Source organism: Flavobacterium chungnamense (assembly GCF_039539165.1).
In the GTDB taxonomy this organism is placed as follows: Bacteria; Bacteroidota; Bacteroidia; order Flavobacteriales; family Flavobacteriaceae; genus Flavobacterium; species Flavobacterium chungnamense.
The window spans coordinates 1-115343 of record NZ_BAABCS010000002.1 but is presented as its reverse complement, the minus strand read 5'-3'; the positions used below and the strand labels follow the sequence as shown (position 1 = coordinate 115343).

Here is a 115343-nt window from a genome sequence, read left to right as displayed (position 1 = left end):
CAAAAAAACACTCTTGTCAGAGAGCCAATCAATCGCAAAACTTATTGATTACATTGACAATAGCTTTGTAGAAGCCGTTGAAAATATATACAATACTAAAGGACGTTTAATTGTTACTGGAATTGGAAAAAGTGCTATTATCGCACAAAAAATTGTAGCTACAATGAATTCAACAGGAACTCCATCTATGTTTTTACATGCATCTGAAGCCATTCATGGTGATTTAGGAATGGTTCAAGATGGAGATGTTGTTATTTGCATCTCAAAAAGTGGTAATAGTCCAGAGATAAAAGTTTTGGTTCCGTTATTAAAAAGGTTTGGTAATAAACTTATTGGAATTACAGGCAATGTTACTTCATTTTTAGGAAAAGAATCTGATATTACCTTAAATACTTATGTAGAAAATGAAGCTTGTCCAAATAATTTGGCACCAACTAATAGTACAACAGCACAGTTAGTTATGGGAGATGCTATTGCTGTTTCATTAATGGAAATGAGAAATTTTAAAGCAGAAGATTTTGCAAAATATCATCCTGGTGGTGCTTTAGGTAAAAAATTATTATTGCGAGTTCAAGACATGTTGGATACCAGCAGAAAACCATTTGTAAGTCCAGACTCAAGTATTAAAAATGTTATTGTTGAAATTTCTGAGAAAAGACTTGGTGTTGCTGCTGTCATTGAAAATGATAAAGTAGTTGGTATTATAACGGATGGAGACATCAGAAGAATGCTAAATAAAACGGAAACCATAACAGGATTAACTGCAAAAGATATTATGTCCGTAAATCCAAAAACAATAAAAACATCTGATATGGTAGCTGATGCATTAAACATATTGGAAGATTTTTCAATTACACAATTAGTGGTAGTTGATAATAATGAATATAAAGGAGTGATTCATTTACACGATATTTTAAAAGAAGGAATTGTATAATGGCTAAAAAAGAAATGAAGGAAATGTCCTTTATGGAACATCTTGAGGAGTTAAGATGGTTGTTGGTAAGAAGTACAATTGCAGTTCTAATTGGTGCAACCGCAACTTTTTTTATAAGTGATTTTATTTTTGACTCCATTATTTTCGGACCAACAAACCCAAATTTTATAACCTACCGTTTGTTTTGTGAGTTATCTAACTATGTAGGTTTTCAAGAAAGTATTTGTGTGACTGAATTACCTTTTGTGATTCAAAACACTGACATGGAAGGACAAGTTACCATTTTAATTTGGACTTGTATAACCGCTGGATTTATTTTTGCTTTCCCATATATATTATGGTTGTTATGGAGTTTTATAAGTCCTGCGTTGTATGAAAAAGAACGGAAAAATGCTAAATATTTTATTTTCGTTGCTTCGATTTTATTTTTCATTGGAGTTTTGTTTGGTTATTATGTAATTGTTCCAATGTCGGTTAACTTTTTTGCAACATTTACAGTTAGTAGTATTATCAAAAATGAATTCAATGTTGACTCCTATATAAGTATGGTTAAAACATCAGTAATTGCATGTGGTTTGTTTTTTGAATTACCAATAATCATTTATTTCCTAACCAAATTAGGTTTAGTAACTCCAGAATTTTTAAGAAAATATAGAAAATACGGAATTGTAATTATTCTTATTGTAGCAGCAATAGTTACGCCACCAGATGTGGTTAGCCAGATTATAGTATCAATTCCTATGTTATTAATTTACGAAGTCAGTATATTTATATCGGCATTCGTAGTAAAAAGACGTTTAAAAGCAGATGAGCAATCAAGTTAAAGAATTTAATGAATATCGTTCTAAAATGAACGAAAAGTTATTGGCTGACAACAATAAAATTGTAAAACGTATTTTCAATTTAGACACTAATGCCTACACAGAAGGTGCTTTGGATGTAAAAACTAAAGAACTTTTGGGTTTGGTAGCTTCAACTGTCCTTAGATGTGATGATTGCATAAAATACCATTTGAAAACTTCTCACAAAGAAGGTATTACAAAAGAAGAAATGATGGAAGCTATGGGAATAGCTACTTTAGTTGGTGGAACAATAGTTATTCCTCATTTAAGAAGAGCTTACGAATTTTGGGAAGCACTGGAAGAAGAAACTAAATAATTGTTAAATCATCAATTAGGTTATATGTTTATTCGTTAATTTGTCTAAAAATCTAACTTTCTAAAAATCTAATAATCTAGATATGAAATTAAGAGCCGAAAATTTAATCAAAACCTACAAAGGTAGAAGCGTTGTAAAAGGAATTTCTGTTGAAGTAAATCAAGGAGAAATCGTTGGACTTTTGGGACCAAATGGTGCTGGAAAAACTACTTCTTTCTACATGATTGTTGGATTGGTTAAACCAAATTCAGGAAATATTTATCTTGATGATATGAATATTACTGAGTTTCCAATGTACAAACGTGCTCAAAATGGTATTGGTTATCTGGCTCAAGAAGCATCTGTTTTTAGAAAATTAAGCATTGAAGATAATATATTGAGTGTATTGCAATTGACAAATCACACAAAAGAAGAGCAAATTGCAAAAATGGAAAGCTTAATTCATGAATTCAGTTTGGAACATATTAGAACCAATCGTGGTGATTTACTTTCTGGAGGTGAACGTCGTAGAACTGAGATTGCTAGAGCTTTAGCAACTGACCCAAAATTCATCTTACTTGACGAACCTTTTGCAGGAGTTGACCCTGTTGCTGTTGAAGATATTCAAAGAATTGTAGCGCAATTAAAAAATAAAAATATTGGAATTTTGATTACTGACCACAACGTTCAAGAAACTTTGGCTATTACTGATAAAACCTACTTAATGTTTGAAGGCGGAATTCTAAAAGCTGGAAAACCTGAAGAACTAGTTGAAGACGAAATGGTTAGAAGAGTTTACTTAGGTCAAAATTTTGAATTACGTAAAACCAAAATTGACTTTAATGCTCCAAAAGTAGATTTAGACGTTTAAAAATGGAAAATCCATCGAAAGAGACATTAGATAAATGGCATAAAGATCCTAATAATTGGAAATTTGGTGGTATTTATTATAACAAAGAAGACAAACGTATTTTTCCACCAAAAAGGGTAAAATGGATGGGTTGGACTGTAAACTTTGCCAATACAAAATCTGTTTTAGTTTTTGCATTAGTAATGATTTTAGTAATTACTATTTTATATAATTCTAAAGTAACTAATTAATAGTTAAATATTCTAACATTTTTGGAGTTCCATTATATATGTTAAGATCAACTTTTTCATTAATTCCTTTGATAACTGCTTTTTCTGTGAATTGCCAAAAAAGCCAATCTTCTTTTATATTTTCTACAAAGAAATTATAATTGGCAACCCAAAAAGTATATCCTTTAAATTCCTCTTTTAGAAAATCTTCATAATATTTTTCTCCGGTGTAAATAATAGGTTTTATTTTATAATGCGCATCAATTTTTTTCAACCAACGTTTCAATCCTACTTTCAAACTATCAATAGATTGCTCTTTTGGCAATTGTTCTATATCTAAAACTGGAGGCAAATCACCTTTTTGCAAAGTTACTGTCTTAATAAAATTTTCGGCTTGTTCGATTGAATTTTCGTTTGGACGATAATAATGATAAGCACCGCGAATAAAATGATGTTTCTTGGCAGCTTTCCAATTGTCATCAAACTCCGAATCCTCTTTATTATTTCCAGCTGTTGCTCGAATAAGTACAAAATGCAATGGAAATTTATTTTCAACAGAATCTATTTGTTCCCAATCTATTTCACCTTGATATTGAGAAACATCAAACCCAAAACTCAATTCTTTATGAGCTTTCAAAATTTGATAAATTCTAGCTTGTGCCACTTTATCCTCTTTTAAAACTTTATCTGTTTTGAAACTAAAATAATACAAAATAGCGTTGCGATAATGATAAATCCCAAAAGAAAATAGAATAATCAAAAGCGATATAATAATAAACTTTAAAGAAAAAAAAATTTGCTTTTTCTTGATAGCTCTTTTTCGAATTGGTGTTTTTCTCGTGGTAGCTTTTGCCATAAAAGTCTTGATACTTAATACTAAAATCTTAATACTAAATAACTACTTTTTTGACAACATATTATTTGCAACCGACAATAAAACATAAGTCATTATTATTAAAGGTATTGCAAGGTATTGCAAAGTTGCAATCAATACTATTGAAAGAACCAAAAATCCAATTTGTAATTTATATTTTTGAAAACTAAAATTCTTTATTTTCAATGAAAACAACGGAATTTCAGCATTCATTACGTAAGCACTTAACAATGTAATTGTCAAAAGAACCCATTTCATATTTAGAAGTTCACTCAAAGTAAGAAAATGACATTGTGCAATGACTAAAGGTAAACTCATGATAAAAAGAGCATTCGCAGGAGTTGGCAACCCAATAAAAGAATCAGATTGTCTTGTATCGATATTGAAATTTGCCAATCGATAACAAGCACCTAGTGTAATAATAAAACCTAAAAAAGAGACTTGAAAAAAAGACAAATCATTTGTAATTTGCATAAAACTTCCATCAAACGACAACATTTGATACATTACATATCCAGGAGCTACACCACTTGTAACCATATCTGCTAAGGAATCTAACTGAACACCTAAAGGTCCAGCTACACCAAACTTTCTGGCGAAGAAACCATCAAAAAAATCAAAAAATATTCCCAAGCAAACAAAATAAAAGGCAATGTCAAATCTCAATTTAGAGATAAAAACAATAGCAATGCAACCACAGAATAAATTTAATAAAGTAAGTATATTAGGAATGTGCTTTTTGATGTTCATGCTTTTAATTTTTCTAAAGACAAATGTAATACAATAAGTTTATACATAAGTACGTTTGTAATTAGAGTTTTTATTTGAGATATTATTATGAATTGTATATGAAGTTAGCTCAATAAAAATTTCTATTTTTGAAAAAATATTTGCTTTGAAGAAAATTCTTTTTTTAACCTTCTTTTTAGGCTGCACTTTAGCTCATAGTCAAGCCGTTAGAAAATATTCTAACGAGTTTATGAATATAGGTGTGGATGCTGCTGCGTTGGGAATGTCTAACGCTGTTGTTGCTCATACAAATGATGTAAATTCAGGTTATTGGAATCCTGCAGGATTACTCAATTTAGAAGATAGTCAAGCTTCATTGATGCACGCAAGTTATTTTGCAAATATTGCCCAGTACGATTATGCCGCTTATGCAAAACCTATTGATGATGATAGTGCTTGGGGTATTTCTCTAATTCGTTTTGGAGTAGATGATATATTAAATACTACTCAACTTATTGATGGAGATGGAAACATTGATTACAATAGAATCAGTAAATTTTCAACTGCCGATTATGGTTTGACTTTATCTTATGCTAGAAGACTTAAAATACCAGGGTTTCAATATGGTGTTAATGCAAAAGTGATTCGACGTGTTATTGGAGATTTTGCAAATTCTTGGGGTTTTGGTTTCGATTTAGGGCTTCAATTTGAAAGAGAGGATTGGAAATTTGGGTTAATGTTGAGAGACATTACCACTACCTATAATGTTTGGGCTATCAATGAGGAAGAATATGCTAAAATAAAAAATGCCATTCCTGGAGAAAACCAAGATTTACCAGAAAGTTCAGAAATTACACTACCAAAAGCTCAGTTAGGAATGTCTAAAACATTTGATTTTCATAATGAAACTTATTTAAAAGCTTCTGGAAATTTGAACATGCAATTTTCTAGAACCAACGATATATTGGCAACTAACTTTGTAAGTATCGACCCTGCTTTAGGATTTGAATACAACTATACTGACTTAGTTTTTCTAAGAGCTGGAGTTGGAAATTTTCAAAACATAACACAATTAGATGGTTCTAAAAAAGTAGGTTTTCAACCCAATATTGGACTTGGTTTTAAATATAAAGGAATTCAAGTTGATTATGCTTTGACCGATTTAGGTGATCAAAGTGCTGCATTATATTCCAATATTTTTTCTGTGAAAGTTGATTTTAGTGTTTTTAGATAACCGTTATGATTAAAAAATTACTTCTTCTACTTATCTTATTTTTTCAAACCATTGGTTTTTCTCAAAATCCTGCGCTTTCAGAAAATGCCTCTGTAAGTATTTTTACTTGTGGAAGAGGAAATGAACTTTACTCCACTTTTGGTCATACAGCCATACGTATTAAAGATTCCATAAATAACTTAGACGTAGTATACAACTATGGTGCTTTCGATTTTAGAACCGAAAACTTCTATTTAAAATTTGTAAAAGGTGACTTACAATATTTTATAAATGCTACTTCTTATGAGGACTTCATTTTTGAATATCAAAGTGATAATCGCGAAGTTATCGAACAGACTTTATTATTTCCATTAGCAAAAAAACAAGAACTATTTGAACTTTTAAACGCTTCTCTTTATTCTGAAGAAAGAAATTATACTTACAAATTTATAGACCGAAATTGCACTACAATGGTTGTAGAAAAAATTAATACTATTGTAGGTCAAAAATTAATCAATAAAGTGGATGACAAATCCATTTCTTATAGGGAATTACTCTATCCTTATTTTGATAATCACTTTTATTATAAATTGGGTATAAATATAATTTTTGGAGCAAAAACAGATGCAAAAGCTGAAAAACTATTTCTTCCTATTGAGCTGTTAAATAGTTTAGACAAAGCCAAAATTGACAACAGACCTTTGGTTGTAAAAAAAGAAACCTTAATTAAAGGAGCTGAGCTTACTTCTTCCTTTTCTTTTATAAATAGTATCTATTTCATAGCTCTTATTCTACTAGTAATAGCTTTAATCAATAATAAGTATGTTTCATTATCCTATCTATTCCTATCAGGATTATTGGGGATTTTTCTTTGCCTAGTAGGATTGTACTCAGAACACAAAGAAGTTTTGTGGAATTATAATGCTCTACTTTTTAATCCAATATATGTAACCTTAGGATTTTTGGGAATCACTTGGTTTAGAAAAATGGCTAATGTGTGTTTTGCAATGACCTTAATTTATATTGCAATTATGATTGGTAAACCACATTTAACTTTAATGATTCCATTTATTTTAGCCAACAATTATATTTTGTTGAAATTACTAAAGCGAAACAAAAAAGTTAAAAAAAGAAGTATTTAAACTATTATTGCCCTCTGTAAAATAATACCGTGCTAAAGGTTTTAATAATAATATTGATGTCAAGAAAAATACTTCTGTGCTTGATGTAATATAAATCATATTGCAACTTCACCAAACTATCTTCTATTGAATCGCCATAAGCATAGTTAACTTGTGCCCAACCTGTCAATCCTGGTTTAACAACGTGTCTAGTTTCATAAAAAGGCATTATTTCTGCTATTTCATTTACAAATATTGGCCTTTCAGGTCTTGGACCAATAATAGCCATATCTCCTTTTAGAATATTAATAAATTGAGGGAATTCATCTAATCTAGTTTTACGCATGAATTTACCAAATGGTGTAACTCTACTATCATTTAAAGTTGTAAAAACAGCACCATTTAACTCAGCATTTTTAACCATAGTTCTGTATTTATAAATTTCAAATACGTCACCATTTTTACCAACACGCTCTTGTTTATAAAATAATTTACCTCTATTACCGAGAAAATTTCCAATTAAAATTATTGGAAAAAAAGCTAAACCAATAGAGAGTCCTATTAATGAAAAAATGACTTCGGTCAATCTTGAAACCAATAAATACAAATGGTTTTGATTACTTCTACTAAAAGGAAAATATCTATAAAAATCTCGAGAAACATATTGAACTGGAATTCGCTGAGTAATAGCTTCATAAACTTGAGTATACTCTCTAATTATAAACCCATTTTCTAATAAATGTATTAGTTGATTGTATAAACTCACCGTAATTCCTTCGGTTTTTTGTGAAGCAATTACTATTTCAGAAATAGAACTTTTTCTAACAAAACTCTCTAAATCATCAGGATGAATATTCTTTATTGATTTGAATTTAAAATTAAAAGAATCTTCACCATCAGAATTTACAAAAGCTATTATTTTATAATGTGGATCTGCATTTTCTATTCCTGTAACAAGTTCTTGTAATTGCTCTTTATCGCATACTAATATAGCTTTTTTTATAAATCGATGTGATGCTAGGAGCATAACATAAAATATTCTCCATAGTAATAACGAGCCAAAAATAGCAACAAAAAATATTATAATTTGTAATCTATTTGAAGGTAATTCTGGAGTATAAATTGGTGTTAAAAGATAAATTAATACTGTTGTAGAAGAAGTAAGAATAATACTTTTAATGACTTGAAATTGATTACTTGCCACTTGCAAATTATACATTTCAAAGACTGAACCAAATATATTAACATAGATAGCAAGAACAATTGCCCAATAGTAATTTGTAGTAGAAAATGTAAAATATTTAAAATCAAAAATAGAGCTAATAATATACAATGATAGCAATACAAAGATTACATCAAAAACCTTCAGAAGAACCTTTCGTTCTGATACCTCAAAATGTATTTTCTTATTGCTTTTCATTAGTACATTTACAACTGTGACGCAAGTTAGTAAAATCTATACAAATTTAAGTACTATTTCAATATTTCAAACCATTTTTGCTTTATTACATCCCAATCAAATGATTCAACTGTATTTTTTGCATTTATTGTAATTTTTTCTCTTAAAATTACATTATTAAAAATTTCAACAATTGCATCGGTCATTCCATCAACATCACTATCACCAACTAAAAGTCCATTTTCATAGTCCGTTATCAGAAATGGCATTCCTCCAACGTTGGTTGAAACAATTGGCAAACCTAATGCCATAGCTTCAATAACACTTATAGGAGTATTATCAAAATGTGTTGTATTAATAAAAACATTATAATCTTTAGACAATTCAACCCATTTTTCTTTGGTTAATTTTCCTGTAAACTTCACATCAACATTTAACTCTGATGCATATTTTTTACAATCATCAATAAGGTTTTCCTTATCAGGACCAACCATTGTTAAATTTGCATTTGGAAATTCTTTCTTCAGATTATACAATACATTTATTGCCATTTTTGGGTTATATATTTTAGAAAAAGAACGAACCCATAACAACCTAGGTACATTATATTCTCTTTTTAAGAAATTATATTTATCAATTTCAATAGTATTTGGAATGTAAATTAAATTTTCTGAATATTTTACTTCAAAAACTTTCATCAGATAAGCAGAAGGTGCTGATACTATATAAGCATTTCTAAACAGTAATTCACAAAGGAATGGACTTTTTTGCAATCGATTTGGCAAATCTCCACCATGAAGTTTCGCAATATATTTTACTTTAAAAATTCTACATAATTGACTAATTACCAGCGCATAATAGAAATTTTGAGTACTATAGGTATCAATCAAAACATAATCCACTTTTTTAGAAAACCATAAAGTAGATAAGATCATGTCTAAAAACCTAAGAACCTTATTCTTTTTAGAAGAAGCATAGAACACTTTAAAACCTTCAACTTCTAGAAAACTACCTAATGTTTCTATAGATGTTGCAGTATTACCGTGTTTTGATAACTTGTTCCCTATGTAAAGCAACTTTTTCATCGTCTATGAATCTAATTTTTAATAAACAAAGAGCATAAATAAAAGATGGAGCTGCCGTTCGCATAGCAGCGTGATTTATAGTTAGTATCCAAAAAGCTAAAAAGCAATACATATAGATATGCCGTTTATTATCTAAATATAAGAATATTGGTGTAAAAAACAATATTAATAAAATCAGTATCCCTAATGAACCGTGCTCTCCCAACAATCTTGTTAATTCATTGTGAGAAGCAACAACTTCACCGGTTTGTTCTAATCTATATTCTGTTCCTTTAGCAACTCCGATACCAAAAAAAGGGTTTTCTAAAAACGCATTGATTTCTGATTCAGCTATTTGCTCTCTACCAGAAAAATTGCTCTCTTTTTTTCGACCTAACGCATCTTTATTTTGATATCTTTTTCCAATTAATCCTCCTGTTTGGTCTTCAGTATAAAACCATATACCGACTAACACTGCCGTTAATATAACAATTAAATAATTTAGTTTTACTCTTCCTTTATATTCTGAATTAATGTAAAAAACAACCAACAAAATAATTATCATTACAATACCCGTAATCATTCCTCCTCTAGAAAATGTTAATAAGCCTCTGTAACTTATATTAAGTACAATTAAAATATTTATTAAAAATAAAAATTTAGTTCTTGAAGCAACAATAACTCTTGTAAAAAAAATAAACATACCTAAACCAAGTGCTGTAGAAACTTGATTTGGACCAAAACCACCAGAAGTTTCTACATTGGACACAGTACTTGTAACAATCTCCTTAATTTGGGGAGTAAATAAAATTAAATAAGTTGCACAAGACAAAATAGGCAAACCCATTACAAGTAAAATATTATTAATTTCTTCTATTCTTATTTTCCGATTATAACAATAAAGTGAGGCAAAACCGAGACATAATGGACCAGAAATATTAAATGAAATGGTTTTTCTAATATCAGCAGTAGCTAAGTTTAAAGTCTGTGTTGCGATTACAATTCCAGGAACGAGTAGTATAAGATAAATCCAATAAGGAATTGCATTTTTGGAAAAACCACTATAAAACATTCCCAAACAAATAAAGAAAATTATTCCATATTTAGAAAACTCATGATTGGGATTTCCATGAGTCATCCTCAAAAAAACCTCACTTCCTACAATATAAGCGCAAGCATAAAGCACTTCATTATTCTTGTTTTGAGTTTTTATTATATAGTAAACGCTAACTATAAACATTAATGCACCATAAATTTTAGAAATAAATGGCACAGCATAAATGAATACTCCAAGCGCAATGTGGATGAAAACTAAAAAAAGGTAATTCTTCTCTTTATTTTGCATACTATTTGGTTTTTACCCAACTTATAAACTTGTTTAGAACTGCTTCTTCTGAATTATTTTGTTGAATGGTTTGGTATAAAGCATTACCTAACTTTACTCTTAATTCATCATTTTCTATCATTGCAATCAATGCGCCATAAAATTGTTCTGCATCAAACTTTGGGACAATAAATCCATTTTCATTGTTTATAATAATTAACGGAATTTCTCCAACTTCGGTAGAAACAACAGGTTTTCTGTTCAATCCATATTCTAACAAAGCAACTGGCAATCCTTCGGATTGAGAGGTTAAAATTGCAATTTCAGATTGTTCGATTATATTTTGAGTATCGTTCTTCGAACCATAAATAAAAACATGATTTTGCAAAACGTTTTCTGCAATAGCAGTTTTTACTTTACTTGAATAATCATCATTAAAATCTTTTCCTACCAAATGAAAAGTCCAATCTGGATGAGACAACTTCATTTTTTTAGCAACATCTATCAATAAAAAATGATTTTTTTGGAATCTTAAATTAGCTAAACACAAAATTCGTTTCTCAGTTTTACCAAAAAGCTCAGTTTCATTCAAACCATTTTGTGAAATACTTGTAAAATTTGCTAAATAAATTACTTTTTTACAATTCAATTCTCGTTCAGCCCAATTTTTTAATTGATAATTTACAACTATAATCCCTTCAAAAAAATAGGAAGCAATTTTTAAAGCTAATGATTTTCTAGCATTTAAAAATTCACTCAAACCATTATGATCATGCCAGATAATTTTGATTTTAAACAAAATCAACTTCAACAAAAAAGCAGTAAAAAAAGAACTGCTATGTGCTTGAACATATTGAATATCATTAGATTTACAATATTTTTTTAATTTAAAAATTGCAGAAAAATCAATCGTTTTTTTTCTGTTTAAAAATAAATAAGGAACATTAGAATTTATTTGCTCTTTTAAACTTCCTTCTTTTCTAGTAGTTACTAATCCCGAGAATGCTACTTGATTTGAGAGGGCATTAGCATAATTGACTGCCATTTTTTCGGCACCACCTATATCTAATGAATCAATAATTTGTAGAATTCTCATGCTTTTAATAATTTTTCTATTTCGCTTTCAAATTTATCAATTGTAAAGTTACGAGACCAACTTATTGCCGCATTTATTTTAGTATTGTACAATTCTTGATTATCAACACACTTTAAAACTAAATTACAATCGTATTCTAAATCTTCTGAAAGTAAAATCCCTCTTTCTCCATTGCCGAGCATATTGGGAACGCAAGATACTTTTGAAGCAACTGGAAGACAACCCCAAAACATTGCTTCAGCAACAACTTTTGGCCAGCCTTCACTTTTAGAAGGTAAAATCAAAAAATGGCTTTGCTGATAAATCAACTTCATGTCATCACGGCTTACATTTCCTTTAAGAAAAACTACATCATTTAAATCATTAATTTGAATATAATTTTCTATAGCCTCCTTTTCCTGACCTTCACCATAAATTGATAATTCAAGATTGATTCCTTTTCTCTTTAATGATTCAACTAATTTAACAGCGTAAATGGGTTGCTTACCTTTAGACAAAGTACCAACAAACAAAAATTGAAGTTTAATATTCAAATTTCTTGCAGTAACGTCTATTTTTTCATCTTCTCTATAAGTTGCTGTAAAAAAAGATTTGATATTTTTAGTTTGATTTTTCCAATCTCCATAAACCAAAACCTGCATATTTTTGGTTAAAAAAGTGTTGCTCAATATCGATTTTTGAATCTTATATGAAAGAGGTTGCTTCGAATTAGAATCCCAATTACCAGCATATTTAGCAGTTTTTGCTTTTTTTGGAAAAAATATTTGAACTAAAGTACCCAATAAACCCATATTTCCTGGACATCTGAGATGAATATGATTACTTCTTTTTATACCATCAAAAATTTTTAAAAATAATACTGGCAAGGTTACTATCGACTTGATTATTTCTTTAAAACTAGTTAATGAAAAAGAAGGTACTTCAATAAATTCAATAGTATGATGCTGGTATGCCTGATGAATCGCTGTCTTGTCTATATGTTTTAAAGGCGCCACTATTATTACTTTATCAACATGTTTTAACCATATATTCATCTCATTCACATAAGGAGCATAACCTAAATACTTATCTTCAGATTGCAAATGAATAACGTGAGTAATGATGCAAAAGGTCATAAACTATTTGATGTTTAATTAATTCATTTATTAAAACTAAAGTTATCCTTTTAACATTTTTAAAATAAAAAACAGAATACCGATAACAAAAACACTATTAAAAAGAACAGTTCGCTTATTCTCGGATATAGTTTTAGCAGCATTTATTGCGTAGAAAGCATAAAAAACTATAGCAATATGCATCCATCTAAACTCCATTAATTTTATAGCGCTTACAATAAAAATAAATAACGAAATAAAATAAAAACTAAGGGTAAAATAAACAGTTTTGTTGACTACTAAATCTTCTTCTTTCTTTTTCAAAAAAGGAAAGAGAATTAAAAAAGGAAAGAGAACATACATATATCTAGATGAAGAATACATAGACATTCCAAACATCCGAAAAAATTGTCTTGTAAACATTCCTGTATCGTTAACTAAAATATCTAAATGATTTTTTGGAAAAATAAAATCCGGATGCTCCTTTTTATATTGAATTATGTCATCACTAGAAAGCCATTGTGTAGTTGGTATTTCACCAGCATCCCATTTTTTTGCCATCAAATAATTCATTTCAAACCATGAAGTACCGGTTTCTTCAGCAATAGTTTTAATGTCTAAAACAATTTTTCCTTGATTTACAATAGGGTTAAAATTAATTAATGCCGTAAATGCAACAAAAAACAAACCAACAAAAATTAATTGCTTTGAAAATAATTGCTTTCTCATTATAAAAACAATACTCAACAAATAAGCAGCTAAACTGATTAAAAAAGTAGGTCTCGAAGTGAATGATAGTGCAAACAGTAATCCAATAATAATAACACTATGCTGCTTTTTATAAAATAAAACTTCAGTTAAAAGTATAAAAGCTGGTAATGCAAATGCAACCGAAATCATGTCTGATGTACCCACAAAATGACAAGACAATACTAATAAAACAGAAGATAGAATATTAAAAACAATCAAGTTACTCACAAAAGGATTCCCTTGAATAAGGTTTGTGAATTTTTGTTTTTTATAATATCTAAAGAGAAAAAGCAATAAGAAAACTGCAGAAATTAAGCTTATTAATCGGTTGGTAAATTGAGCGTCTTGAAAAAATTTATTCAACAATAATCCAAAAAACGCATAGGGCTGCGCTTGAGCATTAGAAACCAAACTAAAACTAAAATCAGAATTAGTATTCAAAAACTCTCTGTAGGCAGTTTCATCAGCATTGGCGCCAACATTCATAAAAGTTTGATTAAAAAAAAGTACTTGTAAATAAGCGTTTATAAACAAAAAAAGCATCGCAAGCATTGTGATACTTTGAGTATTTATTTTAAAAAAAATATTCTTAAATCTATTTATATCAATCATTTCTTTTGGGTTTATTGAAAAGCAAACTAAACCACCCAATAGTTCTACCTAAACTTTCGGTAAAAGCTTCTTTAGGTTTATTGGTAGTAAAAATATTTGTAAATCGGATTAAAGTTAATAAAAAAGCAATAGAATTCCACTTAAATCTTGCTACAAGACTCGGATTTGGATATTTTACTCGCCAAACGTACCATCCGTTTCGCAATACCATTTTGCCATAATTATATTTATTTGGTCTTCCAGAATTATCGTGAAAATGACTTAGTTGCGCTGATGTAGCAATATAATTTTGTCCAAATTGCAGAGCTCTTAGAGAAAAATCGGCATCTTCATAAAGACCATAGCCTTCGAAGTAAGTAGAGAATTTTATATTATAAAAAACTTCTCTCTTAAAGTTCATTGACATGCCAACAATTAAATCAACAGGATATACCTTTGCATTTAAAGGATAATAACATGTTTTTCCATTAGAGAATTCTGGCATTATCCCTGGCAACTCATTAGATCCTAATCCTAAAATATTTCTCAGATAATTTCTTGAAGATTCTTTAATATAGTAATTTTCAAGAGTGTAATATTTAGAACTTTGTTTTACTCCTTTATCATTTACTTTCCATTTGTTCTCATTAATAGCAATACCTCCTACTCCAACCGCATTAGGATTCTCGCTAAAAGTTTTTACAACATTTTCAAAATAATTTTGTTCTAAAACGGTATCATCGTCTAAGAAACAAATGATTTTCATTCCTTCACCAATTTTTGATGTTCCGAAATTTCGTTGACGTGTTAATCCTCTATGTCCTGGAGGAACTTGAAAGTAAATGAGTTTATGAAATTGATTTTGTTCTAAAACAATTTTAGTTTCATAATTAGTAGAACCATCAATTATTAAAATTTCATCAGGATAAAGCGTTTGATTTTTTATTGAATTTAATAAATTCAACAATGGTTTCGCACGCATGTACGTGCAAATAATCAAACAAACTTTAGATGAATTTCCCACAGAAATTAGGGTTTTGTTGCTATAAAGATTAAGTTATTGTAACCAGTTTTTCTATTATACTTCTTACCATACAAAGCATAATATTCTTCAAGTGAATAAACTTCAACATCCTTAAATCCAGCAGTCATTAAGTCGTTTATCAAACCTTTTTTACTGTAGTAATAACCTGGCACTTTATATCCGTTGAAACCTGTATTTCTATTACCTACTTTTTCACCTAAAACAAATGAAAACAAACCTCTAAACTTAAAATAATAAGTCTTAGCAGTTGCACCAACTTGATTATGAACAGTTCCTATAATAGTCGCATAGGGCTTCAATATTTGAAGAGCATTTTTAAAAATTATCAATCGATCTTGTCTTACTGGAACATAAGTTAACATACTATTCAAAATAGTTACCAAATCAAATACATTATCAACTTTATTGTAAGCTTTTGCATCACCAACAATAGTTTCTGTAATGGAATCAATGTTCCATAATTTCAAATTTTCATTACACTTGGCAATCATATTTTCAGAAATATCGGAAGCTACAATCTTTGTTGGATTATAAAACTCTGCAATAGATTCAATTTCTCTACCAGTTCCACAACCAAAAATTTTTATAGATTGAATGCTTCCAACAGAACTATAGCGTTCTTTTGCTTTTTCGAACATAAACTCCTCAAAATCGGAAGCTTTTTTAAGTACTTCTTGAGTAGCAATAATATTCTCTTTTTCCCAAAAATCTTTATTTTCAATCTTCATTTGAATTACTATTTGAAACGTTTTAATAAAACAGAAATGGTTTTCTTATTTTTAACAAAAATAGAATTTAATATTAAATATAATTTAAAAATTATTGGCTTAATAATTACATGTCGATGTGGTGTTCCAAAAGAAATAGTTTGTGTGTTGAATTTGGCTTTAAATTCCATTACGCCTTTAGAACCTCCCATAGAAATATTGTAACCTTTATAACCCAATTCGTATGATTTCTTGATGAGTTCCCAATGCAATAAATAACCTAATTTCAAATCGGGTTTCTCTTTTTTAGTTCCACCAGAAATGTACGTCAAATGATTTCCACAATTTACAGCAAATCCAGCGCCTTTAATAACTCCATCAATTTTTGCTGTTAGCAAATAAGCTCTTTCTTTGGCTACTAATTCTAAAATTGTGGCTTTAAAATCTTCAAAAGCTCTTACCGAATAGTGTGCTTCTTTAGCATTATCTTCAATGACTTTGTAAGCCAATTTACATTCTTCTTCTGTTTTAGCAAAAGAAATTTCAGCAGCATTTTTATAAGATAAATTAACATTTCGTCTTACTTGAACGGACATTTGTTGTAATAATTCATCGGACGAAGTTGTGGTATTAAAAGCAACCCAATTTATACCATAATTACTATAAACATATTTGAAAAGATTGCCTCCTTTTCCAATTAAATTGATTGTATTTAATTTTTGTGATGAATAAACGTGAGGTTCAATTTCTAATTCATTAGAAACTGGCAGACTGTATTGAACGTAACAGCAACTATGTTTTTTGGCTTGAGTAGAAAGTTGCGTTAAAATACGTTCTAATTTATCTTCTTGTCCAGCCGAAACTATTGGTCCATGAGGAACTATATAAAATTTGAAGAAAAAACTTTTAGCAATTACAGCACCATAACCTCCAATAATTTCTTCACTTTCATGAACAATAAAAATCTCGTAATCAAAACCATAAGAAGCATACGATTGCAACCATTGGGAATATATCAAATGACTACCACGATTTTCTTTTAACAGAAATTCGTCCCATTTTTGAATCCATCTTGGTTCTTTGGAGATTAAAAAATTCATTAATTAATAATTCTTGAAGATAACAAGTTGTTAGGATTCTTGATATAAACAACTCCATGAGTATCAATATCAAAAACCGTCTCTTCAAAGATATTAAAATATTCTATGAGTTGAGAAAGTGTGGGATTCCAAATCTTATTTTCTCTTATTTTAAGTGATAAATTCTCAAAATTAGCCACCACTTTATCATCAAAAACACCTTCTTGTTTGAATAGCTTCCCTGAATAATGACTCATATCGACAGAGAAATAAGTATGTGCAATAAAAACACCCGATTCACTTATAAGAGATTCAATATTTTGTGGATTTAAGGCTTTTTTAAAATCAACCATTTCTAAGGTTTGAAATACAAAAAAATCTTTAGTATCAATTCTGTGTTTAAATAAAATTGGAGCAAAACGAGCTACTTTGTAGGGTTTATTCTTCTCTGAATTCCATAAAAATAGCACTTTCAAAACTACCATTAACAAAGGAACTATATTCTTAATCAAAGTGAAAACCTTCAAAAACTGTTTCTTTTTAATAATGGCTCGAGCATTAGCAACAGCGTCAATATAATTTCGAACACGACTTTCATCATTATCAAAATGAAAAATGATATTCTTAAAAAGCATTACGAGTTTAGTCTTAAAAGAAAATTTAGCAATTCCTTTTCGATAATTATTTAGTGTAAATTGAGCCGTATTTAATTGATTAATAACACCAGAAGTAGCTGTTCCTGAATCAATGTAATTCCAAAGAACTTGTATTTTTTTATCTGATAATTGCTTTTCAAAAGTGGTATTTGAAAATTTATTATTTTTATAAAGCGAAAAATTATAAGGCTGAAAACCATGATCTATCCAAACAGGAATGTCATCAAAAGGAGGTTGAAAATTTTGAAAATCTTCAAAACTTTCTGCATCAGATTTTATGGATTGTGACAAGGAGTGATAACACAATTCATGTCCGTCATTTTTCCAGAATTCCAATTCCTTTTTATCATTTTCAAAAGAGGCATTATCATTTCTTTTAGAAAAATGATTTAGAAAAAAACCTTTTGTAGTCTTAATATTCGTTTTTGCAAATAACTGACGTTGTAATTTTAAATTAGGCAAAGTATCATAATCACAATGATCTGTAAAACAAGCTATAGCTGAAAATGGAATTTTAGAACGGCTGATTTCTAAAGCATTTTCTTTTGTGAAAAGCAAACTCGGTTGTTCAATAAAGTTTAGTTTAGAATTAGCTGAAACTAATTTTTTAGTATTTATTATTCCAGTGTATTCGGTTAAGGAATTAGAATATTCTGGATTGAACTTCCATAAAAGAACCTTTTTATTTTTTGGACTAACTTCCCAAATGCCTTTATTAATATTGGCTTGAACTATAAAACCATTGCTAAGTTTTAGAATTTTAGAAGACAAAGAAGCAGCAATTCGTGTTTCATTGACATCAATCCATGAATAATCATGATTTCTAAAAGAAACAATTGGTAAGTCAAAAACAAATTCGATTGTAAATGAATTGGTGTTAGAAGTAATTTGCTGACAATCTACACTTATTTTGGTGCCAAAATCACTTGAAAAACTAACGTTTTCCTTAAATGATGTTGTTAAAATAGTGATTGATTTTACCATTTACTTTGTTCTTTTTCCTAGCTGAACTAATTTTTTTGCATAGAATACCGACTTGTTAAACTGCATCATTCGATAGGGTAATTTTATCAATTTCAATGGAATAGACCATTTACTACCTTTAAAAAGATACATTACAAAATATTTATGCTTGTATTCTACAAATTGTTGAGGCGTAAATTGCTTATGAATTTGATACATAATTGTCGGACTTGGAACTGGGCGAATATTTTTTACTGGCGTATCCAATTCCCATGGTTGCGTTTTACGCTTTTTACCCATAATTTTGGCTTGTGAACCCCAAAAACGGTAACCTCCAACTGGTGGTTTCAAATGCAAATTAGTAGAAAAAGGATTGTATAAAACTGGAACACCAATTTTAGTCAGTGTAATTCCGAAATCACTATCTTCACCATAGCCACCATCATAATTGATATCGTTTCCAACAACTTTGGTTACAAATTCTCTTTTTACACAAGAATTGGCATTACTAAAACTCTGTGAAGCACCAACATACCAACGTTCAAAAGGATAATTATCTAATTTAACTTTCAAATCATCTAAGGTTTGTTTTTGATGATCGGCTTGAATGTCTAAACCATTACAAGCGCCAGCACTATAAGTTTGAAGTAAACGGATATGATTTTCAATAAAATCGGTTTCTACTCTTATATCATCATCTCCAAAAACGATATAATCTCCAGTACACAAATCAATAGCTTCGTTTCTTGCACGACAACTCCCTTTAGTAGTTTGCCATTTAAAAATTACTTCAAATGGATAATTCGCAGGATTATATAATGATTCGTCTCTACTGCTTTCTGGAGTAGCATCAACTACAATAACTTGTGTTGGCAAATAGGTTTGTTTTTTTAAATCCTCCATTAAATTCAAAGTAAAATCTTGACGCATCATAGTAGGAATGATGTAACTTACTGTCGGATTTCCTTTGATTTCTTCAAGCTTTCTTGGTGGAATTACACTCGGAATTGGACGTTGTTTGTAGTTGCTTTTTGCACTTAAAAAAGCTTTCCATTCTGAAGGATTCCACAATCCTTTACGATATAACATAAAAATGGAATGTGCCATTCTAAAATTCTTTCTAAAGAAAACATACCTGTCTTTTGTAGAAATTGTAATGGTTTCTTTTTCTGAAACATCAAACAAACCTTTTACATATAAAGGAATAGCTCCTCTATTTCTAACAGCATTATAAGCAAAATCAAAAGCAGCCAATTGAATGTTATCAAAATCAGTATCAAAACCACCTAATAAATCAAATGCTGATTTTCTAATGGCAAAATTATTTGGATTCAAGCGCCAACTGATACACTCATCTAGATTATCAAAATCATTAATAAACCAAAAGAAAATAAACGTTTGATAAACTAAATCAGGAAAAGCATTTTTATAACCTTGTTCAAAGGAACTATGCCAAATATCGCCATAACCTTTGGAAAGTTCCTCCAATTTTTCAAGATTTGGAGTTCCTACATAAAGGATAACTTCTCCTTGACTCGTTTTGTATTCTTTGAAATTTAAATTCATAAAGAAATTCTGATTATTATTTTTGTATTGTTGGGCCTGCAAAGGTAATTATTTCATTTCCTCTAAACGTAATTGTTTTATATGGATAACCAATTTTTTCAAAAAATTGTTCTAATTTAATATAAGTTGGCTCATTATTTACAATATGATAAGAAGCAATTGCAAAATTTGGTTTAAACTTTTCAATTATTTCAACACAACCTTCAAGAGCTTCTATTTCGGCGCCTTCAATATCCATTTTAATAAAATCAAGTCTCTCAAGGTGCTGTAATTGACTCCAACTATCTATTGTAACAGCCTCTTTTTTAACCAAATTAGCTTGATCGGAAAACCACACTGCAGAAGATCCAACAGTTCCTGCTTCTTGAAAATCTAATTGCGTATTTTCATTCCAAAGAAGTAAATCATAAACTTTCCAATTTTTTGGTAAATATGGATTTAAACTAAAACTTTCTTTTAAAAAATCAATATTGTATTGGTCTGGTTCAAAGCAAAATACCATTCCTTTTTCTCCTACATTCTTTGAAAATAACAAAGCAATATTGCCCACATTAGCACCAGCATCAATTACAAAGTCGCCATCTTTTACTTTATAAAAATGCTGATAATAATCAAAGTCTGCCACTATCGTATATAATCCTTCAATGGTATAAAAACTTAAATCGTTGTAAGTTGTTTTGAAAACAATTTTATCATCTTCGTTTTTAATCACATCAAAATCAACATTTTTAGCCTTGCCAATTCTATAAATTACCAACTTTATTCTTTCTTTAAAATATCCGCTTGGTAATAGCTTTGACAAAAACTTTTTAATTTCTTTCTTCATGCTATTTAGAGATATAATTTGAATAAAACGCCAAAGACTGCTTTGCAACAACCTCAATACTAAATTTTTGCAAAACTTTATCTTTAGCAGCTTTTCCAAAAGTTAGTTGTAAGGTTTTATCTTGCAAAAGTGTTTCTATTTTAGTCGCATAAAGCTCATGGTCTTTGGGATGCACTAAAAAACCTTCTTTTCCATCCTCAATTACTTCGGTTGCCCAACCAATATTGCAGGCAACAATTGGTTTTTGCATTGCCATAGCTTCGAGCCAAGAAACTGGTAAAGCTTCAGCAAATGTTGGAAAAACACAAACAGAGGCATTGTTTATTAGATTTTTTATTTCAGAATAAGGTACACTTCCTAAATAGGTAACATTCTTGAAAGCTTCTTTATCAAAAAGTGGCTGCATCATTTGCCAAACCGATTTATTGTTAGTTATAATGTCTGAGGCATCTCTTCCTACCAACACGAGTTTGGCTTGGTTATTTTTCTTATAAACTTCATTAAAAATTAAGGGCAATTCTAAAGAACCCTTTTTTCTAATTAATGTTCCAAAATACAATATGGTTTGTTCATTACTTAAATTAGAACTTCCTTCAAATTGACTTGTATCTATTGCATTCGGAATTACTTCAAAATCTCTTTTAATACCAAAAACTTCATTGGTTAAATCTCCTGTAAATTTACTTACCGAAATAATTCCATCAGCTCGTTTTAAAGCTCTTTTTTCAAAAAATCGATTCTTTCTTTTTACAGGTCTTTGATCTAAATGACAGAAATAGGTATCACTTCCGTTAAGTCGAAGTACCACTTGACATTTTACATTTACAAATGCTGTGCAACCGGTCCAATCTGGAGCTTCAACGATATCTATTTTATGTTCTGAATACAATTTATTGATTAGTTTTGCTATCTTTAGTTGTGTTAGATAAAACGATAATCCTTTAAAAGAAACATTTTTTAATTTATATATAGTAACACCATTTTCTTCAAATGTTGCTTCTTCATATTGAGCAAAAACGATAACAGTAACTTGGTGACCAAGAGCAATAAGACCTTTGGCTAAATTATAGATACTTGTCCCAATGCCACCTGAAGAACGTGTTGAATGATGCGGATATTCGGGTGTTAAGAAACAAATCTTCATGCTTATGGATTAGTTTTTAAAAGATTTTGCAAAATTACTGCAAATTCAGCAGAAACCTTCTTTCTTCCAAACTTATTGACGTGTATTGCATTGTAAAAATATTTTTTATCGCTCAACAAATCGGAATGATTTACAAAGGTAAACGCTGTGTTGGAATTTACAACTTTAGTTTTATAAATTGGTGCTTGATAAATAATTAATTTAGTGTTGTTGGCATCACAAAGTTCCTTGATTTTATCGATGTAAGGATTGTTCCATTTTAAAGTTATTGTTTTAAAAGGTGTTTCTTTTAAAACTTCATTTGCCGGATAAGAATAATTACCTTTTTCATCAAAACGATTGCGTTTATTAGGTTTCATTTTGGCAACCAACGACGGATAAAAAATCTCAGAATTATAATAAGCTACACCAATCATTGGTAAGTACTTTGAAAATGCTAATGGTTTAAAATATCCGGATTCGAATTTAGAATAATAATCATAAACAAAATCTTCACTAACAAAAGGTAAAAATCGATAGTCATTGGTTCTCAATCCTGGATTTTTAGAAGCCAAATCCCAATGATTCATGGCTAAAACACAATACTTAGCTTGCTTCTTTTGATTGTAAAAATGTTGTAACATCAAATAATTAGAACTAATTCCGGTATCATCTATACATAAATTAATTCCTTTTGTACCAACTAAACTATCCATTTGAATAGTATTAAGACCAGTCAAACCAATACTAGAGCCAATAACAATATAATCGAAGTTGGTTTCTTTTACTTCGTGATATAAAAACTGTGGTTTGTAGAAAGAAGAGTTTCTCAAGAAATATAAATTGCACCAAGCAATAGCATTAAAAAGCAGTAAAGCTATACATCCGTATTGTGCTATTTTGAGTAAAAATCTCTTCATCTTTTAAAATTGAAAGTAAATAAAACTCATTTGATTTCTATAAGTTCCCATGCAAAAAAGCATAAATAAAAGCACAAAAATAGTCCATTTAGAAAGTCTTACTTCTTGATTTCCTTTGGTAACATTTTTCCATTCAATTAAAATTAAAAATAGAATGGCTACACTACTTATTAGAGTCAGCAAGGCATATTTAGAATTTTTGTAAAAATAGTTAGCTGACAAGGAATGAAAATCAAACATTCCTCCAAAATATTGAAAAGCTTCTGTAATGGTATTGGCTCTAAAAAATATCCAAGCCATTGAAACCAAAACAAAAGTAAGAGCTATTTTTGAATAAGCTTTAAAATTGTATTTAGTATCAGAAATGCTGGCTCTATTTTTATTTGAAATTAATAATGGAATAAACAGCAAAGCATGTAATAATCCCCAAAAGATAAAAGTCCAATTGGCGCCATGCCAGAAGCCACTCAAGAGAAAAATCACCATAACATTGCGAAGTTGCATCGCTTTAGAACCTTGACTTCCGCCTAATGGAATATAAACGTAATCTCTAAACCAAGAAGATAGTGAAATGTGCCAACGACGCCAAAAATCGGCTATATCTCTTGAAAAATAGGGAAAGTTAAAATTACGCAATAAGTCAATTCCGAAGAGTTTGGAAGTTCCTAAAGCAATATCAGAATAACCACTAAAATCACCATAAATTTGGAAAGAAAACAAAAACATACCCATCCAAAGTTCGGTAGCTGAATGACTGGAAGAGTTTTCAAAAATTTGATTTACAAAAAAAGCACAATTATCTGCCACGACAACTTTCTTAAACAAACCCCAAATGATTTGTTTCACACCTTGAACAGCTAACTGATAACTGAAAATACGTTGCTTTTTAATTTGAGGCAACAAATGCGTAGCACGTTCTATAGGACCAGCAACCAACAACGGAAAATAACTGACAAATAAAGAATAGGTCACCATATTGCGCTCTGGCTCAATTCTGTTTTTATAAATATCGATTACATAAGACAATCCGTGAAAAGTATAAAACGAAATTCCTACCGGAAGAATGACTTCTAAGGTCCAAAAACTAGCATGAAAACCTATTTTTGACAAAGCTTCTGCTAGCGATTCTGCAAAGAAATTGTAGTATTTAAAAACACCTAAAAACCCTAAATTAATTCCGATACTCAACCAAAACCAAAAAGTTTTAAGATTTTGATTTTTAGCATCATGCATTTTCAAACCAGTAAAATAATCTAAAGCTGTTGAAAAAATTAAAAGAAACAGAAAACGCCAATCCCAACAAGCATAAAAGAAATAACTTGCAACTAAAAGTAATATATTTTGCAACTCCAAACTGCGTTTGTTTACTATCCAATAAATAGCAAAAACTATGGGTAGAAATAGTAAAAACGAAATCGAGTTGAAAAGCATTACTGAAGTAGTTTTATATGATTATCAACCATTTTCTCTAGAGAGAATTGCAAAACTTCTGGCTCTTTTTCCAAACCATTAACTATAGTGTTTTTTCCATTTAAAATGGATAGCAAAATCATTTTCAACTTAGTACTGTCTCCAACATCAAATAAGAATCCATTATTATTTTCTTTTACTAATTTCAGCACATTTCCTTGGTCATTGGTAGTAATTACTGGCAAATTACTCAACAAAGCTTCTACAACAGTATAACAGAATGTTTCGCCATGAGAAGGATGAATTAAGTAAGAATACTCCGAATATACCTCATGTAAATTGGAAATACTTCCTTTAAAAATTATTGTATTTCCTAAATCAAACTCATTAACAAGATTTTTCAAATCAGTTTCATAAGGTCCTTCTCCATATACATCAATTGTAAATGGAACATCCGATTCTTTTTTCAAAGCTGCTACTGCATAAATAACATCTTGAATACCTTTATCTTTTCTTAAATGTGAAGCAGTTAAAAATTTATTGGAAACACTAAAATCTGATTTTACTTTGAACTTTTGAATTTCCAAACCATTGCAAACAACTTTTATTCTATCTTTAATAAAAGAACCTAATTCCTTAATTAATTGATCCTTAGAATACTCAGATACTCCAACAAACAAATCGATGTACTTAGCATATAAAATTCCTTTAGTCTTTTTTTCTAAACGCTTTTTCAGAGGATACCCAGACAAAGGTCTTGGATTGTGATCGATAGCAATTATCTTAGCACTATTTCTCTTTTTAAGTTTTTTATAAAATGGAGTACAAAGCTCAATAAAATGAGTTATTACATGAGAATACTGATTATTAGAATAATTATCTAAAAAATAATTCTCAACATTTTTGTAGTTACTTGAATGCAAATTCAGTTTAGAATAACCTCCATGATTTGAGAGATTTGGAAAAAACCAATCGATTTCAATGCCTTGTTCTTTGCATTTTGCATCAAACATCCAATAAAAATAGTCCATACCACCTACTCGCTCTGGAAGAAGTTCATAGTTACACAAAACGGCTATTCTTGATTGGTTTACCCCCATGCTTTTAAGGTTTGTGCAATGCGTTTACCGGTTTCAAACAGAGGCTTACTTACTTGTAATTTAAGCAATTCCATTCTATTTTTGCCATCTAAATCTGGATTATCCAAATATGTTTTTATTGCTTCAATTAATGAAGATTCATCTTTAACAACTTTGGTAGCTTTACAATTGACTACATTTTCAATATGAGCGTAATTCAAAAAACGTTGGTCATCATACAATCCGTTTTCAAGATTTCCGAAAACAGGATTGATAACTGGTTTATCAAACTGAATAAAGTCCAAACTCATAGTAGACAACATGTTAATATTCAAATCTGAAAACTCTAGAACTGACCTCAAATCAACCACATCTTCTACAGAAGGAATTCGTTGCGTCCACAACTCTTGATGCTTATCTCTAGAAAGTGGCCACTTTGGATAATTCCATTTAATAAAAGGATATTTCTCAACAAAACTTTTAAATCGAATTGGATCTTCTGCAGGAGAAGTTCTTACTAACAAGTTTACATTTTCAATTTCATTATTTTTAATAGCATCTGCAATTGTTTGAATATAAAGCTCATCATTTTTACTCGTTGCTATATCACCACAGCTAAAACAAATAGTTTTTTTAGAACTATCTAAACCAAATTTTTGTTGGAATTCATCTTTAGTGGTTTTGTATCTATCTAAAACATAGGGTTCAAATTGTGGTGTCCCTACAACCTCGATATTTTCAGATTTGACATTGGTATAAAACTTAAGCAATTCGTTTTTCATCAAATTACTCCAAACTAAATAATAATCAAAATTAGCAGCCATTCTTCCTTTGGAAGCTAAATTATCCCAACTAAAAATAAAGGATACTGTTTTAACTTTATTTTGCTCAGCTTGATATACTAATGGAGCTATAAACGGTGGCCTTTGATGGGTAAAAAACAATAAATCAAATTTTTCATCTATCAATAAAGTGCCATATTCTTTAGAAATTAAATTATTTCTAAAAGACCTTTGTTGCAACTTATTATAAAATTGAATCCATTTTTCAGAGAAAAAATAGGACGTCCATTTATTGATTAATCTTGTAGTAAAACCTCTAGTTGTTTTAGCTTTTGAATTATTAACTCTTAAGTTATCTTGAATGCCAAAATTTCCTATCTTGTGCAAATGAAGATGTGCAAGTTCTTTGGCTTTTCTAAAAAACCAATTAATGAATTTTTCTTCATAAACTGGCAATTCAATGACTTTACATGTAACAGAATTATATGCAGACTTAGGTAAATAAGATAAAATTACAACCTCATCGAAACTTTTTTGAGCTTCATAGATAAAATCGCTCAAGATAAAATTTCTATAGCCAACGCCATCGGTAATTACTATTCCTAATTTTTTCATTTAACTATGAACCTAACTTTATAAATAAATTTCTTTGATAAGCTGTAATATCATTAATCTCCATCCAAATTTCATAATCATTCTCATTTAGTACTTTAAGAATTTTATCATACGTTTCTTTTGACATGGTTTGAGGAATGTAATATTCAAAATTAATTATTGATGGCTTATATTTTTCAAAATCAATGTTCAAAATTATTTCAGCATCGTAACCCTCAGTATCAATCTGTAACAAGTCAATATTTTTGATAGAATTCTTTTCTATTAATTCTGAAAGTGACATACAATTCACTTTTTCTTCAATAATATGTTCAGAAGCAATCTTACAATTAACATGATGACCTTTCATAAAAGATGCAATTCCTTTTGAGTATTTTGGAACTTCATTCACACTTGCAGGATTGACTCTTTGCATAATCATCTCCTTTTCAGAATTATGAATTGCTAAATTTAAAGTTTTTATTGTGGGATAATCACTATAATTTTTTTCAAGCTCTTTAAAATAATCATTAACTGGCTCTAAAATAAATCCTGAAACTTTTGTGCTATTCCAAGTGAGAAAATGATGTAATGGATCATCATTAACACCATCATTACCACCAATTTGAATAAATTCAATAGTTCCTTTTTTAGCCAATAACTTATTTAAAAGACTATCCAGAAAAACAAAATTATTTGCTTTACTAATTTTATATCCTCTCTTATAAATAAATTTTTTGAGTGAATTTTTTATTTTCTTCTTGTTTAAAAACCTCATCATTTTTTATTAAAATTACAATTACAAAATAAACCTTTTAATAACATTCAATGGATTTATTTAATATTTTTAAAATCTTTAATTTATTGAAACTAATCTTTCTTATACAATGGTAATTGCTTACTGTTAGCATCAAAATTATTTTTTATCGAATAAAATATTAATTCATCAAATATCATAGTTTTTTTTGAAAGACTAAAATATATTATCTATAGAAATAAAAAAGCTTTACATATCGGTAAAGCTTTTATTATAGTTGAAATCGTTAAAGTTCTTTAAATTGTTTTTGGTGGTTGATGTTCCAAATATCATTATTTTTTAAAGATTCTAAAAATAATTGAGCACTATTTCCTTCACCAAAGTCGGAAATGCTTTTTTGGGTTTTATGACTGATGATAAGTTCTAAGGCCTCTTTAATGGCACTTTTTTTATAATCTACATTGATAATATCAGCATGCAAAGCTCTATTTTGCTGTCTTGTCCCAATATTTATAATCGGAATTCCATAGTAAGGAGCTTCTCTAATTCCGGCACTACTATTGCCAATGATGAATTTAGATTCTTTTAATAGCGTTAAAAAATATTCAAATCGTAACGAAGGAAAAACTCTAAAACGAGTATTATTCTGCAACTTTTTATAATTATCGATAATAAACTGACTTCCCAAATCATTGTTAGGATAAATCACTACGTAATTATTATGGTCTTCTAACAAAGCTTCTACAAAATTGGTAGCATATTGATTCATTTCTGAAGCTTCAGTTGTAACTGGATGAAACATTACTACAGCAAAATCTTCAAATGGGATTTGATAATACTCTTTTACTTTTTCTAACGATGGCAAATCATCAGAAAACATAATATCAATATCCGGCGAACCAATGGTATATATTGACGAAGCTATTTCTCCCATTTGAATTAATCGTTTGGCTGCATCTTCATTAGAAACAAAATGAATGTGACTCAATTTAGAAACACTATGACGAATTAGCTCATCAACCGTTCCTGACAATTCACCGCCTTCAATATGAGAAACTAAAATATTATTTAACGAACCTACAATAGCTCCAGCCAATGTTTCTAATCTATCTCCGTGTACAACAATCATATCGGGATTAACCATTTTGCAATAGCTAGAAAGACCCTCGATGGTTTTAGCCAAAGTTAAATCCATTGTAGTTTCGTGCGTATGATTTTCAAAAGTATGAACGTTTTTAAAATTACAACGTTCTATTTCTATAAGCGTATATCCATATTCTTTTTGCAAATGCATTCCTGTAACAAAAACAAATATTTCAAACTCTTGTTGGCTTTCAAGAATAGAAATAAGTGATTTTATTTTACCAAAATCGGCACGAGTTCCAGTTAAGAATAGGATTTTTTTCATTTATTCAAAATCATTAAAATCCAATTGTTCATCATTTGCTATATCACGAGTAGCTGTTTTTCCTAATAAATCATTGAAATGTTCTGCCAAAATTTTTCCTGTTCCTGGTCGTTTTACCCAAATGTTTTCTTTGGTCAATACTTCGCCTTTTTTAATGTCAGCAATAGAACAAACCGTTGCAAAAGCAAAGTCAATAGTTACTTGCTCTTCTTTGGCTGGTTCTTTGGTTCCTCCACGCATTTGCCACATTTCATTAGAAGAAACAATCAATTCAGAAGTAGCTCTTTCATCCATACTACAAACGATATCTGGTCCGTTACGCTGCATGTGGTCTGTAAAATGGCGTTCAAGAATACTAGCTCCAAGCGCCACAGCTCCTAAACAAGCATTGTTATTTAAAGTATGATCAGACAAACCAAAAACTTTATCTGGAAAGGCTTGATTTAGTTGTGTCATTGCACCAAAACGAACCAAATGAATTGGTGTTGGATATAAATTAGTAGTATGCAATAAAGCCACCGGAATATTGTGTTTGTCAAAAATAGCTACTGCTTTGGCAACACTTTCTATGGTATTCATTCCGGTACTTAAAATTACTGGTTTCCCAAAAGAACAAATGTGTTCTAAAAGTGGATAGTTATTACATTCACCTGAACCTATTTTGTAAGCTGGAATATCAAATTTTCTTAAACGTTCTGCAGCTGCTCTAGAAAAAGGTGTCGAAATAAAAATCATGCCTTTACTTTCAACATAGTTTTTAAGTTCTAGTTCTTCTGCTTCATTTAGCGCACAACGTTCCATAATTTCATATATAGAAACATCAGCATTTCCTGGAATTACTTTTTTGGCTGCACCACTCATTTCATCTTCTACAATATGAGTTTGATGTTTAACCACTTCAACACCTGCTCGATAGGCAGCATCAACCATTTCTTTAGCAACTTGAAGCGAACCTTCGTGATTAATTCCGATTTCGGCAATGACTAATGGTGGAAAATCAGGTCCAATTTTTCTTCCTGCTATTTCTATGTATGGGTTCATTCTATTTCTTATTTTTATTTAATAAATATTCAGCATACTCAAAATCCTCTTTAGTATCAATATCTACATTGGCAAATAAATGATTTACAATGTAAGGAACTGCATTTTCAGATATGATTTTTCCTTCTAAAATCAATTTAGATTTACTAATATACAACAATCCGTTTTCAAAAAAAAGCGGTTCCAAATCTTGACTTCGTTGTCCTATTTCGTAATTGAAAGGAACAAAAGTACCATTGTTAATTTTGCCCAATTTATGATGATTTTGTGATACTGTGAATAAGCTACCTAAATTGTCCTCTATATACTTTTGAAAACATTGAGTCAATAAATTAACTGGCCGTAATGGATTGGTAGGTTGTAACAAAACCACATTTTCAACATCAGAATCAATAGTTTTTAAAACATGTTGCAAAGAGGAAATTGTTAGTTCTAAATCACCCGAAATGGATGCCGGTCTATCAATGACTTTTGCCCCATATGTCAATGCTACTTCTTTTATTTGATTGTCATCTGTAGACACATAAACCTCATCAACTATGTCAGAATTAGCCTTGGCATAAAGAATACTATGAGCCAATAAGGGTAAACCTCCTAATGGAAGAATGTTTTTCCCAGGTAATCTTTTAGAACCACCTCGAGCTGGAATTATGGCTATAGTTTTCATTTAAGTTTATAATTTTCTAGCTACTATTCCGTAACTAATTCCTTTTGCTTTGAAATCTCTTTTTTCAATAATTTTTTCGATTTTTTCTTTTACAAAAAATTTGAAACCTCCTTCATTTTGAGGTTCATTAATTATTGCATATTCCAAAATCTCAAAACCAACATCTTTTAACAGGTGTTCTACAATATGATACCATGGAGTAAACACGTGATTTTCAGCTAAATGTTTGGGTTGAAAAGAAAAAAGTGTTCCTTTTAAAAGTAAATTTAATCTATTTTTACTCCATGAAGGATTTGGAACGGATAAAATTAATATTCCATCCTTTTCAATATGATTGCTAATGTTTTTCAACCCTAATTGTGGATTTGGCAAGTGTTCTAATACTTCTAAAAAGATAACAGTTCCTGTCTTTTCTATAATTGGACAAGAATCATTTAAATCCCAAATTATTGATTTTTCTATTTTTTTAACATAATCAAAAGGTTGCCACTTCCCACCAATTGATTCAATTTTACTTTCCATAAATCCAAAACCAGAACCGATATCACTTATTGTAGAATTGGGCGATAGCGAAAAATAATTATCTAACATATCGTAAGCAAAGAAAGATCGATTTGTATATTCTTTAATTTTGTTATTCATTTGGTTTCCAAAATATTTTAGTATCTGTTATTTTTAAATAATTTTTATACTCCTCGTTTGTTAATCTATCACTTTGCTTAATTATTTTAAACAAATTTAAAAAAACATCTCCAATTGCTTGAGATATCGCTATTGTTGCTTTAAAATCACCTCCAAAAGTTTTAGTCTTTAATTGTATCCAAAATGTATAAACTATTTTTCTAGGAATGACATTTAAAGGATAAAACAGAAAAAACAAATACCATCCAGATCGGAAACTTCTTCTTAAACGCCATTGATACTCATTATTACTTTTTCTGGCTATTATATCAACACGATGATGAACTAAAACGGATGGCAAATAGTGAACTTCATATTTTTTTTTAAATAATTCTAATGAAGCAAAACTTTCCTCACCAAAAAAACCAAACCATTCAGGATAATTTGGGATTTTTTTCCAAGTTTCTATTCGCCATACATGACCACAACCTACAAAACCTTTTACACACTCAGTTTTTTCATTGAATTCTATTGATTTTGGCTTTTGTTTTCCCCAAAAAATTCGAAAAGCAATTAAACCACATTTACTGTTTTCAATAAAATGTTTTTCAATTTCTTCCAATGGATTTTCTGATAAAAAGTTAGCATCATCATCAAGAGAAATTGCATAAGTTCCTTTACATGTATTTAGCAATTTGTTTCTATTGTACAAATAACCTTTTGAAACTTCGTTTCTAATTATATGTATTTTCGGAAAATGAGTGGCTACATAAGTTGCTGTTCCATCTGTTGAACCATCATCACAAATAACAAATTCTACATCATCCCTATTTATAATAGACAACATAGAATTTAAGCTAACTTTTAAGTCAGAAAGTCTATTTTTAGTGGTTATCAGAATCGAAAACTTCATTATTGTATTATTTTTATAACTCTTGTAAAGATACCATATTAGTAAAAGTTTCAGAATTAATCAATAATTCATCATAAGAACCTTGAGCAACTATAGATCCATTTTCTACAAGAACAATTTTATCGGCTTTTTTAATTGTTGATAATCGATGAGCAATTACTATTATTGTAATTTGTCCTTTTAATGCTTCTATACTATCTTGAATAAAACGTTCTGTTTGAGAATCTAAAGCTGATGTTGCTTCGTCTAAAATTAAAATATCAATATCTTTATATAATTCTCTAGCGATTGAGAGACGTTGTCTTTGTCCTCCAGACATAACTACTCCATTATCACCTAAAACTATATCTTCTTTAAATTCTGAATTTTCTACAAACTCAGTTAAATCAACTTTTTTTATTACTTCATTAAATCTCTTTAAAGTACTATCGTTTTTTTCTTGCCAAAAAGTAATATTATTAAAAAGTGTATCATTAAAAACTACAGTTTCTTGAGATATAAATCCTATTTTACTTCTTATTGAATCAATATTATATGATGACATCTCGTTGTTATCAAAAAGAATTTTACCGGAGGTTGGGGTTAATAATCCGCAAATAATATTTACCAAAGTTGTCTTACCAGAGCCACTTTTTCCAACAAAGGCCAATGTAGTATTCTTATGAATATCTAATGAAATATCCTTTAAAATTTTTGCTTGATCATTGTATTCAAAAAACACATCGTTCAAAACTATTTTATCATTAAATGTTGTAAATTCTTTTCCTTCGTTTTCTTCTTTACAATTTTTAACATCAGAAATAAAATCAACATATTGTGTTATTGAACCAACATACTTTAAAAAAGCGGTCCAACTTTGTTGAACGGTCATTAAACTTCCAAAAGCTCTATAAAAGAAAAGTAAAATTATGATTAATGAATTAAACTTCCCACCTAAAACATTGATTTGGATATAAATTGCAATAACTAAAAACAATACAATTATTGGCTCCCTAATAGACATTACTTTAGCAGAAGTTTTACCAAGAACTACTAAATCTTTTTCAATATCATCTATAGTAAAGTTGATTTTTTTAAGATAACCTTTCATTAATGCAGTAGATTTCAAATATTTAAAATTTGTAATCTGTTGCATTACTAAACCAGATAATTTATTGTTCTTTTTAGCAATATCATTTGATAATTTTTCTGAATTTTTATACAATGATTTAAACAAAAATCGAGATAACCATCCACCAACAATTACAATCAAAGTAAACTTAGGATTGGTTAAAAAAGATAATCCTATATAAACTATAACAAAAATAGCGCTTTGCATAACCGAAATATACTGTAAAAAAGCACTACAGATAATATGTATTTCAGTAGTCACACTATTTTGTATAGTACCAAAATTTATGGTAACATATTTTGAATATTTTACTTCAGAAATTTCTAACAACAATTTCTTTTTTATATTTTTTATAAAGATAGATGTCGTTATTGCTCTGTAATAAACGTCTGTATATCTAAATAAGGCTTTAAACATAAAAGAGGCCAACATAATAATTAAAATTGTGTTAACCGTAGGATTTATATTAAAAAAATTGAAAACCTCTAAAAAAACATCATCGCTTTTTTCAATTGGAGCGTTTTTTTCTCTTGTTGCAATTTGAAACAAAGGAATGAAAATAGTTAAGCTAACCGCATCTACCAAGCCATATAGAAAGCTAATTAAAAAAACAAAAAAAAGTCTTAACTTTAATACACTATAAAAAAAGTGTAAATAGTGAAAGTTAGATTTTAAATATTTTGATACTAATTGCTTCAAATTGTAGTTGATTTTAATAAGAGCCAAATTTAGAAAACAAAATCTATATATGTATTTTAAATTTTTATTTATTTTGGATTACTTTTACAAAAAAATAACGTGTTTTTCTTCAATAAAAAATCAACTTATCTCAAAGAAATAATCCCTAATGATTATACCGATATTCATTCACATTTGTTGCCTGCAATAGATGATGGATCAAAAGATATTGAAGATACCTTGACATTAATAAACGAATTAAAAAAGTTAGGATTCTGTAATTTCATTACAACACCTCATGTAATGGAACACGTTTGGGAAAATTCCAAAACTAAAATTGAAGACACTCTTGTAACAACATTAAGTCACCTAAAAGGCAATACTATTGACAATCCGTTTAAAGCAGCTGCTGAATATATGCTTGACGATAAGTTTAGAAGATTATTTCAAGAAGAAAAATTATTAACCCTTAAAGAAAATTATGTTTTGGTTGAAATGTCATACATTAACGCGCCATTACAATTGTATAACATTATATTTGACTTACAAGTAGCTGGCTATAAACCAGTTTTGGCTCATCCAGAACGATACAATTTTTACCACAACAACCTCCAAGAATATAAAAAGTTGAAACATTCAGGTTGTCTGTTTCAAATCAATCTGCTCTCATCTGTGGGTTATTATGGACCAATGGTAGCCAAAACTGCCGACTATTTATTAAAAAATAAAATGATTGATTTTGTAGGTTCTGATGTACATCACATGAAACATGTAGAATCATTTAATAAAAAAATTGTTTTGAAAAACCTTGACCCATTAAAGGAAGCTTTTCAAAACAATATTTTATTTAAACCTTGATAAGGTTTATTTCTTTTTGGTGAATACTGCTTTTATTTTTTGAAAAAAGGTTAATTCTTTTTCTTCAACCCCATAGCCATAACCGTAACCATAGCCGTAACCATAACCGTAGCCGTAAGTTTTATTAACTTCTGTATCGTTAAGAACTATAGACATATTTGGCAACTTATTCTCTTTATATAATGTTTCAGCAAATTTAAGCATTCGCTTATCTAGATAATTTGCACGCATTACATAAATAAAAGCATCAGCATTTTTGGCAATTAATAAGGTATCTGTAACAACACTCACAGGAGCAGTATCAACTACTATATAATCATATTGTTTTTTAAGTTCTTCAAATAAAAGCGTTAATTTATTATTCATCAATAACTCTACAGGATTAGGAGGAATAACACCCGATGGTAAAGCATAAAAGTTAGTAAAATCTTTTACTTTTATTATGTAATTATTGATATCATCATTTGGTTTAGTCAAATAATTAGTCATCCCTTTCTGAGGCAAATCTATATATTGATCTAATTTAGGATTTCTAATATCTAAACCAATTATTAAGACTTTTTTTCCTGATAAGGCAATTGTAGTTGCTAAATTAATGGCACAAAATGTTTTTCCTTCTTTAGGTAAAGATGATGTTACAAATATAGTTTTACAAGCATTTTCAGGAACATGTGCAAGCATAAACTCCAAATTGGTCCTAATCATTCTTATCGCTTCTGCAGAGCTAGATCTACTATTAGATTGAATAATTTTTTCATTAGACTCTGATTTTGGTAAATCACCTAAGAAAGGAATAGAAACTTTGCCTTCAATATCTTGACGATATTTTATTTTAGTATCAAAGAAGTTTATTAAAAATAATATTCCAAAAGGAAGTAGTAATCCCAAAATAATAGCGCCAAGATAAAACATCGATTTCTTGAGTGAAATTGGCCCTGTTAGATAAGCATTATCAATAACTTTAGCTTTGGCAGAAGTAACCGCTAATGATATTTCTGTTTCTTCTCGTTTTTGTAAAAGATATAAATACAAAGATTGCTTTATATTTTGCTGTCTTGCGATTTCATTATAATTTCGTTCATTGGTAGGAACCTGATACACTTTTCCATTATAAAGAGAACGTTGTCTTAATAAATCTCTTTTTTGTATAGCTAAATCATTCTTTTTACTTAATAAACTTTGAATGATATTTTCTCTCAACTCCGAAATCCTCAAATCAATATTTTTAACTTTTGGATTGGATTCAGTGGCACTTTTGGATAACCTTCTCTTATCTAAAACAAGAGCATTGTATTCTGTAATATAATTAGAAGAAGTTTCTGTTGCTGTTACTACATTTGTAGGAAACAATTCGTCTTTTTTTGTTTTTCTAATTTCATCTAATAGAAAATCTCTTACTTTTAAATCGGTTTCGATAGCTAGAATTGATTTATTGTAATCAACCGCACCATCAATACTCAACCCTGCATCTGACTCTAAACTAACTAATCCTTTATCCTTTTTAAACTGTTCGGCTTGCCCTTCTACACCACCTAATTCTTTGGTAATAATGTCTAATCGGTTGTTGATAAACTCTTTTGTAAATTCTGCAACTTGATTTCTATCCCTTACAGCATCTTCATTATATTGTTCTACCAATGCATTTAAAAAATCAACACTTCTTTTAGGTATTTGATCTGTTATACCTAAATTAATAACATTGGTTTTCTCAACTGAAAATACCGTCAACCTACCTCTAAAACCATTGGCTCTTCCTTCTAAAGTTGATTTTACAACGATGATGTCAACAATACTCTCAGGTATTGGATAGGTATTCAACTTAACTATAAAATTTCCTAATATTGAAGGCACTTTTTGACCAAAACTATAGCGCTTTGGATTCTTCTTTTCAATATTCATTACTTCAAATTGTTTATTTGAAATAACTCTAATAACGAAACTTAAAGAATTCTCATTATAATCCTCTCTTTTGTCAGTGAAAATAACTTTTATTGGTGAATCACTATAAAGTTCATTAAAAACAACTCTACCCTCACTGAAATAAGAGATGTCTAAATCCATTTTTTTAACAACATCTTGAGATAATTGTCTAGATTTTAAAATAAAAATCTCATTGTCAACATTATTCTTTCCTGAGAAAATATTCAAATCACTAAAAGCAGAGAACTCACTAGTACCTCCTTTTTTTTCGTCTTTTATCAAAATGGAAGAAGCAGCTCCATATTCTACAACATAATATCTTAAATAAACAAAAGTGATAGTTAGAAGTACTAAAACACTTAATACAAACCACTTCCAATACTGAAGATAATTAAAGATTTGTTCCTTTATAGTAACTCCATTTTGTGCTTCTGAATTCGATTCTTGAGACAATAGCTTTTGCATAATTATTATTTAGTTACTAGTAAAGTAACAGTTAACAATAAACTAAAAATTGAGGCATATAATGGCAAACTTGGCAATGCAGTAGTATTAATTTTGGCTTTTCTTTGTTCAACATAGACCAAGTCATTTTGATCCATATAATAAAATGGAGAATTCACAAAATCTGCTTTAGTGATATCAACTCTATTGAAGGTTTTTAAACCTTGTATATCTCTAACAATTAAAACATTATATCTTTTTGCATATACAGACAAATCACCAGAAGCCCCAATGGCATCAAATAAAGTAACTCTATGATTATTAAATGACTTTATTCCCGGTAGACTAACATCTCCTAAAACGGTTACTTTAAAATTTAATATTTTTACATTTATAACAGGATCAATAAGATGGGTGGTCAATTTTTGCTTTAGCATGCTTTTTAACTCTTTTATAGAATAACCTGAAACTTGAATATTGCCAATAACTGGAAAATCAATTTTACCTTCATTATCAACCAAATAATTAGGTAAATTAAAAGGTACAGCTGCCTCAACCTCTTGAGTGGTTACTATGATAGACAACAAATCATCATTTTGAATTATTGGGTCATAATTGGTAGATATATTGCTAAAATCTTGTGAGCCCTGAAGATAAACAAACTTTTTTTTAGAGACACAAGAAGAAAAAAGAAACAGAAAAATTATTGTTATATAAAAGAAATAGTTTTTCATTCGAAAGAAATATAATTAATTGGTGACAAATATATTAAAAAACCATTCAATTTACATTCTATTTGGTGTAAACATAAGAGTCTTTAACTTCTATATCTAAAGTTTGGAATACAGAATTAATGCTTTTATACTCTGGAACTATATTTTTCATTTTTGCAGCTATCATGTCTGAGTTGCCTCCAAAAGAAATGCTTATCAACTCTTCTACTTGTTGACTAACGATTTCAAAATCATCGCAAACCTCAACCGCAATAGTTATCTTTTCATGATGCGTTGTTAAATTTTGTGCAGAATTATTCAATAATTCTTCATACAGTTTTTCACCTGGTCGTAATCCAACAACTTTTATTTTAATCTCTTTATCTGGTTGGTATCCTGCCAAACGAATCATTTTTTTAGCTAAATCAATAATTTTAACTGGTTTGCCCATATCAAAAAGATAAATTTCGCCTCCATTACCCATTGAACATGCTTCCAATACAAGCTGACAAGCTTCTGGAATAGTCATAAAATAACGAATGATTTCAGGATGTGTTATAGTAATTGGACCTCCTTCTTGAATTTGTTTTGTAAATAATGGAACTACTGAACCATTTGAACCTAATACATTTCCGAATCTAGTGGTAATAAATTTAGTATATCGCTCTGAATTGTTTTTTAAATGTTTAAAATGTTTCGATTGAACATACATTTCAGCAATTCGCTTGCTAGCTCCCATAATACTGCTTGGATTTACCGCTTTATCTGTAGAAATCATCACAAAACGCTCCACATGATATTTATTAGACAAATCAGCAACATTCTTTGTTCCCAAAACATTGGTAAAAATAGCTTGTGAGGGATTTTCTTCCATCATTGGAACGTGTTTATAAGCAGCAGCATGATAAACTACATCGGGTTGATAAGTTATAAACAATCTTTCTAAAATTGCATAATCGCTAACATCTGCAATGACATTAACCACCTCAACAGGCAAACCTAACCCTATAATTTCCAATGATAAAGAATGAAGTGGTGTTTCTGCTTGATCCAACAATATAATCTTCTTCGGATTAAAATGAAGTACTTGTCTTACAATTTCACTACCAATAGAACCCGCTGCACCAGTAACTAAAATTGATTTTCCTTTAAGTTTAGACGAAATGCTGTCGGTATTTAAAACGATTGGTTTTCGTTCTAATAAGTCTTGAATTTCAAAGTTCTTAATGTTTTTGGAAATTTCTTTTTCATCATACCAATCAGAAACTACAGGAAGGGTATAAACTTTAAATCTATATTCTATACATTCATCCACTATTGTTAAACGTTCTTCTTTGGTCAGACTTTTATCAGCAATAATTAATGCTTCAACTTTTTTGGAACGCATAAAAACAGGAATATTTTTCTTTATTTGAAAAATAGGAAGATCTAATATCCTTTTTGTCGAATTCTGATTATTTTTATCAATAAAACCAACAAGTTTAAACCTTCCAGGTGTCTCAGCTTTCAATGCAGAAGCTACGGCAGAGGCGTTAGCATCTGAACCATAAATAATAGCTACCATTCTTTTTTCTGAACTGGCTTCTTTGAAGAGTAATTCAAAAGTTTGCTTAACAAGCATTCGAAAAACAAACAAAAAACTAAAAGATAAAACAGCATTGATAAAAGCACCAGTAGTTAAATACAGTTTTGGTTTATCTAATATTAAAACAAAAAAGTTAAATAAAATCAGCACTACAAATGTAGAAAACTGAGAAAAAAACAATTTTAAGGCATCAATGTAAGAAGAGTGTCTAATAATTCCAGAATAAGTTCTGTAAATCCAAAAGAAAAAGATGTTAACAAAAAGGTATAAAGCGTTTCCAATAGAGAGATGTTCTTTAGGAATGTAATTTAACTTAAGCCCTTGAAAAAGAAAATAAGTAACAACACCTGATAAAAAAACAATAAAAACATCAATCAACAGTATAACCCATCGAGGTAAATAACTCAAGTTTTTAAGGCTAAATCCAAAATTGATCTCGGAAAAAGTCTTAAAAAAGTCAGTAAAAAAATTTCTTAAGATATTGTTTTTCAATGATTACTTTTTTTTAATAATGGTAAAAATAAGAAAAAAAAGTTCTTAAAAAAATCTTAAAAAATATTTATAACATTTTTTATGCGTTTTTTTTCCTCTTCTGTCAAATTAGAACCCGAAGGAAGACAAAGACCTATATCAAACAAATTTTCTGAAATAGTTCCTCCATAATAGGGTGCATCCTTAAAAATAGGTTGTAAATGCATAGGTTTCCATAAAGGACGACTTTCAATATTCTCAGTTTCTAATAAAAGTCTTAAGTCTTCTCTAGATTTACCTTCATTCAATGAAGAGTTAACGGTAATAGCTGACAACCAATGATTAGAAAAATAATTTTCATTAGGCTCAGAAAAAACTGTAATTGCAGAATTTTCTTTAAAAATATTCTTATAAAAATCATGCATTGCTCTTCGTTTAGCAATGTGATCATCTAAAATTTCCATTTGACCTCTACCAATTCCTGCACATATATTACTCATTCTGTAATTATACCCAATCTCACTATGCTGATAATGTGGCGCATTGTCTCTTGCTTGAGTAGCTAAAAAAATAGCTTTATTTTTCAAGTCAATATTCTTGGTAACTATTGCTCCTCCTCCAGAGGTAGTAATTATCTTATTTCCATTGAACGACAAAACACTAATATCACCAAAAGTGCCACATTTTTGTCCATTATAAGTACTCCCTAAAGCCTCTGCACTGTCCTCAAGAATCGGAATTTCATATTTATTGGCTATACTACGCACCTCATCAATCTTATAAGGCATTCCATACAAATGAACAGCAATAATAGCTTTTGGTTTTTTTCCTTTAGAAATTCTATCCTTTATGGCAGTTTCCAAGGCGTTGGGACATAAATTCCACGTATCAAGCTCACTATCAATAAAAATTGGTGTGGCGCCTTGATAGACTATCGGATTTGCTGAAGCTGAAAAAGTCATACTCTGACAAATAACTTCATCTCCTGCTTTTACGTCAAGTAAAATCAAACCTAAATGAAGTGCAGCAGTACCAGAGCTTAAGGCACCAACAAAGGAATTGTTTCCTATGTAATTTTCTAAATCTTGTTCAAAACCAGTTACATTAGGTCCCAATGGAGCAACCCAATTACTATCAAAAGCTTCATGTATATACTTTAGTTCTGTACCACCCATGTGTGGTGAAGAAAGCCATATTTTGGATTTAGTCATGATTATGAAATTTTATAGGTTTAGCAGGTATTCCAACTGCCGTACAATAGTCAGGTAAACTTTTTGAAACAACGGCACCAGCACCAACAATAGTTGCTGTTCCAATAGTTAGTTGATTTATAATTTTTGCTCCAGTACCCACATAAACTTTCTCTTGAATATGCACTTCTCCTGAAATATTAACTGAAGGCATAAAGGATGAAAAATCATCAATAATAGTGTCGTGACCAATGGTACACATTAGATTTAATGTTACAAAACTTCCAATTACGATATTACAAGTGATTATAGTTCCGCCACAAATAATGCAACCTTTAGAAATAGTAACCTCATCTTCTGAAATTTGAACAGATGGGTGGATTAGCGTTGGAAAATTTATTTTATCACTAGATAATTTAGCTATAATCTTACTTTTAGTAGTAGGCTCTCCAATGCCTAAAAGAACAGAAATTGGCTCAGAACTGGAATTCAAATCATGAAGATTTCCTAAAACAGGAAAATTATTTATAAGAGTACCTTTCGCTATGCCATCATCATAATATCCAATAAAATTATAGGTTTTCTCAACCTTATTTATTGCATCTATTATGGTTTTTACTTCACGTCCAAAACCTCCTGCTCCAATAATTACAATATTTTGCATATCAGTTTATTTTTAATTCAACTTCCTTGAAAGGGCTCTATTGTTGTCGAATCAGCTGCATTTATTCCATCACTTTTTATTACTTTCTGAACGGTTTTAAATAAAATTTTCAGGTCTAATAAAAAGGAAATATGATCTACATACCAAACATCTAATTCAAATTTTTTATCCCACGAAATGGAATTTCTTCCGTTAACTTGTGCCCATCCTGTAATACCTGGCTTTACTTCGTGCCTCCTGTTTTGAAAATCACTATACAAATGTAGGTAAGTGGTTAGTAATGGTCTGGGACCTACTATACTCATATCGCCAAAAACAACATTTAATAATTGTGGAATTTCATCTAAGGATGTTTTTCTAACAAAACTTCCTACTTTGGTCAACCGATCTGAATCTGGAAGTAAATTACCTTCGGCATCTTTTCTATCATTCATTGTTTTAAACTTGATGATTTTGAAAATCTTTCCTCCTTTACCCGGACGCAATTGAAAGAAAAATGGCTTACCATCGTTTGCGAAAAATAGAAATACTGTTACTACAAGAAAAATTGGAAACAACAATATCAATCCAATCAAAGCAGAGATGATATCAAAAAAAGGTTTAAAAAGTTCTCTATACATTGTTTTCTAATCTTTTGTATTCTTGAAGTAAGGTATTCCAAACAAGTTCTTGTTGAAACCGCGAAACTATGTTGAATCTTGATTTTGATTGCAATTTTTGAAACAAATCTTTGTCATGAAATAGCAGTTGCATCGCCTCAAAAATAGCAATTTCATTTTTAACTGGTATAATAATCCCAGTTTCATTTGGAATAATTATCTCATTACTACCACAAATGTCAGTTACAATACAAGGTAAATTCATGGCTCCAGCTTGCAAAACAACATTGGGAAAACCTTCTCTATGACTTGGAAAAACAAAAACATTTGAAAGAGCTAAATAAGTCCTAACATCGTCTTGAAAACCAATACTAATTATAGATTTATTAGAGGATATCAAATCTAATGTTTCACGATTTAAGGGATCTAATTCGCTTTCGAAAGGACCAACCAAAAGTAATTTACAATTTGAATTGTGTTTAGACAAATTAGTAAAAGCAGTAACCAACTCATTAATTCCTTTATCAGATACTAATCTTCCAACGAAAACAAAAACAAAGTCTGTAGAACTAATATGTAATTGTTGTTTTAAGTTTTCTTGTTCAACTAAAGAAACTTCATTGGGATTAAAAAAATCTATATCAATTCCATTTACATTTCCATTAGCAATTACTTTCAAAGGTTTTTTTGTAACCTTGAAAGCTAATAAATCTTTTTTAACTCCTTCACCTTCAGGAATAATATGCGTTGCAAAACGACATAAAACTTTATCTAAAAACAACAATAAATGATGCAAAAACCCATTCTTATAAGGAAAAACCAATCCTGTAAAAGTGTGAATTCTAATAGGCACACCTGCAAAAAACCCAGCTATCATTGTGAGTAATCCTGCTTTAGGCGTTATAGAATGAACTATTAGTGGTTTTTCTTTTCTTAAAACTTTATACAATTTTAATAATGAAATAAAATCTTTGAAAGGCGAAATCTGTCTCTGAATAGACAATGGAATCGTTCGAACTCCTTCTCTACTAGCAACGTTATCCAAATGTGCATCTTGCCCAGAAACAGCAACAACTTCATAATACTCTTTCAAAAAAGTCAATTGACCTTTAAGTAAGACGTCTAATGAAATAGAAACGGTGGCTGTTCTTATTATTTTTTTCAAAACAATTATTTTCTGGTTTTAAATCGAATTAATAAATACAAAGCTACTCCAAATGGAACTGCCAATAAAGTTAACAATTTCTCTGGAGAGTCTTTTAAAAAGTTACTACGTTTTAAAATAATACAACTCGATATGTAATGTATTGCTTCTATGAATTTTCTTTTAGTAGATTTAGAATAGCGCATTGTCGTTATCCTATTGTATATAAATCCCTTTGGGTATTTCATATATTGATAAAACATCGTATTACTCGAACCTGTTGGTTGGTAATCTACAATAACTAATACCTCATTTAATGTTACCATTTCATAGTCTTTATCTACAAATAGATATTTTGTGCCTAACCCAACATAGCGTTCTCCTTCAAAAATTGGATATTCAGGGTATTTAGTGATAACATCTGTTCGGTAAACCAATTTTTTATCACCTGTTCCACCATTAATATAGAAATCCTCTAAAGTAGTAAACTCAGTAGTAAATTTGGATCCCAAAATAGCACCTGATTCTAAAGCATCTAAACCAATAATTCCAGCATATTTTTTTGATCAATAGTTTCCCATTTTGATAAAATCAAGGCAACTCCGTTCAAAGGCATGTAATCGTCAGAATCTATACAAGTATTCAACGTAGCTTTTATATTCCTATAAGCTGTATTATGAGCACCATGCATTCCTTGATTTTGTTGGTAGATATAGGTTATTGGAATTTTATTCTCTGTAATCCAACCTAATACTAGTGCTTTTGTATCGTCTGAGGAACCATCGTCAACAACCAACCAATCAAAATCTTGACAAGTTTGATTACACAAACTTTCATAAAGTCTGGGCAGTAAATGAGCTCTATTAAAAGCTGGTGTAAAAATGGTTAACGTCTTCATGAATGTTGTTGCAATAGTTCTAAATATTTTTTTTGTAAAAGGATAACATTTTTGTTAATATCATATCCTTTATCAATGACTACTTGAGAAACATCTTTTTTAATAAAATCATTTTGAGAATGAATAGTTTGCGCCCATATTGATGCTGATTCCTTTAGAGAAATAACTTTTACATTATCATTTACAATTATTGCTTCTTTAGGTACACCATCAGAAATATAACACTTTACACCACTTGCTTGTGCTTCAACCAAAGAAACTGGCAATCCTTCAAACAAAGAAGGAAACAAAAACACATCCATTGCTTGAAGCAATTCGTTTACATCACTTCGTAATCCGAGAAAAATTATATTTTTTTCAAGTTGTAAACCCGCAACTTTTTTTTGCATAGATTCCATTAACTCACCATTGCCAACCAAAAAAAGTTTTCTATTTAAATTCAATTTCACCAATTCAGCGAAAACTTCAATAAGAAATTCATGATTTTTTTGTTCGTTAAAGCGACCTACATGAATAAAATTTTGTGTGGTAGATGCTTCTAATTGTTTTCTTATCTGAAGACTTTTGACTTCATCATAAGCAAACATTTTAGTATCAACAGCATTAGTCATTGTAAAGGCTTTACTAGCATTTTTTTTACCAAAAAGCCATACAGCGGCATCATAGCCACAAGTAAAATAGGTATTTATGTAACGCATCATTCGCTTTTTATAATAATATCTAAAAGGCGATTTCAAATTCCAACCATCTGTGGCATTGTGCCCGTGAGCAATAATTACTGGAGTATTTCTTTTTTGTGCTTCTTGATAAATATAAATTCCCAATTCTGAACAATTCCCATGAATTATTGGATAGGTATGTTGGTCAAAAAATAAGGCAATCTGTTTTTTATACTCTTTAATCTTTAGTGGATTAAAAGGTGGTAATCTGTATATCTTTCCTCCCAAAGCAGTAATCTCATCTTCATAAGCACCTGGCACTTCACGATGAACAATAAAGTCAAACTGAAACTTAGTTCTATCCAACTTTCGGTAGTAGTTCATCACGTTGGTTTCTGCTCCACCGCGATTGAGTATGGTAAAAAGTTGTAAAATTCTAATTGGATATTCCATTTTGAAATTACTTTTTAATAATTTTTTTAATCGCTAGTAACAATAATAATAAAGGAACTGTCAATTTATATTTAGAAAAGAAGAAAAATAATTTCCAATGAATAGGAAAATAGCGCAATTCCAAATTTCTAAAGGCTAATTTATGATGTCTAGAATTAAGAACCGTTTTCATGTTCTTACATTTTGTAAAAAAAGAAGCTTTGTTAAAAGATTCATTTAAACCCAACCCAATAACACTAAGACAAATTCTATTATTGAAAGCTTCTAGATAGTCGGTTCCTTTATTATGCTTTTTTAATTGTTCCGAAAGCAAATCGAACATATGATTGGTCTTGTCTAATAAACTATTTTTGTAATTTGAAGTTATAGACTCTGAATTAAACTTTCTATAGTTATACATTGGCACATCCAAAATGTAAACCGATTTTGACTGGTTGAGATACTCCCAAGTAAAAAAACCATCTTCCCAAGCTCCTATTTCACTTAGATTTTTAGCTTGAATTTTGTTTTCTTTAATGGTAGTCGTTTTATATAGTTTACCCCAAGCCGTAACTAAAGTTTCTAAATGACTAGGGTCTGAAAGTTCTTCTTTAATAGGACCTGTAATTCTTCTTTGCATAAAAGCAGCTTCATATTTTCCATTTAAACCAAAAACTCTAGCTACTTGTGTAGTTGGATATTCTTTGTAAAAAGAAAAACAAACCAAATCTACTTCATCCATTTTAGAAAATGCAGTTTCTATGGCATGCAATTCCATCCAATCATCACTATCAACAAACATTAAATAAGCACCTTTTGCATTTTCGATACCGGTATTTCTTGCTCCAGCTAATCCTTTATTTGCTTGAGAAATAACAACGATTCTAGAATCTAATTGTTCATAAACTTCACATATTTTTAGACTATCATCCGTTGAACCATCATTTACAAGAATAATTTCTAGGTTTTTATAGGTTTGATTAATTATACTATCCAAACATTGCTTCAAGTATTTTGAAACATTATAAACAGGAATAATAACACTAATCAATGGACTCATTTTTTAATTTATAATTTGTATACAAATACGTTCATTATATAAGTAAAAGCAAAGTAGGCTAAAATGATACGTACAATTACTTGATGCTGATTCTCAAAAAATTTATTTTTTATAAGCGGATAGATAATGATAATACCTAACATAAACCAAGATAAGTAAGCTAATCTATTAGAATAATTAGCTCGAATTACTAAAATCCAAAAAGCATTACAAAACAAAAAAACATTAAGCAATTGAAGATAAAGTTTGTCTTGATATTTTTGTTTAAAAACATAATACCATCCTGCAAAAACGCCAGAGGCACTATAAACTAAGAAATCCCATCGAAAACCTACATTCAATTCTACTCCTTCGGCTGCTTGATTAAATTCTCCCAAATATCCCTCTACTACTTTTTCTTCAACAATTCCAATAGTCATGAAGAAATTAGTAAAAAAACCTCCTAAAGCCAAAGATATAGGAATACATGCTAGCCACAAATAAAAATAAGCTTTTGAATTGTTGTAAACTAAAGTAGCAATATAAGCAAATAATGGCAACAACATCGATTTATGCACAAAAGTACTGGCAAACAATATTGTTAGAATCACAAACTTTTTATCTTTAGACAATCCGTACAAAAAAAGACTTGTGGCTATGCCATTTCGCAGTCCATTAGTACCATAGGTCCAAAAGGAAAAAGAAATTACAAGCATAAAAAAACCATAAAACCAGTAGTCTTTAAAGAACTTTTTACAAGCCAGATACAAAGGAACTAAATACAAAATGGTACATAGAAAGAAAAACACAGAAGAATTGGCTACTTGAGCAATACCAAATTTAAAATATTCGAAAAGTAAATCTTTTTCAATCTTTAATGGTGCTCCTGAAACATACGTTTGAAATTGTCTATTATAAATTACCATATCTCCAAATCGATAATTTAGTGGACGCAAACCAATATAAAATAATAAGATAACAAAAATGATAAAACCCAGAACGTTTTTAGTACTCAAATTTTGAGACGACTCTAATTTTGTACCACCTTGAGCCAATACAAACAAGGTCATTAACAATAAAAATTGATAATAAAAATTGGTGTAATATTCTGCAGGTATTAGATTCATTAACTATTTTTTTCAATTATTCTTGCAGGATTTCCTACAGCTACCCCATATTCTGGCACATCTTTAACAACTACAGCTCCTGCTCCAATTATGGCATGATTACCAATGGTTACACCTCCTATTACTATACATCCGGCGTGCAATTGAACATTATTTCCAATAATTGGTTTTCTACCATCTTTTTCACCGAGTGTAACTAGATGATTTACATAAACATTTTCTCCAATAGAAGTAGCATTCAAAATCGTTGCATAGGGATGTGCCAATTGCAATCCGGCTCCAATTTTAGTATGCATATCGATTGTAAAAGAGTCTTGTTTGGGATAAAAAATTCTTAATAACTTTGAAAAAATTCCCGGAGTTCTATAATAAAATAGTGTTCTAAAATATTTGCTTAACAATAATTCTTTAGTCAAATCATAACATTGATTGACTAATCCTTGTTTTGGAATAGTTCTAGCATACAAATCACGAACAATAACCTCTTTATTATTAGACAACAGAAACAATACTCCATGAGGAATAAAAAATAATTGTCCGACAAAAAGAAATAGTGTCCTCATCATGATTTAGCAAATATAATAGTATTCCATAGATTCATCACTTTTGAAAGAATATAATTCGATGCATTTTGTTTTGCATTGTTTCCTAAAGTATCCAAAAGTAGAGTATCATTAGAGAGTTCCTCTAGTCGATTTACAAAAGTATTTTGGTCTTCAACTGGTATTAAAAAACCGTCTTCTGATTCGTGAATAATGTTTCTTGGTCCAGTTGGGCAATCAAATGAAATTACGGGAACACCAACAGCATTAGCTTCCAAAATAACCATTGGAAAACATTCCTGAATAGAAGTCATTAATAAAACTCTTGTGCTTTGTAAAACCTTTGAAACTTCATTCGTTTGACCTTTGAATACTATTGTTGATTCTAATTGCTTTTCTTGAACTAAATTATAAATTTTTTGATAATATTCATTCCCAATAGAACCACATAAATGCAATTCCCATTTTGGATGATTTTTATAAAACTGTTCCCAAATTGCAACCATACTTTCTAACTGCTTCACAGGAGCAAACCTCACAATAGCTATGGCTACAAGTGGTCTTTGAGACAAAGGAATTAAAGGTTCGTTTATCTCCTCCTCAATTGGATTTGGAATAACAACAGTATTATTTGAGTAATAAAAGCTTTGTTCTTCTTTACTCAATGTTACTAAATAATCATATCTTGATTCTACAAAAATTAGTAGTTTGTTTTTGAACCCTATATTGGAATCGTAAAATTTTGTGTAGTGAAATTCCTTAATTGTTTTAGTCTTTCCTTTAATAAAAAAAGGTAAAACATATGTGATTGGAATATGTGAAGCAACTAAAATAAAATCGGGTTTTTGTTTAAAAATATACAGTTGTATTTTTAAAATATTTTTAACTAATTTCAAAATATTAATACTACTAAAATAGCTTTTTGTTCTATCAAAGTCTATGGCCAAATTTTGAAATTTAACCTTATCGTTTAATTCGTAAATTATTGGTTTTCCGGCTTGTTCAGAACTTAAAATAGTCACATCATAGCCAAAAATAGCGCTCCAATAATTAGCCTTTATAGCAACCAATTTCTCAATTCCACCATGAGAATGCATCTGATCGACTAGGATAACTATTTTTTTCATGGCACCAACGATTTAAAAAGTGTATCCCATTGATTGCATATTGTTTCTGGTAAAAATCGCTTAACAGTAACTTTAGCATTATTTCCCATCTTAGTTCTCAAAGCATCATCTTCAATAAGCAATACTAACTTTTGGGCTAACAAATCTACATCACCATTAGCAACTAAAAAACCATCTACACCATCATCTATAATATCACTTGGACCATACGGACAATCAAACGACACACATGGAACGCCACATGCCATAGCTTCAATTAAAACCATTCCAAAACCTTCATAACGAGAAGACATTACATAAATAGAGGATTCTAAATAGTTAACTTCTATATTTTTTACTGGATCAAAAAAATGTACATTTGAGGCAATCTCTAATGAAACTGCTTTAGCTTCTAGGCCCTCTAATGGTTCTTTCTTTCCATAAATTTCTAATTGCCAATCAGGTTGTTGAGCTACAACTTTTTGCCATGCTTGCAATAATAAGTCATACCCTTTTTGATGACTTTGTTTACCAACTGCAATAACTTTCTTAGCAGTAAGTGATGCAGATGCTTCTGGGTAAAAAGACAACGGATTAGAAATAACTTCTAAATTTTGCAAAGGCCATTCTTTTCGATTTTCGTTAGTTAGCACAACGAATTTATCATATTTTTTAGCTAAAATATTCATCAAAAAGAAATGAAACTTAGTAGCAGTTCTTTTTAAAAATCCTGCATTTTTCCCAATCGAAATAGTTTTGGAAACATGTCGTTCATAGACCATTTTGGCATTTGACTTAATCAACAAAGGAAGAAAAAAAGCTTTTAATCCATCGTCGCAAACCAAAATCACATTTGGATGTATATGAGAAACCAATTTATTTAGCCCAGAAACATAGTTTTTTATATACGATACTGGATTTCCTGAAACTGAAATACTATGCAAATTTATTTTAGAACTAAAGTCGTAAAACAAATGGAGATGCGAATCATTCAAACAAACAATATGAACTTCATAACCCATCTTTTCAGCCAAATAGCTTGCCTTAATAGACAGAACACGTTCCAGTCCACCTGAGCCATTTAAACCGTTTGTGATGTATAATAGTTTCATGAATTATGCTTGGTAAATTGTTCTTAAACAAAATCCTTGTGTAAATGGCAAAATATCAAACTGTTGCGAATGCACTCCTATAGTTTTGGTATCTCCTTGTGAAAAATCTACAACACCATCTCTTCGAGTTACCTGCTTTAAATAATTTAGAGCTTTAACTTTGGCTTGCTCACTTTCATTAGCAATACTTGAAATAGTTTTGGCTTTGGCAAAAAACCACGCTAAAGTGGCTGTAGCCGAGGAATCAAATTGAGATTGTCTATTCGTTATCAACCAATTCCAACTGCCATTATCATTTTGAAAAGAGAGTGCCATTTTCCCAAAAGCTACGACCATTTGAGTTACTTCTTCCTTTTCTGGATGAGATTCTGGTAATTCACTCCAAGCATCAATTAACCCAATCGCATACCAACCTAAACCTCGTCCCCAACCGAATAATCCGACAGGTAAATTTGTTTTACTATTGTACGTATGACATGGTATAAAATGATTAGCTAACATTCCGTGAGAATTAAAAACACGTATCTGATTAATTCCTAAAGCAACCGCTTCTGGTTGATTAAAAAGCAAACCATAACGCACTAAAAATGGAGAAATAAAACCAATAGTATCCACATAACGATAATCTGAAGTATGTTTTCGGTAAGCTATAGTACCATCAGAACCCTTTAAATTTAAAATCATTTCATACAAAAAATCAAAGGCTGGTCTATACTTTGCAAAATCAAAATCATCTAATTTCAATAAAGCATATCCTAAAATTACCGAGTCAACTTCGGTTGGTGGTACAATCCAGTTTCCATTTGAATCTAATTTTGAAGTAACGAAGGAATTAATAGAATTGGATAGTTCCTTATTTTGAGTTGTACTTCTATATTGATTTAAACCAAGAAGTAAGGCTGCTTCTTGCCAACTTTGAATAGCATTTCGTTTATAATTTCCTTTTAAAATATCAATTATTATTAAACGCGTATTGTCGGTTACTTTTATGGTAGGTGTTTGCTTTAACCATCGCACAGCAATAATTTTTACTTTTTCTTTCCACAATTCATCATTGGAAAACCTTCCAATTTTAATACGGCTTTGCCAAGTATTCAACTGTGGATACAAGTCAATAATTAGAACCAATAAAAGTGTAAAAAATACTATAAGTAGTAAGTAAACCATATTTTTTATTTAACAAATCCTACTGTGTTTTCCATCTTTTCTATCATTTCTTGCTTCATAGCATCGGTAATAGAAAAATCTAATGTATATTCTTTTCCAAACTTTGGTGATGTTTCAAAAGTTGATTTCAACTTGATTTCATATTCGGCCACTGTGCAAATAATTCTAGCTGGATTACCTGCAACAACAACATCTGCCGGAACTGATTTAGATACAATACTTCCCGCTCCAACTATGGAATTATCACCAATAGTTACACCCGGCATAATAAATGCTCTAGCTCCAATAAAACAATTATTTCCAATTTTAATTTTTCCAATTCTTGTATAATCCAAGCTTCTTTTCGTACTTGTATCGTGTGCTAACAAGTAAACTTGAGGCGCAAAAACAACATCATCACCTATTTCAATCAACCAACTATGAGCATAATCTATAGTACAACCTATTAGTCCATAACAATTTTTTCCAACCTTCATTCCTGCATTTATATTAGCTTCTAAAGTTAGTTGTTCTGGAGTTATTCCCTTTATCTTATAATATATCTTTTGTATAATTTTTTTTATCATACTACTTCACAATTAGTTTTCTCATTTTCAAATAAGAGTAATATCCTCTTGGAAATAAAATTAAATATAAACATTTATCTTTAAATGAGGGCAGTTTATCAAAATAACTAGTTCCGCTAAGCAAAGAGTTAATGGCTAAATGAATAAAACTCCAAATATAAGTTTTTGGGTATCTTGAAAAAGAATACGTTTTATTAGCAATCAATTGAAAATACGAAAAAGCTAAAGATTTGATATACCATAGTTTATAAGAGCTATCCGACAATCCTTCTACCAAATATTCTTTATATTGTAGTACTTTATTTAAGGCTAAAACATCATATTTTTTTGCCATTTCATGCCATACAACCGCTTCAAATACAAAACGAATTCCTGCTTCTTCCGGAAATGGATATTCCTTCATCACACTAGTTTTGAAAGCAACCGATTTGTCTCCTCTCAAATGATGTTTCAAATAATAATCTGAAAATGACAATCGCCATTCGTCTTCCAAAAAAGTATCGCCAACAAGCTGACCATTAGTAAATTCTGACAAACCAATAATACCGCCTATTTTGTCATTATTTTTAATTTTTACCCATGCATCAGTAGTCAATTTTACTGCCTCTTTTGACAAAAAATCATCACTATCTACAATAAAAAATAAAGCACCTTTAGCTTTTTGAACACCATAATTAATAGCTGTATGCTTTCCGCCATTGGGTTTGTTGTAGTATGAAATTGGGATTTTATTCTCTGAAATGAAATTAGCTACTACTTCTTCAATATCGTCTGTGCTTCCATCGTCAACTATAAGCCATTCAAAATTAGTAGTATTTTGCTCTAATAGACTTTGATACAATTGTGAAAGCAAGTGAGCTCTATTGTAACATGGCGTAAAAATGGTAATCAAGTTAGCACTATCCATTAGAAATCAAATTGTAAAATTTAGTTACTTCATTTTCAGTGCCAAAGGTAGTATTTTTCAAATTATTGATTAAATCCTCTTGTAGCGAACTATTACTAATAAGTTGTTCTACTTTTTCGGCAATTGAAATAGCATTCATATCGGCTATCAAACCTGTAACACCTTGATCAATTTGATCTTTAGCAGAACTAAAATTGGTAACCACAATTGGTTTATGTAATAACTTAGCTTCTTCCAATGAAATGGATTTTCCTTCAAAAAAGGATGGTAAAATAAAGGCTGATGCTTTACTAATGTAGGCATACGGATTACTCTTCAATCCAAGAAAAAACAAATACTCGGAAACCCCATAGTTTTTAGCTTCATTCAAAAGAGCCAGTTTTTGATCGCCATCGCCAATAAGATACCAACGTACTTTGTGCCCTTTTTCAATTAAAATTTTAAGAGCTTCCAATCCCATGAATAATCCTTTTTCTTTGGCAATTCGACCAACATAGATAAGATTAAAATAAGCCGAATCAAAACTTACATCAATACGTTCTTTACTTAATTCTGTGATAATTTTTGATGAAATAATATTTTCAATAGTAATGATTTTTGTGCTTAAATCTGGAAGTTTACTTTGCAATCGTTCCGTCAATCCATCAGAAACAGTAACCATATGATTTAATTTTTCGAAATAGTATTTATCATTATCAAAATCCAATTGCAGTTTTTCTAAATCGGTGTGAATCCATCCAATTTTACTTTTAGCACTAACTTTATCAATACAAAAATAGATAGGATTTTTCTCTTGAAAACCTATGGCGACATCATATTCTTTCTCAAGTTTAGAAAGTGCTTTAGCGTAGTAATTCCAAAAATACTGTTCTTGCAAAACACCACTTTTATATTTTTTGGACAATAGATATAAAACAATCCTTAAATAAATAGCATGAAAATTAAAGTTCTTAACAGCTTTTAAAACAGCACTTTTGGTACTTGAATACAAATAAGGCACAATGGTTTGCTCCTCTAAAACAACTACTTCTTTGGGAAGATTCTCAAAAAATACTCCTTCGTGTTTGAACACAAATAAATCTACAGCATACTTTGAATAATCTATGGTTTGCAAAAGAGAAACAAGTGATTTCTCAGCACCGCCACAATTCAAATTATTGATAATAAAAAGGAGATTTTTTTTAATTTCAGCCATTTACTATGTTATAAAATTTATCTATTTCATCTTCTGAACCTAAAGATTCTTTAGATAAGTGTAAAGATAATTCATTTTGTAAACTTTCATTTACCAATAAACTTGTTAAAGCATCTGCCAAACTATTGACTTCCATCTCACAAATAATTCCATTTTTTAAATGGTTAATTTGGTCTTTTGCTGTTGTAAAATTGGTAACCACAATCGGTTTATGTAAAAGTTTTGCTTCATCAAGTGCAATTGATTTTCCTTCATATCTTGATGGTTGAACAAAAATTGTAGTTTGCTTTATATAGGGATATGGATTCTCTTTAATGCCCAACAAAACAATATGTTTTTCTAAATCATTCTTTGTTATAGCTTGTTCTAAAGCAGTTCGCTCTGCTCCTTCACCAATAATATACCAAACAAAATTTAAACCTTGCAGCTTCAATAGTGCTGCAGCTTCAATTGCTAAGTCAAATCCCTTTTGTGGGTGCAATCGACCTATAGATAGCAAACTTGGTTTTGTGGTAGCTAGGGTTACTGGTTCTTCTGCCATTTGATGAATTAATTTGGCAGAAACTATATTGTATAACAATTGTACTTTATCTTTTTGGGTTGGAAAAACTTCTTTTAAAACCGTCACACATTGTTCAGATACCGTGGCGATAGTATTCAACTTTTCAAAATAAGGCAAATCGAAAGAAGCGTCTAAATCCAATTTGACATAATCGTTGTGAATAAAACCAATTTTCTTTTTTGCTTTTACGCAATCAACAACAAAATAAATAGATGATTTTTCTAAAAAACCAATGGCTGCATCATATTCTTTTGGAAGTGAAGTAATTGATTTCTTTAAATGTTTCCAAGAATATTGTTCCGCTTTACCTTTATTTTTGATTACATTAGATTTAAAAGTATACAGCAGTCTTGAAAAAGCAAAACCTAATTTTCCTTGTTTTAAAAAACTAACAATAGCGCAAGACAATCCAGAAGTAAATGTTTTATAACCGTCGTTAAGATAAAGTAGCCTAACATTTTTAGGCAATTGTTTTAAGAAAATTCCTTTTGGTACAAACAAAACTAAATCAACATCATATTGTTCATAATCGATGCAGTTTAATAAGGTAACCAAACTCTTTTCACCGCCACCGGCTTCAAGACTTGGAAGTACAAAAAGTAATTGTTGCTTCATTAAGTTAATTCAAATAAATACGTTACCGCTTTCTTAGCATTTTCTTTAATAGTAGGAATATTATTAGCTAAAGTTAGAATTAGCTGTTGTTCCTCTGATACCATTTCATCAAAAGCTGCTATTAATTTCTTACTATCTGAAATTTCATTGATACTTAAAACCAATTTTTCTGTACCAAAAATATCTTTAGCAATACCTTTAGATTTTACGCTATAACCCAAAACTAAAGTCGGAATTAAAGAAGAGTAAGCTGCAATAGTAGCATGTGTTCTGGCACCAATAAAGAAACGCATTTTGGCAATCAAACCCTTATACTGAATAGCATTCAAATTATTTGGCAGCAATAAAATACGTCCTGAAGCTTTAAAATCTTTATAAAATTGTTGTAATACTTCATGGTCATCATTTCCGGGAACCATAACGTGAGGTGTTAAAGCTATAGTCATAGAAGTAGTATCTAGAATGTGTTGAATCAATTCGTAGGCTGCTTTTTTAGAAGCTTCATTACGTTGCCATACTAAAGGACTAAAATTGAATCCTATAGTATTTCCTTCTTGCCAACCCTCTGGTAAATCGACCTCTTCTTTCTGCATGGTAAAAGCACCATCGGCAACCAATTTTACATTTGCTACGCCTTTATCTTTTAAAATAGCATAGGTCAAACTTTCTCTGGCTAATACTAAATCCATCGATTTTAAATCGGCGATTTTTGGTTCTGACAAATCTTCATCTCCTATGGATGCACCCCAAAGTACCAACTTCTTTCCTGCTTTTTTTATCAATCGATCTACTTCATAAATCCAAGGTTGCTCACCATAGCAATAGTTATCGCCACCAATGGATAGAAAAACATCATGTTCTGGAATTAAATCAATGATTTTTTTAAACTTGTACCTTTGATAATAGGTCTCATCATTTTGAAATTTAATCTTTAATGCTGAAATGAAACCAGAAATAGAATACTTTGAAATTTCATTCTGCGGAGTAGCATACAAAGTATCAATAAGCGGTATTTCGTTATCGGTTTCAGCATCAAATGAAGCTACATTTACAATAGCATTCGGATTTTTAGCTTTAATTAAATCAACTGCTGTTCTAAGTATAGCCTCACATCCTCTATTCAAACTTCCTCCATGAAAAAACAATAATATCTTCATAATTTATTTTTTATTTCTGTAATTACTATAGCGTATAACCCACGAAATTAAAAAAACTAACTTGTATTTTATTCCAAATAAAATTACTTTTTCATAGTTAGATTTCTGAGTAAATATAGTAGTATAATAGTTATCTATAATTTTTATTGTTACTGGTTCTTTTACAATTCTGATAATCGCATCATCAACCTGATTTTTTGTAAAATTACACTCCAAAGCATGACATAGATGACACAAAGAGATAATTTTAGTAATATACTTTTCTGCTTTTAAAAATTCAATTGTTTGAGTGTTTAAAAATTCATTTTCCAAATTGGAATAATCGTGCTTACTTTCTTGAATAATTCGTTCAAAATATTTAGTAAAATCAAACTTTCTTGTAGCACTATTAAGTACCTCAACATAGTGATATCCAATATAATTTATAAAGCATACTTTTTTCGATTTTGAAAAAAAGTTACTATTAAACAAACCATCTTCACCAAGAGCAACTCCAATAGGAAATTGAATAGAAAATTCATCAATGACTTTTCTTTTATATAATTTCGTACAACTAGAATTTATACTTTCATTACTTATAAAAAAAGGAATAATTTCTTTCTTTATATAAGTTTCATCCAGTACTATATCCGTTTGAAAAGGATGTTTAGACGTTATGCTGTAACCATCTTGCACAGAACTATAATGGCAAACTACAACATCCAAATCTCCTTTGGAAGCAGAATACAATTTTTCAAAATAATCTTTTTCTATAAAATCATCTGCGTCTACAAAACCTATATAATCGCCACTTGCAATTTTTAAACCAGCATTTCTTGCCGCACTAACACCTTTATTTTCTTGAGACACTAATTTTACTCGAACATCTTTTTCTAGATAGTGTTCCAAAATTGACAAGCTAGAATCGGTCGAGCCATCGTTTATAAAAATAAACTCACATGAAGTTAAGGTTTGCTTTAACAACGAGTCTATACACCGCTCCAAATATTGGGCAGCATTATAAACCGGAATAATTACAGAAACCTTCACCATTAGATCTATTTTTTAAATTTCTTTTTAATGTTATGTGCAATCACATACAACTTATGTTTGTACTCCAAATAAGTTTGATAACTAGAAAACATGAAAAAACTACCATTCAAAAATTTGTAATTTTCAGAAAGTGAATCGATAATATAACTCAAATCCAAACTTTTCATAACCGATTGAATTTCAACAAACCTCTTCTCATTCATTTCTGGAAGAATACTCAAATCTACTATTCGTGTCATAAAAATGGTAATCACAGCATCAAAATACTTTTTCTGTATCGCTGTTGGATTAGGGTATACCTCATCTTTAAAAGCTTTAATATTTTTTATACCTTTTATGTAACCAGAATAACAACGCTCGTTGCGTCCTTGTTTACTTATAGAATTTAACCTGTAAGTATATTTGTAGTAAGGAATTGAAATATAAGAACAACGCAAAGCTCTTGATTGTGACAAGGCATTAAAAACCGTTTCTGTACCCAACAGAATTTCTTTATCAAATATAAATCCTTGGGTTAATGACCTTCTGTACAAAGTCGCCGGAAAAGTTCTTCTTGGATGTTCAAATCCAGGTAAAATAATAGCATCTTCACCTACAGCAGGTAATTCTTCTATAAAATTTCCATTTTCATCATATTGTGTCATTCTCAAGTAAAGAATGTCTAAGTTTTCACTTTCTGCCTTTTTCATTATAGTACCCAAACTAAAGTGTTCTATAGCGTCATCAGAATCTAAAAACGTTAAATAAGTTCCACGAGCGCACTCCAATCCTCTATTTCTTGCCTCCGAATCTCCTGCATTTTTCTGGTCGATTACAACTAAATTCTTATACTTTTTTTCATAATCTCTTAGAATAGACAAACAATAATCTGTAGAGCCATCATTAATAGCAATCAACTCATAGTCATCCTCAGATACATCTTGTTGAAAAACACTATCCAAACATCGTATTAGATAACTTTCAGTGTTATAAATAGGTAAAACGATACTAAGCTTCATAATTATTTGTTTGGTTTTAGTAATGATAAAGTTATTAAAAATAAAAGAGCATTAAGTTGCAAAGAACTTTTAATTAACCAATTCTTTTTAGAATGACTAAACTGAGTCCCTTCAGATTTAAAACCTTTTAACCAAGGTTTAAGTGCTTTCACTTGTGAATACTTTTCTGCAAATGGGATTGTTTCCAACAAAACATATTGATTCAATAATTCATATAAATTACGTTTGTAGGCATTTCCTTTTTTTAATAAAAATGATTTATCAATATCATTTATAATTTCGAAAAGTTGTAATAAAGATACATAAGAATTCATTCTTTTTAACAAATTTTCCTTTGAGGCTAAAGTGGTAATACTATTTTCACGACGTCGGTAATAGTACAATCCATCTTCAATTTTAGCAATAGATGTTATACGCCCAAAACAGCCGAAATTAAAATAATCATCTTCATGTAGCTGATTAACTTTGAAAGTAAGTTGATGCTTTTCTAAAAAAGCCCTACTGTAAATATGAGACCAGGCACTTGGAAAGAAAAAAGTTGATTTTAAGATATAGTCATTTCCAGTGGTTACTCCTATGGATTGTGAATAGGCTATGTCAGAAAATTTATGGGTGTCTTCAAAATAATTTATAAACGAAAATCCGAGTACTTCACAACGCATTTTTGATAAATTAGCAACTAATATTTCAATAGCATTGGCAACAATCCAATCATCGCTATCAACAAACCAAATATAATCACCTGTAGCTTTTGGCAATCCAAAATTTCTAGCGTCACTCAATCCTCCATTAGCTTTATTAAGCAATAAAATTCGCTCGTCTTTTTGTAAATATTCTTCACAAATAGAAAGCGAATCATCAGTAGAACCATCATTAACTATAATGATTTCTATATTATTATAACTTTGACTTAATACACTATCCAGACTTTGCCTCAAATACTGGGCAACATTATAAACCGGAATAATAATTGAAATCTTCATACTTATTTTTTATAGACCTACTTTACCAACAATACTTTCTTGATAAATTGTATTGTATGGCTCTGGAATTTCATAATCTTCTTCATCTCTTGTTTCACTAACATACCTTCCTTTAATAGGCATTACACGTTCTGCTTTCATCAACATCCACATATATTCTACATCAATATGACCTACGTCTAACGCTTTATAGCCTAATTTGGCCAAATCATAACTTAACACAGAAGCTGTTGGACCTAATGCTATCAAGATAACTTTATCTTTTCCATGTGCAATTGACGCTTCTAAAATAGCATCGTACGAATTAAAAGCGTTTTTTGACGGACACAATAAGCGCTTAATACTGTTTGCATTATCGAATAAATCATTTCCAACACCCATTCTTGATAATTCACCTTCAATTAGAAGTAAATCTTTCTTATCCCAAAGTTGCTTCAATAATTTTGCAATTTTATAAGAAACCCTTTTGTCACTTTGACCTAAATAAAACCTTGTAATTCCTGCGTTTCCGTATACTTTCTTTTTATTAAAATAAGCAAACAATTCTTTGCCATTTTTATTAATGTAGGTATACCAAAAATATTTTATTGGCATTCGTTCGCCTTTCATTGAATAAAATGGTCCTGGAATAGCAACCATAAAATTATCTAAATCAGATTGTAGTACTTCCAACAACCTTTGAGACAATAATTCGTCATGAGCTTGATAATTTGGGTTGGCTTTCTTCATTACTACATTAAACTCGGCATCTCCATAACGCGCAATGCTTTTATTGGTTGTTACCAAATCAATAATAGTTGCTTCTAGACTCATCACTTTGATTCTAGGAAGAAAAATTCTTTTGTCTAAAGTTCTGCAATACCAAAAGCAAAATTCTAGTTTTTTATTTTTAAGTAATAGCTTTTTTAATGCTGATGTTATCATAATTTAACTTATTATTTTTGAAATTTTAAATTCTTAATTGTTCTTCGCAACGGCTTTTCTATATATAAATAAGTTAAAGAAGAGATAATGATTAATACAAACAACTTTACAAAAAATGATACCGTTACATTATAAATAACAATATGTCGCAAATAAACATAAAACGGAAATTGAAGTATATACAAACTATAACTAATTTCTCCCAAAAACACAAACGATTTTCTACTAAACAATTGCGTAATCTTTCCGTTATTCATAGATAATAATAAAATTATTGGAATAATTATAAAGGCAAGTAATCCATTAAAATAACTTAACCCAGACAAAGGAAAAGATAGAACTGTAACCAAAATCAAAACCAATATAACTAAAGGAATATCATAATTCCTTATTAAATCTTTTCCGTATTTTATAAAAAAAAGACCTGCTAAATTCCCAATCAAAAACTCACTCAAGTGCATCAAAGGAAAAAAGAACAACATATCATGGCTTTGTGATGGAAATCCTTTATAAAAAGACGAATTATAAAAGTAAAGAAAAATAAATTGGGAAAAAATAAACACCAAAACAACTACTAAAATTATTTTTATTAAATGTTTTTCTATCAAAGGTTTATACACAAGGTTAAATAGAAATGGAAAAATACAATAAAATAAAAATTCAACACATATAGACCAACCTGGAGGATTACCAGTAAGTGCTCTACCTGGAATCCATGACTGCATCATTATTACATTAAAAAAGATATCAAACAAATTTACATCAAGCTTTATTATTGAATGAAAAAGTGCAGCAAAAATTCCAATAAAATAAATAGGATAAACTCTAGCCATTCTATTTTTAATGTAATCAATCCAATTTATTACACCTTTATCCCAATAAGAAATAATCATTATAAAACCAGATAACATAAAAAAATAACTAACTCCCGAATTAAGTTGAGAAACAAAAGAATTTACATACTTAAATGCAAAAGGATTGGCTGTACTTCCAAAATGAAAGACAACTATTGCTAATGCTGCAACAAATCGAGTAAAAGTAAGTTGTTCTATACGCATAGAGTGGCATTATGATTTATAAAATAAAAACATTCTAATATAAATAAGCACATGATACACCTTCGATTTAAAATTAGGCGCATATTTTATTAGCATAATCAAATGCTTTCTTGTTAGTGCTTTATCTACTTTAGAAGCAGCAACATAATTTTTAATAGCAAATTCAAAAATAATTCTGTTTAATGAGTTCTTGCATTTTTCTCTTAACTCATTAGTATCGCAATGATTCATCAAAATCTTTTTTAAACGAATCAAATCCAAAACATTTTCTCCAGTAATCTTTTTCTGTGAAGTACTAGAAGTATCATGAACGCGATAACAAGCTAATGGTGCTGTAATATAACCCATTGGATAATGCTTAGCAATACGAGCCCACATTTCCCAATCTTCTGTCCATGATAAGGTAGGATTAAAAGTTCCTATAGTTTGATAAACTTCTTTTTTAACTGTAATAGATGGCGTTTGTATAAATTGGTCGGTGACTTCTAAACTGAAAAAATCCTTTAAAACACCATTCGTTTCTTGCATCAAAGACGATGAATGAATAATATCGCCAGCACCATTAACACTATAATTTCGACTAAAGCATGCTTTAATTTCTGGATGGTCGGCATACATTTTTAACATCGCTTCATAAAATCCAGGCAAAACATAATCATCGCCATGCAACAAATGAATAATTTCTCCTTCGGCACGTTGTATAGCCGTTTGAAAATTTTTCACATGCCTAACGTTCTTTTCTTGTCTAAAAAAACGAACTCTACCTTTACCAAAATCCTTAACTATTTGTTCTGGATTATCAGAAGAGCAATCGTCGATAACTTCTATCTGCATAAGTTCTTCACCCAAATCTTGGTCTAAAACCGACTCAATTGTTTTTTGCAACAAATGAGCACAATTGTAGGTGGGAATCATTACAGAAATCTTTTTTTCAGCCATAACTTTATACTAAGGCAATTAGTATTGCTTTATTCCGTTAAATTTCTCTTTTACTCTTTTTATAACCTCAAGGTATTGGTGACCCCATTTAGCATCAGGTTCCAAATAATTTCCTTCTGCCCATTCGTTCCAAGACTTTAAGAAAACCAATTGGTGTTCAGAATCATTATTGGCAACATAATTACAAGCTTCTGTTAAGTGTTGCTCCCAAAGTTCTGGTGTTGAGTTATTCAATACCACACCTTTGTGACCAGCTCTTGCGGTGTTATCCCAATCATTTACTGCACAAGGAAAAAAATCATAATCATACTGCTCTGGTGGCAACAAATATTTAATAGCTTCTTTATATTCTACAAGTAGTGGTTTCTTTCTGTTTTCAAAATCTAAATCTAACTTTTCCTCTCCAAAAAAGAACTTTTTAACGCGCTTTTTCAACAACTCCATTCTTGTAAAAGTTTGATACAACGGACCAGTAACATAGCGTAAACTAGTAAATTGTGAAACTCCAACGCCACCATCAAAACCATAATCTAAAGGATTCCAATTTTCTGGACATCGTGTTGCCATAAGATATAAATCACCAATTCCTGCTTCTTTGGCACACGCTCTAAAAGTGGTAACAAACAAATCTAAATCATCAATTAAGTAAGGTGCATAAACATTAAACAAACATTTACCGTCTATTTTTATATACCGTTCATCTTTAAAAGCTGGCAAAAGATAATTAAAATGGTCAATATAATCTTGCTTTCCAGGATAGAGTTGTTCTAAAAGCGTTTGTTTAGAATCGCCTCCAAACCAAATCCCTTTCCACGTTTCGTTAGCCCAACATACACAAAAAGGAAAATCAGGTGTCTTAAATTTTATTACTTCTTCTAAAGGTCGTTCAAGAACTTTTTTACCGTTACCAAACCAATAGTGATAATAACAAAATCCATCAACACCATAGTCTTTTGCTAATTGTGCTTGATGTGCTCTTACTTCAGGAACACGCAAATCATAATAACCCAAATCGGCAGCAAGACGTGGTTGATAATGACCTTCAAACAAAGGTTTTGCTTTAACCACATTGGTCCATTCTGTAAATCCTTTTCCCCACCATTGGTCATTCTCTGGAATGGGATGGTACTGAGGTAAATAGTAAGCTAGAAATTTAATATTCTTTGACATGCTTCAATTTTATATTTTTAAACTAACTGTTTTAATATTTTAGCTGGAACACCAGCTACAACTGTATTTTTAGGAACATCTTTTGTAACAACCGAATTCGCCCCAATGATACTATTCGCTCCAATTGTGACACCTGGCATTATGACAACTCCCTCACCTACCCATACATTATTTTCAATAACAACTGGACCTTTTGAAATTAAAGGTCTTTCTAGTGGTGTTTTCGAAATCATTCCATCACTCGTATCACCATGATTGTGGTCTGTAATGTATATTCTACTGCCAAACAAACAATTATCACCAATAGTGATTGAATTTACACATCCAATATGAATGTCTGTATTGAAATTGACATTAGTACCAATTGTTATTTTCGGTTCGAACTTTTGTCCAAAATAACCATCCCAAGCTTCTATTCTAAAGCGATCTAAAGCGGAAAAATCAGCTCCTATTTCAATATACTGCGGATTTTTTATAATGTTATCCTTTCCAAATGAACTATTAGCTCCTACTTTTTTGAAACTTCTTAATAGTGCTTGTTTGTTGGTAAATTCATTTTCCTTTTGAATATTTTCAATTCTTATAAAAAGATACTTAAATATTTTATTTTTTATTGATAAAAACATTTTAACTATTTTAATATTGTAGATAATTCTTTCATTGCATATTCTAAAGAAGAATACATTTCTACCTGACGAATTGCATTTTTTGAATACATTTCATATTCTGCTTCAGATAAAGTAAGTACTTTATATATACCATTTGCTAAATCAGTTGAATCTTTTAAAACTGCCTTATAACCATTAAAATCATTAGTAACCATATTTGTTACTATACCCATATCAAAACCAACAACAGGAGTACCACATGCTAATGCTTCTGATACCATCATTGGTCCAGAATCCTCTACAGAAGAATTTATAAATAAATCTGATGCTTGATAAAGTAAAGATAATAACCTATAATCTTTTATATAATCAATATGCCTTTTTGCAAATGGAATTTCATCAAAATCATCTGACTTTTGTCTTGAAACAATCAACACTTCAATTTTAGATTTTAGAGAATTATCTAACTTTCTTTCTAATATTTTCAGTGATTCTAATAAATACTCAAAACCTTTCCTTGGATCATTTGCATTTTGACAACCCATAAGTATGTAGAATTTATTATCATCTAAATCAAAAATAGATTTTGCAAAAGCTCTATTATTACCATTCATTAATTTTGTATCAATTAAACTATTGATATTTAAATAAAGATTTTGGTTCCTATAAATTAAAGATTTCTTTGATTGATTTAGCGTCCATTCTGAGCCTGAAATAATCTTAAAATTTCCTTTTTTAGCGTTATTGAGTTTTGTTTCAAAATTATTTTTAGCTAGTTCTTTTCCGTTTTCTGATGTAATGGCTGGACAATTAATATCACAACCATTTATATACCCATTACAATCCCATGCATAGTGACAACCTCCTGTAAAATGATTCATATCGACAGTGACATTATAAACTTGTGCTCCAGTATATTGTTGAATTTCTAACAAATCTGTTGAATTCATAAAATCATTAGTCATACCAGAAATAATAATATCCGGAACAAAACCTATTGTTTCAACAACTAACGTTGGAGAAATATTATGGCTATTTTCTTCCTTGCTTATAAAATTATATTTTAAATCAAAAGTTATAATTTCTTCTTTAATCTGTTTGAAATATTTATGTTTTATTTTATCAATAACTCTAGTAAATAATGACTTTTGAACACTTTCAGGATACTTATATTGTTTAATAAAATTATCGTTCTTAGTTTTGTTTTTTACCAACATAGATACAGTATGCCCTTCGTTAGAAAAAAGATAACTTAATTTATAAATTGCCTCATAAGCACCATTAACATCTCCTGTAGATAAAAATAATATTTTCTTATTTACGATTCCCATTGAATTGGTATTTTAAAAATTCCATTTTCCACATCACCTTCTTTCAATTCTTCTTGTTCAATATTAACAATATTCAAACCTATCTTTTTGGTTGGTAAATCTAATAACTTAATTTTTGGAACGTCTAAAGCTAATCCAATCATGTAATTATTGGCAATTAAGCATTCATTTGGAATTTTTACAACCCATGTTTTTATTCCGGTGAAATCAAGCTCGCGACGGTTAATAAAGAAAACATTTTCATATTTATCTAGTATTGAAAAATTTAACCTCGCATTATCATTCTTAACTCTGTTATTAATGGTAATATGAACATAGATATCTTTAGTAGTATAAAATTCTAAACAGTTTTTTCCGTCTGCATCTTTCAACTCTACTGATACTATTTGCGCTTCTTTTGAACTATCTTCTTCAAAAATTAGGGTAGAAGAATTATCATTATCCAAATAGTTGAAAAGATAAGAATCTAAAGTTTCATCTATATTTCCTGAGTGAATTAAACTTCCGTTTTGCAATAACATTCCTTTGTTACAAAGAGTTTTTACTGCAGACAAGTTATGACTAACAAACAAAACGGTTCGTCCTTCACCTTTACTCACATCGCCCATTTTTCCCAAACATTTTTTCTGAAATTCGGCATCTCCTACTGCTAAAACCTCATCAACTATAAGTATTTCACTTTCTAAATGAGCTGCAACGGCAAAGGCTAATCGAACATACATTCCAGAAGAATAGCGTTTTACAGGTGTATCAATATAGCGTTCAACTCCAGAAAAAGCTACAATTTCATCAAACTTTCTAGTAATTTCTGCACGGCGCATTCCTAGAATAGCTCCATTAAGATAAATGTTTTCTCTTCCTGTCATTTCTGGATTAAATCCTGTACCCACTTCCAACAAAGAAGCAATTCTTCCGTTAACTTTGAAACTTCCTGTGGTTGGTTTTGTTACTTTACTTAAAAGTTTCAACAGCGTACTTTTTCCAGCGCCATTTCTTCCAATTATTCCAACGGCATCGCCTTGTTGAATCTCAAAATTAATATCTCTTAATGACCAAACATAATCACTATCACCAACAGAGGTTCTGTCATTGGCTTCTCCTATTTTAAGATAAGGATTTTCTTTACCTCGTACTTTATGCCAAAATCGATTTAAATCATGGGTTAATGTTCCTGTTCCTACTTCTCCCAATCGATATTGCTTTGATATATTTTCTGCAATTATTGCTAATTCTTTCATAAATGTAAATATTATTTTTTAGCGGTCATTTATGTTTCGCTTTATTTATTGGTTTTGTTAATGGCGATTTTATAAAATAATTAAATAGAGTCCATAAATCCTTTTTCTACTTTATTGAAGGTGATGACACCAACAAAAAGTAAAACAACAACAAACAAAGAGGTATAAATCAAACTACTTGGTTCAAAATGTCCTGCGCCTAAATAACCATATCTAAAACATTCAAAAATTCCTGTAAGTGGATTGGCATCTACTATCCATCTATATTTTTCTGGCATTTCCGAAATTGGATAAACTACTGGAGTGGCATACATATACAATTGAATTCCAAAAGCTAATAAAAAACTCAAATCTTTATATTTGGTAGTCATTGACGAAAATATCATTCCTAATCCCAGAGCAAAACCAGCCATCAAAAGAATTAAAAGTGGCGTCATTAATATCCATAAATTGGGTTGAATTTGATTAGTAAAACTATAATAAAAAACCACTGCAATAAATAATAAAAACTGAACTCCAAATTTTAATAAACCCGAGAAAATAATAGACAAAGGCATAATCAATCTTGGAAAATATACTTTACCAAATATGGAGGCATTACTTTGAAATACAGAAGAGGTTTTTATCAAGGAATCTGCAAAATAATTCCAAATGGTAATTCCTGCTAAATAAAAAGGAATCTGAGGCAAATCATCTGTTGATAATTTGGCCACTTGACCAAACAAAACAACATAAATTAACGAGGTTAAAATGGGTTGTACAAAAAACCATATTGGACCCAATATTGTTTGCTTGTAAAAGGTAATAAAATCTCTTTTCAAAAGCATTAGCAACAAATCGCGATAATGCCAAAGCTCTTTAAAATTGACCGAAAATAATGAAGAATCTGCTTTTATTTCTTCGGTCCACAATTGTTTATTATTGCTCATATTTTTAGTTATTAACTTTCAAAATTCTCATAAATAACCAGTCCTGTCTCAGCTGGAACATCTTGCAAGGTAAATACTACCTCACGTTTTATTTCTTCTTCAATTTTTAGAGCCAATTGGTCAATATAATCGGCATTCAATTGTTTACCAACGATTAAAACCTCAATGACACCCGAATCAATTCCATTAGCATAATCACCTAAAATAACTATTTGCTCCACTTGCCCCATTCGCTCTAAAATCATGTCAATAATTGCATCCAAACCTAAATGTTTGAATACTATTTGTTGTAATGTTTTAAACAAGGGATGTTTGATATTGGCTTTATAGGAAACCCTATTCTGAGCTGCTTTCTTCTCTAGATAGCCAGCTTCAGAAAGGTTGTTTAATTCCTTTCTTATGGCATTAGTGGATTCATTCATCTCCTCTGCCAAGCCACGTAAATGTCCATTATTAGCCGCATTGATAAAGAACTTTACCAAGATACGAATACGCGTTTTAGAAGTAATAAGAGTTTCTAACATAATCAGTTGTGCTAATAATGAGTAATAAAAGTACTCGTTTTTTTAATACTAAATAACTATTCCGTTATTAATTTTGAAATGGCTTTAACTTGATCCATTTCTAATTCAAAAAACAAAGGCAATCGCAAAAGGCAATCGGTAAATTTATCAGAATAATCCAAACTTCTTCCATCGTGTTTAGATTGGTAATAATCACTTGAATGTAAAGATATATAATGAAATACTGCGTGATAACCATGTTCTTTTAAAACGTTTATAATCTTTGTTCTATGTTCTATATTTTTTGCAACAATATAAAACATATGACCATTATTGGTGGCATATTCTGGCAATTGAGGCAGTACAACATTAGATTGCGCTTTTAATCCATCATAATAGGCATTCCAAAGTAACTTTCTTTTCTCTTGAATAATGTCTATATTTTCAATTTGCGCCCAAAGAAAAGCGGCAATAACCTCTGAAGGTAAAAAAGAAGAACCGGTATCTACCCAACCATATTTATTAACCTCTCCTCTAAAAAATTCAGCTCTATTGGTGCCTTTTTCCCAAATAATCTCAGCTCTATGAATAAAACGTTCGTCATTAATAGTCAACATTCCTCCTTCTCCAGAAACAATATTTTTAGTCTCATGAAAAGAAAAAGCGGCCATATGACCTATGCTTCCCAAAGCTCTTTTAACACCGTCTTTACCTATATAAAAACTATCAATGGCTTGTGCGGCATCCTCAATTACAAGTAAATTATACTTTGCAGCCAGCTCCATAATTTTATCCATATCACAAGCTACACCAGCATAATGAACAGGAACAATGGCTTTTGTTTTATCGGTAATCAATGCTTCTATTTTATCAGCATCAATATTGGGATTATCAGCACAAGAATCAGCAAAGACAATTTTTGCACCTTGCCTTACAAAAGCAATAGCAGTTGAAACAAACGTAAAACTTGGCACAATAACTTCATCTCCAGGTTCAATGTTAGCTAGCATAGCACTCATTTCTAAAGCATCAGTGCAAGAAGTAGTCAATAGTGCTTTTTTAAACCCATAATGACTTTCAAAAAAAGCTTGACATTTTTGAGTATATTTTCCGTTACCAGAAATTTTACCAGAATTAACAGCATCATAAATATAATGTGTTTCTTTTCCAGTTAAGTAAGGTTTATTGAATGGGATCATATTCATATTTTATAAGGTAGTCTTATTCTATTATTTTTTATAAACTTTCAATATCTTTTATTTGTGATGAAAATTGGTTGTCATTCCATTGAATAAAGCCGCCATCAATCCATGGCTTAGCAATTTGTTTATTTAGAAAGTCTTTTTCCCAACCTTTTGGTGAATCAATTTTCTTTACTTTGATTAAAAAAGTTGCATCTTTTAAATCTATTCTATTTTTACTTGCCCAAAAAGCAGTAAAATCTCTTACACCATCATTTAGTATTTTTAAGTTAATGTTAGGATTATTCATACTAAAAGAAACCTTTCTCCAATTTGTTCCATAATTATAGTATGATGGTTGTCCGTTCTTATCAATTATAGGCAACCAAACCTCTTCATTAGTAACACTATTTTTATAAAGAATAGCAATAATATGTTGATAGCCTTTGTAATGAATATCATCAATAAATACATTATGTGATGTTAATCCAAATAAGGGTTTTGTTGTAGAAATTAAATTACGATTAAATGCTGAAAAATAACTATGAATTTTACTTTTTTCAAATCCAGTGAACGCATAAAATTTGTTGCTTAAGGGACTATTTAATATGATAATTAACTGAGCAAATGATAATGAATATATTAAAAGTTTAAATAAACTAAGCTTCAAATCATTTACATTATAGTTTTGCAGTAATTTAATGTTAGAATCATTTGGGATTTCCGGTGGATTGTATCCGCAATTTTCTTCTGTACAACGTTCGTTAGTTCTATTTAAAGCAACATAAGCATATACTTTTTTTGCTAAATGATAAATACCTGGAACTCGCAATAATAATGAAATTGGATACAGATAAAAGATTCTTTTAAGAACTTGAATATAGGTATCAACTCCTGAAAAAACAGTCCCTTTTAAATCAACACTATGTATATCATCCAACAAAGTATTTCTATCTATATCATTCAAACCAGTGTCTTCTGAGGCATCAAACTGAACAGTTTTAAATTCAATTTTATTAAAAAAATCAAAGTGAGTTATTATGATTTTAGTTCTAACACATAATGGACATTCTGCATCATAGTAAAATTTCAATGTCTTCTTATAACTTTTTATTTTAAAAACTTTTTGCCAAAATGAAACTGGTACTAATAACAAATACAACGAAATAAATATTAATGCAAACCAAGGAATTGGAAAAGTAATTAAAATCCCTAAGTGAAGTCCAACTCCAATTATTAACATTAGTATTCTAAATTTTTTTCTAAAAAACAAAAAAATGAATAAAGCTTCAAAAATTAAAGTTAAATAGCCTAAAAACAACATTACTATCTTGTTATTTAAAACAAATGTTAAGTTATTATGCACCATCATTGGAAAGGAACTTGGCATCCACATTCCTAATCCTTGCAACCAACTATTTGCTGTTAACTTAACAAAAATGGAATCAAAATAAACCAGTCCAATCGCTACAAATAATGGCAAAAAGTAATACAACTGTTTTACTTTTTTAGATGGATTATATTGAAACGTAGTGTTAGAATATTTAAGCTTTTGTATCAACCTGTCTATTGAAAAACATTGGCTAATGGGTAGAAATATAAGTAAAAAATTTACACCCATATAAGCATAAAAAACATGATATTCATAAGAGCCAATACTACCAATAAGTATTAAACTCATCAAGTAATTTAGTATAGTAAAGAATCTAGTAAAGGCACCAAACAAAATAAAAAGGACAGACAAAAACCAAATACTAATTGGAATGGCAAAATTTATTTCAGCCAATTCAATATAAGGTATTTTATCAAAAATTAAATGCCTAAAATAGAACATTTGAGCAATTTCACACAACAGAAAAAAGGAATACACTATCCTAAAAACAGCTAATCCAGTACCATCTATTTCTTTATCGAAAGAATTCCTCAAAAACTTAGAAATAAAACTCATAAGCTTAATATCAATAAATTAATAAATAATATCCAATCTTTCGAAACAATAAAAGTTTCTATCATAGTTACTTACATTAATAACGAGTAACAAAAGTACTCATTTATTTGATACCACCAAATTATTGAACTTCAAATAAAAATAATTAATCGACTATTTTTTTGTAATAAGTGTTATTTTATTGCATATAAGTGTTTTAATAACAAAGAATAAATAGGCTATTCCAAAACAAATTATCATTCCAAAATTTCCCATAAATTGAAAAGTTTCAGCAGAACTAAGCAGCTAGTAGAATGCATACACAAGAAAAACCTTTAACTAAAATTAAACACCAAAATCCGCGACCATCAGCGTTTGCATAGCAATCCGTAAAATCCGCGTTCCAAACAAGCGAAGCGCCTAAGCACAAAAAAAATATGAAGATTATAAAGATTTCTTCAATCTGTGTTCCAAAAAACGTAACACCAAAAACCACAAAACAAAAAATCCGCGACCATCAGCGTTTGCATAGCAATCCTTATAATCCGCGTTCCAAACAAGCGAAGCGCCTAAGCACAAAGAAAATAAAAAGATTATTAATATTTCTCAAATTTTATCAATCTGTGTTCCAAAAAACGGATCACCAAAAACCATAAAAAAAGCCCTTCCGTTTCCGAAAGAGCTTTTTCTATATATATCGAGTCCATAGGACGAGTTAACCTAATAACCGAAAACTGAAAACTGACAACCGAACACTAATTAACCACTTTCTTAGTAGCTTTTATTCCTTCAGTTGTAGTTACTTGAACAAGCAATACTTGATTGGTTGTTCCCACATTGATTTTAGTCTCTGAAGCATTGATGTTATTTTTAGTAACCAATACTCTACCTCTAATGTCGTAGATAGTAACCTCTTGCATAGTAGTTCCAGCAGTTCTTACCACAACATCATTTTGTTGTTTGATAACATTGATACTATTTGCAGTAAAATCGTTATTATCTACAGCTAAAGCCGTTTGGTAAACCAATTCAAAACGATTTGCAAAGGTTCCTGCAGCCGATGTAAATGTGTAAGGCGCACTCAAGTTATGGTAAGAACCATCTTGATTGTCTTTAATATAAATAGCTTGTGCTCCACCTGTAAACAATCCGTCAACATGATCTATTGCAAAAGTATAAGTTCCTGCTGTAGTCACTTTATAATTCAATGGAACAATATCAGTTGCTTGGAATGGTGTTGGACGACCTTGAATAACATATTCTGTACTTCCAATAACCATATTTAAAGCCACTGGGCCATCATTAAAATATTTACTATCATACGCGTCAGCTCCAGAAGTAGCATTGGTAAAATATCCAACAACCGCCTGAGAATAAGCTCCTCCAGTTCCTGTTAAGTTCAACCAAACACGATGTGCTTCATTGGTTTGCGTAGCTGCTGTATTGGCTCTAAAGAATTGATTAGTATTATCTGACACACGTTGACCATTATTAAATTCTAATGACGTGGCACCATCTTTTGCCTCAACAAAGAATCCTTGACCTGTTTGGATTACTCCATTTGGTGAAGTAGTATAAGCCTCTCCATTATCTCCAAATGTTGCTGATGAAGTATTCCATGTACAATACGATGGACTTGAAGCATTGTTTGTTTTTCTCCAGAAGTATAAGGTTGGCTCAATTGCGTTAGTATTATCTGATGCAAATTGTGCAATACTAATTGGTGATGGATAAGGATTACCCACTGCATTAAACTGTTGTGTTGCACTTACATTTGCCAAAGTAATGGTTTTAGTTCCATTGTTAGGAACTCCTGTAAAGCTACCATTCCAAACAACTGGTGCTGTTGGGTGGTTGTAGGGCAAACGAATTAAGTATCCTTTTCCTGTTGTAAAGGGTACATTTGAAGTATCTGTTCCGTTTACTCCTGCTCCATTCAATCCTGTGATAGTGAATCCGATTGAACTATTGTTGTATAAATTGGATGACGTGTTATAAACATAAAAACGATTATCAAACGTAAAAGGTGAAAACGAATACAATCCTTGACCTGTAACTGGTGATGACCACATAGTATAATCCAATCTAATTAAAGGATTAGACTGACGTTTTACTATAATATTTCCTGTATTTACTGCCAAAGCATTTACTTGATATAAATTAGCATTGTTGTTTAAGGTAAACGAACTTCCAGAAGCAACTGTTATAGCTCCATTTAAAGTAACATTATATCCAGAAGTAACACTTACAACAGCATTGTTAGATACAGAAATACTACAAGCATCAAAGTCAGCTCCTATGGTGTAATTTCCTGTAAAACTTACCGCTTTTGTACTTGTTGGCGTACCATTACTCCATGAAGTTCCATCCCAAGTTGTAGATTCAATAACTACAGTAGAAGAACCAGATAAAGATACTGGACAAGTCCCATCTGTTAAAGAAACTAAATTCAATGTTTGTGTAGCTGTAGCTCCAGTAACTGTAACTGTTGCTGTTCCTCCTGTTAAAGTAGCAGTTGTATTTGAACCACCATTTATATTATAAGTAACCACAGCTCCAGATGTACCAGTTAAACTAAAAGTTATATCACTTCCAGAACAAACAACTGGACCATTGTTTCCAGAAATACTTGCTGTTGGTAATGGATTAACTGTCATTGTAATTCCAGTAGAAGTTGCAGGTGAACCTGTTAAACAAGGTGTCGCATTCGAAGTCATTTCAACTGTAACTACATCATTATTTGCTAAAGTTGTAGAGGTGAATGTTGAAGCTGTCTCACCTAAAACTGTCTCACCATTTACTGACCATTGATAAGTTGGAGTAGTGCCTCCATTTGTAGGTGTAGCTGTAAAGGTAACGCTTGCTCCAGAGCATATTGTTGTTGTTCCTGTTACTATACTTACGCTCGCTGGTATATTCGGAATTACCGTAATTGTCATTGTAGCCGTACTAGCACATTGACCAATTGTTGGGGTGAATGTGTAAGTAGTAGTAGCTAAATTATTAACTGGAGGCGACCAAGTACCAGTAATACCCTCATCAGAAGTAGTTGGCAATGCAGCCATAGAAGCTCCTGAACAAATAGCGCTTACTTGCGTAAATGTTGGAGCAGCTGGTGGTGTTCCTGTTACTTCCCATAAACAAGTAGTTGTATTTAAGTTTGCCGTTTCCCAACAAGCCAATCCTGTTGGAGCAGCTGGTTGTGTTACTGTTACAGTAAATGAAGTTGTTGTAGCGGTATTTGTTCCGTCGGTCCCGCTTAAAGTAACCGTGGTAACTCCTTTATTAAAAGAAAGTATCCCACTACTTATCCCGTCGGATATTCCTATTACAGTTCCTGTTGAAGCTCCTGAAAGAGTATACCCCCAGGTAGCTCCAGAACAATTGTCATTTATAGGATCCGCAATGGTATAGTTAGCCGCACAAGTGCCAGAAATCACATCTATGGATTGGTTATTCGGACTAGTTAAAGTTGGCACTGCATTATCAATTATAGTTACGGTAAAGGAGCAAGAGCCCGTATTCCCGACGCTATCGGTAACCGTCCAGGTCACCGTAGTTAAGCCCTTGTTGAAGACCACACCAGCAAGTGTATTGCTTCCAGTGCCTGTAGTTGCACCAGCGAGTGTGTAATTAGTTGCAGTTACTCCGCAGTTGTCAATACTTCCCGAAGGGTCGAATTCTGCGCCCACGGTGGTGTAATTACAGGCAAGCGCTTGGGTATTTCGGATAGGATCAGAAACAGTAACTTCTGCGCCGAGATTGCTCACTGTGCCTTGGTTTGTCCAGGTATTCGTATTAAAGTTGAAAGATGCGGTTTGGCGACCGCTGCCAACAATCGACCACTTCTTGTTAGCCGGACCATTTGCAGACTGATTTATAACAAGCCAATATGTAGTTCCTGCTATCAAATCGTAATTTGAGCTGAAGTTATTAATATTAACAAAGTTGCTTGTATTTGTTGCTGCACTATTAATTGGGAAATCAGACCAGTTAACTGTCTTCAAGGAAGCAAGAAGTGCCGTAGGAATAGCTCCGCTACCACTCCACAACTGCACATCGAATGTAGTGCTCCCTCCAGTTGAAGCATTCGATCTGTATAGGTTAAGCTTGATATTCGACACGGACCCGCTTCTACTAGCAGTAAATTGCTGAGCCCAACGACTGATGTTGGCGAAGTTCTTATCATTTGCAGCAGTCCCTCCGCCAGGTGCGAGGTTATTGTAAACATTCACCTGCGCACCATTAAATGTGCAAGATACCGTTGGGTTCTGGATATCGTTAACCGTTACGGTAAAAGTACATGAAGTACTACCACATGAATTAGTAGCTGTAGCGGTAACTGTTGTTGTTCCAACAGGAAAACTTGTTCCTGAGTTTTGAGAGTAGATAACTATTGGAGCGGGTGAACCTGTTACAGTAGCCGCAGCAAAATTTACTATTGCACTGCATTCCCCAAAAGCAGTATTGACAGATACATTAGCAGGGCAACTAATTGTTGGTGGTGTATTAATTGTCAAGTTTAAAGTAGCCGTATTACAGCCCGTTTCAAAAATAGTTCCTGATTGTGCAGTAGTATAGACTTGTCCATTGGCTGGCCAAATATAGCTTTGACCAGAACAAATAGAAGTAGTTACACTTCCTATAGTAGTATTTAGATTTACCGTTACCGTAGAAGAACCTGTTAAAGAAGCTGGACAAACTCCATTAGTTACAGAAACTAAATTTAATGTTTGGTTAGCCGTAGCTCCTGTTACAGTAACGATAGCCGTTCCGCCTGTTAAAGTGACTGTAGTGTTTGTTCCTCCATTTAAGTTATAAGTAACCACAGCTCCTGAAGTACCTGTTAAGGTAAAAATTGCATCAACTCCCGAACAAATCGGACCATTATTTGATGAAATACTTGCCGTAGCCAATGGGTTAACTGTTAAAACACCATTATTATTTGTTGTTCCATTCCAGAAACCTCCACCACCTGCATTATAACCTCCATACTGCCAATCGCAGGTACCTTGCTTATAACGGAAGGTATAATAGAAAGTTCCATTAGTTGGTGCTGTAAAAACATATTGGTACTCGTCATTATTAGTACCACCTCCTGATGAATTAAAACTAGCTGCAAACCAATTCGTCCAAGTAGCTGGATTAGTATTAGCTGCATCATATCCAAATTCTACAATAATACCTGCACCTTGAACCCCAGTGCCTGGAGTAACTCCTGGCTCAAAAACTTGTCCATAAGCCGTAAAACTAGCTCCTTCGCAAACCGTTTGTGAACCTGGAAATTGTAAATTAGCATAATCAATGGTACTAGAAATAGTTAAAGTACCTGTTTGATTAACAGCCGTAGCACATCCATTACCAGTTGTGGTAACTATATAATTAAACACACCGCCTGCTGAAGGTATTCCGCTGATAGTAAATACACCAGCATTGTAGGTACCAGACATTCCTGCTGGCAATCCTGTAACCCCAGCTCCAGTAGCACCGCCACCTACAGCATAGGTGATAGCTGTTGGAAGCGCTGTATTTTGACAGAACGATTGTACATTAGTACCCAATCCACTAGTTAAACTAATAGTATGTGCAGCATTCGTGTTAACAGTTAAAACACCATTTACATTGGTAGTTCCGTTCCAGAAACCTCCTCCTGTAGAGTTGTAACCGCCATATTGCCAGTCACAAGCACCTGATTTATATCTAAAAGTATAATAATAAACACCATTTAAAGAAGGAGTAAAATTATAAACATATTCGTCGTTATTACCCACATCAGAACCATAACCAGAGGTAAACCAGTTCGTCCAAGTAGCCGGATTGGTATTGGCAGCATCGTATCCAAACTCAACTGTAATTCCTGAACCTGCGCCTGCACCAGGTGTTACACCTGCTTGAAAAACTTGTCCGTAAACCGTATAAGTTCCACCTTGACAAATAGTTCCCGAAGGTGGGAATTGAAGATTAGCATATCCTACTGGATTCGACACTTGCATAGTGATACCTGCTGAAGTTGCTGGTGAACCAGTAACACAAGTAGCATTAGAAGTCATAACAACAGTTACCACATTTCCATTTGCTAAAGTTGAACTTGTAAAAGTTGAAGCAGTTTGACCAGAAACATCTGTTCCGTTTATTTTCCATTGGTAACTTGGAGTTGCTCCACCATTAGTTGGAGTTGCTGTAAATGTTACACTAGTTCCTGAGCAAATTACTCCAGAAGGAACAGCCGCAATACTTACACTTGCTGCAACACTTGGAGTAACAGTAATGATAACAACTGCAGAAGTAGCTGCTGTACAAGCACCACTAGTTACCATTGCTCTATAATAAGAAGTTGCCGTTAAATTTCCAATTGTTGCTCCTGCTAAAGTTGCCGCAGTTTCTCCAGAAATATCTGTAAAAGTTATATTATCTGGTGAAGATTGCCATTGAATTGTTCCTGTATTTCCTATTAATGAAATATCAGTTGGCTGTGTGTTTTCACAAATTGTTTGATTAGCTGAAACAGTTCCTGCAACTGATGCCGGATCTAAAGTTACTACAACACTACCTGTCATAGCTAGTGTTAAATTACAAGTTCCATTAGTATTAGAAGCCTCTACTGTATAAGTACCAGCTACTAATTGATTTCCAAAAGATATTGCGCTACCTGTTCCTGCAACTGGAGAACCAGTATTAGTACCTCCAATTTTTAACTGATAACTAACACCAACTTGCGAATTAGCCAAACCAACCGCAACACCTGTAGTCGCACATCCATTTCCACCACCAGTAACGGAGTAAGCAACTGGTTCAACACATGTTACATTTCCTCTAAAATTAAAATCATTCAAACTTCCTGTTCCTCCTGTATTAGTTGCATTATAACCATATATTCTAAAAGTAATAGTTGATGAAATATCATTAAATGCAACGCCAGATAATGAAAGAGTTTCATTATTTGAGATATTAGTAGCTGTGTTAGAATAAACCCCTAAATCAGTCGAAAAACCATCTAAACTTGAACGTACCGAAAAGTTTGATGGACCAGAACCAGATCTTTGATTTGTAAAATTAAAATCTTCAAAGTTAATACTATATCCTAAGTTTGGAGTTAATGATAATTCTATATAATCATTAGCATCAATTGAGGTAGATAATGTCCAGTTTGTATTTGTATATCTATCATTTCCTGTTACCCCTGAAATTCCTGAACCCCTAATCACGCCACTTACAGTAATATTTGTATCAAAAGTTTGTCCTGTTGTATATGGACTCGTATTACCCGGAGATGAACCAGTAATTGGATTAGCAAAAATACTTACCGGCGCTAAAGTCACAACAATTGTTCCACTTGTATCTGGTGTTAAAACTCCAGAAGTTGTTGTTAAAGTATAAGAACCAACTGCATCAAATTGTGCAGCATTAAAAGTAGCTATACCTGCAACAGCTGCTACAGTTACAGTTCCTCCTAAGTTTCCTGGTCCTGATGCTTTAGCGATAGTTACGTTAGCTGTATACCCTGTATCTACTGAGTTATCTGGTCTTCTTGCTTCAACAGTAAATGAAGCTAAGTTGGTACTAATATATCCTGTTGCTGGAACTCCAACAAAAGTTAAATGATCGGCACCTGCAACCACATTAAATGCAGCGCTTGTTCCTGCTGTCAATGGATCACCAGATGTTTGTGTAGCCGTAATAGTTGCTCCAGTTCCTGTTGTTGCTAAAATTACTCCAGAAACTACAATTGAATTAGTTCCTGCAACAATTGTTCCTGTTATTGTTCCAGAAATTGCACCTGCATTTCCGTTAGTAGTCAATGTAAATGAAGTATTTGCAGTAACATTTGCTGATACATTCAATGCGTTTTGTGCTTCTACAGTAACGTTAAATCCTGAACCAACCTGAGGCGTTACAGGAGCTATAGATGTAATTACAAATTGTGTTGCAGGTAAAGCTATAAAAGCTGCGTCTTTACCAATTGCAAAATAATTTGTACCTGTTGTTAAATCAGATGGAGTTGAATTTGCTGAAGAAGTTGCAACAAATGGATTGGCTCCAGATAAAGTTGCTCCAACTTGTGACCAAACACTACCATTGTAATATCCTAAATAAGGTGTAGATGCTGCTGCAAAATTTGCTGCTGGCTCACCAGTATTATATTGTGCTTGAATAGCTAAATTACTTCCAGCTGCAACAGCTTCTGTAACTTGCCATCTTCTATTTACAATTCTTGTATTATCATTTGGTGTAGCAAAAGTCCCATCAACTGCAATTACACCATAAACATCAGAAGTTCCTGAATTATTTAAAGTGATAGGATTGTATGAAGCATTACCAACTGCAAAAAGTGTATTTGACGCAGCAACTGTTCTTTTAAGTTGTCCTGCACCATTTGTTACAACATAATTAGTAGCACCTGCACCTGTAATGGTTCCAGAATTTCCAACTGTTAAATCATTAGCGCCAAGAGTTATTTTACCCGAAGTTAATCCTAATGTTTGATTTACAACTGCTGAATTATTTAAAGTTAAACCTGTTGTATTATTTAAAGTTAAGAAATCGAAAGTTGTAGCTCCAGTTAAAGTTTGAGCTGTTGTTCCGTTAAAAGTAACCAATCTAGTATTTGTAGAAAAAGTACCACTATTAGACCAATTTCCTGCAAGACTAAAATCTCCACCACTAGTTCCTGATAGCACTAATGATGCACCAGAAGCAATAGAAACATTTCCTGTTACTGACATTGCAGCAGTTGTTTGATCCATATTAAATGAACCACCTAAAAGGTTTAAGTTTCCAGCAACTGATGTTGTACCATAACTTCCACCGCCACTTCCTAAATATATAGTTCCGTTACCAACTACTAAATTTCCGTTGATTACCCAGTTCCCAGCAGTGTTTCCTGTTCTTGAAAGAAATCTGCCTGAAGTATTCATTGTAAAATCATAAGCTGTGATTGGTCCAAAACTTGAAACATCAGAAGCGCTATTAAAAACATAACTATTTCTACTAAAAGGCAAAGTTGAACTACCAGATGTAGTACTACTTACCGTATAATATCTTGAATATCTTGCACTTGTTCCAATAGTACCACCAGCATTTTCAGTTGGGGTTTGACCATAAACAAAACCACCTGAACTTGTTACATAACTAAAAAAATTGAAAGCCGATGGTTGACCACCAATGGTTGACCAAGGTATTGAGAATTCTCTTGTATTACCACCAGTTTCCGCATAACTCCCAAAACCAGATGTTGGACCTGTCCAGCCATTACTTCCGTCAGCTGTTCTATATTCTCTATATCCATTTTTGACATATAATACCAAATCAGCTCTATATTGTAATTCGGCAAAATTAGTTCCATCATAACCTTGACCTACACTTGTACCATTAGCATTAGTTCCACCATTTACAGGAATTTGCGGATCTTTATCTAAATACAAAACAAAAGCCTCAGTAGTATTTGAACTTGCAACGGCAACATAAAGATTAGTATCATCCCAAGTTAAATAAGTATTTCCTTGTTGGTTTGAACCATTGGTATGAACACCATATTCTCCGGTAACAATTGTACCGTTGATTGTTGGAGCAGAGGTTCCGGTAATTGATACCTCATCAATTCCTAATCTATCTCTTGAACCAGAAGCACCTGCAGAAACCCAATAAATCCATCTAACTTGAACAATTGTTTGATTGTTTGCACCAGCAGGTAAAGTTTGCGTATAACTAACACCACTTGCGCGTCCAGCAGTAGAAGTAGAATAAACTGAAGATGATGGACTATCAACATTTGTCCACGTACCTGTATCCCCAACTCTATATTGTAAAGCTATTGAATTTGTATAAGAAGCTTGATCCAATTTAGTCCAAGATATCCAAGAAACAGAAATATTTGATAATCCTGTAGTTGAAATTTCAGAAATTATTGCTCCCGCTGATTGACTACCAGAGGCTAACACTGTAACACCATCAACTCCAGAAACACCTTCAATCATGTATCCACCTGAATTGTTTGTAGTTGTAACAGGCAAATCAGCATTTCCATCGGTTGTAATTCTAGTGGTAGGTATAGCTCCAGCTGAAGTTCCAAATCTATGAACTGCCATAGATGTAGGTAAAGTTGCAGCGCCGGTAAAATTAAATGGCAATGTTGCTGTGGTTGGATTAGTTTGTCCAAATGAGACAAAACTTAGCAACATTACAAAAGAAAAAATCGAGTTCATTACAAGTCGATTTAAAGTAATTTTAGTAAAGTTAATCATAAAAATCAATGTTTTTAAGTAGTTTTTTAGGGTTGCATTCATTTGGGAATGAACACTTTTTTTCAGCTTGTAAAATTACATTAATTTTTTAATTAACAAAGTATTAGCAATGTAGATTTTAAACTACATAGTCAAATTACAGCTAATTAAGTAAATCATAAGAAAAGTAGTAGGTTTTACTATTTTTATAGTTGTCTTAACCTCTTTTAATCCAATTTAAAATCTAATAATCCAAAACCAACCTCAACATCACGCATCCAAGCATAACTTTTTCCTTCTTTAGAGCATTTTCCAACAAAAAGAAAAGCCGCCATAAACACTTGTTCTTGAGGGATTGCTACTTCCAAGTCTATAGTTTGGTGCAATACATCACAATACTGCACACCACTTCCAATTACCTGATAATCATAAGTATTCAAATCTATTTGCAACAAAAGCAATTCCACTCCCAAACACATCCTAGACTTGAGTTTATAATCGTGTGGCGTAACACTAACCTTTCCAGTTTCAAAATTAAAAGGAGTATTGATAATAATCCCTGCGCACAAAGACCGCTTAGGGTTTAATTGAAACTTTCTAAAAAGAGAAGTACCAGCAACGGTAGCTATGCCTTTTTCAAAAGTCTTAGCACCTTTTTCCGACAAAACATCACAATTCTTCACACCCATAACCACCGACTGAATATGGTTATAAATCATATTCTCAGGAACCCATTGCAACCACCAAGCAAAGGCACGTTTAATTCCAGAAGACAATTTAGCACATTTACCAAACTCACTCTGACGCTTCCTAACCGATTCATAACGTTCTTCTGTCTTAAGCCGCTTACCCGTAAAACCACCTTTACGCTGTATAATCAAACTTCCATTGCGATGATAAGCAACCAAATTCCCAATAGAACCCTCAAACTGAATTAATCCAACATTTTTTGCCATAAAATCAAAATAAAATCCCTACATTAGCTCCTGATTTCTATATCATTAAGCATTTTTCAAAACTAAAGAAAAAGCAATCAAAATCCTAACATTTTATCAAAAACCATAACGCTACCATTACGTAGCCATGACGCTACCATGTCGCTATCGTTACGCCCTTTACTTTTACTTAACTCCTATTTAGTCCATAATTAAACCCTTACTTAAGACATCGAACAAACTACGAACGAAATACGAACGAAATAGGAATAAAACCCGAATCTAATAATAAAAAAACCTCCTCAATTTCTTGAGGAGGTTTTAAACTATTTAGTTCTTATTTAAAAAACTATCTTTTTATAACACGTAGTGTTTTAGTATTGGACTCTTGAGATACAATTACATTGTAAACTCCAGATGGATATTGGTTTCCTAATTCAAAGTTTTGAATATCAGAAGCGTTTATCATTTTGTCTTCTACTAGTTTTCCTATCATGTCGTAAACTCTAACTTGAATGTTAGCTTCGCTAGTAGTTTTCACATCCAACTTGAAGTTTTCTGCAAATGGATTTGGATAAGCCAATGCTTCAAATACATTTACTACTTCTAATTGAACATCTGATGCAATAGCTCTTGCTTGCATTGGAGTCTTGATAGTACATGCTTTACTGTATGGACCAAAACTTGGCTCATTTGGTAACTTAACCGCAACTTGTACAGAATAAATAGCTCCATTTGGAATTAACCCAGGGAAGTTGTTTAATGTAAATCTGTTGAATTGGTTGTCGTAGAATGTATCATAATCAACTCCGTTGTAAACTCTAAATCTGTAGGTAATTGCACCAGTTACTGCATCAGCAATAATTAACTCAGAGTTACTTGTAACTTGATAGTTATTACATTGAACCGATCTAACTTGAGTAGTAGGATGAGCTGGTGTATTGATATTACATGCTGTACCATAAGGTAAGAAGGTACCATCAGTATTTCTTAATGAAACTTCTATTCTATAAGTACTAGCATACAAAATACCTGACAATTGAGTCATGTTAAACTTGTTAGCTGGTTGCGTAGTTTCTTGAGAAGTTCCTGTTGGAACACCTGAAATTACTCTTGTAACTCTGAATCTATAAGCAGTAACATTAGAAACTGCTCCTGCATTAATCCATTGGTTCATGGCTGTTAATGTACTTCCACATTGTGCACCAATTGTTGAAACTGGATTTGGTGTGTTTACATAACATGGCGCTCCATAGAACGGCTGATATGCACCATTAAGTTTAACAGATACTTCAAACATGTATCTTGAATTGTAAGTAGTATTTGGAACGTTAGCCAAAGAAATATTATTCGTTGGTCTTTCAATAACAATTGGATTAGCAATTGGCACATTAGTATTCAAATCTACCTTAGTAATTCTAAACTTATAGCCTTGTGCAAAATTATACCAGTTTGTTGTTACTGTTGAATACCATCCAGACAATGTAACACCACAAGAAGCTGGTGCTAAAGTTGTTGTTGTTGGACAACCAGAAGTTGCAATGGTAAATGATTTTGTAGTTCCTCTAGAACAACCTAAAGGTGTAGATACTGTAGCTGTATAAGAAACTGGACCATTTACTTTGGTGTATACTGTATTTGTTGGAGTACCGCTATAAGGCACAGTAGCTTCAACATCTGTGTATAATCCAGTTGTTGGTGACCATACTATTCCTGAAGGTATTAAATAATTGATTACTAATTGAGCCGAACCAAATGTTGCGTCATTTCCACCATCATTATAAGTTTCAGTTATCAATAAATTTATAACACCACTAGGCGCATTAAATCCTGTCAAATTAATTACTGGATTTGGAGTAATTGCACCAACAGATCCTAATGTAGATATCTGAGTAGATGCCAAAGTATGTGCACCTGATAGAGCAACTCTAATTTCACTTCTGTATGATGTACCAACTGCACTAACGTTGTTTAATAATAATTGTGCAGAAGTAATAACAGCACCAGCAGGAATTCCAGAAATAGTTAATGGATAAGTAGCTGCGGTTGATCCTTCAGAAACTAAATTGCTACCAAATGATAATGTTACTGAACCTGGAACTGCAGGAGCAACAGATGCAGATAATGTTTTAATCTCTCCAATACATGCTGTAGTTGAATTACCAGAATTAGTAACAACTGGAGCTGGATTTAGATTTACAGTTACATTGATTGTTCCTGAAGAAGAACATCCATCAACTGTGCTAGCTGTAAAAGTATAAGTTCCGGATGCTGCTAATGTAACATTAGATATACTTGGATTTTGCAATGATGAAGAGAATCCGTTTGGACCTGTCCAAGCAAAAATAGTACCATTAGTAGTAGTTCCTGTCAAATTCAATGTAGATGACTCACAAACTAAACTATCAGCTGTCGGAACTGCTGTTGGAACTTCATTAACAACTAATGCAACAGCAGTTGAAGTAGCTGTTGGTCCACACGCTGGAGTAACTACAACATCATATGATGCTTCGTCAGCTTCAACAATACCAGTCAAATTAAGAGTGGCAGTTGTTGCAGAAGCATTACCTGTAATACCTATTCCGTTTTTACGCCATTGGTACGTTAATCCTGGACCAGTAGCCGCAACGGTAAAGGAAGCATTAGTTCCAGCACATTGGCTAAGTGCAGAAGGCTGAGATGTAATTGATGCACCTGACTCAACTGTTAATGTTTGAGTAAGTGAAGTACTACATCCAAAATTATTTGTAACTACAACAGTGTAAGTAGTTGTTTCAGTAACATTAGACGCCACAGGATTTGCAATACTTGTGCTAGACAAGTAAGTTGCTGGTGACCAAGCATAAGTATATGTTGGAACAATAGGTGGTGTAAAAGTATAAACTGTTCCTGAAGGAATTTCATCAACAGACGATATTCCTGAATTCTCAGAAGTAGAACTAACTGTAGATGTAGCAACAGGAGAAAGAGGAGTTACACTTTTGTAATTTCCAGATGCTCCTGAAATACCGATAGAAGCAGTTAAACCATTATCAGCAGTTAAAGCACCATAACAATATTTAATTAGGTTAGTACCTTCATGCAATTTTATTTGATAATTATTTGTAAGATTCGCGTTGGTTCCACCACCACCAATAGCAACATTTGACCATTGAATTGTCAAAACTCTATTCGGAGTTGTTCCTGATGTTTGATAAGAAATCGAACCTGTTCCTCTATGATTATCATCCCACATTGCTGCTAAAACATTTGTATTAGATGCTAAACCATTAGTATATGATGTGGCAGCTGCACCCAAACGTATTGTTCCGTTAGTCGAAATACTAAATGTAGTAAAATTAGATCCACCATAACTAAATGGGAAACCTATCGCGATACTATTTTGAGTTCCATCATCTCCAGTAGCGGTACTATTGGTTCCACCAACTATAGGTGTATAAGTTTCTGCAGAAGCACTAAATGAATAGTTAGCTGGGGTAGTATTAACAACTGGGGTAACAACTGCCAATTGAGAACCTAATCCTGAACAAAAAGTAGGAGGTGTCGCTGAAACAGTAGCTGTTACTACAGGACCTGTTGTTATAATTACAGTAGCAGTATTTGTACATCCTGAAGCATCAGTACCAGTAACTGTATAAGTTGTAGAAACTGATGGAGATGCTAAAACTGTATCTCCAGTTGTAGCTGACAAACCAAATGCAGGTGACCAAACATAAGTTGATGCTCCACTAGCTGTTAATGTAACTGGTGAACCAGGCACACAATAACTAGCTGAACTTGGTGTTACACTAATTGTTGGTTGAGTAATAGTTAATGTAACTACATCAGATTCAATTGGTAAACATGGTGATGAAGAACTTACAATAGCTTTATAATAAGTTGTTCCAACTGGAGTAGATCCTGTTACAGAAATACTTAAATTAGATGGAGAAGAAGCACTTGAAGCTCCAACATTTGTCCATCCAGAAACACCATTAGGTGATTGTTGCCATTGAATACTTGTTACGCCTCCAGTTGCAGAAACAGAAAACACATGAGTTCCATTTGTTCTACAAACTGAAGCACTTGTTGGTTGAGATGAAACTGAAACTCCTGAAGCCACATTTAAAGTAGCTACTGTTGAAGATACTGTAATTGCTCCTGTTACATCTACATAATAAGTCCATCCATTATTAGTTATTGTATTACCTGTAACTGTTAAAGTATTTGAAGTAGCTCCACTATAATTTCCTCCATTAGAAATAGGCAGTGGACCAAAACCTTGATCTTCGTACCATTGGAAACTATTAGCAATTCCTGAAGTTGTAACACTAAATACTGCTGTTCCTGAATCACATAAATTTACATTTGATGGATTCAATGTAATAGCTGTATTTCCTACTGTTAATAAAACACTATTTGAAGTTACTGGATCACATGGAGAAGCTCCAGATACAACACATTGATATTGATAAGTATTCATTGTGTCTGGAACCGCTGTTAATACTAGATTATTACTAGTAGTTCCGCTATAAACACCACCATTAGACACAGGTAAAAATGTAGTACCTCCATCAGTAGATTCTTCCCATTGATAAGATAAACCTGAACCCGTAGCTGCAACTGAAAAAGAAGCATTTGTTCCAGTTAAAATTACTTGTTGTAGTGGTTGTGTTGAAATAGCTACTGGCTCTTTTACATTAACAACATAAGTTGAAGCTGTAGAACAACCGTTATCAGTTACTGTATATGAAATTGTTGCTGTTCCCTCTGCAACACCAGTTACTAAACCTGCTGAATCAACAGTCGCAACTAATGAGTTTGAACTTGACCAAACACCAAGTGCAGTTGCATTTGTTAATGCTAATGTATTAGGTATACATAAATCATTTGATGAACCTAAAATTGGGTCAACAATTGGAAAAGTATTTACCACTAAACTAGAAGCGCTACTTGCAGAACCATTAGCACTTGGAGTACTATAAACCGATACAACTCCTGCTGTATTTCCTGCAGGTAAAGTAGCTGTTATTTGTGTATCACTATTTACTGTAAAGTTTCCTGCTCCAGCACTAATTCCATTAAACTGTACATCTGTTGTACCTGTAAAATTAGAACCTGTAATTGTCATAACTGTTCCTCCTGCTTGACCACAAACAGTAGAAGGAGTAAATGAGCTAACAACAACTGGAGGTGGAATTAATGACCAAGCCAATGTGAAGGTACCATTTTGTCCATTCCAACCATCTTGCACCCAGTATACATTTTGAGTTTGACCTGTTGTATTAGTCCAAACTTCATTTTCTACATCTGGTTCATCCTGACACAAGATTTCAGTTTGAGATGCACATGAACCATAGAACAATGTATGAACAGAATCATAACCATTTACAGTTTGTCCAATATTTAAAGTATACCCATTTGGTACAGCAATAAAATAATAAGAGTCTCCACTTGCACTAGAATGGCATGAAGGAGTGAAATCATTTGTTAATCCTGAAGTAGAATCACTTATAGGTGAAGTTAAAGCACCTAAGTCTGTTGCACCTGAGCAAATATCATTTGCAGGAGCAGGACCAGTTGTAAAACTCCATTCAGCACAAGGGCCAACAGCTGTACCTCCTGAATTTCTTGGAACAATTCTCCAATAATTAGTTTGATTATATAAAAGACCTGTAATACCTACTGTTGGATTACCACTCACAGGTGCAGGGATATTACCTAATAAAGTTAATGTACCACTAGTAGTTCCCAAATAAACATCATAAGAAGTTGCAGCTCCTTCTGTTGGAGAAGTTGCTGGAACAGACCAAGTCAATTGTGCTGCACCTGAAACAATGGCAACATTAGTAGCACCATCAGTTGGTGAAATAATACTAGCACATGCCGGTGCATTATCAAGGGTTGCAAAAGCGAATGGACCCTCCCAGATACTATATAATGATCCAGGTGTACAAGCCGCTCTAACATAATATTCGTAATTTGTACCTACATTCAAACCTGAAGCTGCATAAGTCGTAGCAGTTAAAGCTACTCCTGAACCAGTTGGAACTCCTAAGCCTGCCAATTGAACGGCAACTTCCCAATTTGTTTCAGCACAACCTAATACCCAAGATAATGTGGCAGAGGTTTGAGTTACAGATGCAACAGCTAAAGTTGAAGGTTTTGGACAAGGATCTGCAGCACTAATAGTTACCAAATAATCTTCTACCTCGCCATAATCACTAGGTATTCCACAAGGTGTAATTGCATTACCTGCAACTGTTACACTCCATCCACTTCTAACTCTCAATCTATGAACTCCTAATGGAGGATTACATGCTAAAGCAATATTAAATGAAGCAGATGAATTTGCCGCAACAGCAGAACTTGTAAAACCAATTCTTTCATTAGTTTCAAACAAACCATTATCATTATAATCAATCCATGCAGCAAAAACTTGAGCATAAGCTCCTGTATAAACCTGACAACTATAAGTAGAACCAGCTTGAAGTGTGGTAGTTAAAGCAGAATTAGTTGTATAATTGTTATAAAAACTAGTACAAGTTGTACCAGAATTGTTGTCTAAAGTATTTAAAATAACTCTTGCAATAAGATCTCCCGCAGAACATCCGCTAGATGACGTTGGCGTACAATATCCTGGTCGAATAGTAGTACCTGCTACCCATGAGGACTTATCAATCCCATCACAATTGGCTCTAACCCACCAATAGTAATTGGTATCTATTGTTAAACCAGAAAAAGTAGCTGTTGTTACACCAGCCGCCACTGTTCCAGTAGGCGTAGACCCAGCAGTTGGAGCAGTATTGGTAGTTGAATATATGTATTCATAACCATTTGCTGGATTAGTAGTTGAAGCAGTCCATGAAACTGTTGCAGAATCCAAAGTAGTAGTTACTGATAAAGCCGAAGGCGCTGTACATGTTGGTGTAACTTCTGCAAACATATCGTCAATTGACATATCATTAGGACCACTCGTATGCACTACTTCAATAAAGAAATAATAGGTTCCTGTTGTTGGAGCAATATAGCTACCTTGTATTTTTTGATAGGTAGTGTTTGTTGCATTCGAAACCGTTGTTAACAAAGTAGCTCCTGTAACAGAAGGACTTGTATTAACAAACAATTTAATTGATGTCCAACCTGATAGACCATCAGTTAAATACCAAGCTCCAAAGTCATAAGAAGTTGCTGTTGTTAAAGCGAGAGGAGCAGAATAAACATATTTATTTACTGTTGGAGTCCAACGAATATTTTGATAAATAGAACCTGTTCTTGGCGCAGCACCAGTTGCTGTTGTAGAACGAGTTAAAGGATGAGAACTTGACATACAACCTGGTAAATTCGGAACCACAGCCGTTTCAAATCCTTCATTATAAGGCATTGAAAAAGGGGTACATAGTGTAGTAAAATTAGATGTCCCTGACCAATCAGACTTATCAGAAACAGAACAATTAGAACGCACCCAATAATAATAAGGTGTATTCGGAGTTAAACCAGTTAAACCAACTGAAAAAGTAGTTGTTCCAACGTTTCCAGTTGGTGTAGTACTGCCAGTTGGCGGCACACTTGATGTTGAAACATAATAATCATATCCACTAGCTGGAGGAGTTGTAGAAGCTGTCCAACCAATAGTAGCCGTTGTCGCAGTTACTAAACTTGAAGTCAAAGCTGAAGGTGTAACACAAGTTGGCGTAAGATTAAGTTTGAAATCATCCAGAGTCAAATACCAAGGATTACCATTGGCTGTACATTTAATTGCAACATAATAGTTGCCTGAGGTTGCTGGAGTAAAAGCTCCAGTCAACGTATTAAAAGAAGCATTAACAATGTCCGCAGGGACAGAAGCTATTGTATTAGTTTGAGTCGCTGCAGCTGCAGTAGTACCATAAGTTAAAGCTAATGGCCCAAAACCAGTTAACCCATCTGCTTTGTATAAACAACTAGAAGTATATGATACTCCACCAGTTAAACTAAACGGACCAACAAAATAATATCTTGTACCTGAGTTATATCTGTGACAGATATATTTGGTGTCACCATTACCCGACTGGTTATATGAACCGGTATTGGTAATATATGTGGGTTGGTTTGTTGTGGTCCCAGACCTAGTCCAAGCACCACCAGTCACAGTTGGGAAACCATTGGCAACAGTTATTCCTGCAAAAGTTTCTGAATAAGGTAGAGCAATTTGCGACCAAGAAGTAAATCCTGAAAGCAGTAATACCATAAACATCAAACTCATAAGCCACGATGTTCGCATACTGCCCTTTGAATTGGGATTGTTCCCAACTACTTCGGACTCTTGCGAGCTGAGTTTCGATAATTTTCGATAACTCAGAGAATTGTAGTTATTCATCATAATTTATAAAATTGGGTTAATTAATGGGTTAATTTATAAAAAAGTTAATTACTTGCTAATGATTAATTCACAAAAACGATAAAATGTTTAAAAAAATCGTTAAAACACATCTTTTTTTGATTATTAAATCAAAAAAAATAAACCAAGTACAATATATTTTTGTTACAACTACCATTAATTAACACATTAAATAGGTACTACGTAATAATTACAAGAAATAATTAAACTTAATTTATTTATCCAACTAAAAAAACAACCTTATTAAAGTATAAATTATATAAAAAAACCTCCTCAATTTCTTGAGGAGGTTTTAAACTATTTAGTTCTTATTTAAAAAACTATCTTTTTATAACACGTAGTGTTTTAGTATTGGACTCTTGAGATACAATTACATTGTAAACTCCAGATGGATATTGGTTTCCTAATTCAAAGTTTTGAATATCAGAAGCGTTTATCATTTTATCTTCTACTAGTTTTCCTATCATGTCGTAAACTCTAACTTGAATGTTAGCTTCGCTATTAGTTTTCACATCCAACTTAAAGTTTTCTGCAAATGGATTTGGATAAGCCAATGCTTCAAATACATTTACTACTTCTAATTGAACATCTGATGCAATAGCTCTTGCTTGCATTGGAGTCTTGATAGTACATGCTTTACTGTATGGACCAAAACTTGGCTCATTTGGTAACTTAACCGCAACTTGTACAGAATAAATGGCTCCATTTGGAATTAATCCAGGGAAGTTGTTTAATGTAAATCTGTTGAATTGGTTGTCGTAGAATGTATCATAATCAACTCCGTTGTAAACTCTAAATCTGTAGGTAATTGCACCAGTTACTGCATCAGCAATAATTAACTCAGAGTTACTTGTAACTTGATAGTTATTACATTGAACTGATCTTACTTGTGTAGTAGGATGAGCTGGTGTATTAATATTACATGCTGTACCATAAGGTAAGAACGTACCATCAGTATTTCTTAATGAAACTTCTACTCTATAAGTACTAGCATACAAAATACCTGACAATTGAGTCATGTTAAACTTGTTAGCTGGTTGCGTAGTTTCTTGAGAAGTTCCTGTTGGAACACCTGAAATTACTCTTGTAACTCTGAATCTATAAGCAGTAACATTAGAAACTGCTCCTGCAGTAATCCATTGGTTCATAGCTGTTAAGGTACTTCCACATTGTGCACCAATTGTTGAAACTGGATTTGGTGTGTTTAAGTAACATGCAGGTCCATAGAAAGATTGCCATACACCATTCATCATTACTGCTACTTCAAACATATATCTTGAGTTGTAAGCAGTATTTGGAACGTTAGCTAATGAAATATTATTTACTGGTCTATCAATGATAACTGGCGAAGCAATTGGAGCATTAGTATTCATATCCACTTTAGTGATTTTGAATCTATATCCTTGAGCTAAATTAGACCAAGTAGCCGTTACTGTAGAGTACCAACCTGCTAGAGTAGTTCCGCAAGTAGCTGGAGCTATTGTTGAACAATTTGTATTGACCAATAAAGCTACACTTGTACCAGATGTTGGAACTAATGGGCAACTTGGTGTTACATCAACTCTAGTTATACTTGTAACAACAACAGATTGACCAGTTGTAGTCAAGAATACTTCAAATGTACCTACACCAGAAGCATTAGCAACAATGTTAGCTGGTGTTTGTGCAACACCTCCTAAGGTATATCCAACTGTTGAAGTACTATTAGGTACTAATCCAGAAATTGTTAAAGTAGCATTTGTATTTAAACAAGCTGTAGTTGTCGAAATTGAACCATATGTTACTGAATTAACAGTAACCATTACCACATTACTTGTTGCAGAAGAACAAACTCCGCTAGTTACAACTGCTTGATAATATGTAGTAGCTAATAAGTTACCTGTATTAAGTGAAGCTGATGTAGCACCTGAAATATTAGTCCAAGTTGTTCCGTTGGCAGATTGTTGCCATTGGATTGAACCGACATTACCAGTTAAAGAAAGTGATGTTCCGCTTCCTGAACATAAAACAGCAGCATTTGCACTAGCAGTACCGCTAACTGAAACAGGAGAAACTGTCAAATTAACTGTAGCAGTAGAGAAACAACTTGTCGCTGGATTTGTTGCTACTACACTATATGTTCTGTCTGCGGTAGGTCTAGCATAAACAGAACCTGAATTACCTCCTGTATATGGAGTTGACATCAAAGCATCTGTATACAACTCTGTGGTTGGTGACCAAGCATATTGAAGTATAGCTGATTTAGTTAATACAATGTTTGGTCTAGAAGTACCAGAACCAGTAGGTGTAGCAGCTGACAATATAGCCGCAGCAGTGACGCTATCAGCTCTATACCAGTTTGTTGCTACAAAACCTAATGTAGTATTAGTAGATTGTACAGTAAATAATGTAGTACCAGCATTTGCATTACTATATGAAGTTTGAATTACCACATTATTAGTTCCATCCCATGTAAAATTAGAGTTAAATGGAATAGAAACATTTGTTGGCAATCCAGTAGTTGGAACAGATAAATTTGCAGCTGTTCTTACTGTAGTTAAACCTCCAACAAATGCTGTTGATGTAAGGACAGTATTAGCAGTATGACCCATTGCAACGCTAAATGAATTTAAAGTTCCTGTAAAACTTGTTCCTACAGAAGTCACATTCATCGCTATCGCTGATATTTGATCACCTGCATTAAATCCTAATGCAGTAAGCTCACTAGCTCTAATTAACATTTGATGTTTAGCTCCTCCATAATAATTTGAGAATGGCGCTGGATAAGCAGTAGTTGCATTAACAGTGGTACCTGTACCTAAAACTAAATTAGCAGGAACAGAAGCAGATGCTGTCAATAACACTGGGCTAGCCGATGCACATAAAGTATTGCTAGAAGCAACTATAGTATTCACTGGTAATGGATTAACAGTTACATTATAAGTAGCTGTATTCACACATCCAGTTGAGTTACTTGCTGTTAAAGTATAAGTCGTTGTTGCAGTTGGATTAAATGTATATCCAACATTCTCATTTCCACTTACTCCTGTAATTGGTGACCATACATAAGAATCATAGTCACCTACTGTAGAAGTCAAACTTACTGTAGCAGAGTTTCCAACACATATTGTTGAATTTAAACTACTTAGGGTCAATGCAGGTGGTGCAGTAACTGTTGCTGTTACCATTGTTCTGGCTGAACTACATCCTGTAGATATAGACCAATCATAGAAATAATAGTAAGTAGTTGAAGTGCCTGAAATATAACCATTTGTAATACTACCTGCTGTACCTAAAGCATATGGAAAACCTCCAATTGCAGATTCTCTAACCATACTTGAAGAAGTAGTAGCAATCAATCTATAATCAGTACCAACTGGAATATTCCAGTTAAGTGGAACTGTAACTGCAGTTGTTCCAGTACCTACAGGTAATGGGAACGCACTTAATGTTTGAATAGGAGTTCCTGTACTAGTCTGTAATTGAATAGTAACATTACCTGCTGTAGCACTATTTGGATAAACTTTTACTGAGTTTAAAGTGAAAGCAGTAGTAACATTAAATACTAAACCATAATTAGAAGCAGTTGTTGTTGTTGTTGAGGTAGGTGCTGTTCTAGCTCCGGAGAATGTAGAACCACCAACTTCAGCTTGTACGTAATAATTAGTTGTTGATGATATCGAAGGAGTAGTAAAAGTTGCTCCAGTAGCTATTGAAGTACCTCCAGTAGCAACATCATACCATGCTAAAGTAGAACCTGCCGAACCAGTAGCAGACAAGTTTACAGTTCCAAGTCCACAACGTCCTGCTGGTGTAGTTGAATCTACTGATGGAGCATTAACTCCAATATTGATAGTATTAGTATCTGCATAAAGACCACTATTTGTACAAGTTACTCTACAGAAATAAGTTTCTGGAGAAGATAAAACAGGAGATGTAAAAGTAGTATTTGTAGCTCCTGAAATAGCTCCTGCTGAATTATACCATTGTAATGAAATTCCTGTAACTCCTGTTGTAAATCCTGATACTGATAAATTTGCTGTACCTGAAAAACAAACGTTAGCAACAGAAGATGTTGCTGTACCAGCTGTTGGAGTACCTGAACAAGGTGGTGGAACTAAAACAATAAATGTATAGTCTTCAACCTCTCTTCTAGCACCTGTAGATGGGCAAGCAAGAGGACTTGTTGCATTAAAATCCATAGCAATACGCATTCTAGTTGCACCTGGCAAAGCAGTTACTGGAACTACAAAACTTCCTGATGCTGCTGAGACATATGCTGCTGAGTTGTAAACGCGTTCAGTAGTCTCAAAAGTCGCATTTTGATTCCAGTCAATCCATACAGCAACACCTACAGTTGTTCCAACTAAAGCTGTTGTAAAACTTACAGACTGTCCTTGTAATTGTGAAGCGCTTTGACCCAAGAAATTTCCATAACCTCCTGTTGAAAAACCTGAAGCGGTATTAGAAATAGTAGTTACACCTCCACTAACCGTAAAATCATTAAAGTATGAAGCTGTACTTGTAGAAGTTGGAATTGCACAATAATTGCTGATTGTTAATTGTGCTCCAGTTGAAGTAACTGAACATCCATCTGAAGTAACCACTAATCTATAGAAATTAGCAGTTGAAGCAGCAGTTGATGTAGTACTTAAAACAGTCAATGTTGTGGTATTTGCTCCTGTATAAGTAACTGTTGCTGGTGTTAAATCAACAACATTTGAATAAGTACCATTTAATGTTGTTGCACGTTGCCATTGGTAAGTAACTATACCAGATGCAGTAACTCCTGCTGTAAATGTAGCTGGATTACCTGCTAATACTACCGCAGCAACTGGTTGAGTGGTAATAGTAGGATTATTAATTAACAATTGAGCACTTGCAGAAGTAATAGAAGCACATGGTACAGTAGCAATCGCTACAACTTGATAAAAATAAGTTCCGGCCGCTGGAGTAGCTCCAGTAGTTGTAACATTTAAAGTGTTTGATGTAGCTCCAGTATATGAAGCACCTACTGGTGTTCCATTTGCAACGTTATTCCAAGTTGCATTATCTGTTGAATATTGCCATTGGTAACCTGTAAATGAACCTGAAAAAGCTGCTGTAAATGAAGCTGATCCTCCTGAATAACAAACCGTTTGATTTGATGGAGAAGTTGTAACAGCAACTGCAGTAGCAACATTTAAAGTTGCTGTTGTAGAAGAAACTGTTATAGCACCTGTCACATCAACATAATAGGTCCAACCATTATTAACAGTAGTATTACCAACAATAGTTAATGTTGCTGAATTTGCTCCACTATAATTTCCTCCATTAGTAATTGCTAATGGACCAAAACCTTGATCTTCATACCATTGAAAACTAGTTGCAATACCTGAAGTAGCCACTGTAAATACAGCAGTTCCTGAATCACATAAGTTTACATTTGAAGGATTGGCAGTGATAGCAGTATTTCCAACTGTTAAAACAACACTATTTGAAGTTACTGGATCACATGGAGAAGCACCAGAAACTATACATTGATACTGATATGTATTCATAGTATCAGGAACTGCAGTTAACACAAGGCTATTGCTAGTTGCTCCACTATATACACCACCATTAGATACTGGTAAAAATGTAGTACCACCATCTATAGATTCTTCCCATTGATATGCTAAACCTGAACCTGTAGAGACAACTGAAAAAGTTGCATTTGTTCCAGTTAAGATAACTTGTGGTTGTGGCTGAGTAGTTATTGTAACTGGTTCTTTTACATTAACAACATAAGTTGAAGCTGTAGCACAACCATTATCAGTTACTGTATAAGAAATTGTAGCTGTTCCTTCAGTAACTCCGGTAACAATACCGGAACTGTCAACAGTAGCAATTAGTGCATTTGAAGATGACCATACTCCTAAAGCAGAAGCATTTGTCAATGACAACGTATTTGGAATACACAAATCATTTGAAGCACCTAAGATTGGAGCAACAACTGGACTTGGATTAATAACAAAAGCCGTTGCATTAGTTCCTGAAGTAACCGCATTATAAACTACAAAAGTTCCAGCTGTACTTGAACCTGTTAAAGCCACAGTAATTGTAGTGTCATTAACAACTGTAAAAGGTGTTGAAACTCCATTTAAATTTACAGCCGTAGCATTTGTAAAATTAGTACCTGTTAGGGTAATTACAGTTGTTGCTAAATTAGCTGAACAAATAGTTGCTGGGGTAAAACTTGAAACTACAATTGGTGGAGGAGTTAACGTCCACGCTAAAGTATAAGTTCCAGAAGCTGAAGACCAACCATCTTGAACCCAATATGCTGTTTGAGAAACACCTGTATTATTTACCCATGTTTGTGCAGTAGTATTTGCATCTAAACAAGACACTTGAGTAAGTGAAGCACAAGTTCCATAAAGTAATGAATTTGCATTATCATATGAACTAGCTGTATTTCCTATACTTAATGTAAAACCACTAGGAACTGTTATTGAATAAAATAAATCTGGTGCAGTATGTGTGCCTGTTGTACCACAAGTAGCTGTTCTATCGTTTGCTGCACCAACAGTTGTGCCATTTAATGGACTAGTTAAAGCATCTAAACTTATTGCGCTTGAACAAACATCACCAAGAATATACATGAAAGGTGATGAAGTAGACCAACCACTATAGTCAGATCCTAAAGTACATTCAGAACGTACATGTAAATAATAATTTACTGAAGGAGTGATTGCAACTCCTGTAACAGAAGTTGAAGTTGTTATTATTCCTGAAGTTGGTGGCGTAGCTGAAGTAGTTACTGCATATTCATATTGAATAGGTGCATTACCAGATACAGGAGCAGTCCAACTTACATCAGCTGTTGAAGCTGTTAAATTGCTTCTTGTAAGTCCAGTAGGTGTATAACATGTTGGAACAGGTACTACATTGAAAGTATAATCAACATAACTACCATAAGGAGCAGGTCCACAAGAAGTAATAGCGCCTGAAAAAGATGAAGCAACTCTCATTCTATAAGAACCTAATGCTTGACCTGACGGAACTGTAAGTGAACTAGAAGAATAAGTAGCTGCATAAGTTGTAGTACCCACCATAGTTTCACCTACATCATTAAAATCTAAATCATTATTCCAGTCAATCCAACAATAGTAGTAGTATGTACTACCACCAGCAGAAGCTAGAGATAAACCAAAAGTACCTCCTGCAAACTGTGAACAAGATGTTGCTGAATTATTGGTATAGGCATTATATGCGGAAACTGAACTTGAAAAATTTTGCTGTGTTCCAGATACTGAAATATTATTTAGATAGTAAGTAGTACTTGATGTGCCTCCTGTTGGTTGACAATGTCCTGTATAAAAAGTAGCAGGACCAGACCAAGCAGATTGATCAGAAAGACTACAATTAGAACGTACCCAATAATAATATTGAGTATTTGCTGTCAATCCTGATAAAGGAACAGAGAAAGTTGTAGTACTTACATTTCCTGAAGGTGTTGTAGAACCTATAGGAGCTGTAGCTGATGTAGAATAGTAATAATCATAACCATTAATAGGAGGAGTAACCGAAGCAGTCCATCCAATTGTAGCTGTATTATTTGTTATTGCAGATGATGTAAGCGAAGTTGGAACTACACAAGTAGGTGCAACATCTACACTAAAATCATCAAACGAACAATAATTTGGAGAAGATGTTGAATTAAATGCTCTGTATGCTACATAATATACACCAGTAGTTGGAGGCGTAAAAAAGCCTGATAATTGTGTATATGAAGTAGCATTTGCATTAGCTATAGTAGCAATTGTATTTGTCATTGCTCCGGTTGTAGCACTTGTACCATAATAAAGAGTAACATCTGTCCAAGCAACACCATCTGTTCTATAAAACACACTTGCAGCATAATTAACTCCACCCGTTAACTGAAGTGGAGCAGAAAAAACATACCCTGATGTATTAGAAGGACTCCAATAAACAGCAGAAAATTTAGTTCCTGTTCTAGCAAGAAGAGCAGCATTTGTTCCTGTAGCAGATGCGATATAAGTTTGAACTTTTCCACCACTTGCTACTGCAGGATTAGAGGAAATACATGTGGGCAAAGTATTTGCCGTTGTTAAACTTTCAAAACCTTCATTATAAGGAACAGTAATTGAAGTACCAGGAGTAATTACAACACTATTAGAAGAAGTTGTATTTCCGCTACAAGTAACATTACAGTAATATGTCTCTGCAGCTATTAAAGCTGGAGTTGTATAAGTAGCAGATGTTGCTCCAGAAATTAATCCTCCTGAATTATACCATTGGTAAGTAACACCTGAACCAGCAGTTCCATTTTGAAGGGACAAAATAACTGATGCATTATAACATGGAGTTAAGCTACTTGCAATAGTATTTCCTGGAGCAGGAGTCCCTGTACAAGGAGGCAAAGTAAAATTGAAAGCAGTAACTGGTCTTCTGTAATTAGAAGTGGTTAGAGTAGCACTCAATGCACCTGTACCATTAGCATATTTAGTAGTGTTATTATTTGTTGTACTTATACAAGTAGACCCATATTCATAATCCCATGTTATTGCAGGAGATTGAGCAGTAGTCTGAGTATATTCAACATAAACAGCTAAATTGTTTGCACCGCCAGAATAAGGAAATGCAGAGCTAAACACAAATTCTTTAAATCCAGCTGTGGAACCAACTTCTGCTGCTCCTGTACCGCTATAAACCAATGTTGCAGAAGCAATCTCAGTAGCCCATGTTGGAGATGTAGCACCAAAATCTGTAGCTGTAGTTTGTTTCAAGTAGATATTAAATGTTGTTGTACCAGTTAATGAACCAGTAGCTGCCATTCTTCTAAAGAAAATACTATTTAAATTGGAACCAGCAACAGTAGCTAATTGTGAAGCAGGTATAATATACGCTGTTCTATTTTTACTATTTGCTGTTGCGTTGCTATTCATAGGTCCGTAAGTGTTACTTGCTATTCCTACAGAACATGTCGGTACTGTATAGCCTTGAGCAAAAGCAGTACTTCCTTGAAATAGGAATATAAAAAACAGTAATGAAGCTAGAATCCACGATGTTCGCATTTTGCCTTTAATATCTGGAGAATTTCCACATATAGTAGACTCTTGCAACCTGAATTTCGATAAGTTTCGATAACTCAGTGAATTGTAATCATTCGTCATAATTTAAAAATTGGTTAATTAAAAAGGGTCAATATATAAATAAAGTTATATAAACATTCTAAAAATTAGCTTAAGATTTAAGCCAAAAAAACAACCACACAAATTAAAAAAACTTGTATGGTTGCATTATATAAAAAACTAATAGATAATTTTTTTAGAAACTTTCGTTCCATTTTGCGATTCAACAACAACTAATAAAACTTGTTGTGATGAATTAAGATTGATAACTTTATATTCTGTTGCATTTACTTTATCATTAGAGAATAATAAACTTCCTCTTATGTCAAATACTTGAATAGATTTCATTGGAGTCAATGAAGAAGTAATGTTTATCGTTTGATCTTCTTTGAAAACCACTAATGATTCATCAGTAAATAATTGATCATTTACTTGTAAAGCACTGTCTGTAAAACGTAATGCAAAACGATTATCAAAAGTTCCAACATTAGTTGTAAACGTATAATTACTTAACTTAATATTATGTATTATATTCAATAACTTATCCTCTAAATATACTTTTTGAGTATCAAAAATGCCATCAAAGTTTGATAATTTTATTTCATAACTACCCGCTTGTGTACTCTTAAATCCTAATGGTACAATATCATTTTCATTAAATGGCAAACCACGTCCTTGAATAGCTAATTTCTTAATTCCTAATGTAGAATAGAAATTCACGGGACTTCCAGAATCTAGGATTTCACCATCATATCCACTATCATAATCATTGGTTGCACCTCCTGCAAATCCTACCATTGTTTGTTTGTAAGCACCTTGATTGTTAAATACTTCTAACCAAACACGGCTTTTGTTTCCGGGATTTACTGTTGTAGCTTGATTGTTATATCTAAAGAATTGATTGTTTAATCCGGCAATTCTCATGGTGTTATTAAACACTGCTGAACCATTCATCAAACCTTTTATAAAGAAACTTTGTCCAGAGGCTACTTTTCCGTTTGGAACTGCATTATTAGCTCCTGGAGCACCAGTAGTACCAATTCCACCCATATAGTTGTAAACCGCATAATCACTATTAACATAATTGTTATTTGTAATAATAGTGTTATGTGTCCATAAGTATATAGTTTTCTCAATTACTCCTGTACCAGTAGTAAGACCATTGAAATCGAAAAAAGCATCAATATTCAATGCACTTGGGTAAGGATTACCGATTAAGTTTACATCAGCTGCACCAATTACTATTGGAGTACTAATTAAACCATTATTTGGAACTCCAAAAAACTGACCATTAAAAATTGATGGTATAACAGCGTCATGTGTATTAGGAGCTCTAATGATATACCCTTTACCTGCAATCATTAAATTAGTACTTGTTTCACTTATCCAATTATTAATTGCTGGACTAAAAGAATAATACTTATCATATTGAGTTAGTGGAGACAATCCAACTAAAGTCTGAGGAGCTACTGGTGAAGACCAATAAGTATAATCAAACTTTCTCACAGGTGTAGTAGTTCTTTTATAAGTAATGTTACCAACGTTAGTAATACCATTTACTACTTGAACTAAACTAGAATTATTTTCAAAAGTTAAAGTTCCTCCAGAAGTATCAACAATATTTTGAACTATTAATGAATGACCTCCTAAAAACGTAATATCACCACTAGAAATATAAACCGAACAAGCGTTTAAATCACCTATTGAAGTATAATCGCCATCAAAAATAGCAGTTTTAGTTGCACTTGGAAAACCATTACTCCAAGCAGAACCATCCCATGTAGTTTCGTTGTAAGTAACTGTAATAACATTTGAATAAGCCGTACAACTTCCGTTTGTAACTACGGCTCTATAATATCTTGTTGCAAACAAGTTACCCATTTGAGCAGATGTCAATGTAGCTGAAGCACTTGCTGGAATAGCAACTGGAGTTGTAAAAGCTAAAGTTGCCGAATATTGCCATCCCGTAATAGTACCTGTAGTACCTGTTAAAGTTAAATTTGAAGGCGCTCCATAACAGATGGTTTGATTTCCAGATGCCGTTCCAGTACCCACTGGTGAAACAGTTACTGGAACTTCTGTTACAGTTGAACAAACTGGCGATGGTGTACTTGCACTAGCTGTAAACGTTGTCGAAGCAGAAGGCATAGTATATACAGAAATAGCTCCAGTACCTGCAATATATGGTAAAGTTGCGGCAGCGTTAGTATATAAACCTGGTACAGGAACTCCATTAGCAACCGGAGTTGTCAAATTATTCCAAGTAACTGCTGATGAAGCACTTCCTGAGACTAAAACATTATCAATAGCCCAGAACCAATCCCACCCTGCTGTATAAACAAATCGAATTTGCACATTAGCTTGCCCTAAATAAGGATTTAATGTTATTGGTAAAACCTGTACAAAACTTCCTGTTGTAGTCCCAAATTGATTAGAGTTATAACTAGAAAGCGTAGTCCAAGTTGTTCCATTAGTAGATACTTGAACTGTTCCTGTATCTCCAGAAAAATATCTGTAGATATGCCAAAAACTTAATGATGCTTGTGTATAACCAACTAAACTAAAAGAAGGTGATGTTAAAGTAGTTGTAACTGTTGTTCCATTTCCTGGCGCGTCGCTATTAGCATGATAAAATTGAGAAGAATCATTACTAGAAATAGCTCCTAGTGGGATATTATAGCCATTAGGACGCAAAGTCCAATTTCCTATTGGCGAACCCGAACCCGAACCAGTCACAGTCCATGAATTGGTAGCACCATTGAAACCCTCACTTAATATTGGGAATCCGTTTACAATTCCTCCTGAAGAAGTAAGCTGAACAGCTGGTCCAGACTGACACATTGTTGGTGTCGCTGGAGTTACTGTAATAGGTGTTGGTAACGGATTAGCTGTGTAAACAAATTTCACCTTGTTGAATCTAAAAGGTGAAGCTGTTTGAGAAGCTGTTAAAGTATAAGTTTGTGTTGTGCTTGATGTAATTATATAAGGATCTCCTACAGTACCCGAACCTGTAACTCCTGTTGAAGGCGACCAAGAAAAAGTCTGATAACTTGCAAGACCTGTAGTAATAACTATAGGATTAGATGGGCTTCCAGCGCAAACAGTATCATCAATATTATCAATAACTAATGCAGGTGGAACAGTAACAACTTCAAATCCGTAGTCTTCTGTTTCTCCTCGAGCAATACCAGCATTACAAGCACTTGGACTTGTAGCGTTCCAGTCAACCACTATTCTCATTCTTGTGATTCCTAGCGCAGCTGTGTTTGGTACTGTAAAGTTAATAGTTGGTGGCGCAGATAAATAGGCAGCAGAGTTATAAACTCGCTCAGTAGTATTATCAAAAGTTCCATCTTGATTCCAATCTACCCACATTGCAATACCTACTCCACCTGCCATATCATTGTAAGAAGTAGAAACACTTACATTTCCTAAACGTGCTTGTGTTATCACTTGTGAAGTATAATTTGCATATCCTGATGGCGCATAACCAGTAGCATTAGAAACATCTGAAATTGCACCACTTGTAGCAAAATTTGTAAAATAATTAGCATTACCCGTACTTAATGAAGCACAATAATTTATTTGAACTAATGTTGTGAAATATGGATTTCCTGCATTATTCAATGCAACCCATTCACCAAAATCTCCAGCACCGCAACTAGAACGAACCCAGAAATAGTATGTAGTTAATCCTGATAACCCTGTTAATGTAACACTACTTGACCCTGTAGTTCCTGTTGGTACAGCAGCGTTGGTTGGTGGAGTACTTGATGTTGAAACATAATATACATAACCAGAAGCTGGTGTAGGTGTAGGTGGTGTCCAACTTAAAAACGCTGTAGAACCAGTTATACTTGAAACTGAAACAGCAGTTGGTTTTAAACAAATAGACTCATAAACTTGTAAGTCATCAACAAATAACTGTCCGTTATTTTGATCTGAAAAAGCTCTAAGACCTATATAATATACCCCATCAGCAGGTGGCGTAAAAGTAATTTTATTACCAAAAGGAGAAGCTTTAATATTATTGTGTGTATCTAAAATAGTAGTCATAGAAGCTGCCAAAGGCGATGTTCCGAAAGCAACTTGCATTTTATTCGTAACTGTTGAAGGCACGTCTGTTCCTCCATATAAGTAATCTACTGTATATGATTTAGAAGCTAATAAATTAATACCTCCTGTATAAAACCATACATTTGCTGGATTTGAATTTCCTGGATTTTGACCATTATACATTAATATGTTTTGATCCATACCAGAACCCGTGTAATAATCTGCACTAGAAGTAACCCATGGATTTCCTGCACCTATATTTTGTTGTGAAGAACATATTGGTAATAATAAACCAGTTGTTGCATGATACGGTGTTGTTCCATTTGGAACTGGACCATCAAATGGCTCATAATAAGGTGTATTTACTGGCAAGCAATAAGTTGTAAAAGTACCAACCGTTGACCAAGAACTTACGTTAGATGGTGAAGTACTACATACCGAACGAACTGCATAATAATATTGTGTACCAGGAGTTAAACTCGATAAACCTGCCGTAAGTACACCTGCTCCAACTGAACCAGTAGTACCAGTAGGAACTGGATTAGTACCAACATAATATTGATATCCAAAAGCTGGTGCTGGAGTTGCAGCAGACCAATTGATAGTTGCAGTTGAAGATGTTAAACCTGTAACATTTAGACCTCCTGGAGCAAAACAAGTTACTGGTGTAAATCTAAACAACCTATAGGATGTTGGTTGAATTGTTGCAGCAGCTGTAGTAGATGTTCCTCTTGTAATAACACTACTAGTATTGGTATTTGGAACACCACTTAATATTGTTGTCATAGTTCCAGTTGGCCACGGAAGACCTCCATTTGTATAACCTAAATTATTAAAATCAGTATTAACATCACCCCTCAAACCTATTTGACCTGTTAAATTAGACGCACTTAAATTTGTTGGATTATACAACATTTCAATTACTCCATTGCTTTCATACATCCATAACTGAAAAATCATATTAACACTTCCATCAGGAGAGGCATTTACTGCGTTTGATCTTCTTGCTATCCATTCTACTTGGTAAATTCTATTTGGAGCAGTTCCAACAACTCTCCAGCCTAATGTATTTGTGGCTGGAGTTGAAATAAAATCCATATCTCTTCCATACACTGAAATGGCTCCTAAATATGTATTTGTTGATGAAACTGGATTATACTCAGTCGCAGGTGTACCACTAGCTGTTCCAAAATAAACAAAACCATTTGTAGAAACATTAAGTGAAGTGTAATTAGCTCCTTTAAAATTAAAATTAAATGCCCCACCAAAATTTGTAGTATAAATTTGATCATCAACATTAACACCAGTAGCTACTAAAACTGTTTTTGCTGGCGCACCAGTTGGATAATTAGCAACAAGAGGGAAATTAGTGTAGGGACTTCCCACAGGCACTCCTGCTCCTGCTGTCGTAGTAACCGCTAACTGATCTAACGAATATTGTGAGACCTGAGCATTTAAATTATTACTACCTGCAAATCCTAACAATACAACCAACAAAGTTTTAGTAATGTTATTTTTTAAAAAGGCATTCGTTACTTTTTCTTGTAATGATATCATCATAGCATTTATATTTAGGGTACTAAACTTTTATTATAAGTTGATAAAAATACATTAAATTTTTGTAAAATTTTAATATAACTAACTGTCTAGCTGACAAATCGACGAAGTGTAAAATATAATCGATAAAAAACATAGTTTTTTTAAAAAAACACATCATAAAAAGTAAGAATTATTTTGATAAAAAATATTTTTTGCGATATTTATCTGAATATTATGTTAGTGTTATTTTTCAAACATTTAATATTAAAAAATAATGAAATGAAATTATCTAATTTAATAAATTAAGAAAATAAAAAAACCTCCCAAATGGGAGGTTCTATTCTAACTAACCTATATATTCATATTCTAACCTAACTCACGCGATTGCTGTTTCTTGACTGATAACTCTTTTCATAAAAGTTCTGTAAAGCACTTTATTTGGAGATACACCTGAAGAAATAATTTGTTTTTTTCTAGAAACTGTAGTTGCAGTTTCATCTGCTTTTTGAATAGTTTGTCTTTGTTTAGAACCCATAAACCAATTCATAAAATCTACATCAGATTCAAAAGCAATAGCTTGAACTGAATCTGTGCAAATAGTAGTTGGTTCGCTAACTGGAGTTAACTCTGTTTTTGTTTGACCAAACATACCTAAGCTTGACAATAAAAATACAATAAATAAAACAACTAAAAACTTTCTGTTTTCAGAGATGAAAAAAGTTGATGTAGTATTTGTGTTCATTGCTTTTGTTTAATTTTCTGAAGCAAAACTACGGCCGTACTAATGAGAATTAAAATATTCTCGATGAATAGCACCAAAACTCGTTAAATCTCATTTGCAAAGCAGTTTGTCCATAAAATAGGTCTTTAATCTAGAAAAAACTCTAAGTTTTTTCGTCATGTCAACTAAGAAACATCACAGCAGTAACTTATGTATTATTTAACACCCTATTTTTGTCATGTTGACGAAGGAAACATCCCACCTGAAACTAACCACAGAAACTCACACCATCCAATCACACCACCACTCCCATCATTTTTCATGTTGACGAAGGAAACATCCCACCAAAAACTAACCACAGAAACTCACACCATCCAATCACACCACCACCCACACCATATTGTCATGTTGACAAAGGAAACATCACACCAGAAAATAACTCCAAAAACTCCAACCATCCTCCCACACCATTTTGTCATGTTGACGAAGGAAACATCACACCTGAAACTAACCACAGAAACTCACACCGGCACTCCCATCATTTTGGAATGTTGACTAAGGAAACATCCCACCAACAAATCAAGCATTAATAAAGTCTCTTTTGTCATATTTATGAAGGAAACATCACACCAGAAATTAAAAAACAATTTTATATGATTAAGAAATGAGATTCTTCGTACCTCAGAATGACAAAAAAACAGCACACATTTCACATAAAACGATGATTCAAAAACTCAAAATTTTCATTAAAAGATCGAATGAGTTCTATTTTCTTATCTCTTTTCCAACCTTTGAGTTCTTTTTCTCTAACTATTGCTTGTTGAATCCAAGTAAATTTTTCATAATAAACTAAAAATTCAATATTGTACCTTGACGCAAAGGTTTTAATTCCTTTTTCAATATTTTCCTTATGCTCTGTCAAACGTCTTCCTAAATTATTGGTCATGCCTATATAATAAGTTGACCTGTGTTTATTCGTTATGATATAAACATAGAAAGTAAGATCTCCTTCATTATATTCAATCATTGTGTTGTTCATATAATTATTTTTTTAATTATTACCATAATAAAAAAGGAAACATCCTAACCAAACACCCACACCATTTTGTCATGTTGACGAAGGAAACATCCCACTAGAAACTAACCACAGAAACTCACACCAGCCAATCACACCAGCCAATCACACAACCACCCACACCATTTTGTCATGTTGACGAAGGAAACATCCCATCAGAAACTAACCACAGAAACTCACACCAGCCAATCACACCAGCCAATCACACAACCACCCACACCATTTTGTCATGTTGACGAAGGAAACATCCCATCAGAAACTAACCACAGAAACTCACACCATCCAATCACACAAGCCACCCACACCATTTTGTCATGTTGACGAAGGAAACATCCCACTAGAAACTAAAACTAGAAACATCCAACCAGCAAATCACAAACTATTTTTGTAGCTAGCATACGGTTTTCTGATACCTCAAAACAATAAAACAAAGGATTAAGCTAAAGTAGTTTCAATATCTTAGACGACAACAAAAACCCAAGAAGAGAGGGTGGTAACAGTAGCTTTAATTAACATACTTCTTGGTAACCTTCACACCTTCGTTAGTTGCAATTTCAATAAGCAACACTTGATTTGTAGTACCAACGTTAAAAAAAGTTTTATTAGCATTAATAGCTTCTTTTTCAAGTAATAACCTTCCTCTGATATCAAATACTTTAATTGATTTCATAATAGTAGCACCTGCATCTATATGAAGATCTTGATTTGGTTTATAAACAATAACATCGTTAGCGTTAAATGAAACCGAATTAATATTTAAAGCTTGGTTGCGATAAACCAGAACAAATCTTTCATTAAAAGTTCCTGCATCAGATCGGAAAGTGTAGGAAGCTTGTTTCAAATCATGAATAATATCTAGCGCTTTGTCTTTTAAATATATATTTTGATTGAGAAACAATCCATCAAAGTCGTATAAATTAATTGTAAAACTTCCTGTTGTTGCAGCATAAAATCCTAACGGTACTTCATCTAAATCTGAAAATGGTAAAGAACGACCTTGTATAGACAATGTTGTAGTAGAATTTGCTAAAGAATATAAAGCAACTGGATTACCTACATTTAGATATTCTCCATCAAAACCTCTATCAATTCCCATTGTTGCATTGGTAGCATAGCCAACTAAGGTTTGTTTGTAAGTACCTTGTTGATCTACAATATCTAACCAAACTCTATGTTTCTCTGAAACTGCTGTTTCTGATGTTGATGGATTTAATGGTGATTGCATTCTAAAAAACTGGTCATTATTTCCAACAACTCTCATAGTATTTGAGAAAGTTGCTGCTCCATTAGACAATCCTTTAATAAAAAATCCTTGTCCTGAAGCAATTTTGCCATTAGGAACTGATGAGTTTATACCAATATTTGGAGCAGAACTAGTTCCTGTTCCTCCTAAATAATTATAAATAGCATAATCATTGGAAGTATACTGACCAGCAGCAATTGGCGTATTGTGAGTCCAAAAATAAATAGTGGCATCTACTACTCCAACGTTCAAAGGATCTGACAAAAACAAATCTGCATTAACAGCACTTGGATATGGATTACCTATTAAGTTAAAATCACTAGTAGATACTAACACAGGACTTGTAACTATTCCATTGTTTGGCACTCCAAAGAAACTTCCGTTGTAAACAGTTGTTGTAACTAGATTGTAGGAAAGAGGAGCTCTTACTAGATATCCTTTACCTACAATCATACTAGAACCTGGGGCAACATTAGACCAATTGGCTATGGTTGGATTAAAGACAAAAAACTTATCGGTTGGTGTTAATGGAGAAAAAGTAGATAAAACTTGATTAGCAATTGGTGAAGACCAATAAGTATAATCAAATCGACTCATTGGCATTGCCGAACGACTATAAGTAATATTACCTGTATTTATTGAAGCATCATTAACCTGAACTAAACTTGCAGTATTATTAAAAATTAGAGAACCACCGGCAACAACAACATCGTTGGTTACTACTAATGAGTGATTAGCATTAAAGGTTACAACACCTGAATCTATTCTAACAGAACAAGCAAATAAATCTCCAGATGAAGTATAATTACCAGCAAATATTGCTCGTGTTGTAGGATTTGGCGGACCATTACTCCAGGTAGTTCCATTCCAAGTGGTTATATAAAAGGCAACAAATACAACATTACTGTACAATTGACCACAAGTACCACTACTAATTACAGCTCTAAAATAACGAATGGTAGTAAAAGTACCCATTTGAGCTGGAGTTAATGTAGTTGTTGTGTTTGCAATAGTAGTTACACCTGAAGTAAACGCTGCATCATTAGCATATTCCCAACGCAAAATAGAACCTTGACTACCAGTTAAAACTAAATTACTTATTGGAGTACCAGTGCAGATTGACTGATTACTAGAAAGCACACCAACTACAGTTGGTGGAGAAACGGTTAAAGTGTTAGTTACAAATCTAGTACAGCCATTAGAACCTGTTAAAGTCGCAGTGTAAGTTATGGAATTTGTTGGTTTCGAATAAACAACACTTGCTGGTGTACCTGCAACATAAGGAATGGTTGCAGCTGCGTCAGAATACAAATCTGTAATTGGCGTCCATGTTAAAGCAGCTGAAAGTGTTCCCGATACTATTACATTATCTAATGCCCAACAATAACCCCAATTTGACTCATAATTAAATCGGATTTTTAAATCTGGCATACCTAAATAAGCAAACAAATCAACAACCACATTAGAAAAAGCTGATGGACCACCTTGCAAAACCGTATAAGACGTTAAATTAGTCCAAGTAGCTCCGTTATCTGATGTAATTTGTACTTCAAACTTATCAAAAGCGATGGCATTAATATAATGATAAAAACTAAGACTAGCCGAAGTAAAACCAGCTAAGTTAAAAGAAGGGGAGGTCAATGTTGTTCTAGTAACTATTCCTGCAGTACCACTTTGAGAATCAGAATTTGCTAAATAAAATTGTGAATTATCATTACTATTAAAAGTGACATTCCAACCAAAACCATTAATATAATTAAATCCGCTTGGTCTTAATGTCCATTGCGAAGCATTAGTATTTCCTCCAGTTGAAGTATTAGCAACTACCCAATTGTTAGTTGGAGTATTAAAATTTTCATTAATTAAAATTGCAGGAGTAGCAATACTAGTACTACCAAAAAGTGGCTGAATAGTTCCTTCACATATTGATGGATTAACAGGAAGAATCGATACTATTGGAGGTGCTTGATTTACATTAATAGTTATAGACGCTAAATTTCCACAAAGACTTCCTGATGTTTGATTGGCTAACAATAAATAAGTAGTTGTCACCGTAGGATTAAAGGTAAAACCTGAAATAACATTTCCAGAAACACCTGTAGCTGGAGACCACACTAAACTATCATAAGCGGCTGCTCCACTTATTGTTACAAGTGAAGTTGTTTCGTTTTCACAAATAGTTAGAGAAGTTGTACTTAAGCTTAAAGCTGGAGGCAGAGTAACTATTGCAACAACTGGTACTCTTGCAGATAAACATTCTGTTGTAAATTTCCAATTGTAAGCTCCTAAATTAAAATTACCATCAATACTATTTCCGTCGATACTAGCCACTGATGAAGTATATGGATAGGCTGCGTTTGTAGTATTCATTCTCAATCCAGAGGCAGGTAACGTATCAAAATATAGATTATATATACCAGGAATTAGAGCATAATTCATGTTGATTTGTTGGAGTGTATTTCCTCCAGAAACTGCAGTCGTAAAAGTAAAACTTGCAAGTGTAATATTGGATGAATTTCTTATTACCAATTTACCTGATTGACCAGATGCAATTGGAAAAATATCTACCGATTGTAATGAGGTATTTGAATTAACTGTAAAATTTACATAACCTTGAAAATTTTGAAGTCCTTTGACACCCAATTGCGTGGTTGGATTGGATGGTCCTAACTTTGCGATTGCACCAAAAGCTCTAGCTTCTGCATAATAAGTTGTTGTTGCACTTATAGCTGGTGTAGTAAATGTATTACCCGAACCAACTTGAGCACCTCCAGATAAAGCATCATACCAACGAATAGCAGATCCAATACTAGGATTAGCAACCAAACTTACAGTTCCATACCCACATCTAGTTACAGGAACAGTCGATACTACTGAAGGTAGTGAACATTCTGTGTTAAATGTTTCTTCCATTGACCATATGCTCTTATCTGAACTTGAACAATTACCTCTTAGCCAAACCCAATAACTTGTACTTGGATTTAATCCAGTAAGATTTAATGTTGTAATACCTGCTCCAACTGATCCTGTAACAGTGGTAGCCATAGTTGGTGGCGTTGCAGTAGTTGAAAGATAGTATTCGTATCCCAATGCTGGTGGTACTGTAGAAGAAACCCAATTAAGAGTGACGGTTGTAGCTGTGACAGCAGAAGAAACAACCTCTGTAGGTTCAATACAAGATGGAGATAAAGTCACACTAATATCATCTAAAGCAATAGAGGTCTGATTGGCAATACTATATCCTCTGTATCCTATATAAAAAACACCTGAACTAACTGGCGTAAAATCAATCTGGGTGGTTTCATAGAAACTATTATCAATTCCTGTCAATGTAGTTAATGTATTGGTCATACCTAACACAGACTGGCTAGTACCATAATAAACAGCCAAATTCTCCGAATTAGAACTTGTGTTACCTGTATTGTAACTAAATTTTAATCGGTACGAAACGCCTGCTGTTAAATTCAAACCTGGAAGAAAAAACCAATCGTTCATATCACTTGTTACATTCTTATCGATTTGAAAAGAACGAGGTGCTGAAGCAAAATTAACCGTTTGTGTCTTCCATTGATTCGTATCGGCATTAATATTTAATACAGAAAAACATGTTGGAGCCGAACCTACTGGTGTAGAATCAAAATTTTGCACATAAGGAATAGTATAATAGCCACATGTTGTAGCAACCGTGATGGTATTACTATTTACAATACAACCAGGACCTAAAGCTCTTACTCTGTAATAATATGTTGTAAATGGTAACAAACCTGTTATAGTAAGTGAGGTTACACCTGAACTTAAAATTAAATTATTATAACCTGGCAGAAATGTTGCAAAAGTATTGCTAGTAGACACATCAATAGCATATCCTGTCGAACCTGCTATAACCGACCAATTTGCTGTAAAATCATTTCCTCCAACTAAAGTTGCAGCCAAAGCTGTTGTAGACTGAAAACAGGTGGTTGCAGAGCCAAAAAGTGGATTTGTCAAATTATAAAATGGTCCGCCAGCACATTTTTCATTATAAGAAATAACCCAATAATAATAAGTTGTACCTGAAGCTAATCCTGTTTGATTAAAAGTAGTTAAATTAGAATTGGCTACCACTCTATAAACTGGAGTTGTTCCATAATTAAATCCTACAGAATATATATTTCTATTTATGAAAGTTGCTGCAGTTGGTGGTGTATTTACTGTACTTCTAACAATTAAATATTTTGAAGGAGCTGGTGTTGCAGCAGTAAAGGTATTCCCTACAAAAGTAGTATTTGTAATACTTGTTCCTCCAATAACCAAAGCTGTTGGTTGACTTGGCGGAGTCACACAAGGTGGACCAGGCACGTACAAATACTGAAATCCAAAAGGAGGATAAGCTGATGAATTGGTGAGAAGTGTGTGCGTATTCACAGTACCATTTATAGTTGCGCCAGTTACATCCCAAAGTTGACTGCTCCCTTGAAAACGATTAAAAACATTTCCTTGTGCAATGTCATTATTTTGTCCTCTCAAACCTACTTGGACATTTACCGTTAATGCAGAAAGAGATGTATCACAATTACCATATAATAAAAGTATTTCATTGGAAGTTTCTGACAAGCGAATTTGAAAATCGAAATCTCCTACAGCAGTCTTTCTATTAGCATTAGTCCATTGAACCACAAAAGTTCTATTGGGCGCAATTCCTTCAGTTGCATAAACTATATTAGCCGGAGTAGTTGCACTTGAAATTAAATCGGTACCTAAGGCACAAACAACACCTCCACTAGCTGCTCCATTATATGCTGTATTGTCTGACAAAGGCACATAATTAGTAGCTGATGGAGCAACAGTTCCAAAGGTTATAAAACCATTTGGACTAATATAACATTGTGTAAAATTGACACTATCATAAACAAAAGTAAAACCCAGTGGCACTTGAACTGCTGCTTGATTATCCCATGGTGCTGAGAAAGCATTTGTTGGAGCTCCAGATAATGGAACATATCCACTAATTGACTGTGTAAGAGTATAAGCATTTACCTGAGCTTGAGTTTTGTTTATTCCTAACAGAACCATCAAAACGGCAAGGAGAGTAATAAATGTAGTTTTTTTTCTATGCAACATCAGTGTTTATGTGACTTATCATGTTATTTGCTCTATTTTTTTTATAGCTAACTATTTGACTATAAATATTATTAGAATTTTCAATCTACTAAAATAGTACATTTTCTTTCACGGAAAATGCAACAAAGCAAGTATTCGACAATAAGCAATTATAATCGACGAAATGCATATTTTTATATAAAAAAGTGCATTAAATTTTATTGTCTTTTTATATAAAAATAAGTAATTTAGTAAAAAAAAATATGGCAAAAGTTATAGCTCCATTCAAAATTGTAGGAACATTAGACGATTTAGTGTTTTATATAGACCAAGAAAAGGAGAACCGCGTAAAAACTAAAGGTAAAACAGGGGTTTCTTCAGAAGAATTTAAACGAAATCCCATATTCAATAAGGTAAAAAACCATAGTAAAGAGTTTGGTAGATGCACTAAAAAAGCGCAAAGCTTTAGATTCGTAGCACATCATTTTAACAACAGAGCTAAAGATGGAAGTTTTGCCGGACGCTCTAATAGATTAATGCTTGATGTAATGAATGAAGATGAAACAAGTGTGCACGGTGAAAGAACCGTTGAAATTGGTATGCAAACTAATGACGCCAAAGAATATTTTATTGGTTTTGAAGGAAATAAACTTAGAACTTTGAAAAAAGTACTTAACGCAAAATGGCATTGGAACGAAGAAACTAGTGAATTTTCAATTGATAAATTCTTACCCAAAAAGAATATCGATTGGCCAAAAGAAGCAGAATTTTTACACATCGCAATTGCAAGAGCTAATTGGAATTATATTGACAATAATTTCAGCACAGAGTATAGCGAAGAATTAATATTTGAAAAAGAAGAAGAAGAAAGCAACTTAGTGATTAAAACAAATATACCAAAAGGAAACCACCTTCAACTAACTTTCTTATTTATAGGGTTCTCATTACAATATAGAAAAAAATTGAAAGAATTGAAACGAATAAACAATACGGTTTCCATAATTTGGAGTAAATAAATAACCTTTTCTAACAATTGAATTAGTAGTACTCTTTTTCCTAAAATAATATTTTAGGTAATGTGGTCAAAAATAGTTGGTGATTTTTCATTTTAGATTAATTATCTTGTCCATATCAAACTGAAGAGGAAATTGGCTCTGCTGAGGAGCAACCAATCAG

At 32.2% G+C, this 115343-nt stretch carries 79 protein-coding genes (1 of these 79 running past the window's edge); 10 read left to right on the top strand and 69 right to left on the bottom strand.

The features are described 5' to 3' along the window. The 5 genes from ABD771_RS00395 to ABD771_RS00375 form a co-directional block, all read left to right on the top strand. Positions 1-934 carry the 3' portion of a KpsF/GutQ family sugar-phosphate isomerase gene (locus ABD771_RS00395; RefSeq protein WP_345089001.1) on the top strand. The gene continues 32 nt to the left of window position 1, outside the view, so the window shows 934 of its 966 coding nt (coding positions 33-966); its start codon lies off the left edge, out of view; it ends in the stop codon at positions 932-934. Further along, positions 934-1758, top strand: coding sequence for a twin-arginine translocase subunit TatC (tatC, locus tag ABD771_RS00390; RefSeq protein WP_345088998.1), 825 nt, complete (start codon positions 934-936; stop codon positions 1756-1758). The genes ABD771_RS00395 and tatC overlap by 1 nt, the downstream gene beginning before the upstream one ends. Beyond that, positions 1742-2092: a carboxymuconolactone decarboxylase family protein gene (locus ABD771_RS00385; protein ID WP_345088995.1), complete on the top strand. Its 351-nt coding sequence runs from the start codon at positions 1742-1744 to the stop codon at positions 2090-2092. Before tatC ends, ABD771_RS00385 begins: the two co-directional genes overlap by 17 nt. Before the next feature lie 82 nt (positions 2093-2174). Continuing rightward, a complete protein-coding gene (gene lptB / locus ABD771_RS00380) occupies positions 2175-2942 on the top strand; it encodes an LPS export ABC transporter ATP-binding protein (RefSeq protein WP_298304389.1) in 768 nt (255 codons plus the stop codon). Between the two features lie 2 nt (positions 2943-2944). Continuing rightward, a complete protein-coding gene (locus ABD771_RS00375; RefSeq protein ID WP_345088992.1) occupies positions 2945-3172 on the top strand; it encodes a DUF5808 domain-containing protein in 228 nt (75 codons plus the stop codon). Here the strand turns inward: ABD771_RS00375 and ABD771_RS00370 are convergent. Then, entirely contained in the window at positions 3165-4007 is an 843-nt protein-coding gene (locus ABD771_RS00370) for a GH25 family lysozyme (protein WP_345088989.1), read from the bottom strand. The genes ABD771_RS00375 and ABD771_RS00370 overlap by 8 nt on opposite strands. Positions 4008-4049: 42 nt before the next feature. Further along, positions 4050-4775 (bottom strand): CDP-alcohol phosphatidyltransferase family protein, encoded by a 726-nt coding sequence (locus tag ABD771_RS00365; protein WP_345088986.1) that lies wholly within the window; start codon positions 4773-4775, stop codon positions 4050-4052. Between the two features lie 145 nt (positions 4776-4920). Between ABD771_RS00365 and ABD771_RS00360 the strand changes: the two genes are divergently transcribed. Both ABD771_RS00360 and ABD771_RS00355 read left to right on the top strand, forming a co-directional pair. After that, positions 4921-5988 carry a putative type IX sorting system protein PorV2 gene (locus ABD771_RS00360; protein ID WP_486320568.1) on the top strand — a complete coding sequence of 356 codons (1068 nt, stop codon included), beginning with the start codon at positions 4921-4923 and terminating at the stop codon, positions 5986-5988. Between the two features lie 5 nt (positions 5989-5993). Then, positions 5994-7109, top strand: coding sequence for a lipoprotein N-acyltransferase Lnb domain-containing protein (locus tag ABD771_RS00355; RefSeq protein ID WP_345088983.1), 1116 nt, complete (start codon positions 5994-5996; stop codon positions 7107-7109). Between the two features lie 4 nt (positions 7110-7113). Here ABD771_RS00355 and ABD771_RS00350 read toward each other — a convergent pair whose 3' ends face one another. The 24 genes from ABD771_RS00350 to ABD771_RS00235 form a co-directional block, all read right to left on the bottom strand. Further along, positions 7114-8508, bottom strand: a complete 1395-nt coding sequence (locus ABD771_RS00350) for an exopolysaccharide biosynthesis polyprenyl glycosylphosphotransferase (protein WP_345088980.1) — start codon at positions 8506-8508, stop codon at positions 7114-7116. Between the two features lie 53 nt (positions 8509-8561). Further along, entirely contained in the window at positions 8562-9572 is a 1011-nt protein-coding gene (locus tag ABD771_RS00345; RefSeq protein WP_345088977.1) for a glycosyltransferase family 4 protein, read from the bottom strand. Further along, positions 9526-10896 (bottom strand): O-antigen ligase family protein, encoded by a 1371-nt coding sequence (locus ABD771_RS00340; protein ID WP_345088974.1) that lies wholly within the window; start codon positions 10894-10896, stop codon positions 9526-9528. The genes ABD771_RS00345 and ABD771_RS00340 overlap by 47 nt, the downstream gene beginning before the upstream one ends. 1 nt (position 10897) lies before the next feature. After that, a complete protein-coding gene (locus tag ABD771_RS00335; RefSeq protein WP_345088971.1) occupies positions 10898-11971 on the bottom strand; it encodes a glycosyltransferase in 1074 nt (357 codons plus the stop codon). Next, the gene (locus ABD771_RS00330) at positions 11968-13086 is read right to left on the bottom strand and encodes a glycosyltransferase (protein WP_345088968.1); all 1119 of its coding nucleotides are present in this window, start codon (positions 13084-13086) and stop codon (positions 11968-11970) included. The genes ABD771_RS00335 and ABD771_RS00330 overlap by 4 nt, the downstream gene beginning before the upstream one ends. 42 nt (positions 13087-13128) lie before the next feature. Beyond that, positions 13129-14301, bottom strand: a complete 1173-nt coding sequence (locus tag ABD771_RS00325) for a hypothetical protein (protein ID WP_345088965.1) — start codon at positions 14299-14301, stop codon at positions 13129-13131. A gap of 118 nt (positions 14302-14419) precedes the next feature. After that, a complete protein-coding gene (locus tag ABD771_RS00320) occupies positions 14420-15430 on the bottom strand; it encodes a glycosyltransferase family 2 protein (RefSeq protein ID WP_345088962.1) in 1011 nt (336 codons plus the stop codon). Positions 15431-15435: 5 nt separating this feature from the next. Next, on the bottom strand, positions 15436-16179 hold the full coding sequence (locus tag ABD771_RS00315) for a class I SAM-dependent methyltransferase (protein WP_345088959.1): 744 nt from the start codon (positions 16177-16179) through the stop codon (positions 15436-15438). An 8-nt stretch (positions 16180-16187) separates the two neighbouring features. Continuing rightward, positions 16188-17258: a lipid II:glycine glycyltransferase FemX gene (locus ABD771_RS00310; protein ID WP_345088956.1), complete on the bottom strand. Its 1071-nt coding sequence runs from the start codon at positions 17256-17258 to the stop codon at positions 16188-16190. Then, positions 17258-18877 (bottom strand): hypothetical protein, encoded by a 1620-nt coding sequence (locus ABD771_RS00305; protein WP_345088953.1) that lies wholly within the window; start codon positions 18875-18877, stop codon positions 17258-17260. Before ABD771_RS00305 ends, ABD771_RS00310 begins: the two co-directional genes overlap by 1 nt. Beyond that, entirely contained in the window at positions 18878-20422 is a 1545-nt protein-coding gene (locus tag ABD771_RS00300; protein WP_345088950.1) for a glycosyltransferase family 2 protein, read from the bottom strand. A gap of 16 nt (positions 20423-20438) precedes the next feature. Then, entirely contained in the window at positions 20439-21248 is an 810-nt protein-coding gene (locus ABD771_RS00295) for an FkbM family methyltransferase (RefSeq protein ID WP_345088947.1), read from the bottom strand. 1 nt (position 21249) lies between these two features. After that, on the bottom strand, positions 21250-22392 hold the full coding sequence (locus ABD771_RS00290; RefSeq protein WP_345088944.1) for a glycosyltransferase family 4 protein: 1143 nt from the start codon (positions 22390-22392) through the stop codon (positions 21250-21252). 2 nt (positions 22393-22394) lie between these two features. Next, positions 22395-23291, bottom strand: coding sequence for a hypothetical protein (locus tag ABD771_RS00285; RefSeq protein ID WP_345088942.1), 897 nt, complete (start codon positions 23289-23291; stop codon positions 22395-22397). Between the two features lie 3 nt (positions 23292-23294). Further along, positions 23295-24722: an MBOAT family O-acyltransferase gene (locus ABD771_RS00280; protein WP_345088939.1), complete on the bottom strand. Its 1428-nt coding sequence runs from the start codon at positions 24720-24722 to the stop codon at positions 23295-23297. After that, on the bottom strand, positions 24722-25801 hold the full coding sequence (locus tag ABD771_RS00275; protein WP_345088936.1) for a glycosyltransferase family 4 protein: 1080 nt from the start codon (positions 25799-25801) through the stop codon (positions 24722-24724). Before ABD771_RS00275 ends, ABD771_RS00280 begins: the two co-directional genes overlap by 1 nt. Further along, positions 25792-27177: a glycosyltransferase family protein gene (locus ABD771_RS00270; protein WP_345088932.1), complete on the bottom strand. Its 1386-nt coding sequence runs from the start codon at positions 27175-27177 to the stop codon at positions 25792-25794. The genes ABD771_RS00275 and ABD771_RS00270 overlap by 10 nt, the downstream gene beginning before the upstream one ends. Before the next feature lie 4 nt (positions 27178-27181). Continuing rightward, on the bottom strand, positions 27182-27937 hold the full coding sequence (locus ABD771_RS00265) for an FkbM family methyltransferase (protein WP_345088929.1): 756 nt from the start codon (positions 27935-27937) through the stop codon (positions 27182-27184). 262 nt (positions 27938-28199) lie between these two features. Then, positions 28200-29321, bottom strand: coding sequence for a UDP-N-acetylglucosamine 2-epimerase (gene neuC, locus ABD771_RS00260; RefSeq protein ID WP_345088926.1), 1122 nt, complete (start codon positions 29319-29321; stop codon positions 28200-28202). Beyond that, entirely contained in the window at positions 29322-30362 is a 1041-nt protein-coding gene (locus ABD771_RS00255) for an N-acetylneuraminate synthase family protein (RefSeq protein WP_345088923.1), read from the bottom strand. Between the two features lies 1 nt (position 30363). Then, a complete protein-coding gene (locus ABD771_RS00250; RefSeq protein ID WP_345088920.1) occupies positions 30364-31029 on the bottom strand; it encodes an acylneuraminate cytidylyltransferase family protein in 666 nt (221 codons plus the stop codon). Between the two features lie 6 nt (positions 31030-31035). Continuing rightward, positions 31036-31671: a class I SAM-dependent methyltransferase gene (locus ABD771_RS00245; RefSeq protein WP_345088917.1), complete on the bottom strand. Its 636-nt coding sequence runs from the start codon at positions 31669-31671 to the stop codon at positions 31036-31038. Beyond that, a complete protein-coding gene (locus ABD771_RS00240; protein ID WP_345088914.1) occupies positions 31664-32563 on the bottom strand; it encodes a glycosyltransferase family 2 protein in 900 nt (299 codons plus the stop codon). The genes ABD771_RS00245 and ABD771_RS00240 overlap by 8 nt, the downstream gene beginning before the upstream one ends. 13 nt (positions 32564-32576) lie before the next feature. After that, positions 32577-34373, bottom strand: coding sequence for an ABC transporter ATP-binding protein (locus tag ABD771_RS00235; RefSeq protein WP_345088911.1), 1797 nt, complete (start codon positions 34371-34373; stop codon positions 32577-32579). Positions 34374-34472: 99 nt separating this feature from the next. Between ABD771_RS00235 and ABD771_RS00230 the strand changes: the two genes are divergently transcribed. Beyond that, complete coding sequence (locus ABD771_RS00230) at positions 34473-35210, top strand: tyrosine-protein phosphatase (protein ID WP_345088908.1); 738 nt, start codon at positions 34473-34475, stop codon at positions 35208-35210. 6 nt (positions 35211-35216) lie between these two features. Here the strand turns inward: ABD771_RS00230 and ABD771_RS00225 are convergent, their stop codons facing one another. The 42 genes from ABD771_RS00225 to ABD771_RS00020 form a co-directional block, all read right to left on the bottom strand. Continuing rightward, a complete protein-coding gene (locus tag ABD771_RS00225) occupies positions 35217-37595 on the bottom strand; it encodes a GumC family protein (protein ID WP_345088905.1) in 2379 nt (792 codons plus the stop codon). 5 nt (positions 37596-37600) lie between these two features. Continuing rightward, complete coding sequence (locus ABD771_RS00220; RefSeq protein WP_345088902.1) at positions 37601-38308, bottom strand: polysaccharide biosynthesis/export family protein; 708 nt, start codon at positions 38306-38308, stop codon at positions 37601-37603. Positions 38309-38366: 58 nt separating this feature from the next. Beyond that, entirely contained in the window at positions 38367-40280 is a 1914-nt protein-coding gene (locus ABD771_RS00215) for a polysaccharide biosynthesis protein (protein WP_345088898.1), read from the bottom strand. A 140-nt stretch (positions 40281-40420) separates the two neighbouring features. After that, positions 40421-41554, bottom strand: a complete 1134-nt coding sequence (locus ABD771_RS00210; RefSeq protein WP_345088895.1) for a DegT/DnrJ/EryC1/StrS family aminotransferase — start codon at positions 41552-41554, stop codon at positions 40421-40423. Then, on the bottom strand, positions 41547-42197 hold the full coding sequence (locus ABD771_RS00205; protein ID WP_345088892.1) for an acetyltransferase: 651 nt from the start codon (positions 42195-42197) through the stop codon (positions 41547-41549). The genes ABD771_RS00210 and ABD771_RS00205 overlap by 8 nt, the downstream gene beginning before the upstream one ends. A gap of 17 nt (positions 42198-42214) precedes the next feature. Next, positions 42215-42817 (bottom strand): sugar transferase, encoded by a 603-nt coding sequence (locus tag ABD771_RS00200; protein WP_345088889.1) that lies wholly within the window; start codon positions 42815-42817, stop codon positions 42215-42217. Continuing rightward, positions 42810-43961 carry a glycosyltransferase family 4 protein gene (locus ABD771_RS00195; protein ID WP_345088886.1) on the bottom strand — a complete coding sequence of 384 codons (1152 nt, stop codon included), beginning with the start codon at positions 43959-43961 and terminating at the stop codon, positions 42810-42812. The genes ABD771_RS00200 and ABD771_RS00195 overlap by 8 nt, the downstream gene beginning before the upstream one ends. Positions 43962-43966: 5 nt before the next feature. Beyond that, entirely contained in the window at positions 43967-44452 is a 486-nt protein-coding gene (locus tag ABD771_RS00190; protein ID WP_345088883.1) for a hypothetical protein, read from the bottom strand. Between the two features lie 23 nt (positions 44453-44475). Beyond that, complete coding sequence (locus tag ABD771_RS00185; protein WP_345088880.1) at positions 44476-44838, bottom strand: glycosyltransferase family 2 protein; 363 nt, start codon at positions 44836-44838, stop codon at positions 44476-44478. Beyond that, complete coding sequence (locus ABD771_RS00180; RefSeq protein ID WP_345088877.1) at positions 44835-45950, bottom strand: glycosyltransferase family 1 protein; 1116 nt, start codon at positions 45948-45950, stop codon at positions 44835-44837. The genes ABD771_RS00185 and ABD771_RS00180 overlap by 4 nt, the downstream gene beginning before the upstream one ends. Positions 45951-45957: 7 nt before the next feature. After that, positions 45958-46989, bottom strand: a complete 1032-nt coding sequence (locus ABD771_RS00175) for a glycosyltransferase (RefSeq protein WP_345088874.1) — start codon at positions 46987-46989, stop codon at positions 45958-45960. Positions 46990-46997: 8 nt separating this feature from the next. Beyond that, positions 46998-48095 (bottom strand): EpsG family protein, encoded by a 1098-nt coding sequence (locus ABD771_RS00170; protein WP_345088871.1) that lies wholly within the window; start codon positions 48093-48095, stop codon positions 46998-47000. Beyond that, complete coding sequence (locus tag ABD771_RS00165) at positions 48095-48661, bottom strand: serine O-acetyltransferase (RefSeq protein ID WP_345088868.1); 567 nt, start codon at positions 48659-48661, stop codon at positions 48095-48097. Before ABD771_RS00165 ends, ABD771_RS00170 begins: the two co-directional genes overlap by 1 nt. Beyond that, positions 48658-49764: a glycosyltransferase gene (locus ABD771_RS00160; protein WP_345088865.1), complete on the bottom strand. Its 1107-nt coding sequence runs from the start codon at positions 49762-49764 to the stop codon at positions 48658-48660. The genes ABD771_RS00165 and ABD771_RS00160 overlap by 4 nt, the downstream gene beginning before the upstream one ends. Next, positions 49761-50855 carry a glycosyltransferase family 4 protein gene (locus ABD771_RS00155; RefSeq protein ID WP_345088862.1) on the bottom strand — a complete coding sequence of 365 codons (1095 nt, stop codon included), beginning with the start codon at positions 50853-50855 and terminating at the stop codon, positions 49761-49763. Before ABD771_RS00155 ends, ABD771_RS00160 begins: the two co-directional genes overlap by 4 nt. Before the next feature lie 3 nt (positions 50856-50858). Then, complete coding sequence (locus tag ABD771_RS00150; protein WP_345088859.1) at positions 50859-52022, bottom strand: glycoside hydrolase family 88 protein; 1164 nt, start codon at positions 52020-52022, stop codon at positions 50859-50861. Positions 52023-52027: 5 nt separating this feature from the next. Next, on the bottom strand, positions 52028-52588 hold the full coding sequence (locus tag ABD771_RS00145; RefSeq protein WP_345088856.1) for an acyltransferase: 561 nt from the start codon (positions 52586-52588) through the stop codon (positions 52028-52030). Position 52589: 1 nt separating this feature from the next. Beyond that, positions 52590-53495 carry a glycosyltransferase family A protein gene (locus ABD771_RS00140; protein ID WP_345088853.1) on the bottom strand — a complete coding sequence of 302 codons (906 nt, stop codon included), beginning with the start codon at positions 53493-53495 and terminating at the stop codon, positions 52590-52592. Next, positions 53488-54690, bottom strand: coding sequence for a glycosyltransferase (locus ABD771_RS00135; RefSeq protein WP_345088850.1), 1203 nt, complete (start codon positions 54688-54690; stop codon positions 53488-53490). The genes ABD771_RS00140 and ABD771_RS00135 overlap by 8 nt, the downstream gene beginning before the upstream one ends. Next, positions 54683-55867: a glycosyltransferase gene (locus ABD771_RS00130; RefSeq protein ID WP_345088847.1), complete on the bottom strand. Its 1185-nt coding sequence runs from the start codon at positions 55865-55867 to the stop codon at positions 54683-54685. Before ABD771_RS00130 ends, ABD771_RS00135 begins: the two co-directional genes overlap by 8 nt. Next, on the bottom strand, positions 55867-57024 hold the full coding sequence (locus tag ABD771_RS00125; RefSeq protein WP_345088844.1) for a polysaccharide pyruvyl transferase family protein: 1158 nt from the start codon (positions 57022-57024) through the stop codon (positions 55867-55869). The genes ABD771_RS00130 and ABD771_RS00125 overlap by 1 nt, the downstream gene beginning before the upstream one ends. A 3-nt stretch (positions 57025-57027) precedes the next feature. Continuing rightward, a complete protein-coding gene (locus ABD771_RS00120; protein ID WP_345088841.1) occupies positions 57028-58056 on the bottom strand; it encodes a glycosyltransferase family 2 protein in 1029 nt (342 codons plus the stop codon). A 5-nt stretch (positions 58057-58061) separates the two neighbouring features. Next, on the bottom strand, positions 58062-59054 hold the full coding sequence (locus ABD771_RS00115) for a glycosyltransferase (protein ID WP_345088838.1): 993 nt from the start codon (positions 59052-59054) through the stop codon (positions 58062-58064). 2 nt (positions 59055-59056) lie between these two features. Continuing rightward, positions 59057-60037, bottom strand: coding sequence for a glycosyltransferase family 2 protein (locus tag ABD771_RS00110; RefSeq protein ID WP_345088835.1), 981 nt, complete (start codon positions 60035-60037; stop codon positions 59057-59059). A gap of 9 nt (positions 60038-60046) precedes the next feature. Beyond that, the gene (locus ABD771_RS00105) at positions 60047-60961 is read right to left on the bottom strand and encodes a GT-D fold domain-containing glycosyltransferase (RefSeq protein WP_345088832.1); all 915 of its coding nucleotides are present in this window, start codon (positions 60959-60961) and stop codon (positions 60047-60049) included. An 11-nt stretch (positions 60962-60972) separates the two neighbouring features. After that, positions 60973-62019 (bottom strand): acyltransferase family protein, encoded by a 1047-nt coding sequence (locus tag ABD771_RS00100; RefSeq protein ID WP_345088829.1) that lies wholly within the window; start codon positions 62017-62019, stop codon positions 60973-60975. 9 nt (positions 62020-62028) lie between these two features. Beyond that, complete coding sequence (locus ABD771_RS00095) at positions 62029-62958, bottom strand: glycosyltransferase (RefSeq protein ID WP_345088826.1); 930 nt, start codon at positions 62956-62958, stop codon at positions 62029-62031. 18 nt (positions 62959-62976) lie between these two features. Continuing rightward, positions 62977-64128: a glycosyltransferase WbsX family protein gene (locus tag ABD771_RS00090; protein WP_345088821.1), complete on the bottom strand. Its 1152-nt coding sequence runs from the start codon at positions 64126-64128 to the stop codon at positions 62977-62979. 17 nt (positions 64129-64145) lie between these two features. Further along, positions 64146-64754, bottom strand: a complete 609-nt coding sequence (locus ABD771_RS00085; protein WP_345088818.1) for an acyltransferase — start codon at positions 64752-64754, stop codon at positions 64146-64148. A gap of 5 nt (positions 64755-64759) precedes the next feature. Then, positions 64760-66067 (bottom strand): glycosyltransferase, encoded by a 1308-nt coding sequence (locus tag ABD771_RS00080; protein WP_345088815.1) that lies wholly within the window; start codon positions 66065-66067, stop codon positions 64760-64762. Continuing rightward, on the bottom strand, positions 66055-67305 hold the full coding sequence (locus ABD771_RS00075; RefSeq protein ID WP_345088812.1) for an ABC transporter ATP-binding protein: 1251 nt from the start codon (positions 67303-67305) through the stop codon (positions 66055-66057). Before ABD771_RS00075 ends, ABD771_RS00080 begins: the two co-directional genes overlap by 13 nt. A gap of 80 nt (positions 67306-67385) precedes the next feature. Continuing rightward, on the bottom strand, positions 67386-68234 hold the full coding sequence (locus tag ABD771_RS00070; RefSeq protein WP_345088809.1) for an ABC transporter permease: 849 nt from the start codon (positions 68232-68234) through the stop codon (positions 67386-67388). A gap of 11 nt (positions 68235-68245) precedes the next feature. Further along, positions 68246-68758, bottom strand: coding sequence for an ArsR family transcriptional regulator (locus ABD771_RS00065; protein ID WP_345088806.1), 513 nt, complete (start codon positions 68756-68758; stop codon positions 68246-68248). A 56-nt stretch (positions 68759-68814) separates the two neighbouring features. Then, on the bottom strand, positions 68815-69936 hold the full coding sequence (gene rffA, locus ABD771_RS00060) for a dTDP-4-amino-4,6-dideoxygalactose transaminase (RefSeq protein WP_345089092.1): 1122 nt from the start codon (positions 69934-69936) through the stop codon (positions 68815-68817). 37 nt (positions 69937-69973) lie between these two features. Next, on the bottom strand, positions 69974-71599 hold the full coding sequence (locus ABD771_RS00055) for a DCC1-like thiol-disulfide oxidoreductase family protein (RefSeq protein WP_425556435.1): 1626 nt from the start codon (positions 71597-71599) through the stop codon (positions 69974-69976). Positions 71600-72600: 1001 nt separating this feature from the next. Then, positions 72601-82047, bottom strand: coding sequence for a T9SS sorting signal type C domain-containing protein (locus tag ABD771_RS00050; protein ID WP_345088803.1), 9447 nt, complete (start codon positions 82045-82047; stop codon positions 72601-72603). A 245-nt stretch (positions 82048-82292) separates the two neighbouring features. Beyond that, a complete protein-coding gene (locus tag ABD771_RS00045; protein WP_345088800.1) occupies positions 82293-82946 on the bottom strand; it encodes a hypothetical protein in 654 nt (217 codons plus the stop codon). 403 nt (positions 82947-83349) lie between these two features. Then, entirely contained in the window at positions 83350-91242 is a 7893-nt protein-coding gene (locus ABD771_RS00040; protein WP_345088797.1) for a fibronectin type III domain-containing protein, read from the bottom strand. A gap of 437 nt (positions 91243-91679) precedes the next feature. Continuing rightward, on the bottom strand, positions 91680-100397 hold the full coding sequence (locus tag ABD771_RS00035) for a GEVED domain-containing protein (RefSeq protein WP_345088794.1): 8718 nt from the start codon (positions 100395-100397) through the stop codon (positions 91680-91682). Between the two features lie 237 nt (positions 100398-100634). Continuing rightward, complete coding sequence (locus ABD771_RS00030; RefSeq protein WP_345088791.1) at positions 100635-106070, bottom strand: GEVED domain-containing protein; 5436 nt, start codon at positions 106068-106070, stop codon at positions 100635-100637. Between the two features lie 355 nt (positions 106071-106425). After that, complete coding sequence (locus ABD771_RS00025) at positions 106426-106791, bottom strand: hypothetical protein (protein ID WP_345088788.1); 366 nt, start codon at positions 106789-106791, stop codon at positions 106426-106428. Positions 106792-107479: 688 nt separating this feature from the next. Next, positions 107480-107809, bottom strand: a complete 330-nt coding sequence (locus tag ABD771_RS00020) for a GIY-YIG nuclease family protein (protein ID WP_345088785.1) — start codon at positions 107807-107809, stop codon at positions 107480-107482. A gap of 265 nt (positions 107810-108074) precedes the next feature. Between ABD771_RS00020 and ABD771_RS00015 the strand changes: the two genes are divergently transcribed. After that, on the top strand, positions 108075-108236 hold the full coding sequence (locus tag ABD771_RS00015; RefSeq protein ID WP_345088782.1) for a hypothetical protein: 162 nt from the start codon (positions 108075-108077) through the stop codon (positions 108234-108236). Between the two features lie 114 nt (positions 108237-108350). Here ABD771_RS00015 and ABD771_RS00010 read toward each other — a convergent pair whose 3' ends face one another. Continuing rightward, complete coding sequence (locus tag ABD771_RS00010; protein WP_345088779.1) at positions 108351-114188, bottom strand: Ig-like domain-containing protein; 5838 nt, start codon at positions 114186-114188, stop codon at positions 108351-108353. A gap of 242 nt (positions 114189-114430) precedes the next feature. Here ABD771_RS00010 and ABD771_RS00005 point away from each other — a divergent pair, with 242 nt between their 5' ends. Further along, on the top strand, positions 114431-115183 hold the full coding sequence (locus ABD771_RS00005; RefSeq protein WP_345088776.1) for a hypothetical protein: 753 nt from the start codon (positions 114431-114433) through the stop codon (positions 115181-115183). Positions 115184-115343: the final 160 nt, after the last annotated feature.

Excerpts from the sequence above, each read along its gene's own strand:
- ABD771_RS00110 (WP_345088835.1), bottom strand. The coding sequence starts at position 60,037 with ATGAAGATTTCAATTATTATTCCGGTTTATAATGTTGCCCAGTATTTG.
- ABD771_RS00270 (WP_345088932.1), bottom strand. The coding sequence starts at position 27,177 with ATGAAAAAATTAGGAATAGTAATTACCGATGGCGTTGGCTATAGAAAT.
- ABD771_RS00355 (WP_345088983.1), top strand. The coding sequence starts at position 5,994 with ATGATTAAAAAATTACTTCTTCTACTTATCTTATTTTTTCAAACCATT.
- ABD771_RS00375 (WP_345088992.1), top strand. The coding sequence starts at position 2,945 with ATGGAAAATCCATCGAAAGAGACATTAGATAAATGGCATAAAGATCCT.
- ABD771_RS00120 (WP_345088841.1), bottom strand. The coding sequence starts at position 58,056 with ATGGTGAAGGTTTCTGTAATTATTCCGGTTTATAATGCTGCCCAATAT.
- ABD771_RS00370 (WP_345088989.1), bottom strand. The coding sequence starts at position 4,007 with ATGGCAAAAGCTACCACGAGAAAAACACCAATTCGAAAAAGAGCTATC.
- ABD771_RS00305 (WP_345088953.1), bottom strand. The coding sequence starts at position 18,877 with ATGGTAAAATCAATCACTATTTTAACAACATCATTTAAGGAAAACGTT.
- ABD771_RS00040 (WP_345088797.1), bottom strand. The coding sequence starts at position 91,242 with ATGCGAACATCGTGGCTTATGAGTTTGATGTTTATGGTATTACTGCTT.
- ABD771_RS00125 (WP_345088844.1), bottom strand. The coding sequence starts at position 57,024 with ATGAAGATATTATTGTTTTTTCATGGAGGAAGTTTGAATAGAGGATGT.
- ABD771_RS00095 (WP_345088826.1), bottom strand. The coding sequence starts at position 62,958 with ATGGCTGAAAAAAAGATTTCTGTAATGATTCCCACCTACAATTGTGCT.
- ABD771_RS00150 (WP_345088859.1), bottom strand. The coding sequence starts at position 52,022 with ATGGTTTACTTACTACTTATAGTATTTTTTACACTTTTATTGGTTCTA.
- ABD771_RS00330 (WP_345088968.1), bottom strand. The coding sequence starts at position 13,086 with ATGACCTTTTGCATCATTACTCACGTTATTCATTTGCAATCTGAAGAT.
- ABD771_RS00115 (WP_345088838.1), bottom strand. The coding sequence starts at position 59,054 with ATGAAGCTTAGTATCGTTTTACCTATTTATAACACTGAAAGTTATCTA.
- ABD771_RS00365 (WP_345088986.1), bottom strand. The coding sequence starts at position 4,775 with ATGAACATCAAAAAGCACATTCCTAATATACTTACTTTATTAAATTTA.
- ABD771_RS00385 (WP_345088995.1), top strand. The coding sequence starts at position 1,742 with ATGAGCAATCAAGTTAAAGAATTTAATGAATATCGTTCTAAAATGAAC.
- ABD771_RS00085 (WP_345088818.1), bottom strand. The coding sequence starts at position 64,754 with ATGTTTTTATCAATAAAAAATAAAATATTTAAGTATCTTTTTATAAGA.
- ABD771_RS00295 (WP_345088947.1), bottom strand. The coding sequence starts at position 21,248 with ATGAAGAAAGAAATTAAAAAGTTTTTGTCAAAGCTATTACCAAGCGGA.
- ABD771_RS00065 (WP_345088806.1), bottom strand. The coding sequence starts at position 68,758 with ATGTTAGAAACTCTTATTACTTCTAAAACGCGTATTCGTATCTTGGTA.
- ABD771_RS00170 (WP_345088871.1), bottom strand. The coding sequence starts at position 48,095 with ATGAATCTAATACCTGCAGAATATTACACCAATTTTTATTATCAATTT.
- ABD771_RS00030 (WP_345088791.1), bottom strand. The coding sequence starts at position 106,070 with ATGATGATATCATTACAAGAAAAAGTAACGAATGCCTTTTTAAAAAAT.
- ABD771_RS00345 (WP_345088977.1), bottom strand. The coding sequence starts at position 9,572 with ATGAAAAAGTTGCTTTACATAGGGAACAAGTTATCAAAACACGGTAAT.
- ABD771_RS00175 (WP_345088874.1), bottom strand. The coding sequence starts at position 46,989 with ATGAGTCCATTGATTAGTGTTATTATTCCTGTTTATAATGTTTCAAAA.
- ABD771_RS00325 (WP_345088965.1), bottom strand. The coding sequence starts at position 14,301 with ATGAATGTTGGCGCCAATGCTGATGAAACTGCCTACAGAGAGTTTTTG.
- ABD771_RS00025 (WP_345088788.1), bottom strand. The coding sequence starts at position 106,791 with ATGAACACAAATACTACATCAACTTTTTTCATCTCTGAAAACAGAAAG.
- ABD771_RS00265 (WP_345088929.1), bottom strand. The coding sequence starts at position 27,937 with ATGATGAGGTTTTTAAACAAGAAGAAAATAAAAAATTCACTCAAAAAA.
- ABD771_RS00280 (WP_345088939.1), bottom strand. The coding sequence starts at position 24,722 with ATGCTTTTCAACTCGATTTCGTTTTTACTATTTCTACCCATAGTTTTT.
- ABD771_RS00105 (WP_345088832.1), bottom strand. The coding sequence starts at position 60,961 with ATGATAACATCAGCATTAAAAAAGCTATTACTTAAAAATAAAAAACTA.
- ABD771_RS00075 (WP_345088812.1), bottom strand. The coding sequence starts at position 67,305 with ATGAAAGAATTAGCAATAATTGCAGAAAATATATCAAAGCAATATCGA.
- ABD771_RS00315 (WP_345088959.1), bottom strand. The coding sequence starts at position 16,179 with ATGAAGATTGAAAATAAAGATTTTTGGGAAAAAGAGAATATTATTGCT.
- ABD771_RS00055 (WP_425556435.1), bottom strand. The coding sequence starts at position 71,599 with ATGAGTTTAATACTTATTGGTAGTATTGGCTCTTATGAATATCATGTT.
- ABD771_RS00070 (WP_345088809.1), bottom strand. The coding sequence starts at position 68,234 with ATGAGCAATAATAAACAATTGTGGACCGAAGAAATAAAAGCAGATTCT.
- ABD771_RS00300 (WP_345088950.1), bottom strand. The coding sequence starts at position 20,422 with ATGAATTTAAATTTCAAAGAATACAAAACGAGTCAAGGAGAAGTTATC.
- ABD771_RS00200 (WP_345088889.1), bottom strand. The coding sequence starts at position 42,817 with ATGTATAGAGAACTTTTTAAACCTTTTTTTGATATCATCTCTGCTTTG.
- ABD771_RS00080 (WP_345088815.1), bottom strand. The coding sequence starts at position 66,067 with ATGGGAATCGTAAATAAGAAAATATTATTTTTATCTACAGGAGATGTT.
- ABD771_RS00225 (WP_345088905.1), bottom strand. The coding sequence starts at position 37,595 with ATGCAAAAGCTATTGTCTCAAGAATCGAATTCAGAAGCACAAAATGGA.
- ABD771_RS00180 (WP_345088877.1), bottom strand. The coding sequence starts at position 45,950 with ATGGAATATCCAATTAGAATTTTACAACTTTTTACCATACTCAATCGC.
- ABD771_RS00010 (WP_345088779.1), bottom strand. The coding sequence starts at position 114,188 with ATGTTGCATAGAAAAAAAACTACATTTATTACTCTCCTTGCCGTTTTG.
- ABD771_RS00250 (WP_345088920.1), bottom strand. The coding sequence starts at position 31,029 with ATGAAAACTATAGCCATAATTCCAGCTCGAGGTGGTTCTAAAAGATTA.
- lptB (WP_298304389.1), top strand. The coding sequence starts at position 2,175 with ATGAAATTAAGAGCCGAAAATTTAATCAAAACCTACAAAGGTAGAAGC.
- ABD771_RS00340 (WP_345088974.1), bottom strand. The coding sequence starts at position 10,896 with ATGCAAAATAAAGAGAAGAATTACCTTTTTTTAGTTTTCATCCACATT.
- ABD771_RS00285 (WP_345088942.1), bottom strand. The coding sequence starts at position 23,291 with ATGAAGAGATTTTTACTCAAAATAGCACAATACGGATGTATAGCTTTA.
- neuC (WP_345088926.1), bottom strand. The coding sequence starts at position 29,321 with ATGAAAAAAATCCTATTCTTAACTGGAACTCGTGCCGATTTTGGTAAA.
- ABD771_RS00255 (WP_345088923.1), bottom strand. The coding sequence starts at position 30,362 with ATGAACCCATACATAGAAATAGCAGGAAGAAAAATTGGACCTGATTTT.
- ABD771_RS00275 (WP_345088936.1), bottom strand. The coding sequence starts at position 25,801 with ATGGGGGTAAACCAATCAAGAATAGCCGTTTTGTGTAACTATGAACTT.
- rffA (WP_345089092.1), bottom strand. The coding sequence starts at position 69,936 with ATGATCCCATTCAATAAACCTTACTTAACTGGAAAAGAAACACATTAT.
- ABD771_RS00130 (WP_345088847.1), bottom strand. The coding sequence starts at position 55,867 with ATGAAGCAACAATTACTTTTTGTACTTCCAAGTCTTGAAGCCGGTGGC.
- ABD771_RS00210 (WP_345088895.1), bottom strand. The coding sequence starts at position 41,554 with ATGACTAAATCCAAAATATGGCTTTCTTCACCACACATGGGTGGTACA.
- ABD771_RS00050 (WP_345088803.1), bottom strand. The coding sequence starts at position 82,047 with ATGAACTCGATTTTTTCTTTTGTAATGTTGCTAAGTTTTGTCTCATTT.
- ABD771_RS00350 (WP_345088980.1), bottom strand. The coding sequence starts at position 8,508 with ATGAAAAGCAATAAGAAAATACATTTTGAGGTATCAGAACGAAAGGTT.
- ABD771_RS00165 (WP_345088868.1), bottom strand. The coding sequence starts at position 48,661 with ATGATGAGGACACTATTTCTTTTTGTCGGACAATTATTTTTTATTCCT.
- ABD771_RS00035 (WP_345088794.1), bottom strand. The coding sequence starts at position 100,397 with ATGCGAACATCGTGGATTCTAGCTTCATTACTGTTTTTTATATTCCTA.
- ABD771_RS00185 (WP_345088880.1), bottom strand. The coding sequence starts at position 44,838 with ATGAAGACGTTAACCATTTTTACACCAGCTTTTAATAGAGCTCATTTA.
- ABD771_RS00020 (WP_345088785.1), bottom strand. The coding sequence starts at position 107,809 with ATGAACAACACAATGATTGAATATAATGAAGGAGATCTTACTTTCTAT.
- ABD771_RS00090 (WP_345088821.1), bottom strand. The coding sequence starts at position 64,128 with ATGTCAAAGAATATTAAATTTCTAGCTTACTATTTACCTCAGTACCAT.
- ABD771_RS00240 (WP_345088914.1), bottom strand. The coding sequence starts at position 32,563 with ATGAAGTTTTCGATTCTGATAACCACTAAAAATAGACTTTCTGACTTA.
- ABD771_RS00145 (WP_345088856.1), bottom strand. The coding sequence starts at position 52,588 with ATGATAAAAAAAATTATACAAAAGATATATTATAAGATAAAGGGAATA.
- ABD771_RS00310 (WP_345088956.1), bottom strand. The coding sequence starts at position 17,258 with ATGAATTTTTTAATCTCCAAAGAACCAAGATGGATTCAAAAATGGGAC.
- ABD771_RS00155 (WP_345088862.1), bottom strand. The coding sequence starts at position 50,855 with ATGAAACTATTATACATCACAAACGGTTTAAATGGCTCAGGTGGACTG.
- ABD771_RS00335 (WP_345088971.1), bottom strand. The coding sequence starts at position 11,971 with ATGAGAATTCTACAAATTATTGATTCATTAGATATAGGTGGTGCCGAA.
- tatC (WP_345088998.1), top strand. The coding sequence starts at position 934 with ATGGCTAAAAAAGAAATGAAGGAAATGTCCTTTATGGAACATCTTGAG.
- ABD771_RS00005 (WP_345088776.1), top strand. The coding sequence starts at position 114,431 with ATGGCAAAAGTTATAGCTCCATTCAAAATTGTAGGAACATTAGACGAT.
- ABD771_RS00290 (WP_345088944.1), bottom strand. The coding sequence starts at position 22,392 with ATGAAGATTTGTTTCTTAACACCCGAATATCCGCATCATTCAACACGT.
- ABD771_RS00135 (WP_345088850.1), bottom strand. The coding sequence starts at position 54,690 with ATGGCTGAAATTAAAAAAAATCTCCTTTTTATTATCAATAATTTGAAT.
- ABD771_RS00140 (WP_345088853.1), bottom strand. The coding sequence starts at position 53,495 with ATGGATAGTGCTAACTTGATTACCATTTTTACGCCATGTTACAATAGA.
- ABD771_RS00100 (WP_345088829.1), bottom strand. The coding sequence starts at position 62,019 with ATGCGTATAGAACAACTTACTTTTACTCGATTTGTTGCAGCATTAGCA.
- ABD771_RS00205 (WP_345088892.1), bottom strand. The coding sequence starts at position 42,197 with ATGCAAAATATTGTAATTATTGGAGCAGGAGGTTTTGGACGTGAAGTA.
- ABD771_RS00160 (WP_345088865.1), bottom strand. The coding sequence starts at position 49,764 with ATGAAAAAAATAGTTATCCTAGTCGATCAGATGCATTCTCATGGTGGA.
- ABD771_RS00015 (WP_345088782.1), top strand. The coding sequence starts at position 108,075 with ATGTTGACGAAGGAAACATCCCATCAGAAACTAACCACAGAAACTCAC.
- ABD771_RS00220 (WP_345088902.1), bottom strand. The coding sequence starts at position 38,308 with ATGAAAAACTATTTCTTTTATATAACAATAATTTTTCTGTTTCTTTTT.
- ABD771_RS00245 (WP_345088917.1), bottom strand. The coding sequence starts at position 31,671 with ATGAATAACAAAATTAAAGAATATACAAATCGATCTTTCTTTGCTTAC.